The organism is Acidithiobacillus sp. IBUN Pt1247-S3 (assembly GCF_041146875.1).
In the GTDB taxonomy this organism is placed as follows: Bacteria; Pseudomonadota; Gammaproteobacteria; order Acidithiobacillales; family Acidithiobacillaceae; genus Igneacidithiobacillus.
Map to the genome: position 1 here is coordinate 57,672 of NZ_JBFRXP010000003.1, position 114,319 is coordinate 171,990.

At 57.4% G+C, this 114,319-nt stretch carries 112 protein-coding genes and 3 tRNA genes (1 of these 115 running past the window's edge); 51 read left to right on the forward strand and 64 right to left on the reverse strand.

Annotation, left to right across the window (positions count from 1 at the left end; genetic code table 11):
* Positions 1-12 precede the first annotated feature (12 nt).
* The 19 genes from fliP to AB4090_RS03280 form a co-directional block, all read right to left on the reverse strand.
* Complete coding sequence (gene fliP, locus AB4090_RS03190; protein ID WP_369572414.1) at positions 13-792, reverse strand: flagellar type III secretion system pore protein FliP; 780 nt, start codon at positions 790-792, stop codon at positions 13-15.
* On the reverse strand, positions 708-1,238 hold the full coding sequence (gene fliO / locus AB4090_RS03195) for a flagellar biosynthetic protein FliO (protein ID WP_369572415.1): 531 nt from the start codon (positions 1,236-1,238) through the stop codon (positions 708-710). Before fliO ends, fliP begins: the two co-directional genes overlap by 85 nt.
* The gene (gene fliN, locus AB4090_RS03200; protein ID WP_369572416.1) at positions 1,235-1,714 is read right to left on the reverse strand and encodes a flagellar motor switch protein FliN; all 480 of its coding nucleotides are present in this window, start codon (positions 1,712-1,714) and stop codon (positions 1,235-1,237) included. Before fliN ends, fliO begins: the two co-directional genes overlap by 4 nt.
* A 2-nt stretch (positions 1,715-1,716) precedes the next feature.
* The gene (fliM, locus tag AB4090_RS03205; protein ID WP_369572417.1) at positions 1,717-2,733 is read right to left on the reverse strand and encodes a flagellar motor switch protein FliM; all 1,017 of its coding nucleotides are present in this window, start codon (positions 2,731-2,733) and stop codon (positions 1,717-1,719) included.
* Positions 2,734-2,743: 10 nt separating this feature from the next.
* Positions 2,744-4,063 carry a flagellar hook-length control protein FliK gene (locus tag AB4090_RS03210; RefSeq protein WP_369572418.1) on the reverse strand — a complete coding sequence of 440 codons (1,320 nt, stop codon included), beginning with the start codon at positions 4,061-4,063 and terminating at the stop codon, positions 2,744-2,746.
* A 49-nt stretch (positions 4,064-4,112) separates the two neighbouring features.
* Positions 4,113-4,559 carry a flagellar export protein FliJ gene (fliJ, locus tag AB4090_RS03215; RefSeq protein WP_369572419.1) on the reverse strand — a complete coding sequence of 149 codons (447 nt, stop codon included), beginning with the start codon at positions 4,557-4,559 and terminating at the stop codon, positions 4,113-4,115.
* Positions 4,556-5,938 carry a flagellar protein export ATPase FliI gene (gene fliI, locus AB4090_RS03220; protein ID WP_369572420.1) on the reverse strand — a complete coding sequence of 461 codons (1,383 nt, stop codon included), beginning with the start codon at positions 5,936-5,938 and terminating at the stop codon, positions 4,556-4,558. The genes fliJ and fliI overlap by 4 nt, the downstream gene beginning before the upstream one ends.
* A complete protein-coding gene (locus AB4090_RS03225; RefSeq protein WP_369572421.1) occupies positions 5,935-6,678 on the reverse strand; it encodes a FliH/SctL family protein in 744 nt (247 codons plus the stop codon). The genes fliI and AB4090_RS03225 overlap by 4 nt, the downstream gene beginning before the upstream one ends.
* Entirely contained in the window at positions 6,679-7,656 is a 978-nt protein-coding gene (fliG, locus tag AB4090_RS03230) for a flagellar motor switch protein FliG (RefSeq protein WP_369572535.1), read from the reverse strand.
* A gap of 10 nt (positions 7,657-7,666) precedes the next feature.
* Positions 7,667-9,367 (reverse strand): flagellar basal-body MS-ring/collar protein FliF, encoded by a 1,701-nt coding sequence (gene fliF, locus AB4090_RS03235; protein ID WP_369572422.1) that lies wholly within the window; start codon positions 9,365-9,367, stop codon positions 7,667-7,669.
* Positions 9,368-9,387: 20 nt separating this feature from the next.
* Positions 9,388-9,711: a flagellar hook-basal body complex protein FliE gene (fliE, locus tag AB4090_RS03240; protein WP_369572423.1), complete on the reverse strand. Its 324-nt coding sequence runs from the start codon at positions 9,709-9,711 to the stop codon at positions 9,388-9,390.
* Positions 9,712-9,765: 54 nt separating this feature from the next.
* Positions 9,766-11,121 (reverse strand): sigma-54-dependent transcriptional regulator, encoded by a 1,356-nt coding sequence (locus AB4090_RS03245; protein WP_369572424.1) that lies wholly within the window; start codon positions 11,119-11,121, stop codon positions 9,766-9,768.
* A complete protein-coding gene (locus tag AB4090_RS03250) occupies positions 11,118-12,305 on the reverse strand; it encodes a PAS domain-containing sensor histidine kinase (RefSeq protein ID WP_369572425.1) in 1,188 nt (395 codons plus the stop codon). Before AB4090_RS03250 ends, AB4090_RS03245 begins: the two co-directional genes overlap by 4 nt.
* A 7-nt stretch (positions 12,306-12,312) precedes the next feature.
* Entirely contained in the window at positions 12,313-13,413 is a 1,101-nt protein-coding gene (locus AB4090_RS03255; protein ID WP_369572426.1) for a sigma-54 interaction domain-containing protein, read from the reverse strand.
* Positions 13,413-13,967, reverse strand: a complete 555-nt coding sequence (locus AB4090_RS03260; RefSeq protein ID WP_369572427.1) for a PilZ domain-containing protein — start codon at positions 13,965-13,967, stop codon at positions 13,413-13,415. The genes AB4090_RS03255 and AB4090_RS03260 overlap by 1 nt, the downstream gene beginning before the upstream one ends.
* Before the next feature lie 33 nt (positions 13,968-14,000).
* On the reverse strand, positions 14,001-14,378 hold the full coding sequence (gene fliS, locus AB4090_RS03265; protein WP_369572428.1) for a flagellar export chaperone FliS: 378 nt from the start codon (positions 14,376-14,378) through the stop codon (positions 14,001-14,003).
* Between the two features lie 6 nt (positions 14,379-14,384).
* Positions 14,385-16,319 carry a flagellar filament capping protein FliD gene (gene fliD, locus AB4090_RS03270; protein WP_369572429.1) on the reverse strand — a complete coding sequence of 645 codons (1,935 nt, stop codon included), beginning with the start codon at positions 16,317-16,319 and terminating at the stop codon, positions 14,385-14,387.
* A 10-nt stretch (positions 16,320-16,329) separates the two neighbouring features.
* Positions 16,330-16,719, reverse strand: a complete 390-nt coding sequence (locus AB4090_RS03275; protein WP_369572430.1) for a hypothetical protein — start codon at positions 16,717-16,719, stop codon at positions 16,330-16,332.
* A 61-nt stretch (positions 16,720-16,780) separates the two neighbouring features.
* A complete protein-coding gene (locus AB4090_RS03280; protein WP_369572431.1) occupies positions 16,781-18,379 on the reverse strand; it encodes a flagellin in 1,599 nt (532 codons plus the stop codon).
* Positions 18,380-18,490: 111 nt separating this feature from the next.
* On the opposite strand from AB4090_RS03280, the gene AB4090_RS03285 reads away from it, so the two are divergent.
* Positions 18,491-18,703, forward strand: coding sequence for a hypothetical protein (locus AB4090_RS03285; protein WP_369572432.1), 213 nt, complete (start codon positions 18,491-18,493; stop codon positions 18,701-18,703).
* On the opposite strand, the gene AB4090_RS03290 is transcribed toward AB4090_RS03285, so the two are convergent.
* From AB4090_RS03290 to flgB, 13 genes are all read right to left on the reverse strand, one after another.
* Positions 18,695-23,407 (reverse strand): glycosyltransferase, encoded by a 4,713-nt coding sequence (locus AB4090_RS03290; protein ID WP_369572433.1) that lies wholly within the window; start codon positions 23,405-23,407, stop codon positions 18,695-18,697. The two genes, AB4090_RS03285 and AB4090_RS03290, sit on opposite strands and share 9 nt — an antisense overlap.
* 74 nt (positions 23,408-23,481) lie before the next feature.
* Positions 23,482-24,774 carry a flagellar hook-associated protein FlgL gene (gene flgL / locus AB4090_RS03295; RefSeq protein WP_369572434.1) on the reverse strand — a complete coding sequence of 431 codons (1,293 nt, stop codon included), beginning with the start codon at positions 24,772-24,774 and terminating at the stop codon, positions 23,482-23,484.
* Positions 24,775-24,787: 13 nt separating this feature from the next.
* Positions 24,788-26,806 carry a flagellar hook-associated protein FlgK gene (flgK, locus tag AB4090_RS03300; protein ID WP_369572435.1) on the reverse strand — a complete coding sequence of 673 codons (2,019 nt, stop codon included), beginning with the start codon at positions 26,804-26,806 and terminating at the stop codon, positions 24,788-24,790.
* Position 26,807: 1 nt separating this feature from the next.
* Positions 26,808-27,158, reverse strand: coding sequence for a hypothetical protein (locus AB4090_RS03305; RefSeq protein WP_369572436.1), 351 nt, complete (start codon positions 27,156-27,158; stop codon positions 26,808-26,810).
* A 50-nt stretch (positions 27,159-27,208) separates the two neighbouring features.
* Positions 27,209-28,165, reverse strand: coding sequence for a flagellar assembly peptidoglycan hydrolase FlgJ (gene flgJ / locus AB4090_RS03310; protein ID WP_369572437.1), 957 nt, complete (start codon positions 28,163-28,165; stop codon positions 27,209-27,211).
* Positions 28,165-29,292 (reverse strand): flagellar basal body P-ring protein FlgI, encoded by a 1,128-nt coding sequence (locus AB4090_RS03315; protein ID WP_369572438.1) that lies wholly within the window; start codon positions 29,290-29,292, stop codon positions 28,165-28,167. Before AB4090_RS03315 ends, flgJ begins: the two co-directional genes overlap by 1 nt.
* A gap of 17 nt (positions 29,293-29,309) precedes the next feature.
* Positions 29,310-30,032, reverse strand: coding sequence for a flagellar basal body L-ring protein FlgH (locus tag AB4090_RS03320; protein ID WP_369572439.1), 723 nt, complete (start codon positions 30,030-30,032; stop codon positions 29,310-29,312).
* 13 nt (positions 30,033-30,045) lie between these two features.
* Positions 30,046-30,831 carry a flagellar basal-body rod protein FlgG gene (gene flgG / locus AB4090_RS03325; protein ID WP_369572440.1) on the reverse strand — a complete coding sequence of 262 codons (786 nt, stop codon included), beginning with the start codon at positions 30,829-30,831 and terminating at the stop codon, positions 30,046-30,048.
* Positions 30,832-30,849: 18 nt separating this feature from the next.
* Complete coding sequence (flgF, locus tag AB4090_RS03330; protein WP_369572441.1) at positions 30,850-31,596, reverse strand: flagellar basal-body rod protein FlgF; 747 nt, start codon at positions 31,594-31,596, stop codon at positions 30,850-30,852.
* Between the two features lie 13 nt (positions 31,597-31,609).
* The gene (gene flgE / locus AB4090_RS03335; RefSeq protein ID WP_369572442.1) at positions 31,610-32,851 is read right to left on the reverse strand and encodes a flagellar hook protein FlgE; all 1,242 of its coding nucleotides are present in this window, start codon (positions 32,849-32,851) and stop codon (positions 31,610-31,612) included.
* A 10-nt stretch (positions 32,852-32,861) separates the two neighbouring features.
* Positions 32,862-33,554 carry a flagellar hook assembly protein FlgD gene (locus AB4090_RS03340; protein WP_369572443.1) on the reverse strand — a complete coding sequence of 231 codons (693 nt, stop codon included), beginning with the start codon at positions 33,552-33,554 and terminating at the stop codon, positions 32,862-32,864.
* Positions 33,555-33,564: 10 nt separating this feature from the next.
* Positions 33,565-33,969 (reverse strand): flagellar basal body rod protein FlgC, encoded by a 405-nt coding sequence (gene flgC / locus AB4090_RS03345; RefSeq protein ID WP_369572444.1) that lies wholly within the window; start codon positions 33,967-33,969, stop codon positions 33,565-33,567.
* Positions 33,970-33,992: 23 nt separating this feature from the next.
* Complete coding sequence (gene flgB, locus AB4090_RS03350; RefSeq protein ID WP_369572445.1) at positions 33,993-34,406, reverse strand: flagellar basal body rod protein FlgB; 414 nt, start codon at positions 34,404-34,406, stop codon at positions 33,993-33,995.
* Between the two features lie 68 nt (positions 34,407-34,474).
* Between flgB and flgA the strand changes: the two genes are divergently transcribed.
* The 5 genes from flgA (at position 34,475) to fliW (ending at position 36,876) form a co-directional block, all read left to right on the forward strand.
* On the forward strand, positions 34,475-35,371 hold the full coding sequence (gene flgA / locus AB4090_RS03355; protein WP_369572446.1) for a flagellar basal body P-ring formation chaperone FlgA: 897 nt from the start codon (positions 34,475-34,477) through the stop codon (positions 35,369-35,371).
* A gap of 85 nt (positions 35,372-35,456) precedes the next feature.
* Entirely contained in the window at positions 35,457-35,762 is a 306-nt protein-coding gene (locus AB4090_RS03360; protein ID WP_369572447.1) for a flagellar biosynthesis anti-sigma factor FlgM, read from the forward strand.
* A 3-nt stretch (positions 35,763-35,765) separates the two neighbouring features.
* Complete coding sequence (locus AB4090_RS03365) at positions 35,766-36,155, forward strand: hypothetical protein (protein WP_369572448.1); 390 nt, start codon at positions 35,766-35,768, stop codon at positions 36,153-36,155.
* Positions 36,155-36,403, forward strand: a complete 249-nt coding sequence (csrA, locus tag AB4090_RS03370) for a carbon storage regulator CsrA (RefSeq protein WP_369572449.1) — start codon at positions 36,155-36,157, stop codon at positions 36,401-36,403. Before AB4090_RS03365 ends, csrA begins: the two co-directional genes overlap by 1 nt.
* A complete protein-coding gene (fliW, locus tag AB4090_RS03375; RefSeq protein WP_369572450.1) occupies positions 36,400-36,876 on the forward strand; it encodes a flagellar assembly protein FliW in 477 nt (158 codons plus the stop codon). The genes csrA and fliW overlap by 4 nt, the downstream gene beginning before the upstream one ends.
* Here fliW and AB4090_RS03380 read toward each other — a convergent pair.
* Positions 36,856-37,587, reverse strand: coding sequence for a flagellar brake protein (locus AB4090_RS03380; protein WP_369572451.1), 732 nt, complete (start codon positions 37,585-37,587; stop codon positions 36,856-36,858). The genes fliW and AB4090_RS03380 overlap by 21 nt on opposite strands.
* A gap of 104 nt (positions 37,588-37,691) precedes the next feature.
* Between AB4090_RS03380 and motD the strand changes: the two genes are divergently transcribed.
* The 11 genes from motD (at position 37,692) to AB4090_RS03435 (ending at position 47,366) form a co-directional block, all read left to right on the forward strand.
* The gene (motD, locus tag AB4090_RS03385) at positions 37,692-38,546 is read left to right on the forward strand and encodes a flagellar motor protein MotD (RefSeq protein ID WP_369572452.1); all 855 of its coding nucleotides are present in this window, start codon (positions 37,692-37,694) and stop codon (positions 38,544-38,546) included.
* A gap of 14 nt (positions 38,547-38,560) precedes the next feature.
* Positions 38,561-39,151, forward strand: coding sequence for an SPOR domain-containing protein (locus AB4090_RS03390; RefSeq protein ID WP_369572453.1), 591 nt, complete (start codon positions 38,561-38,563; stop codon positions 39,149-39,151).
* A 119-nt stretch (positions 39,152-39,270) separates the two neighbouring features.
* The gene (gene cheY / locus AB4090_RS03395) at positions 39,271-39,690 is read left to right on the forward strand and encodes a chemotaxis response regulator CheY (RefSeq protein ID WP_369572454.1); all 420 of its coding nucleotides are present in this window, start codon (positions 39,271-39,273) and stop codon (positions 39,688-39,690) included.
* On the forward strand, positions 39,687-40,160 hold the full coding sequence (locus AB4090_RS03400) for a hypothetical protein (RefSeq protein ID WP_369572455.1): 474 nt from the start codon (positions 39,687-39,689) through the stop codon (positions 40,158-40,160). The genes cheY and AB4090_RS03400 overlap by 4 nt, the downstream gene beginning before the upstream one ends.
* A 2-nt stretch (positions 40,161-40,162) precedes the next feature.
* The gene (locus tag AB4090_RS03405; RefSeq protein WP_369572456.1) at positions 40,163-42,112 is read left to right on the forward strand and encodes a chemotaxis protein CheA; all 1,950 of its coding nucleotides are present in this window, start codon (positions 40,163-40,165) and stop codon (positions 42,110-42,112) included.
* Positions 42,109-42,726, forward strand: coding sequence for a hypothetical protein (locus AB4090_RS03410; protein ID WP_369572457.1), 618 nt, complete (start codon positions 42,109-42,111; stop codon positions 42,724-42,726). Before AB4090_RS03405 ends, AB4090_RS03410 begins: the two co-directional genes overlap by 4 nt.
* On the forward strand, positions 42,713-43,474 hold the full coding sequence (locus AB4090_RS03415; RefSeq protein WP_369572458.1) for an MBL fold metallo-hydrolase: 762 nt from the start codon (positions 42,713-42,715) through the stop codon (positions 43,472-43,474). Before AB4090_RS03410 ends, AB4090_RS03415 begins: the two co-directional genes overlap by 14 nt.
* A 4-nt stretch (positions 43,475-43,478) precedes the next feature.
* On the forward strand, positions 43,479-44,735 hold the full coding sequence (locus AB4090_RS03420; protein WP_369572459.1) for a methyl-accepting chemotaxis protein: 1,257 nt from the start codon (positions 43,479-43,481) through the stop codon (positions 44,733-44,735).
* 3 nt (positions 44,736-44,738) lie between these two features.
* On the forward strand, positions 44,739-45,695 hold the full coding sequence (locus tag AB4090_RS03425; protein WP_369572460.1) for a chemotaxis protein: 957 nt from the start codon (positions 44,739-44,741) through the stop codon (positions 45,693-45,695).
* 15 nt (positions 45,696-45,710) lie between these two features.
* Positions 45,711-47,057 (forward strand): methyl-accepting chemotaxis protein, encoded by a 1,347-nt coding sequence (locus tag AB4090_RS03430; RefSeq protein WP_369572461.1) that lies wholly within the window; start codon positions 45,711-45,713, stop codon positions 47,055-47,057.
* A gap of 6 nt (positions 47,058-47,063) precedes the next feature.
* A complete protein-coding gene (locus tag AB4090_RS03435; protein ID WP_369572462.1) occupies positions 47,064-47,366 on the forward strand; it encodes a hypothetical protein in 303 nt (100 codons plus the stop codon).
* Positions 47,367-47,379: 13 nt separating this feature from the next.
* Here the strand turns inward: AB4090_RS03435 and AB4090_RS03440 are convergent, their stop codons facing one another.
* Both AB4090_RS03440 and AB4090_RS03445 read right to left on the reverse strand, forming a co-directional pair.
* Positions 47,380-47,658, reverse strand: a complete 279-nt coding sequence (locus AB4090_RS03440) for a hypothetical protein (protein WP_369572463.1) — start codon at positions 47,656-47,658, stop codon at positions 47,380-47,382.
* A 3-nt stretch (positions 47,659-47,661) separates the two neighbouring features.
* Entirely contained in the window at positions 47,662-49,236 is a 1,575-nt protein-coding gene (locus AB4090_RS03445; protein WP_369572464.1) for a phosphomannomutase, read from the reverse strand.
* Here AB4090_RS03445 and AB4090_RS03450 point away from each other — a divergent pair.
* The 11 genes from AB4090_RS03450 to AB4090_RS03500 all read left to right on the forward strand — a co-directional run bounded on the left by AB4090_RS03450 (position 49,227) and on the right by AB4090_RS03500 (position 62,876).
* On the forward strand, positions 49,227-50,054 hold the full coding sequence (locus AB4090_RS03450; protein ID WP_369572465.1) for a metal ABC transporter ATP-binding protein: 828 nt from the start codon (positions 49,227-49,229) through the stop codon (positions 50,052-50,054). The genes AB4090_RS03445 and AB4090_RS03450 overlap by 10 nt on opposite strands.
* Positions 50,047-50,907, forward strand: a complete 861-nt coding sequence (locus tag AB4090_RS03455) for a metal ABC transporter permease (protein WP_369572466.1) — start codon at positions 50,047-50,049, stop codon at positions 50,905-50,907. Before AB4090_RS03450 ends, AB4090_RS03455 begins: the two co-directional genes overlap by 8 nt.
* Positions 50,907-51,686, forward strand: coding sequence for a metal ABC transporter permease (locus AB4090_RS03460; RefSeq protein WP_369572467.1), 780 nt, complete (start codon positions 50,907-50,909; stop codon positions 51,684-51,686). Before AB4090_RS03455 ends, AB4090_RS03460 begins: the two co-directional genes overlap by 1 nt.
* Before the next feature lie 79 nt (positions 51,687-51,765).
* The gene (locus tag AB4090_RS03465) at positions 51,766-52,134 is read left to right on the forward strand and encodes a hypothetical protein (RefSeq protein ID WP_369572468.1); all 369 of its coding nucleotides are present in this window, start codon (positions 51,766-51,768) and stop codon (positions 52,132-52,134) included.
* A gap of 5 nt (positions 52,135-52,139) precedes the next feature.
* Positions 52,140-54,077, forward strand: coding sequence for a transglycosylase SLT domain-containing protein (locus AB4090_RS03470; RefSeq protein WP_369572469.1), 1,938 nt, complete (start codon positions 52,140-52,142; stop codon positions 54,075-54,077).
* A gap of 121 nt (positions 54,078-54,198) precedes the next feature.
* Positions 54,199-56,697, forward strand: a complete 2,499-nt coding sequence (locus AB4090_RS03475; protein WP_369572470.1) for a PilZ domain-containing protein — start codon at positions 54,199-54,201, stop codon at positions 56,695-56,697.
* 53 nt (positions 56,698-56,750) lie between these two features.
* On the forward strand, positions 56,751-58,277 hold the full coding sequence (gene murJ / locus AB4090_RS03480; RefSeq protein WP_369572471.1) for a murein biosynthesis integral membrane protein MurJ: 1,527 nt from the start codon (positions 56,751-56,753) through the stop codon (positions 58,275-58,277).
* A gap of 55 nt (positions 58,278-58,332) precedes the next feature.
* On the forward strand, positions 58,333-59,289 hold the full coding sequence (locus AB4090_RS03485) for a bifunctional riboflavin kinase/FAD synthetase (protein WP_369572472.1): 957 nt from the start codon (positions 58,333-58,335) through the stop codon (positions 59,287-59,289).
* A complete protein-coding gene (gene ileS, locus AB4090_RS03490) occupies positions 59,268-62,075 on the forward strand; it encodes an isoleucine--tRNA ligase (protein ID WP_369572473.1) in 2,808 nt (935 codons plus the stop codon). The genes AB4090_RS03485 and ileS overlap by 22 nt, the downstream gene beginning before the upstream one ends.
* Entirely contained in the window at positions 62,075-62,533 is a 459-nt protein-coding gene (gene lspA / locus AB4090_RS03495) for a signal peptidase II (RefSeq protein WP_369572474.1), read from the forward strand. The genes ileS and lspA overlap by 1 nt, the downstream gene beginning before the upstream one ends.
* Before the next feature lie 139 nt (positions 62,534-62,672).
* Positions 62,673-62,876 carry a hypothetical protein gene (locus tag AB4090_RS03500; RefSeq protein WP_369572475.1) on the forward strand — a complete coding sequence of 68 codons (204 nt, stop codon included), beginning with the start codon at positions 62,673-62,675 and terminating at the stop codon, positions 62,874-62,876.
* A gap of 4 nt (positions 62,877-62,880) precedes the next feature.
* Here the strand turns inward: AB4090_RS03500 and AB4090_RS03505 are convergent, their stop codons facing one another.
* Together AB4090_RS03505 and AB4090_RS03510 are read right to left on the reverse strand one after the other, a co-directional pair.
* Positions 62,881-63,447, reverse strand: coding sequence for a thioredoxin family protein (locus tag AB4090_RS03505; protein WP_369572476.1), 567 nt, complete (start codon positions 63,445-63,447; stop codon positions 62,881-62,883).
* A 28-nt stretch (positions 63,448-63,475) separates the two neighbouring features.
* Positions 63,476-65,248 carry an ABC transporter ATP-binding protein/permease gene (locus tag AB4090_RS03510; protein WP_369572477.1) on the reverse strand — a complete coding sequence of 591 codons (1,773 nt, stop codon included), beginning with the start codon at positions 65,246-65,248 and terminating at the stop codon, positions 63,476-63,478.
* Between the two features lie 92 nt (positions 65,249-65,340).
* Here AB4090_RS03510 and AB4090_RS03515 point away from each other — a divergent pair, with 92 nt between their 5' ends.
* Complete coding sequence (locus AB4090_RS03515; protein WP_369572478.1) at positions 65,341-65,829, forward strand: DsrE family protein; 489 nt, start codon at positions 65,341-65,343, stop codon at positions 65,827-65,829.
* Between the two features lie 7 nt (positions 65,830-65,836).
* Here AB4090_RS03515 and AB4090_RS03520 read toward each other — a convergent pair whose 3' ends face one another.
* The 9 genes from AB4090_RS03520 to AB4090_RS03560 all read right to left on the reverse strand — a co-directional run bounded on the left by AB4090_RS03520 (position 65,837) and on the right by AB4090_RS03560 (position 74,180).
* Positions 65,837-66,646 carry a carbon-nitrogen hydrolase family protein gene (locus AB4090_RS03520; RefSeq protein ID WP_369572479.1) on the reverse strand — a complete coding sequence of 270 codons (810 nt, stop codon included), beginning with the start codon at positions 66,644-66,646 and terminating at the stop codon, positions 65,837-65,839.
* Between the two features lie 21 nt (positions 66,647-66,667).
* Entirely contained in the window at positions 66,668-67,093 is a 426-nt protein-coding gene (gene trxC / locus AB4090_RS03525) for a thioredoxin TrxC (protein ID WP_369572480.1), read from the reverse strand.
* A gap of 15 nt (positions 67,094-67,108) precedes the next feature.
* On the reverse strand, positions 67,109-67,366 hold the full coding sequence (gene grxC, locus AB4090_RS03530) for a glutaredoxin 3 (protein ID WP_369572481.1): 258 nt from the start codon (positions 67,364-67,366) through the stop codon (positions 67,109-67,111).
* The gene (locus tag AB4090_RS03535; protein ID WP_369572482.1) at positions 67,366-67,785 is read right to left on the reverse strand and encodes a rhodanese-like domain-containing protein; all 420 of its coding nucleotides are present in this window, start codon (positions 67,783-67,785) and stop codon (positions 67,366-67,368) included. The genes grxC and AB4090_RS03535 overlap by 1 nt, the downstream gene beginning before the upstream one ends.
* Before the next feature lie 3 nt (positions 67,786-67,788).
* Positions 67,789-68,010 (reverse strand): DUF2892 domain-containing protein, encoded by a 222-nt coding sequence (locus AB4090_RS03540; protein WP_369572483.1) that lies wholly within the window; start codon positions 68,008-68,010, stop codon positions 67,789-67,791.
* Between the two features lies 1 nt (position 68,011).
* Positions 68,012-71,296 (reverse strand): efflux RND transporter permease subunit, encoded by a 3,285-nt coding sequence (locus tag AB4090_RS03545; protein WP_369572484.1) that lies wholly within the window; start codon positions 71,294-71,296, stop codon positions 68,012-68,014.
* Entirely contained in the window at positions 71,289-72,362 is a 1,074-nt protein-coding gene (locus AB4090_RS03550) for an efflux RND transporter periplasmic adaptor subunit (RefSeq protein WP_369572485.1), read from the reverse strand. Before AB4090_RS03550 ends, AB4090_RS03545 begins: the two co-directional genes overlap by 8 nt.
* Positions 72,359-73,768, reverse strand: coding sequence for a TolC family protein (locus tag AB4090_RS03555; RefSeq protein WP_369572486.1), 1,410 nt, complete (start codon positions 73,766-73,768; stop codon positions 72,359-72,361). Before AB4090_RS03555 ends, AB4090_RS03550 begins: the two co-directional genes overlap by 4 nt.
* 109 nt (positions 73,769-73,877) lie before the next feature.
* Positions 73,878-74,180: an ArsR/SmtB family transcription factor gene (locus AB4090_RS03560; protein ID WP_369572487.1), complete on the reverse strand. Its 303-nt coding sequence runs from the start codon at positions 74,178-74,180 to the stop codon at positions 73,878-73,880.
* A gap of 107 nt (positions 74,181-74,287) precedes the next feature.
* On the opposite strand from AB4090_RS03560, the gene AB4090_RS03565 reads away from it, so the two are divergent.
* A tRNA-Gly gene (locus tag AB4090_RS03565) sits at positions 74,288-74,361 on the forward strand.
* Between the two features lie 15 nt (positions 74,362-74,376).
* Here AB4090_RS03565 and ubiD read toward each other — a convergent pair.
* The 5 genes from ubiD to AB4090_RS03590 all read right to left on the reverse strand — a co-directional run bounded on the left by ubiD (position 74,377) and on the right by AB4090_RS03590 (position 78,722).
* Positions 74,377-75,849: a 4-hydroxy-3-polyprenylbenzoate decarboxylase gene (gene ubiD / locus AB4090_RS03570; RefSeq protein WP_369572488.1), complete on the reverse strand. Its 1,473-nt coding sequence runs from the start codon at positions 75,847-75,849 to the stop codon at positions 74,377-74,379.
* A gap of 24 nt (positions 75,850-75,873) precedes the next feature.
* Positions 75,874-76,749, reverse strand: coding sequence for a phosphate/phosphite/phosphonate ABC transporter substrate-binding protein (locus tag AB4090_RS03575; protein WP_369572489.1), 876 nt, complete (start codon positions 76,747-76,749; stop codon positions 75,874-75,876).
* Positions 76,749-77,141, reverse strand: coding sequence for an SCP2 sterol-binding domain-containing protein (locus AB4090_RS03580; protein ID WP_369572490.1), 393 nt, complete (start codon positions 77,139-77,141; stop codon positions 76,749-76,751). The genes AB4090_RS03575 and AB4090_RS03580 overlap by 1 nt, the downstream gene beginning before the upstream one ends.
* Before the next feature lie 62 nt (positions 77,142-77,203).
* Positions 77,204-77,953 (reverse strand): ThiF family adenylyltransferase, encoded by a 750-nt coding sequence (locus AB4090_RS03585; RefSeq protein WP_369572491.1) that lies wholly within the window; start codon positions 77,951-77,953, stop codon positions 77,204-77,206.
* A complete protein-coding gene (locus AB4090_RS03590; protein ID WP_369572492.1) occupies positions 77,943-78,722 on the reverse strand; it encodes a TatD family hydrolase in 780 nt (259 codons plus the stop codon). Before AB4090_RS03590 ends, AB4090_RS03585 begins: the two co-directional genes overlap by 11 nt.
* 53 nt (positions 78,723-78,775) lie before the next feature.
* Here AB4090_RS03590 and AB4090_RS03595 point away from each other — a divergent pair, with 53 nt between their 5' ends.
* The 4 genes from AB4090_RS03595 (at position 78,776) to AB4090_RS03610 (ending at position 82,244) form a co-directional block, all read left to right on the forward strand.
* Entirely contained in the window at positions 78,776-79,393 is a 618-nt protein-coding gene (locus AB4090_RS03595; protein ID WP_369572493.1) for a TetR/AcrR family transcriptional regulator, read from the forward strand.
* 72 nt (positions 79,394-79,465) lie between these two features.
* Positions 79,466-80,194 (forward strand): dienelactone hydrolase family protein, encoded by a 729-nt coding sequence (locus AB4090_RS03600; protein WP_369572494.1) that lies wholly within the window; start codon positions 79,466-79,468, stop codon positions 80,192-80,194.
* A 5-nt stretch (positions 80,195-80,199) separates the two neighbouring features.
* On the forward strand, positions 80,200-81,267 hold the full coding sequence (locus tag AB4090_RS03605) for an NADH:flavin oxidoreductase/NADH oxidase (protein WP_369572536.1): 1,068 nt from the start codon (positions 80,200-80,202) through the stop codon (positions 81,265-81,267).
* Between the two features lie 68 nt (positions 81,268-81,335).
* Positions 81,336-82,244, forward strand: a complete 909-nt coding sequence (locus tag AB4090_RS03610) for a DMT family transporter (RefSeq protein WP_369572495.1) — start codon at positions 81,336-81,338, stop codon at positions 82,242-82,244.
* A 37-nt stretch (positions 82,245-82,281) separates the two neighbouring features.
* On the opposite strand, the gene AB4090_RS03615 is transcribed toward AB4090_RS03610, so the two are convergent.
* The 4 genes from AB4090_RS03615 to guaB form a co-directional block, all read right to left on the reverse strand.
* Positions 82,282-82,701, reverse strand: a complete 420-nt coding sequence (locus AB4090_RS03615) for a type II toxin-antitoxin system VapC family toxin (RefSeq protein WP_369572496.1) — start codon at positions 82,699-82,701, stop codon at positions 82,282-82,284.
* Position 82,702: 1 nt separating this feature from the next.
* Positions 82,703-82,957 (reverse strand): plasmid stabilization protein, encoded by a 255-nt coding sequence (locus tag AB4090_RS03620; protein WP_369572497.1) that lies wholly within the window; start codon positions 82,955-82,957, stop codon positions 82,703-82,705.
* 152 nt (positions 82,958-83,109) lie between these two features.
* Entirely contained in the window at positions 83,110-84,717 is a 1,608-nt protein-coding gene (guaA, locus tag AB4090_RS03625) for a glutamine-hydrolyzing GMP synthase (protein ID WP_369572498.1), read from the reverse strand.
* A gap of 8 nt (positions 84,718-84,725) precedes the next feature.
* Positions 84,726-86,192 carry an IMP dehydrogenase gene (gene guaB, locus AB4090_RS03630; RefSeq protein ID WP_369572499.1) on the reverse strand — a complete coding sequence of 489 codons (1,467 nt, stop codon included), beginning with the start codon at positions 86,190-86,192 and terminating at the stop codon, positions 84,726-84,728.
* A 171-nt stretch (positions 86,193-86,363) separates the two neighbouring features.
* Between guaB and pcnB the strand changes: the two genes are divergently transcribed.
* The 10 genes from pcnB to AB4090_RS03680 are packed head-to-tail and all read left to right on the forward strand — an operon-like array spanning position 86,364 to position 97,313.
* Positions 86,364-87,833, forward strand: coding sequence for a polynucleotide adenylyltransferase PcnB (gene pcnB / locus AB4090_RS03635; RefSeq protein WP_369572500.1), 1,470 nt, complete (start codon positions 86,364-86,366; stop codon positions 87,831-87,833).
* A 9-nt stretch (positions 87,834-87,842) separates the two neighbouring features.
* Entirely contained in the window at positions 87,843-89,117 is a 1,275-nt protein-coding gene (locus tag AB4090_RS03640) for a CCA tRNA nucleotidyltransferase (protein ID WP_369572501.1), read from the forward strand.
* Positions 89,087-89,632, forward strand: coding sequence for a 2-amino-4-hydroxy-6-hydroxymethyldihydropteridine diphosphokinase (folK, locus tag AB4090_RS03645; RefSeq protein WP_369572502.1), 546 nt, complete (start codon positions 89,087-89,089; stop codon positions 89,630-89,632). The genes AB4090_RS03640 and folK overlap by 31 nt, the downstream gene beginning before the upstream one ends.
* Positions 89,626-90,219, forward strand: coding sequence for a deoxynucleoside kinase (locus tag AB4090_RS03650; RefSeq protein ID WP_369572503.1), 594 nt, complete (start codon positions 89,626-89,628; stop codon positions 90,217-90,219). The genes folK and AB4090_RS03650 overlap by 7 nt, the downstream gene beginning before the upstream one ends.
* The gene (panB, locus tag AB4090_RS03655) at positions 90,216-91,001 is read left to right on the forward strand and encodes a 3-methyl-2-oxobutanoate hydroxymethyltransferase (RefSeq protein WP_369572504.1); all 786 of its coding nucleotides are present in this window, start codon (positions 90,216-90,218) and stop codon (positions 90,999-91,001) included. Before AB4090_RS03650 ends, panB begins: the two co-directional genes overlap by 4 nt.
* The gene (panC, locus tag AB4090_RS03660; protein WP_369572505.1) at positions 91,001-91,834 is read left to right on the forward strand and encodes a pantoate--beta-alanine ligase; all 834 of its coding nucleotides are present in this window, start codon (positions 91,001-91,003) and stop codon (positions 91,832-91,834) included. The genes panB and panC overlap by 1 nt, the downstream gene beginning before the upstream one ends.
* A complete protein-coding gene (locus AB4090_RS03665; RefSeq protein ID WP_369572506.1) occupies positions 91,831-95,658 on the forward strand; it encodes a DUF3683 domain-containing protein in 3,828 nt (1,275 codons plus the stop codon). The genes panC and AB4090_RS03665 overlap by 4 nt, the downstream gene beginning before the upstream one ends.
* Positions 95,655-96,329, forward strand: coding sequence for a DUF1275 family protein (locus tag AB4090_RS03670; protein ID WP_369572507.1), 675 nt, complete (start codon positions 95,655-95,657; stop codon positions 96,327-96,329). The genes AB4090_RS03665 and AB4090_RS03670 overlap by 4 nt, the downstream gene beginning before the upstream one ends.
* Complete coding sequence (locus tag AB4090_RS03675) at positions 96,313-96,696, forward strand: Smr/MutS family protein (protein ID WP_369572508.1); 384 nt, start codon at positions 96,313-96,315, stop codon at positions 96,694-96,696. Before AB4090_RS03670 ends, AB4090_RS03675 begins: the two co-directional genes overlap by 17 nt.
* A gap of 5 nt (positions 96,697-96,701) precedes the next feature.
* On the forward strand, positions 96,702-97,313 hold the full coding sequence (locus AB4090_RS03680) for a class II aldolase/adducin family protein (RefSeq protein ID WP_369572537.1): 612 nt from the start codon (positions 96,702-96,704) through the stop codon (positions 97,311-97,313).
* Between the two features lie 3 nt (positions 97,314-97,316).
* Here AB4090_RS03680 and AB4090_RS03685 read toward each other — a convergent pair whose 3' ends face one another.
* The 3 genes from AB4090_RS03685 to AB4090_RS03695 form a co-directional block, all read right to left on the reverse strand.
* A complete protein-coding gene (locus tag AB4090_RS03685; protein ID WP_369572509.1) occupies positions 97,317-97,589 on the reverse strand; it encodes a hypothetical protein in 273 nt (90 codons plus the stop codon).
* A gap of 201 nt (positions 97,590-97,790) precedes the next feature.
* Positions 97,791-100,019: an acyltransferase family protein gene (locus tag AB4090_RS03690; protein ID WP_369572510.1), complete on the reverse strand. Its 2,229-nt coding sequence runs from the start codon at positions 100,017-100,019 to the stop codon at positions 97,791-97,793.
* A gap of 27 nt (positions 100,020-100,046) precedes the next feature.
* Positions 100,047-100,901, reverse strand: a complete 855-nt coding sequence (locus tag AB4090_RS03695; protein ID WP_369572511.1) for an acyltransferase — start codon at positions 100,899-100,901, stop codon at positions 100,047-100,049.
* 189 nt (positions 100,902-101,090) lie between these two features.
* On the opposite strand from AB4090_RS03695, the gene AB4090_RS03700 reads away from it, so the two are divergent.
* Positions 101,091-101,180 (forward strand) — tRNA-Ser (locus tag AB4090_RS03700).
* A gap of 4 nt (positions 101,181-101,184) precedes the next feature.
* Here the strand turns inward: AB4090_RS03700 and AB4090_RS03705 are convergent.
* The 4 genes from AB4090_RS03705 to AB4090_RS03720 are packed head-to-tail and all read right to left on the reverse strand — an operon-like array spanning position 101,185 to position 105,391.
* Positions 101,185-101,682, reverse strand: coding sequence for an N-acetyltransferase family protein (locus AB4090_RS03705; protein WP_369572512.1), 498 nt, complete (start codon positions 101,680-101,682; stop codon positions 101,185-101,187).
* Complete coding sequence (locus tag AB4090_RS03710; protein WP_369572513.1) at positions 101,682-103,169, reverse strand: NFACT RNA binding domain-containing protein; 1,488 nt, start codon at positions 103,167-103,169, stop codon at positions 101,682-101,684. Before AB4090_RS03710 ends, AB4090_RS03705 begins: the two co-directional genes overlap by 1 nt.
* 3 nt (positions 103,170-103,172) lie before the next feature.
* The gene (gene cysC, locus AB4090_RS03715; protein WP_369572514.1) at positions 103,173-104,819 is read right to left on the reverse strand and encodes an adenylyl-sulfate kinase; all 1,647 of its coding nucleotides are present in this window, start codon (positions 104,817-104,819) and stop codon (positions 103,173-103,175) included.
* A complete protein-coding gene (locus tag AB4090_RS03720) occupies positions 104,816-105,391 on the reverse strand; it encodes a phosphoribosyltransferase family protein (RefSeq protein WP_369572515.1) in 576 nt (191 codons plus the stop codon). Before AB4090_RS03720 ends, cysC begins: the two co-directional genes overlap by 4 nt.
* Before the next feature lie 251 nt (positions 105,392-105,642).
* Between AB4090_RS03720 and purH the strand changes: the two genes are divergently transcribed.
* The 5 genes from purH to AB4090_RS03745 are packed head-to-tail and all read left to right on the forward strand — an operon-like array spanning position 105,643 to position 111,031.
* Positions 105,643-107,214 (forward strand): bifunctional phosphoribosylaminoimidazolecarboxamide formyltransferase/IMP cyclohydrolase, encoded by a 1,572-nt coding sequence (gene purH, locus AB4090_RS03725; protein ID WP_369572516.1) that lies wholly within the window; start codon positions 105,643-105,645, stop codon positions 107,212-107,214.
* A 13-nt stretch (positions 107,215-107,227) separates the two neighbouring features.
* The gene (gene purD / locus AB4090_RS03730; RefSeq protein ID WP_369572517.1) at positions 107,228-108,487 is read left to right on the forward strand and encodes a phosphoribosylamine--glycine ligase; all 1,260 of its coding nucleotides are present in this window, start codon (positions 107,228-107,230) and stop codon (positions 108,485-108,487) included.
* Between the two features lie 8 nt (positions 108,488-108,495).
* Positions 108,496-109,059, forward strand: coding sequence for an L-threonylcarbamoyladenylate synthase (locus tag AB4090_RS03735; RefSeq protein WP_369572518.1), 564 nt, complete (start codon positions 108,496-108,498; stop codon positions 109,057-109,059).
* On the forward strand, positions 109,059-109,949 hold the full coding sequence (gene hemF, locus AB4090_RS03740; RefSeq protein WP_369572519.1) for an oxygen-dependent coproporphyrinogen oxidase: 891 nt from the start codon (positions 109,059-109,061) through the stop codon (positions 109,947-109,949). Before AB4090_RS03735 ends, hemF begins: the two co-directional genes overlap by 1 nt.
* A complete protein-coding gene (locus tag AB4090_RS03745) occupies positions 109,946-111,031 on the forward strand; it encodes a quinone-dependent dihydroorotate dehydrogenase (RefSeq protein ID WP_369572520.1) in 1,086 nt (361 codons plus the stop codon). Before hemF ends, AB4090_RS03745 begins: the two co-directional genes overlap by 4 nt.
* A gap of 7 nt (positions 111,032-111,038) precedes the next feature.
* Here AB4090_RS03745 and AB4090_RS03750 read toward each other — a convergent pair whose 3' ends face one another.
* On the reverse strand, positions 111,039-111,551 hold the full coding sequence (locus AB4090_RS03750; RefSeq protein WP_369572521.1) for a DUF3568 family protein: 513 nt from the start codon (positions 111,549-111,551) through the stop codon (positions 111,039-111,041).
* A gap of 66 nt (positions 111,552-111,617) precedes the next feature.
* Positions 111,618-111,704: transfer RNA gene (locus tag AB4090_RS03755), tRNA-Leu, on the reverse strand.
* 108 nt (positions 111,705-111,812) lie between these two features.
* Between AB4090_RS03755 and glnE the strand changes: the two genes are divergently transcribed.
* Positions 111,813-114,319, forward strand: partial view of a bifunctional [glutamate--ammonia ligase]-adenylyl-L-tyrosine phosphorylase/[glutamate--ammonia-ligase] adenylyltransferase gene (glnE, locus tag AB4090_RS03760; protein WP_369572522.1) — the 5' portion only. It continues 310 nt past the right edge of the window; the window shows 2,507 of its 2,817 coding nt (coding positions 1-2,507); the start codon lies at positions 111,813-111,815; the stop codon falls past the right edge of the window.

The following is a 114,319-nucleotide window of genomic DNA, read 5'->3' on the forward strand; positions in this document are numbered from 1 at the left end:
CTCGCATTCTCCTTAGTGCACGAAGCTCTGTACCAGGGAACCAATCACCAGATCCCAACCATTGACCAAAACAAAGAGCATTAACTTGAAAGGGAACGACACCGTCACTGGCGACAACATCATCATTCCCAAGGACATCAACACTGCCGCCACCACCAAATCGATGATCACGAAGGGAATGAAAATCAAAAACCCTATCTGAAACCCGGTTTTCAATTCCGAGGTTATAAAGGCGGGGATCAGCAGATTCATTGGCGTATCGTCAGGCGCGCGTAGCTGCTTGTGTCCCGATAATTTCACGAATAGTGCCAAGTCATCCGGGCGGGTTTGCGAAAGCATGAACGAACGCAATGGCCCTTCCGAACGATCCATGGCCTGGCTCAGAGTGATTTGATTGTTGCTGAGGGGTTGTAGGGCCTCAGTATTGAGCTTTTGAAAGACCGGTGCCATCACAAAAAAGGTCAGAAATAGCGCCAGCCCCACCATCACTTGTGATGGTGGCATTTGCGTAGAACCCAAGGCCTGTTTGAGTAGGGAGAGAACAATGATGATGCGGGTAAAGGCCGTCATCATCAGCAGCATGGCGGGCAAAAATACTAACACCGACATGAACAGCAGTGTTTGAATACTCAGGCTGTAATCGGTACCGCCGCCGGGGGCGGGACTCGCCGTGACCCCCGGCAGACCCGCCGCAAAACTGGGGCTGGCTAGGAGGAGGATTCCTCCGAGGAGGAAACCGGTGCGGAGGATGACGGCTCTTCCGTTTGCGCTACTTGTTGATGATTCTGCCATTGCCCTTGCTTACGCCTCTCCATTGCCTGCCGCAGCCAACCGGAAAAGGCTGGACTGCCGAAATCCATGGGCAGCGGTTCTGTCAGGGTATGCAAGAGGGTAATCCCCGCTGGCGTCGCCCCAAGCAATAACTGCTGCTTGCCGACCTCCACTAGCAAGAGGCGTTCCCGCGTGCCCAGGGGGAGAGATGCCAACACCCGCATGGGGCTACCCGAAACCCCTACAGCACCGGCTTGCATGCGTTTGAAGAGCCAAATCAAGGCAAAAAATACCAATAATACGAGGATCAGCGCCGCGATCAGGCGTAGTATCGCCCAAGGTGAGAATACCGCCGGGACAGTCTGCGCCGCGAATGCGGGAAGCGGTACGAACAACAGCAGAAGAGACAAATGACGGAGTCTTGACAGTTGCAGCGACGACTCCTTGACGGGCAATAGATTCTTCACCGCAGCTTCTTCGCGCGTTCCGCCGGACTAATGATATCCGTCAGGCGGATACCAAATTTATCGTTGACCAAGACCACCTCCCCTTGGGCGATCAGGTAGCCATTCACCAGAACATCCATGGGTTCACCTGCAAGACGCTCCAGCTCCACCACCGATCCTTGCGCCAACTGCAGGAGATTGCGGATCTGGATCTTGGTACGCCCCAACTCTACCGAGAGGGTGACGGGGATATCAAGGATCATATCGAGGTTGCCGACTTTTTCCGAATTACCACTATCCTGCAGTGGTGGCATCGTAATAGGCCGCGCGGCGAGGGGTTCTTCCGTCGTCGCATTCGCAGTCTTTGCCGTTTGCGCGGCAACTGCTTGCTCTAGCGGGGAAGCTGGTGCTGTCCCTTGCTCCGCCAGGGCCGCCGCCCAATCTGCCATTACGTCGTCAGCGGCGCCCTGGCCTGCAGTAACCTTATCGTCGGCCATCTTTATTTCTCCCACGCCGCCATGGCGTTCAATCCTTCTTCTGTTTCCGGTGCCAAGCCGTGATCAAACTGTATCGCGTATTTTTCGCCATGTGCACCGTAACCACCAGAAAAAACTGGAATCCCTTCCACGCGTGCGAGCAATTGCTCAGGCATATCGATGGGAATTACGTCTCCATCACGTAACTGTAGGACTTGCCCAAGCGTTAACTGCTTGCGCACAAATTCAATCTGTAGATCCAGCTCCGCCTCCTGCATCTCGCTGTTTAGCGACTGGATCCAGCGCTTATCTACCTCCGAACGATCTGCCATAGTACCTGCAGTGAGCTGATCACGAACGGGTTCTACCATACCGTACGGCAAACAAATCTGTAGGGACCCAGATCCTGATTCCAGTTCCACCAAGAACTCTGTGGTAATCACCACTTCTGTCGGTGTAGCAATATTCACGAATTGCGGGTTTACCTCTGCACGCTGCGACTCTGGAGCTAAATCAATCACCGGTTTCCATGCAGCCTTAAAGTCTTGCATCGCCATCCCCAGCAATTTGTTGATGATTCTTGACTCCAATGGGGTAAAGTCTCTTCCTTCGATGCGTGCATGAAAGCGCCCATCACCGCCAAAATAATTATCGATCACAGCAAATATCAAGCGCGGGTCAAACACAAAAAGGCAGCTGCCACGCAGCGGTTTTAATAAAACAATATTGATATTACTGGGCACCACCAGACCACGGATAAATTCGCTATATTTGACCAGCTTCACTGCACCAATGGAGATTTCCGCACTGCGACGCAGAAAGTTGAATAAACTTACTCGCCACAAACGGGCAAATCGCTCATTCATTACCTCAAGGGTCGGCATACGTCCGCGCACGATACGATCCTGATTTGCCAGGTCATATAGGCGTACCCCACCTTCCTCTACCTCCGTATCTTCGGGAGAAAGATCCACCTCCCCTTCGTTCATCCCCTGAAAGAGTGCGTCGACTTCATCCTGACTCAATATTTGCTGACTCATAAGCGCATCCCTACACAAAAGTACTCAGCAAACCTTGATGCATTGCCACTGCAGTCGGCCCGGAAAGTAACGGAGCAACCCCATCCACCAGCTTTTCATCAGGTTCCCCTGCCGCGCGTTCATCCCGCCGCTCACCGGCCGACCCAGACCAACCAGAACCCACACTCGCCTGACCGAGATTCAAACCCATGGCCGCAAAATTTTGCTGCAATTGCGGTACCGCCGCAGTGATTGCCGCGCGAACTTCCGCATGGGCAGACAAGAACATTGCCGAGGCTTGGCCGTTTTGCCCCAACTCCAACTGCACCACCAAAGGACCGAGATGCTCGGGGTGGATGTGGATGATCGCCTGCTGTACACCGCCTTGGCTCATCCATTGCACACTTTGCCCAAGCGCCTGCCCCCACGCGGGCTGCTCTTGCAGCGACGGTGCAAGTTGTAGTTGCGCCGGACTCGCGATATTGCCCGAAACTTGCGGCATCTGCAGGATTCCCACGAGATTAGTTGCATTAGGCAAAGTGCTGCTGTTGGGGGCAAGCGATTTCGGCTTATCAATGACGCCTAGCCCGTTTGGGGAGTTAGTCGTCATAGCTGCCGCTAGTAGTGGCCGAAATGAGCTGATAGTGGCGGGGCTGTTTGTTTGCATCGTCTCAATGGAACCCTGATCGACGCGGGAACCGCGATTTCTAAGCGCGTCGCGCAGCAATCCCCCTGTTAGTGACGATTTTTCGCCGTCTGCTGGAGATCCTTTCTGCGCTTCAGGAGCAGTTTCTGGAGTGCTCATACCCCAAGCGAAAACCGGTAAAACTGCACTGGCACCGGCCCCTGCATCCGTAGTGTCCTTGCCATCTTTTACACTGCGTTTAGTTGCTGCTGCCGAAACCGCCTGATCTGCGCTTTTTTGTACCGACCCAACTCCCCATGCAGGGACGCCAACTAGTAACCCTGCTTGCTGCCCCTGCGCGCCGGTCAAAGGAGAGTCTTTACCCACTTCGCGCGCATTTGCAGCGAGCGCGCTTGGATCTTTGCGGGCCTCTGATGGGCTTGCTGACTTGTTCTGTGGCGCAGCAGTGCTAGCCTCCGGAGTTTTCTCCTGCACCTGCTTTACATCGCCGCGCACGTGCGGCTGATTCGCTGTGCCAGTCTTCCCAGCACTCGCGGACACTTGTTCATTGCCTGAGCTCTCCCCCATGGCAGTGCTTTTCTCAGAGTGCTGCGACAAAACCTGGGCAAAGCCAGAATCGGCATTACTTGGACTCGCATCCGATTTGGCGCTTGCCGACACGGCATGCTCTGGGGCTGCCAGACCATTTACAGGAAGCATACTCATACGCCAGTCTCCGCTATCAATGCCTGATACTCAGCAAGAATCGATCCAACTAGAAACTCGTGCGCATCTGCACCGCGCGCGATGCCCAAGCATCCATCTCTTTTTGCATCTTTTTCAATTCTGCCAGCTGCTTTTCGCTGTCCAGACGTTGCAACAAACGCGTAAAACCCTGTTCCCTTGCCTTTGCGTTGCGCCATTGCTCTTGCAAGATCTGCAGGCGCTGCTCTTGTTCTCGTATCAATTGACCTTGTTGCTGCAGCACTGCCGCCAACTGCTGCAGGAAGCCACGCCAACGTAATACATCAGCACCGGCAATTCCCGAGCTTTCCCGTGCGGCAGACTCTTGCCGATATTGGCGCAGGTACTCCTGAAGCAAGGCATATTTTTCCTGCAGCTGAGCGAGAAGCTGCTGTTGTGCAAGTAGAGAACGGCGCAAATCCTGTTCGCGCATGCCCGCCATATCTTGCAGATAACGTACCGTTTGCTCGCGACTCATGCCTCAGACCCTATTGCAGACGTTGCCAGACCATCGTTGATCAGGGCAGTCAGTTCTTGCCGGGCTTGCGGCAGCGACACCGACTCGTGTTGACTCTGACAAAGAAATTTTTCTATCTGGGGATACAGTTGTACGGCTTGGTCCAACACTGGGTCCATCCCCGGAGCATAGGCACCTACCGCAATGAGATCCCGTTGCTCGCGATAGCGACCATAGAGGCGCTTCAAGCGCTGCATCGCCTGAACTTGCTGCGTCGGGCTGATGTTTGGCATCACGCGACTGATGGAAGATTCGAGATCGATGGCAGGGTAGTGTCCCTGCTCTGCCAGCGCGCGCGACAAAACGATGTGTCCATCGAGGACCGCACGGGCATTGTCGGCGATGGGGTCTTGTTGATCATCGCCCTCCATCAAAACCGTATAGAACGCAGTGATGCTACCCCCCCCTACATCGCCATTCCCCGCGCGCTCCACTAAGGCCGGCAAACGAGCGAATACTGACGGTGGATATCCACGGACCGCTGGTGGCTCACCCACCGCCAAAGCAATCTCGCGTTGCGCCATGGCATAGCGCGTCAGCGAATCCATCAATAACAGCACATGCTGCCCACGATCACGGTAATATTCGGCAATGGCCGTGCTCAGATGCGCGCCGCGGATGCGGGTTAGGGCGGGAGCATCTGCGGGAGCCGCGACGACTACGGAGCGGCGGCGACCTTCCTCACCCAGAATGTCTTCGATGAATTCTTTAACCTCGCGCCCACGTTCGCCAATCAGCCCAACGACAATGACGTCGGCCTCAGTATTACGCGCCATCATCCCCAAGAGCACGCTTTTGCCCACACCACTACCGGCAAAAAGACCCATGCGTGCGCCACGGCCAACCGTAAACAGGGCATTGATCGCGCGCACTCCCACATCCAGGGTCTGCCGGATAGGCGTTCGGTTCAGGGGATTGATCGCTTTCCCCGTCAGCGAGACCGGCTCAGCGTCGGTAATCGGTCCGAGTCCATCAAGAGGTAGCCCTTGTCCGTCGACTACCCGCCCGAGCATGGCAAGACTGGCGACGCCTTGCGCCTCTCCGGCCAAGGGCTGGACGCGCGCACCGGGTGCAACTCCGTGCAAATCGCCCGCTGCCATCAGTTGCAGGCGCTCATCCTGAAAACCAACAACCTCCGCATCTACCGAACGACCATTGGCCGCACGCACCTGGCAGCGCGTACCGATACCAGCCTCGAGTCCCTCGGCTTCCAAAACCAAGCCGACGATACGCAGTAGGCGACCACTGGGCAGCAGTGGCGCGAAGCTGTCTGGCAAACGTTTGCGCACCTGGCGAAGATGTGTCTCCCAGCGATCCTGCGCTAACGATTCCAAACTCAAGCCTCGATCCCGGCAAACAGGGTTTCCAATACTTGGCGCCAGCGCGTCGCCAGACGCAGGTCAAGCTCGGTCGCGGCGCCCGCGGAACGTTCCCGCCAGCGACGGTCAGGACGCAAGGAGTCGTGATCCAGACCGGCCTGCAATACCAGCGAGCCCTGCTCCAGCGTTTCATCTGGCGCGAAAACAACGCCCATGTTGCCAAGCTCGGGAAGCTGCTCTTCGATGAGCTCACAGTCCTTCGGATGCAAGCGTAAGATCGGCGCTTCGCTACCGATCGGCACCACCGCCAGCGCCTGGCGTACAAGCGGTAGAATGAGTTCTGGACGCGTCTGCACCTCCTGCCGAATCACCTGTTTTGCAAGTTCCAAAGCCAAAGCGAGCAAGGCCTGCTCCACCCCATCGCTCAACTGCTGTATCGGCGCGGCCAGTTGTGCAGCAAGACGCTGGAAGCCTTGGATATCAACCCTGGCCGCTTGCAAGCCCTCTTCGCGTCCTGCGACATAGCCTTCCTCCCGCCCACGCTGCCGGCCCTCTTCTTCAGCGTGGGCGACCATCTGTTGCAGTGCTTCGGCCGTCGGCAGACGCACGTCCTGTACTGCGATCTCCTCGCCGGGCTCTACTATCGACGGGCTTTCTTCTGCTACCAGATCGAATGGAGTATCGGTACAGCGTACTTGCGGCATGCGCCAAGCCCGCAAATTGGCAATGTCCTCGCGTTGGATGATTTCGGCGTCGGGCATTTACACGAGCTCCTCACCGCCGCCGCTCAAGTTGATTTGACCAGCCGCATCAAGACGCTGAGCGACCTGCAGTATCGATTTTTGCGCCGCCTCTACCTCGCTCAAGCGCACCGGGCCCTTGGCATCCAAGTCGTCCCGCAACATTTCGGCAGCGCGTTTGGACATGTTGGAAAAGAATTTTTCGCGCAACGGCGCCGGTGCACCCTTCAGGGCAACGACCAATCCATCCGATGGCACCTCACGCAAGAGGGTCTGTAGGCTCCGATCGTCGAGTTTCGCCAGATCATCAAAAACAAACATCTTTTCTTGCACCTTCTCCGCCAACTCGGGTTCGGATTCTCGAATCTGGTCAAGGATACTGCCGGAGCGGCTGGTTTCCAGGCGGTTGAGAATCTCCGCCGCCGCCTTGGGCCCGCCCAGAATGGCCACCTGGAGGGACTGGGAATCCCCAGTGATTTGTTCTTCTAAGATCTCATTGAGCTCGCGAATGGCGCCCGGCTGCACGGTTTCCAAACTGGCAAGGCGCATCATCGCTTCGCCAATCGTCCGCTCAGGTAAAAAATGGATTACTTCGCTAGCTTGCTCGGGTTCCATGTAGGCCAATATCATGGCGAGCACTTGGGGATGCTCTAGCTTGATCAAATCTGCCACAGATCGGGCATCCATCCATTTCAGATTTTCCAGTCCGTTGGCTTCACCGCCATGCAGGATGCGGTCTATGATCGAACCCGCTTTGTCACCCAAGGCCTTGGTGAGCATGCCGCGAATGTATTGGTCGCTCCCGACCCCCAGTGAGGTCTGATGCTCAAGGCGTGCACGAAAATCAGAGAGTACGGTGCGCGCCTGATTGGTGCTGACCTGCGCCATCTTTGCCATAGTTGCGCCAAGCTTTTGCACTTCCCGCGGACCCAAATGACGCATCACCTCGGCGGCTTCATCCTCACCCAGACTGAGGAGGAGAATCGCGCTGCGCTCCATACCATTCAGATCAGCTTCCGTGCTCACCGTTCAACCATTCCTTTACCACCTGGGCGGCCCGGGCTGGATCTTGCATCACTAGCTGCCGAGCCACATACAAATCTGCCTTGAGGGGATCTGCAGGGAGTTCTATATCCCCCTCCTCCGCTGCATTCGTCGCCACCCGCCCACGTCCGGCACTATATCCTTGCGTTTCCTGATCCTGGTTGGCAGAAGCCACTGACGCAATTTGCGCACGTTCCTGCCGTTCCCGCAGCAGACGCAAGATCGGTTTGATTAGCCCTAGGAAGAGCAGGAAGGCAAGCAAGAGGATCGCGAGATAGCGCAGGACACCATGGGCAAGACTGAGAAACCACGGCTGCTGCCACCACGGCAAGTTGACGCTGATCTGACTGCTGGCGAAGGGCATCTGCACCACTTTGACTGAGTCGCCGCGCTTGGCATCGTAGCCGATCGCCTCTTCTACCAATTGCTGTATCTGCTGAATTTGCGCCGCAGGAAGCGCAGAGAACTGTTTGTCGTCACCACCTGGAACCGGCTTTTCGTCGATCAGCACGGCTACCGAAACACGCTTCACACTACCGACGGGGCTGACGGTATGGGTAATGGTCTTATCGACGTCGTAATTGGTCGTCGTATCGTTACTGCTTTGCGTCGGCGCCAAGCTTTTCAGGGTCGGCGCCAGGGCAATCAGCCCCGCGGGCGAAAGGGTGGATACGGCGGGTGCGGTGAGGGGGGCAATAGCCACCCCAGGAGGCTGATTAGAAAGCGCCCCAGGCACACCATACGGCCCACCACCGCCGTTGCTACTGCTACTATGTATCTGCTGACTCAGCACCTGATTCTTGCCATAGGTCACTGAGCTGCTCTCGCTCTTGGAAAAATCGATGTCCGCAGATACCGCGACATGCACCCCACTACTCCCGATAATGGGGGAGATGATCGCCTCTATGCGCTTTTGATATTGCGCATCGATACCTTGTTGGTAGGCGAATTGCGCCGGCTGAAGACCTAGCGTCTGGTTGGCATTACTGCTAAGTAAATTGCCATGCTGATCGACTACAGTAACATTTTTGTCTTCCAGGCCTGGCACGCTGGCGGCAACCAGATGGACGATACCCGCCACCTGGGCGGCAGAAAGTTGCCGTCCTGGATACATGGTCAGCATCACCGAGGCGGTTGGTTTTTGCTCTTGGTCGAGGAACACTGACGGTTTGGGAATGGCTAGTTGTACCCGCGCATGCTCTACCTCTCCCAACGAGGAAATTGTGCGTTCGAGGGATCCTTCTAGAGCACGTTGGTAATTGACATGCTCGACGAAGTCACTGGTACCCATCGGCTCATGGTCCAGCAACTCGAAGCCGACGCCGTCACCATGCGGCAAGCCTACTGCCGCCAGCTTCATACGTGTGCTGTACACCACATCGCTAGGAACGGTAATAACCGTGCCACCATCAGTAATACGAAAGGGGACATTCAGCTTCTGCAGCTGGGCAATGACCTGTCCACCGTCGCGGTTGGAGAGTCCTGCGTAAAGCACCTGATAATTGGAAGAGCCATGCCACAATGCCGCCACAAAGAGTACGGCAACAACGGCAGCTACCGCGACGAGGACAGCGAAACGACGATTGGCTGGCAAGTCCTGCCAGCGTTGCTGCCACTGGCGCAGGTCGAGGCGCGCAGTAGGCGAGCTTAGGGCTTCATCGGCCATATGGCATTAACCCTTTGCACTCAGGCAGAGATATTCATGATGTCCTGGTAGGCAGAAACTAACTTGTTGCGTACCTGGAGCATCGTCTGAAAGGAAAGATCGGCCTTCTGTGAGGCGACCATCACCTGACTCAAGCTTACCCCAGGATCACCACTGGCAAATTGGTTTTGCAGATTGTTGGCGGACTCTTGCTGGGTGTTGACGCCATCCACCATCTGTTTGAGCGTGTTGGCAAAGTCACCCACCCCGCCGTTATTGGCGGTGTTGTTTTTCAGCCCCTGCGCCTGTTCATTCAGGGCGCGCAGTTGGCTGAGGAGGCTATCTAGCGACTCTACACTACTCATGACCATATCCTTCCTGGGAATGCTTTCCCAACATGAAGCAATATCCAGGCCAAACTATCCAAGATCGAACCCCATCTCGCGCAATCGCTGTAGCTTGTGGCGTAAGGTACGCGCACTAATTCCCAGCAAACGTGCCGCCTCAGCACGCGAACCACCCGATTTTGCGAGGGCGTCGACAATCAGCTCGCGTTCATATTGCCCCTTTTGCTCGCCCAATGCCAATTCCACGTCGGACGGCTGCGGCGGTACGTCTGCCGCCGTATTCCCCACAAGTGTACCTGGCAAGTCGAGATCCAGCGCCTGTATCTCGTCACCATCCGCCAAAATCAAGGCGCGCTGCATGGCGTTCTGTAGCTCGCGCACATTGCCCGGCCAGTCGTAGGCCAACAGGACCTGTTCTGCCCTAGGCGCCAAGGAACGTGGGTTCAGCCCCAAGCTACTGGCTGCTTCTCGTAATAGATGCTGGGCGAGGGGGAGGATGTCCTCGCGCCGCTCGCGCAGGGTGGGGATCTGTAAAGGGAAGACCTGCAGCCGGTAATAGAGATCAGAGCGGAACTGTCCACTCTTGACCGCAGCATCCAGATCGCGATTACTGGTAGCAACTACACGAATGTTTAGAGGGATCGTCCGCTGCCCCCCCACCCGTTCCAGTTCCCGCTCCTGCAGCACCCGCAGCAACTTCGCTTGCAACGGCAAGGGCATTTCGGTCACCTCATCGAGGAGCAAGGTGCCGCCCTGGGCCTGTTCAAACTTTCCGGCACTCGCCTGGGTAGCACCGGTAAAGGCGCCTTTTTCATGGCCAAAGAGGGTCGCTTCCAGCAACGTTTCGGGGATCGCGGCGCAATTGACGGCGACAAATGGACTCTTGGCGCGTGGGCTGTGCTGGTGCAGATAACGCGCCAACACCTCCTTACCCACGCCACTCTCACCGCTCAGCAAGACGGTGGCATCACTCTGGGCAACTTTGGCGGCACGCTCCAAACAGCGCCGCATGCTCGGCGCCTCAGCGATTAAATCACCGTCTTGGCCGGTACGAGGCAGGAGATGTTTCTTCAGTTTCTCTTGCAGGCTCACCATCTCGAAGGGTTTCACCAAATAGTCCACAGCCCCGCCCTGCAACGCCCGCACCGCTTCCTCAATCGTTCCCCAAGCGGTCATCATCAACACCGGTGGCGCATGGCGGCGCTCGCGCAGTGCCGCCAGCAGGCCGTAACCATCAAGTGGTTGCATCTGGACATCGCTGAGGATCAAATCGGCGGGGAAGCTGGACAATTGCGCCAAGGCCGCCTTGCCATCGCTCGCGTGGCACAGTTGATAACCAAGGTCGGACAGGGCCTCTTGCAGGACCTCGGCAAAGTCTGGGTCGTCTTCCACCAGCAAAATGCGCTGTAACACGCGGGCCTGGCTCATCTGCGCTCCGGTCGGCTAGCGAGAGGCTCGGGGAATGTAGCTAGCGGGACTTGGAGCACGAAGCTGGCACCAGGCTTGGCATCCTCCACACACAGTTCACCGCCCATGCCGGTGGCGAAATTGCGCGCAATGCTCAAGCCCAACCCTGTACCTTCGCGCCGTCCGCTCACAAAGGGCTGAAAAATGCGCTCCCGTTCAGCCTCCGGCACCCCCGGCCCACAATCCGAAACACGCAAGATCCATAGATTGCCGCTGCGCTCACCAACGGCATGCACAACAGTGGAAGCAGGGGAAAAATTCAGGGCATTTTGCAGCAGATTACCAATCACGCTGACCCATACATCTGCCGTTCCCGTCAAAATCCAGTCATCATCCCCAAGACGCAAATCCAGATCGACACTTTTTTGACGATACAGAGGAGTAAAGACCCTCTCCAACCCTGCGGAGAGATCTGCCAAGCGTACAGCGCTACCCTCTCCCGGCATGCTGCCACGCAAAAACTGTAGCATGGCGTCGATAATTCCCTGCAAATGGCGTAATCGATCCAGGGCGCGTTGTTGCTGTCGCTGAAAATGCGCGACATCTCGCTCCGGTTGCAATTGCCCAACCGCGAGCAACGCGGTTGCCAAGGGAGTGCGCAACTGATGTGCGAGCCCGGCCATGGTTTCGCCCAGGGCCGCCAAGCGCTCGCGCCGTTGGCTCGTGGCTTCACGCTCGCGCGCGGCGGTGACGTCCTGCAAGAGCAAAATTTTTCCGCCCTCCCCCGCGAGCGGCGTGACCGCAATGGCTAGGCGTCGGCGGCCGGCAGCATCTGGCAAAAGACACTCCGCCCCACCTTCCTGAATCGCTAAGCCCGGCAACTCAGGCCAAGTCCAGCCTAATTCCTGGGTATTCAGCAGACGCTCTGCGGCGGGATTCATCTGCAAGATTTGCCCCTGTGGATCCAGGAGCAGGACCGCACCGGGCAACATCTCCAGGAGCATCGCCAAGCGCTGCCCCAAGGTCTCCTTGGCCAGAAGCTCTTCGCGCAAACGCTGATTCGCTGCCGCCAGTTCGCCGTTGAGGCGGTGTACTTCTGCCTGCAGGGTGCCATAGGCATCACTCAGCTCGCGCGAGGCGGTATTGAAGAGCTCGAAGGCCTCGAGCAGGCGGGCGGCATCTTGCGGATCAGGATTGCCGGGCACCAAACCGTTACTCTCTACCCGGCTGAATGGCGTATTTGCGTAACTTTTCTACCAGGGTCGTGCGCCGTAAACCAAGGCGTTCGGCGGCCCGCGCCACCACCTGATCACAGAGCTCTAAGGCCTGTAGAATAAGCTTGCGTTCGATGTCTTCTAGATAATTCTTGAGGTCAAAAGGGCCATCTGGCAAATAATGGGAAACACCGACAGCTTCTTCATCAGGTTGCACCTCCTCATCATCCGTTGCCCACACGCCGCGCAGCGCATCACCTTCATGATCTACGCAATCTGGCCCGCGGCTCATGTGCAAGGGAAGATCATCCAACTGCACCTCTTCCCCCGTCCGCAAAATACTGAGCCGCTCCACCAAATTCTGTAGCTCGCGCACATTCCCTGGCCAGGAATGCTCACTCAGCACCTGTTTTACCTGAGTAGACAACACAAAAGGTGCAAAGCCATCTTTTTGCCGCTGCTCCAGGAAATGTTCCAGTAACAGGAAGAGATCGCTGCCACGCTGACGCAGAGGCGGCAGCTCTACGGGAAAGACATTCAGGCGATAATAGAGATCTTCCCGGAACAGTCCCTCGCGAATCCGTGCCTCCAGGTCGCGGTGCGTCGCTGCGACAATACGCACATTGGCATCGCGTGGCTTGCTCCCTCCCACCCTCTCGTATTGATGCTCTTGCAGCACGCGCAATAGTTTCACCTGCATCGGCGGGGTCATTTCTGCGACTTCATCCAAAAACAGGGTTCCGCCCTCCGCCAACTCGAAACGCCCCTTACGCGTCAGCAAGGCCCCAGTAAATGAGCCTTTTTCGTGACCAAAGAGTTCACTTTCCATCAGCTCTGGCGGGATCGCACCACAGTTGATCGCCACGAAGGGGCCAGCCGCGCGAGAGGAGTGCTGATGCAAGCACTGCGCGACCACTTCCTTGCCGCTTCCAGACTCCCCCAGGATCAATACGGTGGTGTCGGTTGCAGCAACTTTGCCAAGCAGCCGGGTAGCACTGCATAAGATCTCACTACGGCCAATTAGGCCACAGCTCTCGCGCGACAGGGCGCGACGATCTGCATAGTTGTTGGGCGCGGCATTTTCGACAACGCTTTCCATTATTCCCTTCTCGTCTGGGGGGCCGACAAGTTTTCCCGTAGCCTGGCGACTTCTCGCCGATGATGACGAAAGATTAGTCGATCAAGCATTTCTTGCACGTTGGGGCTCAGTTGAAAATGCAAACGCCAGACCGCTAATACAGGATCTGTGGTAATTTTCTCGAATCTCTCGCTAGGCAAGAGGAGCGGCAAGGCCAAACGCGGATGCAGAAAAATGGCTGCATAAACTGGAGAATCCGGCGCTTTCCAGTCTCCGCCCATGGTGATTTGTAAAGAATCGCTGTGCAATTCGCAGGGGTATTGCGTAGGCAACGGTTCTTGCGCACGGATTCCGGCGCTTAATAGGGTGAGCAGAAGATCGGTTTTGATTTGCAGATGTGCGAGCGCGGAGCGGTCATCTTCATCGGCATTACTTGCTTCTTCATCCCAAACTAACAAGGCGCGCAACAAGATACGGTTATCGCCCATGAAGTTAGCAAATTCTTCTTCTTGGCCCGACCACGGGCGAATTTCAACGGGCAGTTTGGCGGTTATGGCGACCCCTGGTCCATCCATGTTCTCTCTCCGGTTTGGAGAGAGAATAGAACCTTAGCTACGTTCGAGCAAACCCCGCCAGGCATCACGCAGGTCTTCGATTACTGGCCGGCAACTCGCCAAGGCATCGAGATCATCAAAAATATTGGCTAAGGCCAGCTTTTCGAGAACGAAGCGATACAGACCCTCGAGGTTTTTCGCGATTTCGCCGCCACGCTCGTAATTGATGCTCGCGAGTAAGTGCGCGGTCAATTGGTAGGCCTTGTCCATAGATTCTGCCTTGGCAGAAATTTGCCCTTCACGAATGGCAAGATCGGCGCGCCGAAGGTATTCCAGTATTCCTTCCAGCCCTAGCAACACCAATCGATCGGTGGAAACCCCCTGCTGACCGACCTGTCGGTAGGCCTGCACTGCACTCAGTACTGCTGCCATACTCTGCTACCCCCCTGTACTGGAAGAAGAACTGCTGGAAGTGCTGCTATAGAAGGCGTTGAGGTACTGGCTCGTCGACTGCAGCGAGGATAGTTGCGTCTGCATGGCAGCAAATTGCTGCTGCAACAATGCAGTTTGATTACTCGCCGACTGTTGCAAGGTGGCAATCTGGGCGTTCAAGCCACCAATGGTGGAGTTGATGCCATTCTGCGCTGCGCTGATAAAACCATTCTGCGAACTCAACGCCTGGGTCAGCAGGCTATTCATCTGTTGATAGAGCCCCTGACTGAGGGAAACCGTACCCAGGTTGCCGGTGCTGTCGCCCAAGACCTGGATTTGCAGCCCCAAGGCATTGCCGGGCCCCGTTACGGTCAGATTCTGCCCACTGCCGCTGGCAATCTGCCCATTGACCGTACCGGCGACATTGGTTCCAGAAGCCGCCAGCGTGCTGGTGCCAATACCTGTGCCTCCCGACGCGACATTGGAAACGACGCTAAAGCTCTGCGCCGAGCCATATCCGGCAGACTGCAATTCCAGCTTGCCGTTGTCATTACTGGCCGTAACACCCGTCATGCCACTCTGTTGCAGGGTCGCGTTGATGGTATTCACCACCGCGCTCAGGCTGCTACCCGAACTCAGGGACACGACCACCGACTGCGAGCCCGAGCCGAAGGTCAGACTCTCGCTCTGCGTCAGGCCACTACCGGGGAAAGCGGAACTGGAAATGATCTGCGCCTGGCTTGCCGCCTGAGAAATATTGATGGCATAGGTACCCGCTTGGGTAGAGCCACTGGCGCTGACATATTGCACACTGCTGTTGCTAGTTTGGCCGGTCTGGCCAAAAAGCCCCACCACGTCCTGGTAGTCGGCAGCCAGCGCCGTTTGCAAGGTACCGGTGTTGAGGTTGATGGTACCGCTGCTGCTCAAGCCCAGACCTACGGAACCAAGCGAATTATAAGAAGCGCTGGAACTGAGTCCCACTGCTGGGTCACTAACCAGGTTCAGGAGCTGGGTACGCAGGCCATTGACCGCTGCATTGCCGAGCAGCGGCCCGCCCGAGCCGGCCTGGGCATTGTAGGCGGTGAGTTGGTTGATGGTGCCCATGGTCTTATTGAAAGCGCTGACAAAACTCTGCACCGTGGTCACAAAGCCCGAGTTGCTGGCATTCACCTGCAAGGTGGTGCTGCCACTCGTCGCTTGCAATAGATTGAGAGAGACCCCGGGAATCGCCCCGGAGATGCTATTGGTGGCACTGGTGACCGGCAGACCGTTGATGCTCACCCCGGCGTTCTGCGCCGTCTGACTCAGGCTCATGCCCCCCGACGCGCCGCTGCTGTAGCTCAGGCTTGCGAGCGATCCCGTTGCACCGCTTGCTGACACTGTGAAGGACTGATTGGCTCCGGTATTAGTACCGGTAAGGGTGAGGCGATACCCGGTGCCATCGTAGATTACCCCGGCGTTGACCCCAGCATTGGCGCTATTGATCGCCTGTGCGATGCCGTCCAGGGTGTCGTTATTGTTGCTGATGGAAATATTCTGTACCGCGCCGCTACCGACCTGGATCTGCAGAGTGCCGGTACCCACCCCACTACTGGTGCTGGCAAAGTTATTGGAGTACACACTCTGCGCCTGGGCGAGAACGATATTGCTCAGGTTGTAGCTGCCCTGCTGGGCATTGGCGCTCGCCGTAGCCGAGGCCAAGGAACTGTTTGCAACCGAGGCACTACGGTTATTGGTGCTGCCAATGTTCTGCAACGATCCAAGAGCGGATTGCAGACTGGAAAGGCTGCTCTGCAAGGTGCCCCAGGCGCTCAGGGTAGTTTGCTGGGTCTGTTCCTGGTTTTGCAGCAGGGTGATCGGTGCCTGGTAGGCGGCGCTGAGATTCGTGATCAGACTTTGAACATCGATGCCACTCACCAAGCCAGAAAGAGACGTAGACATGCAATGCTCCTTACAGTTTTTGCTGCAATAGATTACCGAGTTGGGAAGACGATTCTGCTGCCTTCGTTACCTGTTCGGCGGGTACGTAGTATGAAAAAAATACCTGGTTGGTCACTTTATCCGACAATTTAATTAGTACCTGATTGGGATGATCGCCATTCGGATCCAACCCAACTTCTAAGGAATAGGATGGCTGCGACTTTGCCACTTTGCCCTGCAATTTTTGTATGGATTTTTGCATCTGCACTGTCGAGATTGTGCCAGAGGCTTGCGTCGCTTTGTCGCTGGCAGCAGCAGAGTTGCTCACCGGAGACTGGCTCGTGCCACCAACAGCGGCAGGCAAGACGCCTGTATCTTTCGCTGCACTACCAATTTGTGCACTGAGACCTGGACTATCCATAGCTATTTACCTCCTGCCAAAAACCTCCCGGGCGTCCCCGGGAGGCGAAAGCACCAATCCGTTACGGCACGAGCTTGAGGTAGCTCTGCTGCAAGGAGTTTTCCTGCGCCAGGGTGGAGATACCCGCCTGTTGCAAGATCTGGTACTTGGTCAACTGCGAGGTCGCCTGGGCGATGTTCGCGTCCTGCACCGTAGACTGCGCCGACTGCAGGTTGGTCGCCGTCGTTTGGTCGTTGCTGACCGAGGCCTGCACCCGGTTCTGAATAGCACCCAGGGCACCATTCTGCTGGTTCAGGTAGTTGATGGCCTGATCGATGATACCGATGGCCTGCTGTGCACCTGCTGCCGTGCTGACGTTGACGTTGGAGATGGCAGAGCCACTGAGGGTAGCCGCCTGCGCGCTAAAGCCAATACCACTGGCGTTACCGATGGCGTATGAAGATGCCGACTCAAACTGCACGGCGCCTTGGATCAGCATACTACCGGTTCCAGAACTCAACGCCGCACCTACGTTAACTGCTGAGCCAGTAGCATTACTCACAGTCTGCAGTTGTGCCGTCGAACCAGAGGAAAGGCCCGTGGCACCCGTACCGGTTCCCGCTTGAATCACAATATTGTGCCCCTGACTTTGGGTCAGCACCAATTCCTGCGTGCCATTTACAGTTTGCGTACTGGCAGAAACACCGGTAATCGCCGCCTGGTTATTGATCGCGGTCACCATGGAGCTCAGGTCCAAACTTCCACCAGCACCACTGCTGATGGTGGCAGCAATATTGACAGAGTTCGTTGGTGAACCACTGGAGCCGTTGCTTAACGAAAAGCTGATGCTCCCGGTAGTCTTTACCGTAAAGGCAACGCTAGTATATGCTTGAGCGGACACCCCGGTTTGTGCCGACACGCCATTCACGCTCTGGGCCAAACTATAAGCAGATTCCGTTTTGCTGGATACAGCAACAGCCGCTGAACCTACGGAACCCGAAACGCCCAAGGTGTTTGCAGCAAAATTACCCGCACCACCCGTTCCAGATGTGGCGCCGGCGCTCATGGTAAAGGCACCGCCTGCCGCAAAACCACCATCAATAAATGCACCACTGCTACTCGAGTAAGCACCACCAGCTTGGCTCGTCACCGTAGTAGAATAATTTCCCATCGCATTAGTCTGGGTGTTACCCACTGCCACATTGATGGTCTGGTTGGCATTCGCACCCACCTGGAAGGCCGCGCCGGCGAAGGTACCGTCCAGGATATTCTGACCGTTGAACTGGGTCTGGGTGGCGATGGTCTGCACCTGTGCCAGCAACTGACTCACGACGCCCTGCAAGGCTTGACGGTCGGAAGTAGTGTTGGAGGCGTTGGCCGACTGTACCGCCGTGGTACGAATCTGCTGCAACAAGCTGGTCTGGTTCTGGATGGCGCCGGTAGCGGTCTGGATCAAAGACACGCCCTGGTTACCGTTGGAAACCGCCTGATTCAGACCGTTGATCTGGGTCTGAAAGCGCTGGGCGATGGCGTAACCCGCCGGATTGTCTTGCGGGCCGTTGATGCTTTTGCCCGTAGACAACTGCTGCAAGTAGGTATTCAAGCTGCCCTGGGTACTATTCAGGGAGTTCAGGGTGTTCAACGCACCCACGTTGGTGTTGATGATTCCTGCAATAGCCATGAGAAAACTCCTTTCTTAGGGTCCAATTCGGCATCCATGCCGGTGTGGGATCCGTCCCACAGTTTCCTTAACGGCACCCTGCAGAAAAACTTGAATTTGTATATGGCCGACATGAGCCATCGATCAGCGAGAAAAGTGGCTTGCCTATCGCTGGTAGACTCCGAACAGGTCTACGCACGCCTGTTCAGTCGTGATGGCGACACTTGGCGCGAGCAAGTCCTGGACCCCGAAGACGTCGTTCAGATCGATTGTGGAGGCTTGGCCATTCATCTTTCCCTGGACGATTTCTATGAAGATACCGGCCTACTGGTCGCGTCACGGTAACCAGGCCGCCAGCCAGTCGTCCAAGCGATTTTCCAGCATCCAATGGGCACGGATCTGTTCGCGTAACTGATCACCTGCCGCGGCCAAAGCCTGCCGGTCGGCAATCGCCTCCCGAATCGCCTTGATCCAATCGCGGTAGCGGTTGTTCACCCGCGTCACCGGAAGGCCTCCCTGATAGGGGAAAACATCCGAGCAAATCACTGGATAGCCCAAAATTCCGTATTCCAGAATGCGTAAATGGCTTTTTGCGTCGTTGAAGGCATTATCCTCCAGGGGCGCGATGGCCAAATCCAGGTCGAGGCTGGCGAGCTTGACGGGATATTGCGGCAGCGGCACCCCGGTGTGAAATTCCCGCACGTAGGGCTTGAGGGCATCCGGGCATAGACCGAAGAAAACCCAGTCCACTTCTTCGGCCAAATCGCGTATGACGTCCGCCACCATCTCCAGATCGCCGGTATGCCCTACCCCACCGGCCCATCCCACGCGGGGTTTCGCCGTTCCGCGCCGCTGCGGTTGTAAAGCACCCCAAACGGCATCTTCAATACAGTTGGGCTGCACGCGAACCTCATCCGAAAAACCCTGGTACGCCTTGGCCAGTGGTTCCGTCGCCACCACCAGACGATTACAAAGGCCCGCAGCCTTTCGGAAACGCTTGGCGATATCTTTATGGATATGTGCCTTGTGCAGGCTCTTGACCGGCAGGTTGGTAATCAGGTCGTCGATCTCGAAGACGCGGAATGGCTTGCTCAAAGCCTTGTGCCGCTCCAGGGCCTCAATCTGGGGCCACTCCATCTGCCGCTGCACGACGATACTGTCGGGCGCCATGCGTTCCATCTCGGCGGCATCGAAGATGCGCATGGTCTCCCAGCCCTGCACCCGCCCGGCGCGATTCAGCGCGCGCATGGGGCTGATGATGCGATACTCACCACAGCCTTCGCGGTCGGCAGGATGCACCAGAATCCGTGGGCGAGGCCGCCAATCCGGATCCCAAGTCAGCGCTGCCTCACCCTCGATGAGGAAATCCGTGCTCGCCAAACTGAGTTGACGGTTGTACGCCGGATCAAAGGCCAGTTGCGGCAGCCATTTCCGGTAGAAAGCCATCTTTTCGCCGGCAAAGCGCTTTTCTTTTTCGGGACTGGGCTTGTTTTCGACTTCAGCGCGCTGGCTGGCAGAGCCCTCGTGCAAAAGCATCGCCCAGGGGGTATAGACAATTTTCCGTCCGCTTTCGCGCACCCTCAGGCAAAGATCAATGTCGTTGTAGGACACCTGAAACTGTTTTTCGTCGAGGGCGCCGACCTCTTCATACAACGATTTGCGAATCAACAGACAGGCTCCGGTCACCGCCGAGAGATCTTGCGTCAGCATCGCACGACCGAAATACCCACGATAGTCGGCTGGCTGGCCAATAAACGCATGCTCGGCCGGACCGCGCATACCGAGAATGACGCCTGCATGCTGAATTTTGCTATCCGGAAAGAGCAGTTTGGCCCCAACAATACCCACTTCTGGGCGCAGGGCATGGCTCATCATCTCGTCCAGCCAATCCTCATGCAGCGCCGCCGTATCGTTATTGAGCAGGAGCAAATATTCTCCGCGCGCCTCTTTGACGGCGGCATTGTTCATGGCAGAAAAGTTGAAAGGGCCAGGATAGGAAATTACCCGCAGGCGATCCCCCAGGGTATCTTCCTGTTGCCGCAAAAGGTCCAGATACCTCCTCGCCTCTGGTTCATCACTGGCGTTGTCGATAATGAGGATTTCATAGTGCGGATATTTGGTTTTTTCGATGACGGATTCCACGCAGCGCTGCAGAAAACCCAGCTGATTGCGGGTAGGAATGAGGATAGAGACCACGGGCGTGCGGGTCAGCGGGTACCGCACCCTGTTGGATGGCGGGAAAGGCCCCGGCTCCACCGTCGCGGCAATATCCAGCCGCGCAAAATGGCGTTCCAACGCTGCCTTACTGGCCGCCAGAATCTCCTCAATGGATTTATTACAGTGACCGCCGCCCTGGAGGCGGTGATAGAGCACTTCGGGGATGTGCCCAATGCCCGCATCCCCCAGTAGTTCCCAGGCGCGCAGCACAAAGTCATAGTCCTCGGCGCCATCGGCTGCGGGGTCAAAGCCGTCCAGGCGTGCAAACAGGCTTTTCTTGATCACCAGCAACCCGCCCACATAGGGCAAGCTCCGCAGGTAATCGATGTTCATGTCTGGCTTGCAGTGGGGGTTGATGTGCTGCCCGTCGGCGGACAGAGAGTCTTCATCGGTATAGATGAGTTCCCATTCCGGATGCTGTTGAATGGCCTGCTGAATACGGAAGCTGGCATCGGGGGAGAGCTGGTCACCGGCGTCGAGGAGGGCGAGCCAGTCGGTGTTCAGGGCTAACAATCGTTCATTTACGGCGGGTACAAACGGTATAGCAATGGCAATGTGCCCCAGCGATTGCAACCGAAGCCATTGCTGCGCTAGGCTGTCTCTACTCTGCTCCAGCACCTGCCCTTCCCCACCCAACAGCAAAACTCCCAGATCTACCTGAGCTGCTTGGGCGTGCAACCATTCCTTGGCCCATTGTTTTTCCTCTGGCGACAGCCGTTGGGGAGCTAGCCAAGGATATCCTGCTGGAGAAATTACAGGCTGTGCTGGAGTTGGCGTTCTCGAACCGCCCTCTGACGTCAACGAGTTTCCACGGATGTTCGACTTCTGCTTAGCCAGAGCTGCCAAAGTGCCCCAGCAATCATTTTGCAGAGCACTTTGGTTCCATTGCGCTATGTGCGCCTGGGCACGCCGACCAATTGCTACACCGTCCTCGGGATGGAAAAGCAACCATTTCATCCAGGCAGCCGCCTCTTCAAGATTTGGTTCAGCCCACTGCACGCCGGGAGAAACTGCGGGGGGCTGGTAGGCAGGCGTCGAACCACAAACATCGACGAGGTTGTAGTTCACCAAACAAGCCACACGCGCATCCATATACGCCATATTTCCGGACCACGCCGTCGCAATAACCGGCTTGCCTAAGGTCATCGCTTCAAAGGGCCCTAAGCCAAAACCCTCGGCACGGTGTAATGAGACATATACATCACAGAGATCCATCAACGCCAAAACTTGTGTATATGGCAGGGAAGCATTGAGAACATGAATCCGCGGATGGGAGCGGAATAAAGGCAGCAGGGGCTCAATGATCGCTTGTACTTCTTTGGAATCCGTGCCGTTAATTTTTATCACTAACCAGGCATCGGCGTCCTCCTCATCCATCGCAGAGCAGAATGCGTGAATTACACCTGCAATATTTTTTCGAACTGGATCGCTCCAGGGCTCAAAAGCAGTAAGGAATAGGGTACCAGTTTCCGGCAAGCCAAAATCGGCACGAGTGGAAGGCTCCCAGGATGGGAGGTAAATGGGAATAGGCGCATTCACCAACATCGGCCCTGGACAGGAAAATGAAAAAGCAGCATTAATAAACGGTGAAGCTGACAACACAGCGTCCAGCGATTTTAAAGCGTGTCTCCACGCCCCCGGAATGACTGGCAATTCCCAAAATACCATCGCCGCGTTGAAACGTTCCGCAAAATGCAAAGCCATCCCCTGTTGAGAAATCAAAACCTCAATTGTTGAAGGCGGCAAGACAAATAAGTTTATGTCATAAGGAAGATTTGCAAAACCTCCGACAGACTCAACGCCATCCGGCAACCCCTCTCTTCCGCCGCGTCCCCAACCGGGATCAAGATCAAAGATGGCCATAGGAACCCCAAGATCACGGAGGGAAGCAATCAGGTGGCGAGCAAACACACCCAGGCCCAAATTGCCGGTAATGTGGCCAACAATATTAACCCCGCGCATGATGATTTCAGGATTAAACTCCGCGGGGGTTTGTGCCCGGTTCCCGAACATAGTATCGTGAAGCGTTGGCCCACTTTTCACATTATCACGCAACCTTTTCAAACCCGCGTCGAACCGCGTTGCCAGCACGTCTAAGGAAAGACCAAAATCTTGCGAGAAGATTTTATCGAAGCCTGAAACAATAGATCCAGGAGCAGCCTTTTGGCCAATAACACCATAGTCTGGACTAACCCCCATCAACACATTCAGAAGGCCGGGTTCCTTGCACCGCAAAAGATCTTGGGACTCTTGCAACCGCAGAATCTTCTGCCGGGAAAACCCGGAGTATTCCAGCAGAAAACTGACCAGCAACGGTGGCAATGGTCGTTGATGGGTCGGATCCAGATAAAAATTACAACTGCCAACAATCAAGTTTTCCGGATTTGGTGTTTCCAAAATAAGGAGTCCACCGGGGAGCAAAATACGTAAGGATTCCGAAACCAGTTCTTGCAGTTGCATGAATGATATGTGCTCTGCCACGTGGAAAGCGGAAACGACAGCAATGCTACCGTCCGGCAAAGCACCTAGATAATCCAATAAATCACCAGCTACAGCGTTCAAATGAAGAGCATCACATGCTCGCAACATACCACTATCTTGATCGACTCCCCGCGCGCTAAAACCCCATTCTGTCATTAATTGCAACCATTCACCCCGCCCACACCCAAGGTCGACCGATTGTGCATGTGGGTAAGCCGCCAACAGCGGTGCAACAAAATCATGATATTGCGCCAGACGGTTTTTTATAAGCTCTCTAGAACCACGATAGCGATCCTCAAAAGCCCGATAGAAATCACGGGTATATTCTAAACCAGAACCGCTTTTAGTCATCACCACATTCCCGCTTCAAGAATATTCATAGTAAAATATACCAGCCAGAAAACTCGAATATCATAAGCTGTTAGCTAACTAATATAATTAAACAAACTCAACCCCTGCACCTGCACAAAGGCCTTTTGTGCGGCCTGCAAGGCCGTAGAGCTTTCCTGGAACTGCGTAATCACCTGCGGGTAGCTGATGTCTGACAGGCTACTCTGCGTGGTCTGGTACTGCGTAGTCAGGCTGCTGTTGAGCGAGCTGACGGACTGTGCTTCTTGCAGGTTGGAGCCGATCTGCGCCTGCACGCTGAGGATCTGCGTTTGTGCCTGACTCAGGTTCTGCAAGACATTGCTGATGCCTTGGGCGCGCTTGGCGTTGGCTCCCGGAGAACCACTGCCATTCTGAAAGGCCTGGATCAGGTCACTAAAGGTCTGAAAAAGACTTTGCGGCTTTGACGCCGCGAGGGCGAAGCTTTGGGTCTGGCCGTCGGCGGGCAACCCCTGGGCCTGTACCGAGGCCATGGGGCTGCCGTTCGGTCCGGGAATATTGATACTCTGCCCCGGGGTATAAACGCCGGAGCCGACGACCCCGGAGCTCGTCAGGCTACCACCAGCGCTGGCGGTTCCACTGCTCACGCTGTAGGTCAAAGCACCGCTGGCATTGGCGCTGATGCTTACCTGATACTCGGTGCCCTGTGCCACAAAGGCATTATTGGCGGCGTTCTGGTTGCTTACCGAGCCCGGCCCCAGGGTTACCGTGCCCGAACCGGCGCCATAGTTGCCGCTGGCTGGTGTTACCGAAAAGGTTCCATTGCCACCGGGGATGTTCATAAAGACCTGATTTCCCGCTTGCGACACCCCCATATTCAGGGATGGCCCGATCTGCAAGGTCTGCTGGCTGCTGTCCCCTTGATAAAGCACCTCGCCATTCCCCTGTAATGCAAAGGGCTGCTGAGTGGTGGTAGAGCCGCCATAGATATATTGGCCATTGCCGTCCTGGGTATTGGCGAGCTGCACCAACTGTTGCAAATTGCCCTGCATGGCAGTGACCGCATTCTGCAGATCGCTGGAATTAACCGTGGCATTATTCATCTGCACCGCAAGCTGCTGAACCTGATTCATCAGCGTGCTAACACTTTGCAAACTACTCGTGCTCAGTTGCAGCCCCTGTTGTGCATACTGGTTACTTTGTTGATAGCTCTGCAGGTTGGCGATGCGCGCGCCCAGATTCAGGGATTGCGAATATGCCGTGGGATTGTCTGCCGGATTGCTCAGCGCGTTTCCCGTAGAAAGCTGCTGACTAAGCTGGTTGAGCGCATTCTGCTGTTGCAGCATACCGCTGAGCCCTGTCTGAAAGATCTGTTGCGTACTGACGCGCATGACTGTTCTCCCTCTACAAGGCCTGGATCAGAGACTGAAACAAGGTATTCCCCACGGAAATTGCCTTGGCCGCTGCCTGATACGCCTGCTGATACAAAATGAGATTAGCGGCTTCCTGATCCAGATTCACTCCAGAATAGGACTGCTGCGCCGATTGCGCCTGACTCAGGACGCTCGCCTGGGCTTGGGCATTGTTCTGCGCTTGGTTGGCCTGGGTGGTCACTTGGCTGAGCAGCTGCGCTGCCTGCTGATTGGCATTGGCCGTGCCACTACTGAATATCCCTTGCGTGGCCAAAGCTGCCATGGCCTGGGCGTTACCATTGCTACCCGCCCCGCCGGGGCTAAGAGTGAAGGAATCGCCCTTGCCCACCAGGGTACCCGACAGCACCATCTGATAATAGCCACCCGGCGGATCGTTGGGGTAAGCAATGTCGATAGCCGTTCCCGAGCTGCCAAGAGCCACAGAACCACTGGCAAGCGTGCTGCCATTATTGTTGCTGATAGTAAAGCTGGCCGAGCCGCTACTGGCGCCACTGGCAAACTGCAATTGCAGATTGGGTAAGGGGTAGCCCACGCCACTCACCTGCACTGCGCCAGCACTGCTACCACTCACAAATTGACCAGCAGAGAGCGTCATGGTGCCCAAATTGTTATTCACGAGGCCACCACTGGTTATGGTGCCCGGACTGCCCACATAGAGACTCGCGGCGGCAATCTGGCTGGGGTCGGTCATGATGGTTTGCATGCCCGTCGCTCCCAAACGCGTCGGCTCCACCAAAAACCGGTCTCCTTCCGCAACACTTCCCCCAGACACCTGCAGCTGAAACCCCTTGCTGGCAAAATTGAGTGTGGTGACACCACTACTGGTACTACCTGATGTCGTTGCTACCAGCGCACCGGTACTCGCGTTGTCGAGTTGCCAGGAGCCACTGGCGCCCTTAGTCAGGATATAGTCGCTCCCCGTGAGATTGCCGATATTGGTAATCGTGCCCTGGATCGTGGCACCAGAAGAGCTGTTGCCGCTATTGGCAAATATCTGCACCCCGCCCGTCTGAAAAATGGCGGAGCCAGAAGTCCCTTGCAGATTTAGTCCTTGCGCTTGCTGACCGTTAATTTGTGCCGCAATGCCATCGGCCAGCAAACCCAAACCATTCTCTGCGGGCTGCAAGGATTGATTGCGCAGTTGCAGCAGCCCACCCAGGATGCCACCGGTAAGATTTTTCGTGATATCCGCGCTCCCCTGCGCGCCAACATAGGCCACATCCAGATTTTGCTGGTTATAGGGACTCGCCTGGGTTTTCAGGGAGAAGGCCGTGGACCCCGCTACCAAGGCCTGCCCATTGGAAAGAAAGACATTGATTTGCGTACTGTTCTGCCGAACAACCTGTACCCCTACCTGAGCGTTGAGCTGCGTCAGCAACTGATCTCGCTGATCCAGGAGATCATTGGGGGTACCATTGCCCAAACCTGCGGAATTGGCGATTTGTTGGTTTAGGCCAGCAATCTGGCTACTCAGTTGGTTGATGCTACTCACACTCTGCTGCATCTGCTGGTTGATGCCCTGGCCGATGTTATTCAGCTGCTGCCCCAAAGACTGAAAGGTACTGCTCAGCGTCTGCGCATCACCCAATAAGCTTTGCCGAGATGGCGTATCGCTGGGGTTGGCGGCCACCTGCGCCACCCCCGAGAAAAACTGCTGGACTTGCGTACTGACACTGCCACTACTGAGCACCCCGAGGATTTGTTGCAGCCCTTGCGACAAGGTCGACGCACCACTGGAACCCGCACTGGCCGACCACACCTGCCCCTGCAGGAAGCTGCTGTATACTCGCTGCACGTCGGTGATTTGCGTGCCATTGCCATAAAATTGACCACCCAGAAAGCTGGGCGTGGTGGTGGATTGGATGATGTTTTCTTGACTGTAGCCAGGGGTGTTGACATTGGCAATGTTGTTGCCAGTAACCTGCAGCGCCTGCTGCGCCACCTGCAAGCCCGTAAGCGAATTATTGATCAGACCCGAAACACCAGACATCTTACGCACTCCCTAAAGAATGGCCGCGCCCAATGCGATCGGCAAAGCTCTCTGTAGAGGATTGCGTCTGCGGCTTCAGGCGCGCGCGAATCTCTGCCATGCCAACGCGCAAGGCATGTTCGAAGGCGGCGACAATTTCTTGCAAATCCAGCACTGCGGCTTGGAGGGCCGGGCTGGCCTCTCCCTGTCCCGCAGTGGCGCGCAGGGCCAGAAGATGCGTCAATAATTCTTGCTGCTGCGCTAAACTACTAGGCTCACTTGGCGTTCCGGCTTGCAAGGCTGCACGTGCCTGCGCCAGCACGGCCGTCAGGCTTTGCAGGGTCTGCAGTTCGTCGCGTTCTTTGGCTTCCATGCCCGTCTCCATCGTTCCCAAAGCCTATAACGTCACGTTTCGCCAAAAACTCAAGGGGTAAGCCCGGTACCGGCCAGTGCTGCTTGCATCACCGGCCCTTGCGCCAGGGCCGTGATCTTGGCGGCATAGTCTGGGTCTGTAGCATAGCCGCCATTCTGCAGGGCCTGCGCAAAGCCGGCAATGTTGTTCCCCTGGCCCAGGGCAGTCTGATAGCGCGGATTATTGAGCAGTAGTTGCGTGTAATTTGCTACACTGGAAGCAACGCTCTGGTAAGCACGAAAACTCGCGTCTTCTACGGTTTTCACACCATCGACAAATTCATGGGTGAGGTTTTGCAGCGCATTCCCGCTCCAGCCGCCACCCGCCTTAATACCAAAAAGGTTGTCGCCGGGAGCGTGTGCACCCCAGCCAGTCTCCAGGGCGGCCTGGGCAAGGATAGCTACGGGTGAGACATCCAGTTGCACCGCCGCCTGCCGTACAGCGGGCAAAATACTCTGCACAAAAGACTTGGCTCGCTGTACCAAGTTCTGTCCAGCTTGATTCCAATTGGGTGAGCCGCCGGCCTGATTGATGTTGCTCGGTGCTGCGGGGATGCTCACCGGGGTATCTGCCGCCTCGGCCTTGGCCGCTGTTTTTGCATCCCAGTGCAGGTGGTAACGGGTGGCGATCTCTTGTGCCAAAGTACTCGCGAGGCCAATGCCATGGCCCTGTGCCACCGTTTGCGCGATCTGTTGGGTAAACAGGGACTGGAACATCGGGCCGCTACTTTTGCCGAGCAGATCCGGGCCAAAACTGGTTTTACTCATCGACGAGAGCATCTGATCGAGCAGCATTGCCTCAAATTGCTTGGCCGTAGCGAGGATAGACGCGGGATTTTTGTCGTTAGCCTCCTGATGCAACTGCTGCAACTGGGCGAAGCTCATGGCATTACTGCTGGCCGCCGCCGCACCCTGGCCATTCAAATTGAACGCTTGGGTGTGTGCCTGCAAGGCAATGCTCGCGTTCATCAGATCACCTCCAGCTGGGCATGGAGAGCGCCCGCGGCCTTCATTGCCTGCAAGATGGCGATGAGATCCGTCGGCGTCGCCCCCACCGCATTGAGGGCGCGCACCAACGCCTCCAAGCTAACGCCTGGCTCAAACATCAAGAGCTTGGCCTGCGGTTGCTTGATCTTGATGTTGGCCTGGGGCACCACCACCGTCTGCCCTGCGCCCAATGGATTGGGCTGGCTCACCAGATATTTCTGCGAAATGGTGACGGAGAGATTACCGTGGGCAACGGCGCAGCTGCCCAGCGTCACATTCTGCCCCAAGACCACCGTGCCACTGCGTGCATCGATCACTACCTTGGCCACCGGCGTCTCAGGCTCGACGTTTAAGTTCTCGATTAGAGCCAAAAAGTTGACTCGCTCGCTGGGGTTGACCGGCGCCTGCACCTGCACTACCCCGGCATTGAGGGCCTCCGCCGTCCCATAGCCCAAGCTACGGTTGATGGCGTCGACAATACGTGCCACGGTAGTAAAACTCGGCGTATGCAGATCGAGCTGCAGCGGACCACCAGTATCGAAACCGCTGGGCACTGAGCGCTCGACGTTCGCACCATTGGGAATCGTGCCAGCTGTAGTGATGTTCACCTGCGCCGAGGCGCCATTGCTGCTCGCGCCAAAACCACTAACGATGATATTACCCTGCGCCACCGCATAGGTTTGCCCATCAGCACCCTTCAGAGGAGTCATGAGGAGGGTACCACCGGCAAGGCTCGACGCGTTACCCACTGCCGAAACCGTGACGTTTATGGTCTGCCCCGGCTGGGCGAAGGGGGGCAGATGCGCCGTCACCATCACCGCCGCGACATCCTTGGGCTGCAGGTTCGTGGCAACGGAGGCCGGCAAATTAATGCCAAGACGCTGAAACATATTGAGCAGGGACTGCGTGGTATAGGGCACCTGGGTCGCTTGGTCGCCGGTGCCATTCAAGCCGACCACCAATCCATAGCCTACCAACTGGTTACTGCGTACCCCCGAAACCATCGCCAGATTGCGGATGGTTTCCGCGTTACCCGGCAGCGCGCTCGCCAAAAGCAAGACGGCACTGAGAAGGACTAACAGCAAGTGGATGGCAGGACGCGATTTCATCAAAAATCTCCCAATGCTCAGAATGGCCAGAGAGAAAGAAAGAATCGTGCCAGCCACGGCATCCGTGCGGCGGCGTAGATACTGCCATCACCGCTATATTCGACGCGCGCGTCGGCAATCTGCGTGGAAAGTATCGTATTTTGTGGCGTAACGTCGGCGGCACGCACCACACCGGCCACCCGGATGAACTCGTGCCCACCATTGAGAAGAACCTCTTTGGAGCCCTCGATCTCCAGGTTGCCATTACCCATCACCTTCACCACCGTGGTTTCCAGGGTAGCGGTAAAGGTATTGCTCTGGGTCGTGGCACCCGTACCGCCAAATTTTTGGCTGCTATTCGCTCCCATGGAAGGGCTGATCTGCGAACCACCAATATTGCCAAAAGCGGGGGTCAGGCCAAAGAAATTAGTCAGCGCGGCACTCAGGCTATCGGAGCGGTTGATGGCAGTATTGGTGTTGTTCGAGGCGCTGGCATTTTCCTGAATCAACACGGTAATCAGGTCGCCCACGCGGTTGGCGCGATTATCAGCAAAGAGAGAGACGTTGGTTTCCTGTTGCCAGATGGCGCCATTGGCTGGGTGCGCGTTCAAAGATGCCGGTTCGGCGGGGATAGGCAGGGGCTTGATCGGCGCCATGCTCGGATGCTGTAGCTCGGCACAGGCGCTCAATCCCAATGCCAAGAAAAGCGGCGGCAACAAACGCCAGAAGTTTTGCCAACGAATCCCCATCGTCCTAAACATCACCAACCTCCCTTTAGATGTTTTGAATCGCGTAGCTCAACATGGAATCGGACGTGGAAACCGCCTTGCTGTTGATCTCATAGGCCCGTTGGGTGGCGATCATATCCACTAATTCCGAAACCACATTGACATTCGAAGACTCCAGGTAGCCCTGCTGTACCGTACCCAAGCCATTCAGGCTGGGCTGGCCGGTCTGCGGCGCGCCGGAAGAGCCCGTTTGCAGATAGAGGTTGTCGCCAATACTCTGCAGGCCCGTGGGATTAATAAAATTGGCAAGTTGGATAGTACCCACCTGCTGCGGTGCGGCCTGGCCCGGCAGCACCACCGATACCGTGCCGTCTTCGCCAATGGTAACGCTCTGCGCATTCGGCGGAATGGTAACGGGGGGTTGCAGGAGATAACCATTGGAGGTAACCAACTGACCCTGATTGTTGAGTTGAAAGGTGCCATCCCGGCTGTAAGCGATGGTGCCATTGGGCTCCAGAATCTGAAAAAAGCCCTGCCCATTAATGCCCACATCCAATGAGTTACCGGTTTGCGTCAGATTACCCTGGGTCATCAGGCGCTCCGTCGCCACCACCCGTACACCGGTGCCCAACTGCAAGCCCGAGGGGTATTGCGTGGTCTGGGAAGACTGGGCGCCAGGTTGGCGCAGATTCTGGTAGAGCAGATCCTGGAATACCGCCCGGGATTGTTTAAAGCCAGTGGTATTGACGTTCGCCAAATTATTGGCGATGACATCCATCTTGGTCTGTTCGCCTTCCAGGCCGGTAGCCGCTACGTACAGGGAGCGCATCATAAGAAAATCTCCTCAGGGTCAACTGAGCACAAGTATCTGATTAGCCGAGTTCCGATCCTGATCGATGCTTTGGATCAGTTTGGTTTGCATCTCAAATTGGCGGCTGTCCTGCAGCATCTGAATCATGCTGTGGATGGGATTGACGTTACTACCCTCCAAGGCGCCGCCTTCCAAATCGACCGCTGGGTCTTCTGGCGCCGGCTTCCCATCACTGGTGCGGAAGAGCCCATCCGTCCCCTTCTGCAGATCCTTCTCCGGCGGATTGACCAATTTGATCTGATTGATGGCCAAGAGGCCGTTTGGTTGATTGCCCTCGGGGACCCCCGAAATCGTACCATTGCTGCCAATGGTCAGACCGGTCATCGGTGGCAAGGAAATGGGCGTGCCATTGATCCCCAGCACCGCATGGCCGGTGGCGGTTTCGAGAATACCCTGCCCGTTCACCTGCAAATTACCGTCGCGGGTGTAGGCCTCTTTACCATCAGGCCCTTGTACCGCAATCCAGCCCTTGCCGTTGATGGCCACATCCAAGGGCCGCCCCGTATGCACAATTGGGCCGCTCTGAAAGTCCCAGCTGTCATCGGTGGTCGCGGTGTACACGCGGGTCGGCAAACCCGCACCCGAACCGTAGACCGGCAAGGCCCGGGATTCGGCAATTTCCGCGCGAAAGCCATTGGTATTGACGTTTGCCAAATTGTTCGCGACCACATCTTGCCGCTGCAGCAAGGCCTTGGCGCCAGTCATCGCAATATAGAGCGTATCCACGGCTATCTACTCCTTACAGACTCAAGAGCGTCTGCACCACAGTATTCTGCGTTTTGATGGTCTGCGCATTAGCCTGGTACGCCTGCTGCGCCACAATCAAATTTACCAAGTCACCAGAAAGATTCACGTTGGATTGCTCGACCGCCCCTGATTGCAAGACACCCAGATTGGTGCTGCCGGGACTCCCTTGTAATGGCTGCCCGGAGGTATAGGTTTCGGCCCAGTAGTTATTACCGAGATTTTGCAAGCCATTGTTGTTCGCAAAGCGCGTCAAACTGATTTGCCCCATGACTTGCGATTGCCCATTGCTGTAGCGCGCAAAGATGTTTCCGCTGGGATCAATCGATAATCCCGATAACTGTCCGGGACCATAGCCATTACTACTAGCACTGATTACCGCATTAGGAGAATTGTAATTAGTGCTACCGCTGTAATTCACATTGATCGTCGTCGATGCAGCGCCATCCGCCCAAGAAATCCCAGAGATAGGGGAACTGAGGGAACCCACCTCGGCTCCTAGGGAATTGAATTGCAATTGTCCAAGGCTACCCGACGTAACACCACTAGCCACAGTAGTTCCGGCAACCGAGTAAGCGACGTTCCAGGTTTGTCCCGCACTGCCCGAAGTGCTTGGTGCCAACTGATAGTAGGTGCTGAGTAACTGCGGCGTACCCAGACTGTCATAGACCGTGGTAGTGGTGGAATAATTGTAAGAATTAGGATTATTGATATTGATTGCACCACTGATCGGAGTATTGGTGGAATTGAGATTGAGATTGATACCCAGCCCCGAAGTCGCCTGAGGTGCCAAGGTATTCTGACTGATGGTCAACGGCCCACTAGCGCCAGTCAATTTTCCATTCTGTGCTTGCGTACCAATCAGTTCGCCGCCATTGCCATCAACAATTACGCCCCCGGAATTGAGTTGAAATTGCCCATTGCGGCTGTATACGGTTGCTCCATTATAATTGAACTGAAAAAATCCATTGCCATTGATGGCCACATCCAGAGGATTGCTGGTGGTTTGAATGCTACCCTGGGTGAATTGCTGGGCGACGGACATCACCTGCGTACCGATACCTACCTGTCCATACGTAGGAGCACTGTTGGCCATCGCCGAGGCATAGGCATCGGAAAATTCCGCATTCGACGATTTGAACCCAACGGTGTTGGCATTAGAGATATTGTTCCCCAGCACCTGCAAATCGGTGTTTGCCGCATTCAACCCACTCAAAGCCGTATTGAAAGCACCCATGTTATTCTCCTTAAATAATGTTTTGCACCGAGCTGAAAGGTACTGAGCCCTGTTGGCCACTCAACTGTAAGGTAGGACCAGAACTTCCGAGAGTAACGCCACTAACTACCCCCATGCTGTAAGGCGTCGCACTCACTCCCTGCGAACCATTGGCGGCCTGCACGGTAAATTGATAATTACCGGCCGGCAGCGCCGCTCCCGAGTTGTCTTCACCGTTCCAAGTAAAGCTCTGCATCCCCGCACTCTGCGCACCTTGCGGCAATACTGCCAAGGTTTGCCCAGCAGAGTTCTGGACCAGAACATCAACATTGCTGGCATCCCCGCTCAGGTCGTAGCCACCTGCTGCAGCCCCACCACTTAACTGCAAGCCATTGCCCGACGTACTAACGGTTTTGCCAATCAGCGTCGCGGCCTGCAAGCCCTGATTCTGATTGATTTGACCCATCAAACTGCTGAGAGAGCCCTGAATGGCCTGTACGCCATTAGCGACACTGAATTGCGCGAGTTGCGCCGAGAGATTCTGATTACTGAGTGGATTCAATGGGTCTTGGTTGGTCAGCTCGGTAACCAAGAGGTTGTAAAAAGTGCTCTCACTAGCCAGACCACTAGCACCCGAACTGGCACTACCAGAGCTTGCGGCACTGCTCGACTGCAACGAGGCATAAAAAGGATTGACTGCAGATGTCAGAGAATTGACGCTCATTTTCAGGCTCCTATATAGTCAAGGTTTTTAGCAGCAGGCTTTTCGTGGTTTGCAGGACATTAACATTCGCCTGGTAGGCACGCGAAGCGGAGATCATATTGACCAGCTCATCAACCGGATTGACGTTGGGCATTTTTACGTAGCCTTGCGCATCTGCCAAGGGATTTCCCGGCTGATAAACCAATTTGAAAGGGCCGGGTTTTTCTATTACCCCAGCCACAGACACCCCATCCACGCCAGCAGGATTGCTGCTCAGCGGTTGTGCGGCAAAGACTACCTCGCGGGCACGATAGGGCTGCCCATCAGAACTGGTTGCCGAGTTGGCATTCGCCAAATTACTGGCAACCACGTTCAAACGATAACTCTGTGCTGTGAGCCCCGAACTAGCAACATTAAATACGGAAAATAAGGACATTGGTTCTTTCCTCTATTTCAGGATCACTGGGTGATACCGGTGATCGCAGACAACAAACTTTTGATCGTTCCCGTCACGAAAGTGACGTCGGCCTGATAACGCACACCATTTTGCGCAAAATCCGATTGCTCCTGATTCATGTCTACAGAATTTCCATCCAGGCCCACGGCGCTACCGCGCTGGTACTGGACAAAACTTGCCAAGGCCAGAGAGCCTGGCGCGGTAGTAAATTGCCGAGTCTGGTCCGTTTCCATAGTGAATCCCATGCCCTGGCCCGCCTGCACCGCCTGCAATGTTTTGGCAAACGGGATGTCCACCGCCTTATAATTGGGGGTATCGGCGTTGGCGATGTTGGCGGCTAGCAATTGTTGCCGATACCCGGACACGCGCAGGGCATCCGCCAAGGGGTCTAAGGTTTGGTTTAAGAGACTGGTCATACACTTCGGCCTCTACCGGAGATGATGCCAGACTTATGCAAACCTTATGCCTACGTAGATTCGTATCCATGCCAGTGGTTTTATCCACATTTTACCGAACCCATCGGCGGCAACTGTCCGCTGGCCCAAGAATTCGGCAAGCTCTTGCCGCCTGCTTGCCCACACAAGCACGAATTACCTACACGGCAACACCCAAATTCCTGGCCTATGATTTGCTTATTGCTGATCAATGTACCTGTGTTGATAGAAGTGAGGTCCTGGTGTTCCGATTCTTCCCCAAGCGGACCGTTGTCGCCGCGCTGAGCTGTTGCCTGGGGTTCACCAGCGCTGCCCATGCCGGCGAGGGTTTGGCGGCCATTCGCACAGCGGTAACAGCCTTCGTGCGCGAACACTTGCCTGCCCATATGGGCAGCAGCGAGATTGTTGCGGACGTGCCAGCAACAAGTGTCAGTTTCCCCGCCTGCGCGCGGCTGCAACTCGGTTACTTCGGCTACGCCAACCCCTTTGGTAACCAAACCGTAGCAGTGAGCTGCCAGGACCCGCAGGCCTGGACCTTATATGTGCCAGTACAGATCCGCCAAGGGCGCAAAATCCTGGTCGCAGCCCAAAGCCTGAGCGCCGGCAGTATCCTCAGCGCCAGCGATCTCGACGAAATCGCCGCCAATCCCGGTGAACTCTCTGGCGCGCCGCTGAACAATCCTGAACAGGCCGTCGGCCAGCGTTTACGCTATGGCGTAATGGCGGGGCAACCCATATTACGTTCAATGCTGCAAGCGCGGAATCTCGTGCACGCTGGCCAACTGGTAACGGTCATAGCGCAAGGTGATGGTGTACGCATAGCGACTACTGCCGAGGCGATCGAAGATGGAAAAGAAGGCCAGAGTATCCTGGTGCGCAATGTGCAGTCTGGACGGGTATTGCACGCGATCGTAATGAGCAATGGCAATGTCCAGGTATCTTTTTGAAGGCGGGAAGAATGGTTTCTTGCGCGATTCAAGATATTCTGCAATTGTGCCGTTATCCGTGAGATGAGCCGAGAGGAATACATCCATGAATCCAATTCAGCCCAAAAGTGGGATCACCCCATTAGCATCAGACGCGCCGCGCGGCAAAACACCCGCGAAGACCGGCACAAGCAGCGCGAGCGAGGTCCCGCAAGAGCAGGTAACGCTCTCAGCAACCGCGCAAGCCCTACTTCAGGCCAATAATGCCCAGAGCGAGCCAAGTCGTATCGAGGCGCTCCGCACTGCGGTACAAACCGGCAGCTACACCATCTTACCGGCCAAGATTGGGCAGGGTCTGGTGCAAGATCAACAGCAATTACTGGCCAATCGCAGTAGCAGCAGCCGGTCCTAAGCTGTGTCCTCCGTAGCCGAGATCGTCTCCCAACAACTTGCTCGCCTCGAGGCGCTACGGCAGGTATTGCAAATGGAGTCCGAGACCTTGATCAGCAGTGATTGGGTGCGCGTTCAGGGTGTCGCAGCGCAAAAATTGCAGCTCTTTCGGGAGATAAGTGCCCTTGAATCACAACGTCGTGGGCAAAGCGGCCCTCCCGAAGAAATGCGCCGTCGCCACCTGTTACTCCAGGAAATTGCCCAGATCAATCGTCGTAATGGCGCCAGCATCCAAGCCCTTGGCCGGTTTCAACAAGAGGCTTGGCAGATGCTGTTTGGCCCGGAAAACAAGCTCTACGACGATGGCGGTCAAATGGAAAAAGGTAAAAATGGTCATCGCTTGGGGAGCGCTTGATGCTTGTCCTCACACGCAGAAAAGGGCAGGCAATTCGCATTGGTGATGACATTCGCATTGTCGTTACGCGCATTGATGATGGACAAGTGCGCATTGGTATCGAAACCCCGACTGGGGTGTCGATCCTGCGCGAAGAATTGTTTGAGGCAGTGCGCAGCAGCAACCAAGACGCGGCACAAAACGAGCCGATCCAGTTCGACGTCTGGCTCAGCGGACATAGTTCAAGCAAGACGCGGGAGAATCCATGACCAGTTCCCAGTACCCTACTCGCTTCGGTCTTTTGCCTATTGCTGAGGAGCAAATTTGGCACTGTTCACCCACCCTGTCAGGCTTTGCTGAACTACAGCGTTTTGCGCTATTGCACATCGACAAGCAGGGGCCTTTTTTGTGGCTACAATCCCTTGATGATCCTCTGATTGCCTTTCTGCTCTGCGCGCCCCAGCATTTTGGGCTGCACTATGACATGCCACAGCCACTCTGCGCCGACGGCGTAAACATGTTGATGGTCATTCTTCCGCAAAAAACAGAAGAAGAACTGCGAGCTCATCAGCAAGCCCCGCTCCATTTTTGCCCATCGCAACGTTCCCTGCGCCAATGGATCGTGGAACAAGCGCAGCAGGCAAATCGTGGCGGCTCGGAGTTGCCACCGGATAGTCTACTCACGCACACGGTCCACATCCGTTCACACCCCAGCGAGTCGTCAAAGACGGGCACGGTGTAAGGCTTCTCGATCGTAGCGCAAGGCATATTGAATGAGTTGCTCTTGCAGCGCCAGCGGTGGGGAGCGAAACGCCAAGCCAAGCTCCTGGACTACCCCATTGGCTCCACGGCGGGGACCGCACAAGTGTCGCAGCGTCGCCGACAACGAGTATTGCTCTCCAGCAAAAGAAAACAGGACGGCAGGAAAGCGCTCTTCGACGCTGAGTGCATAATCCCGCGGCATAGCCACACGAACACGTAATCCGCCGGCCCCCAGATCCATCAGCTCCATCGCCAAGGCTTGTGCCCCTTGACGTTGAATTTGGCCGCGACTGTTCGCTGGAGCGGGGGCACGCAAATACCCGCGCCGCTGCCACTGATATACCTGCTCCGGCATAGTCAAATGAACGGCAGGGTAGTGCCGCCATTGGGTCATCCCCAGAAAGCGCACCACAAAGCCGGTTGGGATACCGGCAAGGGGTCCACACAGCAGCAGCTCCTCGCCAATGCCCTCTATCCGATCCGGAAGACCTGCCCAAGGATCAAAAAGCAGGCCACGACCCTCAGGCAAAATATCGAGAATCTCACTTTCTACCATTTTCCGTGATACGCCAGAAAGGATCGACCATGACGCCTGCTCCAGCATCACAGCACCCAACCGTCTGGCAGCGGTTTCCCCTTGCCGATGATTTTTCTGAAACAGTGTTTCGATAAAATTTTGTTCTAACTGCATGCCGGCCTCCGCACAAAAGCAACAGATTTGCCAAGCAGCATCCATGCCGGCATGATCTTTGCGATTGGGCGGTCAAAGTTGGACATCGCAAATCGGAGGTCGAAATGGCAAGACGTTCTCGCAAAGAGGAAGAATGGGAAAATCACGAGCGTTGGTTGGTATCCTACGCCGACTTCATTACTCTGCTATTTTCGTTCTTTGTCGTCATGTATGCGATTTCCTCCGTCAACGAGGGCAAGTACAGGGTCTTGTCGGAAACCTTGGTTTCCGCCTTTTCCGGGCATCCATGGTCGCCAACGCCCATTCGTCAGGAGCAAGCAAGTCGGGCCACGACAGCTAGTGCGCCGGTACAATTACCCCCGCTGCCCAAAATTGCCGATGCCGTATCGGTTCCAGGGCAAGCGCAAAGCAAACCTACAAGCCCCGTCGCCGGCAAGCCTGATCCCGACAATACCCGTTTGGACGCCCTACAAAAAGGAATGGAGACCTTGCTCCAGCCGCTCATCAAAAGCGGCAGCGTGATGATCCATCGCAGCGGCTTGGGGGTGGTAATCGACCTCAACGCCAAGATCCTCTTTCCCTCGGCGCAGGCCAATCTCACCCCAGCGGCGGAACAGACATTAGCACAGATCGCCCGGGTCTTGGCCCAAGTTCCCTATCAAATTCAGGTCAATGGCTTTACCAATGACTTGCCCATCAATACCCGGCTCTATCCCAACAATTGGGCCCTATCCGCGGCACGTGCCGTGGCCGTAGTGGAGATATTTAGCGCGCATGGCGTCGATCCGCGGCATCTGGTTGCCGCCGGCTATGGCAAGTATCATCCGGTTGCACCCAACGACACCGCCAAAGGATTGGCCATGAACCGTCGCGTGAGTATTGTTGTTGTGGCTCCACAGCACCCGAGTAAGGCTGGCGTGGATCCAATCATGGCAGGGGCCATCGATCAGCGCGGCTAATAGAGGAGAGGGATATGACTCAACAATCGTCAAAAAACCGACAGCCACTGGCAAGGGGACTGCAGTGGCTCATCATTTTGCTTCTGCTTATCGTCATCATTTTGGCGTTTTCTCTGTATTCACGAGAGCCACGGCATGCGAGCCCCCAGAGCGCTAGTTCCGTCTATCTCCAACTCCCCCAGACTACGACACCTACTGCCGGCGTCGAGAGCAGTGCATCGGTAACAAGCACTAGTACGACGGCCAGCACAGGGTCATCTGCTTCAATAGCGAAACCAAGCAGCAGCAAAACACCGACCCAAGCCAAGGTAGAAAAAGCAGCGTTGCTGCTTCCTGGAACGAACTGCGAAGTTGCCGGATGGTATGTGCAAATGGGGGCCTTCGCAAAACTGTCCGCGGCAGATGAGCTTTCACAAGCGGTTAGTAAGGCAGGGCTTCCAGTTTGTATCGGCAATCTTCCCAACAACCACCTGTATCGCGTCTTGGTCGGACACCCGCAGAGCAGTCGCTTAAACGCTAGTCTGCTGGCGCAAAAAATAAAATCCGCCAAGGTCCCCACGACTGGCGGCTACCCGCAGTACTGGAGCAAGGCAACACAACCGTAAGCCCTCAAGTTTTCCCCGCGCTGTGCCGTAACTGTACCTAGAGACGGTATGGCGTGGAGCGGGAATGTCTTTTGCTTACGCCTGATAGAACAGTTCATTTCTGGAGGCGGAGCCAGCCCATGGGTGTAGACGCGGTAGACAAGAACATCAGCATCCTTATCGTGGACGACTTCTCGACCATGCGTCGGATCGTTCGCAATCTCTTGCGAGAAATCGGATTCAACAACTTCGACGAGGCAGAGGATGGCGTGCAAGCCCTACAGAAGCTGCGCGGCCGCCCCTTCGATTTTGTCGTTTCGGACTGGAATATGCCGAATATGCAAGGCATCGACCTTCTGCGTGCCATTCGTGCTGATGCGCAATTGCGCCACATCCCAGTGCTCATGGTGACTGCCGAGGCAAAACGAGAAAACATCCTCGAAGCGGCCCAGGCTGGGGTGAATGGTTACATCGTCAAGCCCTTCACCGCCGAAACCCTACGCGAAAAACTTGATGCCATCTTCAAGCGCCTACAGGCGGCTCAGGGGGCAAATCAATGAACGGGCAACCTGCCGAGCGCTCCCTCAACGAAATCGAGCTCCTACTCCGCGAGGGCTTGCGCCGTATTGCCAACACCGCCGAAGAAGATCTAGTCAACGCCAAAGACCCACTGGAAGAGGCCTTGCGCCTCACAGAAGAACAAACCATGGCCACCCTCGCTGCGGTAGAACTGGCGCAGGGGGCACTGAATGCCATTCGCAGCGCCCACAATGCCTTTATCGATCCACAACTCGCGCAGATCGAGCAGGCATTGCAGCGTATCGTTGCCAGCCAGCAAGGGCAGGATCTTGCCGGTCAGCGGCTGAAAAAGGCCATCACCTTGCTGCGCGCTGTCGAGAATCGCATTGGCCAGACCCTTGCAGAAATCGGCGTGGAGCAGCAGTCCTCTATGGCAATCGATAGTGCTGCGAGCAATCCAGACATCGATCAGGAGGGCGTCGACGCCCTCCTTGCGGAACTGGGGATCTGAACATGGATATGGACATTCTCCAGGATTACCTCGCCGAAGCGCGTGAACTTCTGGAAAAAGCGCAGGAAGAAATTCTCTGCCTAGAGGACCGCCCAGAAGACGACGAACTACTCGCCAGTCTCTTCCGCGCCTTCCATACCTTGAAGGGAGGTGCTGGCTTTTTGGAGGCACAATACCTGGTCGATTGGACCCATCATTTGGAAGATCTGCTCGACAAATTGCGCTGCCATCAACTCTGCGTCAGTGGCGAAATGGTCGATGCAATCCTGCGCGGGCTAGACGTTATCGACGGCATGCTACAAGAGCTTGCGCAGGGCGATGAGCCCGCTCCGGGGCCAGAAGATCTGGGCACGCGCATCCGCGACCTGGCTAACGGCACTGCAGCAGCAACAGAAGCAAGCAGTATCCAAACTGCGCAAACACCTTCTGCGAAGCCAGCAACCCCGGAGCCCCCCGCAACCCTGTTCGCCGAGCAACGAGCCGATGAACAAGGGAACTCCGGTGTCTATATCGCGCAGTACCAAGGCGGAAACGACGACGCACCCAGTACGGATGAAATTTCGGAGAGTGAATTCGAGGCCGTACTCGACCAGCTATACGGTGCGCAGGCACCTGGCATGGACTCACCCGCGCCGGCAAAAGATGAGATTTCGGAAACGGAATTCGAGGCAGTGCTCGACCAGATCTACGGACAGGGTGCGCCGGGTGTACCAACAGCAACCAGCAATCCAACGAAACCCAAACCCTCGCCGCGTACTAGCGCGAGCTCTACTAGCGAGGTGGAGAATACCCTGCGGGTAGATGCCGCACGCCTCGATGCGGTGATGAATCAGGTCGGCGAGTTGGTATTGCTACGCAACCGCCTCAGCTCGGCGATTGGCAGCCTGCTCGACGAGAATGAAGATCTCAGCCGCATTGCTCGGGAAATGGACCTGAGTGTCAATGACCTACAGGTCAACGCCATGCGCCTACGCATGCAACCCTGTAAGCGAATCTTTCAGCAATTACCGCGGGTGGTACGCGACGCCTCGCGCCAACTTGGCAAAAACGTGCAGCTCGAAATCCAGGGTGAAGACGTGGAAATCGACAAAGCGGTTGTGGATGCCCTCTCTGGTCCCATGACCCATCTCATTCGTAACAGTCTTGATCATGGGATCGAGTTGCCAGAGCAACGACGCGCCGCACAAAAACCGGAAAACGCTACCATTCGCGTCGCAGCCATCCATCTCGGTGACAAGGTACGCATTGAGGTGAGTGACGATGGTAGAGGCATCGATCGCCAGATGGTGGTGCAAAAAGCCATCGAAAAGGGCGTGATTAGCGCCGAACATGCGGCACGGTTGTCAGAACAGGAAGCCCTGGAGCTAATCTTTCGCCCAGGATTTTCCACCAAAGAACAGGCCACCGAACTCTCCGGGCGCGGAGTGGGCATGGATGTGGTGAAAGAAACCGTGCACAAACTGCGCGGGCGCCTCGACATCCGTACTAGCCTCGGTGCAGGCACCACAATTTCCATGGAGTTCCCGCTCACCTTGGCCATCCTGCCGGTCTTGTATCTTCGCTTGCGGCGGGAGATCTATGCGCTTCCGGTGGGCGCCATCGAAAGCCTGCTCGACGTACGCGAGTCACGCATTCACCGCATGCAAGGGCGCAGTCTGTACCGCCTGGACGACGGTGAGGTGCGACCAATGATTGATTTGGGCGAGCTCTTGCATGGTCGCAAGCTGCGCCTGGGCTCCGAACCGATCGAAGGCATTCTTACCGAGCGCGCCCTGCTCCTCGTTTCTGAGGTCCTTGGCAACGAGGACTCCGTAGTCAAGCCCTTGGATTTTCTCGCCAATGAAAACTGGTATCAGGGGGCGACGATATCCGGGCGCGGTAACGTCGTGTTGATTCTCGATGCCCTGGCCTTAAGCCGTCATGGAATTGAGCAGGAGGGATCGAGCCGATGAGCAACGTGCAGCAAATCATGGATGTCGTCGATGCCTCGTTTCGGGCGCGGCAAGACATCGACCGCGCCTTACGGGAAATTGACCGGCGGGCACTCAACGCCATGGTTCTGGTGAAAAAACACGGGAATGCCCTGGCAGGGTACGGGGTAGTGGCACAAGCATTTCGCGAACGTGCCGCCATGTTGCGCGAATCTGCCTCCCACCTCCAAGAGAACATCGCACCACTGATCGGGTCACAGATGCGCATCCTGCAGCAACAGCGCCTGATCCAGAACTTCGACCACATGATGCAGAGCAGCAGGGAAGATCTGCACAAACAGTGTCCGGCATTCGCAACTACCCGGCAGGCCTGGGGCAAGGTGATTGCGACAGAGCAAGAAACCGCCCGCAGAATTCTGCGCCAGTTGCTGGAGAAGGTTCGCACCCTGCAAGAAGGGGTGGAAGAACAAGAGTACGTAGTTACGAGTGGTCGTATTGAGGCGGCTCTCGTGGAGGCGAGTGGCGTACCGCTGATGCGGGTGTCACGCGACATGGGTGAGGCAGTACAGATCGTTGCGCGTGCCATACGCGACTATCGTCAGCAACTGGAGCGGTTACAAGATGAAAGCAACTAAAGTCTTCGAGGCCAAGGATCATCGCTGGTGGATCTTGTATGACCAGGAGGAGAGCCGCGTCATTGATTCCAATGTCTATGTCATGGAATCGAAGGGCCAGTCATTACTCCTGGACCCAGGTGGTTTTGAGATTTTCCCGCAGGTCTTTGCCGCCCTGGTAGAAGCCGTACGTCCGGGCAGCATCCAGGCGGCTTTCGTCTCGCACCAGGACCCGGACATTGCCTCCAGCCTGCCCCTGTGGCACGCCTGCAATGCGCAAATGCAATGGCACATTCCCGCCTTGTGGGAAGGGTTCATTCGCCACTACGGTGCCCTGGAGGCACCATTGCAAAAAATCCCGGACGCCGGCGGCAACATCCTCATTGGCGGTCGACGCCTAGAGTTCATCCCCGCCCACTATCTCCATTCCTCCGCCAACTTTCATGTCTACGACCCGGAGGCGAAGGTGCTCTTTACCGGCGACGTCGGCGCGGCCTTGCTACCCCCAGGGCACGGAGCCTGGGTGGATCGCCACGACCCCGATGGCAAATCCTTTGCTGCCCATATCGAAAAGGCGCGTTATTTTCATCAGCGCTGGATGCCGTCCAACCGCGCAAAAAACGATTGGATCGAACGCGTGAGCAAACTCGAAATCGACTACCTCTGCCCGCAACATGGTGCTATCTACAGTGGGCCCCAGGTAAAACGATTTTTGGATTGGTTTGCCGCCCTCCCCGTTGGCAGTGCCCTAACGAGTGAAGAGGCCTGACAGGATGCAACTATCAGAATTGGAAAACTATGCGCACGCCTTGCTCGACCCGTTGTCGAGCCTGGAGATGCTCTGTGCAGCCGACGACGCGATGGAAAACCGAATCATCTACATGAACGAAACGGCCCAGCGCGTAATGGACCAATATGCCAGCAAACTGCAGCCAGAGTTGCGGGGGGCGGACGTCAGCAAAGCCTTCGGACATTCGATCCACCAATTTCACCGCGATCCCGAACGGGTTCGCGAGATATTTCGCAAACTTGCCGACGGCAGCCTGCGAGAACATCACAGCGTGCTGGACGTAGGCGAAATCAGCTTCATTTTGCGCTTTAGTGCGGTACGTGATGAAAACGGTCGTGCCCTGGCGTTTCACGCCTCCTGGTCAGACAACAGTTCTGCGCGCAACAGCCGACAGGTCCGTGCCGGTATTATCGCCGATGCTATCAATAGTGCCGTCACCATGAGCGAACTCAGTGAGGACGCAAAGGCAGCGATGGGCAGCACCGGCCGAAATCTGGATCTACTCCGGGCAAGCATCCGCGACAACCAAGCAAGTGTCTCTGCCCTCGTGCAGCAAATCAGCGGCATTGGCAGAATTGCCCAGACCATTCGCGAAATTGCCTACCAGACCAACTTGCTCGCCCTCAACGCCGCCATCGAAGCAGCGCGTGCGGGGGAGCACGGACGTGGTTTTGCTGTGGTAGCCGATGAGGTACGCAATCTCTCGCGGCGCGTGCAAGAGGCCACGGAAGAGGTCCAGGGCAACGTCAGCAGCATCGGACAATCGGCGGAATCTTTGGGGAAGATGGCCGCACAAAATCAGGCGCAAGCCGCCGATGCCGCTGCGGTCACCGCACATCTGCAAAAGCAGATCGGCAAACTCACCTGGCTGGCCGCGGTCGCCAGTATCGATGCCGCCCGGCAAAGCCATCAGGATCGTTTTCAGGAAGTGGCAGACGAGATCTTTTTGGCGTCGAATCGTCTGACTAGCGCCGATCTTGCCGACCACCAGAGCTGTTCCCTGGGTCGTTGGATGAACCACATGGGAGATAGCCTGCTGAAAAATCATCCCGAATATGTGGCCATCAAGATGCCGCATAAGCTATTCCACGATAGCCTGCGTGCGGCATTGGAAGCGCGGGCACAGAAACAGAATAACGAGGCACACCAGCAAATCGAACAGGCGCGCCAGGCGCGAGATGAACTTTTGCAGCATCTCGATCTGCTGAGCCGCGAACTACACTCTCGGATCAAGGAGTAAGAAATGGATAGCGTCTTGCGCGAGGTCGATGAACGCGCCCAACTCGCGGGCACCAATAAATTCGAGCTACTGGTTTTTCGCCTCGGGGCCGACACCGCCCTCGGTAGCCAGGAGCTTTTTGGAATCAATGTCTTCAAGGTGCGTGAGGCATTGGTCATGCCGAAGATCACACCTATGCCGGGAGCGCCCGAAAATGTGCTCGGGGTCGCCAATATCCGCGGACAAATCATTCCGGTCATCGACCTGCCCCAGGTAGTCGGCTGTCAAGCCAAGGGACTGAACATCCTGCTGGTGACGGAATACGAACGCTCCGTGCAAGGTTTCGCGGTAGAGGATGTAGAAGAAATTGTGCGCCTCAACTGGAGCCATGTGCTCTCCGCCGAAGGCGCTGCCGTCGGCGGATTGGTGACCAGCCTCGCGCGCCTGGATGAAGATGAGGAAAAGGCACGCCTCGCGCTGGTCCTCGACGTCGAACACATCTTGCGTAAGGTTTTACCCTCGCGCTTCAAGAGTGGCGACGAGCTCAGCCAGAACCACAACGTGGAAATTCCCTCCGGCTCCGTCATCCTCTACGCCGACGATTCCGCCGTGGCTCGCAATCAAATTGAAAAAACCTTGCGTAGCCTTGGTCTACCCTTCATCAGCACCAAAACCGGGCAAGAAGCCTGGGAGCGCCTGCAACAGCTAGCCAAAGATGCGCGCGCCGAAGGGCGTGCCATCACCGACAAGGTGGCCATGGTCCTCACCGATCTGGAAATGCCAGAAATGGATGGTTTTACGCTAACTCGTCGCATCAAAGAAAACGAAAATTTGCGTGCGGTGCCGGTGGTAATTCACTCCTCCCTTTCCGGTAGCGCCAACGAGGCACACGCGAAGAGCGTTGGCGCCGATGGCTATGTTGCCAAATTTCTACCCGACGACCTCGCGCGCTCAGTCGCGAACGTCATCCACCGTCATTAAAACGAGGCAAGGACCATGCTCAATGCACCGGACTCTCTCAGCTCCCTACTCAGCTCCTGCCTCGATGGCGATCTCGAAACGGCAAAATTACTGCGTGAAGACGAGGAATTTCAGAGCTCGATAGCGCCCCTCTGCAAGCAACAGCGCGAGCAGCTTCGCCAATACTGTCGCGTTCTCGATCAACAAACTCTGGCCTTACAAGGATCGAACGACAACCACCTGCTTGGACTCGCGTTTCGTGACAGCCTGCAACGCGCCGAGCTCGACAGTCAGTCTTTACTCGACCAAGCCCAAGCGGTCATTCGCGCCGTCAAAGATTCGGCAATTGCGGTGGCAGCCAACCAAGATCTGGCCGCGCATACCCTGCACGATGTGCAGTTGGGCAATCAGCGCCTATCCGAACTCATTGGCGAGATGGATCTCGTAGAGCAAGCGGTAAATGGCATGGGCAAGACCGTACAGGCCTTTCTCGAGCAAACCCGCACCATCACCACCCTGGCGGTAAAAGTGCAGGAGATCGCCAAGCAAACCAATCTGCTGGCGCTCAACGCGGCCATTGAAGCAGCCCGTGCTGGTGAACATGGGCGTGGTTTTGCCGTCGTGGCAGACGAAGTCAAAAAGCTGGCCCAGAGCTCCTCTCACGCGGCCAGCGACATTCGCAACGCCGCCAACAATATCAACGAGGGCGCCGCTGAGGTAGAGAGCCGAGTATCGGCCAGCATTCAGCATCTGCGACGTGGCGGGGACTCCCTGGAAACCGTGGCCGAGGTTCTCGGCATGGCCAATCATTCGGCACAAGAAACGCAAGAAAATATACAGAACATCATTAATGGCGGTGCCCAAGAGATCGCTGCTGCGGAGGCCATGGGATCACACATGCAAACGCTGCGCAGCTCGATGCAAGGTTTTGACGGCAGTTTCACAGAAATTCGCAATTGCCTCGGAAAGATACAGAAAAACCTCGAGCAAGGCGCCGAAGAAGCCATGACAGGCACTACTCCCCTTGCGGTACGTCTCAGTATCGCAAAAAGTGACCATGTGCGCTGGGTAGGAAAAGTGCTCGAGGCGATTAGCACCGGCAACACCAGCCTAGGCGCGGATGAGCTGAAAGACGAACACGCTTGTCGCCTGGGTTTGTGGATGGACAATTTGATGGAGACATCCCTAACGCAAAGCACAGAATTTGCTGCCCTACAACAGGTGCATCCGCAAGTACACAAGTTGGGGCTACGCCTGCTGCAGTCCGTGCGTGAACAAGACCTTGCCGCAGTTCGCAAAGGTTCGGAGCAACTCAAAAGCCTCAGCCTGCTGGTGCAAACCCAGCTCGACAAACTGCGCGAAAAAATTCTCGCAGCGGAATAATCGAGGGTGGCAAAGCAAGAGCCCGTGGCAGAGACAGAGGCGATCCCCATGCCAGCAGCGCGCTGGCCGAGATTTCGTCTGTGGGCCATTGCCTTGGCAGCGGCCATTGCTGCAGCCAGCGGCACGCTTTTACTGCCCCCACCGATCTCTCCCGCCGCACCGTTTTGGGCTCCCTACCTCCTCTACGTCTTACGTTTTTTGGTTCTCTGGTATCTTGCTCGCGTCGCGGTACGCAGCCTGTTTTTCCTGGCTGAGTGGATGCTCGAAGCACTGCTGCCAATTCGCCACAGCGCCTCCCCCAGCGACTGACTTGCTCCGTCTGTTAGTGCCGCGCCATCCACCAGTCGCGACCTAATCCAAAGATCGTAGCCGACGCAGAAACGAGAAGAAGATCGGCTATCCAGCGCCAGCGCACCCAATTACAAAAAGCGGCCAAATGTAATAGCGTATCAACGCCCATACTCGGTCCATGCAACGCTAGTTGCGCCTTGGCGTTGGTTTCAAACACCACACCAAAATACCGCATCACCATCAAAAACAGCGCGATGGCAAAGAGGGCCAGGCCAGTGTAGATCCACGTGGAGCGGCGGCGCCAGCGCATCGATTAGGCTTGCTTCCAGGCATGGAGCTGCTGCATCGTCGCCACGAGCAGGGCATCGGCGCGCCCAGCCGTCGCCGCCTCGACATAACAGCGCAATTCCGGGGCATTTCCCGAGGGACGCAAATGCAAGATCTCGCCTGCCGCACTGCACATACGTACCCCATCGGTTAGATCCCGTTGCATGGCAACGAAACCCAGGCAGGCAAAATCCTCATTAAATGCGGCGAGTCCGCCTGAAGCGTCCTGATATCGCGCCAACATGCTGCGGCTTTTTTCTGTCGGGAAATTTTGCTCCCGATCACTGCTGGTAAAGCGCTGCGGCAATTCTTCCAAAAGGGTCGAGAGGGGTTTTTCTACACTCGCTGCGGCAATGAGTGCCGCCAGCATGGGCAAGATGGCATCGCGGGTAGGGAGGGGACGCAGTACGCGCCCCTGCGCTTGCAGCGCCGAGGCGAGCAAAAAACCGCCATTGGCCTCATAGCCCACCACCCGCGCGCAACCTTCTGCCAGCAGTTGGTCCATACCGGCAATCACATAAGGAGAGCCAATGCGAGTGCGCAAGGTACGCGCAAAGCCCTGCCCACGCTCCAAACCGGTATTACTGGAAACTGGGGTTACCACGCCCTCCGCTGCCAACAGCGCAGCGCAGACCTGCCCCAGTTGATCGCCCCGCCACCAAGCCCCCGTTTCGTCGGCCAGCATCGGGCGATCGGCATCGCCATCGGTACTCAATAACGCCTGCAATTGGTGTTCGGCTACCCATTTTTCGGCCAATGCACGATCCTCTGGACGCAGGGCCTCGGTATCCATGGGGACAAATTCTTCTGAGCGCCCCAACAAGACCGTCTCTGCACCAAGCACCTGCAAAATTTCGGGCAACAAGTCGCGGGCGACACCCGAATGTTGGTAGACGCCGACCCGCCAATTGCGCAATGGCTGGCCAACAAAAAAATCGAGATAGCGGCAGCGATATTGCTCCAGCCCTACCTCTTCGGCTTCGGCTAGCTGGGGGCGCCGGCGCAAGGCACCCGCAGTCGTAAATTTTTCGCCATCGAAGGGTGGCAAGGCGGCGAGTATCCCCGCCTCATCACTTTTACTAAGTTCGGCCTGCGGTCGGTTGAACTTGATGCCATTGCGGTCGAAGGGGATATGGCTACCCGTCACCATCAGCGACGGCACCCCAGCCTGAAAACCGGCAAAGGCCAGGGCTGGCGAGGGAATCCGTCCCAAATAACGTGGCCTACCGCCAGCATTCAGCACGCCTTGCCAGGCCGCCTCCAGGATTGCTGTAGTGCTTGGGCGCAAGTCTCCCGCGAGAAAGACCTGCTGACCAACAGGAAACTCACCCAATGTACGTAAGTAATCCAGGAACGCGACAACATGGCCGAGCACCACGGCGTCAGTCAGCTCGCTTACCAAGCCCCGCAAACCACTCGTACCAAATGCCGCCATCATTTCCTCCCCGAGAGTCAAGCCATCATAGCATGGCTTGGCGACCATTAGAGTGTACTTGACAGCGGAAGGACGACGCTCTACGGTACGCAACTCTGTTGCATCGGTACGCGCCCATGCCTGCATCCTCTGTCATCACCGACCCCATACTAGCAGTATCCCATTTGGGGGTACGCCTTGGTGGACGGCAAGTACTGCGTGACATCTCCTTTACTCTCGGAGCGGGCAGTGTTTCTGCCTTGATCGGGGAAAATGGGGCGGGCAAGACCACTCTCCTGCGCAGCATTCTCGGCATCCAGACCTGGCAAGAAGGCAGCATCGAGGTGCTCGGCAAGCCCGCCCACACCCAGCTCTCCCGCGTTGGCTACGTCCCGCAAAAAATTGCTTTCGACCCTTACGTACCCCTACGCACACGTGACCTGGTGGCCCTGGGCCGGATGCCGCGCCACTGGTGGCAGCGTCCTGATGGAGATGCGGTGAATCAGGCCCTCGCTGCCGTGCAGGCGGAGAGTTTTGCCGAGCAGCGGGTAGGGATGCTCTCCGGCGGTCAACAACAGCGTGCCGTAATTGCCCACGCCCTGGCCCGTCGGCCACGCTTATTACTCCTTGACGAACCCTTGGCCAATCTCGATTTTGCCAGCGCCAGCCGCCTGGTGCGCCTGCTCGCCAGCCTTGCACAAGAGCAAGGTATCAGCGTTTTGGTCACTGCACATGACATGAATCCGCTACTACCCGTACTCGACCACTTGGTTTATCTGGTCGATGGACGCGCCGCTGCGGGCAGCGTGCAGGAGGTGGTACGGAGCGAAGTACTGAACCCGCTCTATGGCTATCCAGTAGAGATATTACAGCATCGCGGGCGCCTTCTCGTATTACCGGAAGATCCGCAACAGGGGCTGGAGATTCCTTGCCATGCCCACGAACATCTCAATCACGATGACTGACCCCCTGCATCTCGCCAGTTTCTTGCAGAATTCCGCGGTACAGACCGCACTGTGGATGGGCGCCCTCGCGGCTGTGCTGAATGGCAGCATGGGCATCTTCACGGTGCTTCGCCAGCACAGCTTCGCTGGCCATGCCTTGGGAGACAGCAGTAGTGCTGGCGGCGCAATCGGGATATTTCTCGGCATTTCAGCCCTATGGGGATTTTTGGCGATGGCCTGGATCGCTGCCCTGGCCATGGGCGCCTTAGGTCTGCGGCAGGCGCGGGAACGCGACCTGGCCACCGGCATCGTGCTTGGCTGTGCGCTGGGCATTTCTGCCCTCTTTTTATACCTGGACGTGACCAGCACCCAAGCCAGCAGCGCGACCGTCGATGTCATGTTTGGGTCGATTTTTACGCTGGCGCCACAATTGCTCTGGCCAACTGTCATTCTCGTTGTCATCGCCATCACTTTAATCTCCATCTTCTATCGCCCTTTTTTACTGATTTCTGCCGATCCTGACCTGGGACGCGCAGCGGGTTTGCCCGTGCGTCGCCTGGAACTCTTGTATCTGCTCCTGTTGGGCAGCGCCGCTGCCTTATCGGCCCTTTCCATTGGCGTCATTCTCGCCACGGCGCTACTGCTGGGACCGGCGGCAAGTGCCCTGCGCCTTGCCCGCAAACCCTGGCAGAGTTTCCTCTACGCCCAAGGGATCGCGCTCATTGCCGTGTTTGGTGGAATTTATCTCGCTTTCATCAGCTATTACTGGTCGGATGGCGCCAGCTGGCCAGTGAGCTTTTTTGTAGTAACCCTAATTCTACTTTTCTATCTGGCCAGTGCTGCCATCGGACCCATGCGCAAGGCCAAGTTCTGATGTTTTCCAGCTACCTCCTGCACACCTGGATTGCCGCCACCTTGCTCGCCATTGCCGCCGGAAGCCTGGGCTATTTCGTCGTTCTGCGACGCAGCGCCTTTGCCGCTCACGCCCTGCCTCTGGCCGCCTTTCCCGGCGGGGCGTTGGCAACCTTGTTTGGCTTTACCCCACTCTGGGGCCTAGGCGGCTTTGCCATCCTCGGGGTAATTTTTCTTCGTGTCTTTGCTCGCCTTGGGCGTCGCGACGTGGCCATGGGTTTGCTGCTCAGCACCTTTCTCGCCCTCGGCGGACTCTTTCTGAGCCTGGGCCGGGAATATGCAGCGCGGGTCTACGGCCTGCTCTTTGGCGAGGTATTGGGGATCTCTGCCGCCAGTATCCTGCCCCTGGCCCTGCTTGCCATCGCAGTTGTACTGCTGCTTCTCTGGCGTTTCCCGGCACTGCTTTTACAATCCAGTCAAGCCGAGCTCGCCAGCGCCCGCGCGATCTCCAACACCGGCATGGAGTGGTTTTTTCTCGTTTTGCTGGCCCTGGTGAGCGCCGCCGCTGTCCCCATAGTCGGCACCCTCCTTGTGTTCACCCTCTTGGTAAGTCCCGCTGCTGCCGCACAACGGCTATCGAGCCGCCCGTACCAAGCGTGGCTCCTCGCTATCGCCCTGGCGGAGCTCCTGAGCTGGTCGTCCATCGCCCTCTCCTATTGGTCCAACTGGCCGCTGAGCTTCTTTGTTGGTGGGCAAGGCGCCTTACTCTTTTTGTTCAGCCGCATCTTTACCCGCGCTTGAGTGCCTTCCCTCTCAGCGTGCTTAGTGGCATCATCTAACGCATTGAGGGAAGAACACCAAGACGCCGTCGAGGGAAGTCATGAGCACACCGAGCAGCAAACGACCTGACCGCTTCATTATCAGTGGAGCCATGCATGGCGTCACCCCAGAGGCTCGCAGAAGATTGGAAGAATTCGAGAAGCTCGGCGGCCATATCGACTATATTCCCGAAAAGGCCCTCGCCCTGATCCAATATGATGGCCGTTGTGGGGCAGAGCTCGAAGAACACATGGTCGCGGTCCTGCAGCAGGCGGGGGCCTCTTGCGAGTCCCACGGGGTTATCTGCCATGGCAAAGACCACTGTGAGCCTCTGAACTTACATGTCGGACCGTTGGCCGAAGACCATCCCCGCCGCGGTGAATCGCTCAGCAAGCACCTCGGGCGCTGGTTACACCTCAAACAAAAGTAAAACCCATGCGACTGCGTCATTGGCTTGGGGCAGGTCTGCTACTCCTCTCCAGCTTCGCCCACGGCGCCCTCAGCACACAACAAGACCAGTTGCTACAGAATGCCGCCGACGCCTTCGCGCAGGGCAACTACCAACCCGCGGCGGCCGCACTCCCGCAGCTTGCCAATACCTACATGGGTCCGTGGGTCGCCTATTGGTCCCTACAGCCGCGTCTGCAGACGTTGCAAGCAGCGCAATTCCAGGCCTTCGCCAACGAATTCCCACATGGCGCCGCGTATCTCCTGTTACGCCGTCAGTGGTTGTTGGAATTAGGAAAACGGCAGGACTGGCAAAATTTCGCACAGGTGTATCAAGCCGGGCCAGCTCCCAAAAACATCAGCGTACGTTGCTACGCAGCACGCAACCCCCTAATGCAACTAGGTAATCCGTCGGCTCTGTGGGAGGCAGCTGCAGCGAGCAATGGCGCTTGCAATCGAATGGCACAGAATGCCCTCGCCCAGGGCCAAATTTCGCAGACGCTTCTCTGGCACAAACTGGCGGACATGATCCGTGGACAGCATTTGCACAGCGCCACCTCCCTAGCCAATTTTCTTCCGGGTAACGCCGCAGTGGCTTTGACAAGCATTGTGCAGAGCCCCGCTGCTTGGCTGGCAGGTCAGGGTGTAAACGCAGTACCGCAATATGGCACGCGCACGGGCGCGGAACTGCTGCACCTCGCTCTGCTCGGCTTATTGTCCAGTGATCCCGCGCTGGCTGTAGCAAAAAGCGAATCCTTGCCCGGGCTTTCACCCGCGCAGCGCGCATCTGTTTGCTATAGTGCGGCGCAACAAGCGGCACGCCGTTTCCAAACCAGTAACGCAGTCGCTTGGTATCAGGCTGCGGTGAACGCCGACCCAAGCTACCGGCCCAACGCCGACGCACTCCATTGGATGGTGCGCTCGGCTTTGCTGCAACAGAATTGGCCCCTGGTTCTCGCAGCCGTGCACCGCCTACCCGCAGATGAGGCGCAAAAAAGCCAATGGCAATTCTGGAAAGCCCTAGCCCTACAGCAAAGTGGGGATAGCCGGTCGGCACAACAGATTTGGACCCAGATTGCCTCCCCCTTTGATGCCTATGGGCAATTAGCGACGGCCGCCCTTGGCAAAGCTATGCGTCTTCCAGCACGCACCCAGAGCCCTACCCAGCTTGTAGCGCAGGCATTCGCGCAACCAGTCGATGTAACCGCCCAAAATAGCGGTCTGCGGCGTGCACTGAAACTCTATCAATTAGGGCTGTATTTCGATGCCTTGTGGGAATGGGGGCAGTATCTCGAGACTTTACCTGACGCCAGCGCTATTCGCGCTGCTGCCCGCCAAGCCGCGCAGAATCAGGCGTGGTTATTAGTCATCAATGCCAGTACAGATGTCGCTGATGATGGCGACTGGCAGCAAGGTTATGCTCTCCCATATCGCCAAGAGATTGTCGCGAGTGCAGCGGCCAATGCCCTTGCGCCCTCCTTCGTCGCCGGTGTGATTCGGCAAGAGTCTGGATTCGCGCCGGGCATCAGCTCGTCTGCAGGGGCACAGGGCATTATGCAGGTCATGCCTGGCACGGCGGCCTGGGTGCAGAGCCACTATCCGCAAACTGCAAACGCCGATCTCCACAGTAGCAACGGCAATATTCAAATTGGCACCACCTATTTAGCCTATCTGCGCTCCCAGTTTGGCGACTCCCCCCTGCTCCTTGCCGCCTCCTACAATGCCGGACCCGGTGCGGTAAATCGCTGGTTGGCGCAGATTCCCATTAGTGATAGCAAATGGGCCGGATTGATCTTTGCGGCCAATATTCCCTACCAGCAGACCCGCGACTACGTTTTGGCGGTACTGAGCAACGCAATCGTCTACCGCGTGCTGCTCGCTGAGCCCTCAGTCTCCTCGCTGTCGTACTGGCAGCTCACACGCTAGACATGGCTACTGACTTGATAAAAATCGCTAGCCAAGAAAACTTGAACATGCTAAGTTCGGCCCTCAGGGAGTGTGGGAAATCTCCGACTGACGACCAATCACATCACCAAAATTCATAGACATGCCGAATTTCAGCCCGCTTGATCTGCGCAACATGCTACCTGCACGCTCAGGGCTGGAACTCCAACTTTACCATCAGCTCCTCATCAATGATTTTTCCTCGGTCGGTTTTCGCGATCCGTCTGACATTTGCAAAGACCCGAACAAGACCAGCATTATTTTTTCTGAAGATGAGAGCGATAACGGAAGTATTTTTATTTTCCAAAAATGTGCGGATGAAAAAATCCTCTTCACCCCAAAAGACGATGTTCTTAGCAAAAATTATGAAAGAAGCTTAATCTGCATAGACAGTAAAAATTTTATATCTAGCTTTTTTTCTCAATTTTCAAACATAAAAAATGGGGCATTCCTGTTTCAGGCGCCAAGCCTAGTACACTGGAGAAAAAAAAGATTTAACGATCGCGTCCATCTGCAGACAGAAATTCTCATCCGACGCAGAAATCTCCAAGTAATCCATGGATGGCTGCGCGACTTTAGTTACACCGGCTTGGGTTTTTTGGTCAACGAAGTCGATCTTGCTGTCGGTGAAATCGTACTGGTCGAGCTTTCTATCCCTAATTGTGGTGAAATAGAAAGCACTGCCCTCATTGTTAGACGAGAAAACCATTTAAATCGACAATTCGGCCTTCTCGTTGCGGCGCGGCTACTCCTAACACGGCAACAAGAAGAATACGTGAGAGCCCTTTATTTCTGCGCGCAAGGTAAAGCGGTTACAACCCCACTGAAACTGATCTCGCCTATACTTGGCGCCCATGATGAAAGGCGCGTGGATCCAGAGCAAGACCACCACCTTCACCTCACCATCACGGAAGATTCAGAAATGAGCGAACGGGATTCAGAACCTATGGAAGTTGTTGGATCCAACCCTAAAGCACTACCAATTGGGGTGTCTACTCTCTTAAGCATGACGACTCCCTATCAGGCAAATTTCTCCTCCGCTCCAGAGGCGAATTGTGCGATGATCGACACAACTACCCAGCTTAGCGAGGAACCCATGACCGATTCGCCGCACACCAGTGCAGATGAAGAAAGCGCGGAGCAGGGAACGATCAAACCAGGGCTTGCGGGAGACGCGGCAGAGCAGTTGCTCACTCCTTCGCTGCTAGAGATGGAAGGCAACACCCAGCAACGCCCACCCGATCTGCCACCTCCAGCCGTTATCGCAACACTCGAGCAAGATTTGCCCGAAAAAACGGAGCAACAAGCCCCCGCTACCCCACTTCTCCCACAAAGCGTTGGACTCTCCCAGGAGATCAAGATGTCAGAAGAGCAGCCTCAGCAAAGTTCGTCTTCACTCGCCGGATTGGTGCCAAGTACTGCGCGGTTTAGCAGTCCACGTCGAATCAGTGCGCGCATCGATCTAGCGGCGGTACTCTGCAGCAAAGCAGAGGTTCTCACCGAAACAGAAGAATACCGCGATGCCATTGATTACTATAGCCAATCCCTGGCGACGGTGAATGAGTTGCCGGAGGCTGATGCTGCCACGCCAAAGGCGCTAGATATTCGTGCTCGCGCCCTCCTTGGCAAGACTCGGTCAATGTTCGCGCTGGGAGATAGCAATGCCAGCAATGTCGCGGCCGAGGCGATCACTGCTCTCACAAACATACAGCAGGCAGGGAAAATCAGTCGGCCGCGCTTGGGTATGGACCTTGCCCAGGCCTACATGATTCGTGGTTTAGCCGCAGCTGGACAAGACAGTAACCAGGCTGTTGAGGACTACCAGTCTGCAGACAATATACTCAACGGGCTACATGAAAAATTGGCTGAACATGCCCCACTCGAACTCCTGCAACTTAGTGCCCGCCTAGCCCTCTGCATCGGCAATCTGTATGCGAGCGAGGGAAGTCTAACCGAGTCATTGCCGCACCTAGAGCGAGCTCACGAGTTGAGCGACCATGCCATGCGCAGTATGCCGGAAGAAGCATCGTGGACACTGCAGGTAATCAGTGCCAGCGCCCTGCTCCAGAAAGGCAATATGTTCTTTCAACTGGGGAAAGAAGAAGACGGACAGCGAATTACCGAAGAGGGCATTGAAAGCTGGCAAAAGATTCGCACGCATTTGGCCGATCAGTTCACCAGTGCCCATTATGCCCAACTTGGGTTTGCACAATTGCAATACGCCAAACTACTCAGCGCGTTAGGCTTGTATACGCAGGCAGAAACGGTCCTGGCATCGGCACACCCTATATTACAGGAGCTGGAGCACAAGTTCGGCGACGCGCTGCCTCCCCATGTACAACAACTAGCCGCCTCTATGCAGCTGCAAGAATCTGAACTAGCTCTGGAGCAGGGGAAACTGGCGCAGGCATCTACGAATGCACAAGGCGTCGTTGCCACCATGCGCAGCTTGCAGGAACGGCTCGGCAAGCAGTTCAGCTTTGAAATGCGTGAATTGCTCGCCACAGCGCTTCTCGCCCTTGGCAAGATCCATAGCGCATTGGGCAACAACAAGGCTGCTCTCGAGGCCATGGGCGAGGCCCAACAAATCCTGGCCAACTGACGATCCAATGACCGTCGGCAAATTAGCGGCGGTCACATGCGCATTTCCCAAAAATGAGCTTATCGCTGCGCAACGTCGCCAGGGTAGCTAGCAACACTTTTTTATCGCGACTACTCGGCTTCGCCAGAGATGTGATTCTTGCGCATCTTTTTGGTGCCGGCATGGCCGCCGATGCCTTCTTTGTTGCCCAACGGCTTCCCAATCTCTTTCGCCGACTATTCGGTGAAGGGGCATTCTCGCAAGCGTTCGTGCCGGTGCTCGGAGAGTATGTCCGGGAACGAAGCGAGAAAGAGACGAAAGATTTCGTCGCCGATATTGCCGGCTGGCTTCTTCTCGCACTACTAATAATCACCGGGTTAGGGGTTTTTGGTGCGGGCATTCTCGTCTATCTACTCGCTCCTGGTTTCGCGCAAGACCCGGCCAAGTACCAACTGACTGTTCTCCTCACCCGCATCACCTTCCCTTATCTCCTTCTTGTTTCCCTCGTTGCACTCTCTGGCGGTGTGCTGAACACTTATGGACGCTTTCAGGTACCGGCTTTCACCCCGGTATTCCTCAATCTCGGTATCATTGCCGCCGCAATTTTTTGGGCACCCCACATTGCACAGCCAGTAATTGCGGTCGCCTGGGGAATGATCTTTGGTGGCATCGCGCAACTTCTTTTTCAAATACCTGCCCTCTATCGTGTCGGCCATTTGCACTGGCCGCGTTTGCGCCGCAGCGATCCCGGAGTCGCCCGCACTTTACGTCTTCTCGGGCCAGCGGCGTTGGGCGCCTCCGCTGCGCAAATCAATCTTTTCATCAACACCGTATTGGCGTCACTGGTCGGAGCCAACGTCGTTTCCTATCTCTACTACTCTGATCGTTTGGTGGAATTTCCCTTGGGCGTATTTGGCGTAGCGCTCGGGACCGTTGTCCTTCCCACGCTCACCCGGCAGAGCAAAACGGCGGAGTTTCCTCGCACGCTGGATTGGGCCTTGCGCTGGACTTGGCTCATCGCTCTGCCCGCTACAGTCGGCTTGATCCTGCTGGGAAAACCACTCCTGATCACGCTGTTTCGCTATGGCGCCTATAGTGTCCAGGACATGGAGCAAAGCTATCTGAGCCTGTTCGGCTATGGCCTGGGCATTCTCCCCATCATCGCCGCGCGCGTCTTTGCGCCAGCATTTTACGCACGCCAAGATACCAAAACCCCCATGCGTTTCGGAATCATTAGCGTGGGGATCAATATCATCATCAGTCTCATCCTCGCCTGGCCCTTACACCAGCTCGGCCTATCTCTCGCGACAACGATTGCGGCACTAGGAAATGCCACATTGTTGGGCCGTCGTTTGTGGCGGGACGAGATCTATCGTCCCGGCCCTGGTTGGCGAAATTTTCTGTTGAAAACCAGCATCAGCGCTTTCGCTCTGGGCCTCGGCTTGTTCCTCTTTCGCGGTTCCACGAGCGAATGGCTGCGCTGGTCCGCAGGCGAACGGATTGCGCACTTGTTACCACTCATCGGCAGCAGTGCCCTACTCTACCTTTTTCTTCTCTGGGCAATGCGCTTACCAGAACTGCGTCAGTTACGTCGACGCTGAACCAGGTATTCGGGTACACTACAGCGGTTTTTGGCCCGGAATTCCGAAATCATCCATGACCCAGCCCTTCCGTCTTTACCCGCTGCCTCGGCAAGAGATGGCAATGGCGCAGGCTGTGACCATTGGTAATTTCGATGGCGTCCATTTGGGGCACCAACAGCTCCTTGCCAGCATGGCAGGATGCGGCTTGCCGCGAGCCGTTCTCACCTTCGAACCGCTGCCACGCGAACTCTTTCTCGGAACCAAGGCGCCTAATCGCCTCAGCAGCCTGCGCGAGAAGACCGAGGCGCTGTTGCAGTACGGGGCAGACCAAGCCATCTGCGCTCGTTTTGATTCTGCTCTCGCGGCCTTGTCGCCGGGGGACTTTGTCGAACAAATCCTGGTACAACGCCTGCACGTTCGCGAGCTCTTTGTTGGTCATGATTTCCGTTTTGGCGCACGGCGCCGTGGCGATTTTACCTTACTACAACGGATGGGCAGCAAGCATGGTTTTGTCGTGCATGAGCAGGCGCCATATCTCGTTGATGGACAACGGGTTAGCAGTACTGGCATCCGGCAGTTTTTGGAAATGGGCGATCTTGCGCAAGCAGCGCGCTGGCTCGGTCGCCCCTATGCAGTCTGTGGGCGAGTACGTCGCGGCGATCAACTCGGGCGCGAGTTAGGCTTCCCTACCGCAAATTTACCGTTAGAGTATCGCCCCCTGCCTCTGCGCGGTATCTTCGCTGGCCGACTCTACAGTTCCCTTGGTAACTGGAATGCCGCTATCAGTATTGGCCTGCGCCCGACTGTCAATGGCAAAAGCCTGGTCCTGGAGGCTCACTGTCTTGATGCCGGTTCCCCCAATCTCTATGGCCAACAGGTGCGCGTTGAGCTGCTGCACAAGTTGCGGGATGAAGAAAAATACCCCAATCTCGATGTTTTGATTGCCGCCATACAGAACGACGTGCAAAACGTACGTCAATTTTTTTCAACGCATATCATCGAAAGCCCATGGACTACAAAAGCACTCTAAATCTTCCCAAAACCGATTTCCCCATGCAGGGCAAGCTGCCCCAGCGCGAGCCGGAGCATCTGGCGCGCTGGCAGGAGCTGGACCTTTACCAACGTCTTCTGCAGGCTCGTGCTGATGCACCGAGCTTTATTCTTCATGATGGCCCGCCTTACGCCAACGGGAAGATCCACATTGGCCATGCCGTCAACAAGGTGCTCAAAGACATCATCAATAAGTCACGCCTGGTGGAAGGTATGCGCGTTCCTTACGTACCCGGCTGGGACTGCCACGGTCTGCCCATCGAGATTCAGGTCGAAAAAACCCAGGGACGTCCGGGCGAGAAATTGAGTGCCGCAGCCTTCCGCCAGGCCTGTCGTGACTATGCGGCAGAACAGATCGAGGGGCAAAAGGCCGACTTCATTCGCCTCGGTATCCTTGGCGACTGGGAGCATCCGTACCGTACCATGGACTTCACTGCCGAGGCCGACATCCTCCGCGAACTGGGCACACTCACCCTCAAGGGGCAGGTGTATCGCGGTGCCAAGCCTGTGCATTGGTGTGTGGATTGCGGCAGCGCCTTGGCCGAGGCCGAGGTGGAGTATCGCGATCGTAGTGATCCCTCCATCGACGTGGGTTTCCTCGTTGAAGACGCCAACGATTTGGCGCAGCGTTTGCACCTTACCAGGCTCGACGCCGAAGCGGAGATCGTAATCTGGACGACCACGCCCTGGACCCTGCCGGCAAACCAGGCGGTGGCCGTACACCCTGATTATGAATATGTGCTGCTGCAGGCCGGGTCTCGCTTGCTCGTACTGGCGGCAGATCTGGCGGAATCTGCCCTGGCCCGCTACGGCCATCCCGCTACGGATCCGCTCGCCACAGTGCGCGGCCGGGCGTTGGAGGGGCTGCGCCTACGCCACCCCTTCCAGACTCGTAGCGTTCCCGTCATTCTTGGTACGCATGTAACCCTGGATGCCGGCACTGGCTGCGTGCACACCGCTCCAGCCCACGGCGTAGAGGATTACCTGGTCGCACAAGCCTATCATTTGCCCATCGACAGCCCGCTGTTAGGCAATGGCCGCTACCGCGACGATCTGGACGACGGGCTTGCCGGGCTATCGACCGCCGAGGCGAATCGTGCCGTACCTGCATTGCTGCATGAGCGTGGCCGCCTAGTCCATCAGGAAAAACTTGAGCACAGCTATCCCCATTGTTGGCGCCACAAAACTCCCCTGCTCTTTCGCGCCACGCCGCAGTGGTTTATCAGCATGGAGCGCAACGAACTACGCGCGCAGGCCCTGCAAGCGATCACCCAAACGCGCTGGATTCCTGCCTGGGGCGAAGAGCGCATTGCCGACATGGTACGCAAGCGCCCCGACTGGTGTATCTCCCGCCAACGCGCCTGGGGCGTGCCAGTGGCCCTCTATGCCTGCGAACAGTGCGGCGAGCCGCTACGCGATGCTGCCGTCTTCGAGCGCATTGCCGCTGCGGTAGAGAAAGGCGGCGTCGATGCCTGGTTTGCGGGTGCAGACAGCGATTTCCTCGGTGCCACACAGCATCACTGTGCCGCCTGCGATCACAGCGAATTTAACAAAGTGCCTGATATTCTCGATGTCTGGTTTGACTCGGGTTCCACCCATGCCTTTGTCCTCGAGCGGCGAACGGAACTGCACAGCCCTGCCGACCTGTACCTGGAAGGCGCGGACCAGCATCGCGGCTGGTTCCAGTCATCCTTGCTCGAATCGGTTGCCAGCCGTGGGCGCGCGCCCTACCAAGCGGTCTTAACGCACGGCTTCACGGTGGATGGCGAAGGCCGCAAGATGAGCAAGTCCGTTGGCAATGTCATCGCGCCGCAGGAAATCATCGATCGCTATGGCGCAGACATCCTGCGCCTCTGGGTCGCTTCGGAAGACTACCGCGGCGAGATCCCCATCTCTGATGGTATTCTGCAGCGCTTGGGCGAGAGCTACCGCCGGATTCGCAATACCGCCCGCTACATCCTCGGCAATACCGCCGACTTCGATCCGCGCAGCGATGCCTTGGATACCAACGCGTTGTTAGAGATGGATCGCTGGATGCTGAGGCGTTGTGCGGCAGTGCAACAAGAGATCCGTACGGCCTACGAGCAATTCCAGTTTCATCGTGTGGTGCAGGCCATGCACAATTTCTGCTCCATCGATCTCGGCGGACTCTATCTGGATGTCCTCAAGGATCGGCTCTACACCACGCAGGCACAATCGCGGGCGCGGCGCTCAGCGCAGACGGTGCTCGCCAAAATGCTCGACGCACTTATCGTGTGGATGGCACCTATCCTCAGCTTCACGGCTGAGGAGATTTGGCAACAGCTACCCTGGCGTAGTGCCGATAGCGTCTTTTTTGCCTGCTATCCGGATTTTGCCGAAACCAGCGATCCCGCCCTGGACGGACGCTGGCAGCGCCTGCTGACCCTGCGCGAGGCGGTAAATGCTGCGCTCGAGCCCTTGCGGCAAGAGAAGAAAATCGGCTCCGCCCTGGACGCGCAAGTGATATTGCATGCCAATGCCGACTGGCAGGCGCTTCTGCAACCTATGGCCGCCGAATTACGCTTCCTGCTGCTCTGTTCCGACCTGCAACTGCGAGAGTTGGCTCCAGGGACAGAAGAGATCATTCCTGGCTTGCAGATCGCCGTGGCCGCGTATGATGCCACAAAATGTCCCCGCTGCTGGCACCGCCGCGAAGACATCGGCAGCCACGCCGAACATCCAGAGATCTGCGCCCGCTGTGCAGAGAATGTCGCGGGCACTGGTGAAATGAGGGAGTATTGCTGATGCTGCGTTATCTCTGGTTAAGCGTCGTAGTCATCCTTCTCGATCAAGGGGTGAAACTCTGGCTCAGCCATATCTGGCGGGTTGGACAAGGGATTATCGTCATCCCCGGCATCCTCAACTTTCGTCTCGTACACAATACCGGTGCCGCCTTCAGTTTTCTTGCCGGTGCTGGGGGTTGGCAGCGTTGGCTGCTGATTGGCATTGCCGTACTCGTTGCGGTAGTGCTCGTCGCTATAATGCGACGCCTGAAACCCGGAGCGCACTGGACCGCTATTGCCCTCGCCCTGATCCTCGGCGGCGCGCTAGGCAACCTCATTGACCGCATCCGTTTGGGCTACGTAGTGGACTTCATTGGCGTGCATTGGGGCAATCTCTACTGGCCCTATTTTAACATTGCCGACAGCGCCATCAGTATTGGGGCAGTGATGCTCATCGTGGACGCATTCCGGCGCCGCTAACGCTACATTGTCGTGCAAATACGACAAATCTTGGATTTTAGCGCGAGGGATTGTTTTTAACATATTGAATATAATAATGTAATTATTTTGGCCCGAAAATTGCTAACCATCTACATAGAGATACGAATGAGGTGCAAGCATGGACAATCGGGCGAATTTATTGGCAGCTCTACGACGGGTACGGAACTACCCGAGCTATCATTCCTTTATGGCCACCCAAGAGCGCGAGCGCATCAAACGCGATCTTCAGAAGCGTTTGCTGAGGCTGCGCAATGCCGGGCGGCGCGGAGGCGGCGGCTTTGCCTTGTTCCGCAAAGCCGTTTTCCATCAGCTTCTGTACTGAAGGCTCACTGCGGCTCGTTACCGGGCCGCCACTTGATACTGCAGCCCATACAGGGCTGTACATCACTCGGTGATGTTTGACCCGCAAGTACCGCATGTACCGCGGCATCCAGATCCCTGCCAGTTACCGGCGCATCATTTTTGGGCCGAGCAGCATCAAATTGGCCATGGTAAAAGAGCTTCCCCGCAGCATCGAACAAGAAAATGTCCGGCGTACAAGCAGCGCGAAAGGTCTTGGCCACGCTCTGATCAGCATCAAACAAATAGGGAAAGTCATAGCCTGCCCGTGTCGCTTCTGCCGGCATCTTTTCGGGTGCGTCATCGGGATAGGTCTCGGGGTCGTTACTGTTGATCGCTACCACCGCCAGTCCTTCGTGTTGCCAGCCCTTCGCCAACTCCCCTAACTTGTCAGCAATGTGAATCACGTACGGGCAGTGGTTACAGATAAACAGCACCAATAGCGGCCTGCCACTCGCTTGCGTCGTCGACCAGTTGCCCTCCTTGCCACCTACGGGCAGCGTAAAGTCTGGCAACGAGGTACCCAGGGGCAAATCCAATCCGGTCATAGCCATCGTTTGCGTCTCCTCTTGCTGTAAAAATCTATGCGGGCGAGAAAGGACCAAAGGCCAGTTGCGCCTCGTCACCGCTCGCAGCATCTTCCATACGCCACTCGCCCTTGCCCAGTAGCCGCAAGCAACGCGAATGATAGCGCCAGAGGCTCGAGCGGTGTCCCACACTGATGATAGCAGAGTCTGGTAGCCGCTCTGCGAGCAGACGATACAGTTCCCCCTCTGCCCGCTCATCGAGGGCAGAGCTCGCCTCATCCAAAAAGATCCAGCGCGGTTTTTGCAGCAAAATACGGGCAAAGGCAAGCCGCTGCTGTTCCCCCAAGGAAAGGGTGTGGGACCAGAGTCGCGTTTCCTCTAGCTGCCCCGCCAAGGCGCCCATACCCACCAGTTGCAGTGCCTCGGTGAGCACCTGGTCACCACTATCAGCGAGCCCATAGGGGTAGACCAACACATCGCGCAGCGTACCCATGGGCAGATAGGGGCGCTGTGGCAGGAATAGTGGCCGTTGGGATGCAGGCAAACCCACCGAGCCATCGCCGTACGGCCAAATGCCCGCCAAGGCACGAATCAAGGTGCTCTTGCCACTACCGGAGGCACCCATGATGAGGACATGCTCACTAGGCGCCACCTGCAAATGGAGTCCATGTACCAGATCTCGTCCATCGGGCAGACGTACATTCAGATCCGCAACATCCAGGCGCGCGGCATCTCTTCGTTCAATATGGTAGTGCTTGTCTTGAATCTCATGCACCTCCCCCATGGACTGGCGAAAGAAGCGTAGACGATCGACCACCGCATGCCAGTTGGCCAGGGTCGTGTAACTGCTGACGATAAAGGATAACGCCCCCTGTACTTGGGCAAAGGCTGCCATGATCTGCTGCAGGCCACCAACACCAATCTCTTTATTGACGAAGTAGGCAGGCAGGCAAACGATCAACGGAAAGATAATGGCAATTTGGCCATAGGCAGAGGTCCACCAGTTCAGGCGCATGCTCCGCCAGATAATGCGCCAGAAGTTGGCATAGACCTCGGCAAAACGCTGGCGGAAATGTGCGCCCTCCCGCTCCTCTCCGCCATAGAGGGCGACACTCTCGCTGTTTTCGCGCAGGCGCATCATGCTGAAACGAAAGTCCGCTTGATAGCGCTCCTGCATAAAATTCAGCCGAATGAGTGGACGCCCAATCAGCGCCGTGATCACCGTACCAAATACCGAGTAGATGAGTGCCGCCCAGACCAGATAGCCGGGCACTGTGAAGGTCTGCCCATGCAAGGGGATCCAGATCATCGCCGACAGCTCCCAGAGCATGAAGATAAAGGTGCCCAAAGTCACAACCGAACTAAACAGGCCGATGACGATGTTTAAGGTCTGATTGGTGAAGCTGGCCAGATCCTCGCTGATACGCTGGTCGGGGTTATCGGTACCATCGCCGAGCACCTGCATGTGGTAGTAGGTACGACGGGCCAGCCAGGCATCAAGATAGGAGTGCGTCAGCCAGCGCCGCCAACGAATGACGAGCATCTCGGTAAAGAAGCTCTGCGATACAGCAGCAACGATGTAAGCAGTAGCCAAGCCACAAAAGACAATGATCTGCTGCCAGGCAGAACTCGCCTGATAGTGTTGCACGGCATTCCAAAAAACCGCATACCACTGGGTGATACGGTACGAGATAAAGACCATGAAGAGATTGAGGCCAATGATCAGGGCGAAGACTCCGCGCGCCAACCACCGATCATCCGAACTTATCCAATAAGGCTTACTGATTTGCCAAAGATCGCGAAAAAATTCGCGATTGAACTGCCGCATATGCGCTCCCCGCCACAATCCCCAAAAACCCAGCCCCAGGCGCAGAATTTGCTAATCTATGGGAGCCAATCGATATCGAAGAGGAGAATAGCATGGCCGAGGACAAAAACCATTCACGTCGCCGCTTTCTCAGCGGCTTAGTTGCCGCTGGCGCGGCATCGGCAGTGGCCGTAGCGGCACAAGGCCAAGGCATGGGTATGGGCATGATGGGCCCATCGAAGAACAAGGTAGTCTTTCAACTCAACCAATCCGACCCTGCGTATATTTTGGATATTTTACACAGTGCGGCGGTAGTGCTTGGGCATTACAACAACGACGTCGACATCGTCATCGATTGCTTTGGTCCCGGCATCTGGCTGCTAATCAAAGCGGAAAAAAACCACCAGCATTACGAGAAGTTCGTCGGTGAGCAGGTTTCCAGCTTGCACATGTATGGCGTCACTTTTGCCGCCTGTGAACAAACCATGAAGACCATCAAGGTGACTAACGCCGACCTCATCTCAGAAGCAACGCCGGTGTTCAGCGGTGCCGTCGAGCTGATCACTCTACAGCAGAAGGGCTACGCCTATATCGCGTGGTGAGGAAGGATCAGAGGCGGCGGTGCTTGAGGGCTGGCAGGCGCGCACATAGGGCTGCTATTTGACTCATGTCCAGCTCAGCCAGCGCGACGCTGGCGCCCTCTTCTTGTATTGCCAGGACCTGGCCCCACGGGTCGATGATCATGCTGTGTCCCCAGGTGTCCCGACCATTGGCGTGTTTGCCCCCCTGGTCGGCGGCCAGCACGAAAGCTTGGTTCTCGATGGCACGGGCGCGCAACAGGGTTTCCCAATGCGCACGGCCGGTCTGTACGGTAAAGGCGCTCGGCACTACCAAGAATGTTGCACCAGCATACTGGCGATAAAGCTCGGGAAAACGCAGGTCATAGCAAATCGACAGACCAATCGAACCCCATGGGCTGGCGACTTGTATCGGCTTTGATCCTGGCGCGATGGTAGCCGATTCGCGATAGCTCTCGCCGTCCGCCAGGTCGACATCGAAAAGATGGATTTTATCGTAGCGCGCCTGCACTGTGCCTTGCGGGTCATAGACCAAGAGGCTGGCGTAGCAGCGCCCGTCAGGCGCGCGCAGAGGGATGCTACCGCCCAAGAGCCATATCCCATACTTGGCCGCCTGCGCTGCCAGAAAATCCTGGATCGGCCCACTGCCCTGATCTTCCATGAGCGCAAGTTTATCGGTGTCGCGTAACCCCATGTAGGCGAAATTCTCGGGTAACAGCAGCAACTGCGCGCCAGCAGCGCTGGCTTGGGCGATAAGGCCTGCCGCGGCTTGCAGATTTTCTTGCAGATCAGCGCTTGATACGGTCTGAATAACTGCACAAATCAATCTTTCACTTGCCACCGCGCAGCTCCTGGCTGATGTTCAAACGCCTTGTCCAGCCAACCAGCGCTGGATATCGGCAGCACCCATAGCGCCGCTCTGGCGCGCAGCCTCGCGCCCCCCGCGGAACAATACCATGGTCGGGATGGAACGAATCTGATAACGCGCCCCGGTCTGCCCATCCGCTTCGGTATTGACCTTGGCAAAGAGGCAACGCCCTTGCATCTGCTGTGCAGCTTGGGCAAAGGCTGGTGCCATCATACGACAGGGACCGCACCAGGGGGCCCAAAAATCGATGAGCACTGGCAATTCATTGCGCTCGATATAGCGTTGAAAACCAGACCCTTGCAATTCCGGGGGATGGTCTGCAAAGAGCACTTGGTGACACTTACCACACTTGGGATGTTCCCCCAAGCGCTCCTTGGCGACCTGATTTACTGCGCCACAATGGGGACAAACAATGTGCATTGGCTCGCTTCCCTTTCAACTCTGCAGTAGGAGATCCAGCTCTCCGCGCCGCTCCAGGGCCAACAGATCATCGCAGCCACCGACATGGCGTTGGGCGATGAAGATTTGCGGCACCGTGCGCCGCCCGCCGGCTCGTTGCACCATCTCTGCACGTCGCTGCGGCTGTTGGTCGACCCAGATGACCTGTGCGGCCACATTTTTCTGTTGCAGCAACGCCAAGGCGCGTCGGCAGTAGCCGCAAGCATGGGTCGCGTAGACAATGACCTCGGCCATCATTTTTCTACCGGCAGGCCCGCGCTACGCCAAGCCTGGATTCCGCCTTTGAGGCTGTAGACCTTCTGAAAGCCCGCCTTGTGCAGAATGGACGCCGCCCGTGCCGAACGCATCCCGCTGGCGCACTGGCAAATCACGTGATGCTCTTGGTGCTTTTCCAGATCTTTTAGGTACTTGCTCAGCTCGCCAACGGGGATGTGCTTGGCTTGCGGCAAATGGCCGCGCGACCATTCGTTCTGTTCACGCACATCGATCACCAAGGCATCGTGCTGATTGATCAGCTGCACTGCGCGCTCCGGAGTAATCTCTTCTACTCCCGCCAGTTTACGGCTGAGAGGCCCCTTGAAGATCAGCACAAAAAAACCCAAGGCCAGCAAAAGCAGTGGCCAATGCGTAGACAACTCCGCACCGATATTCACCCATTATCTCCCGCAACTGGGGGCATCAGTCACCCCAAACTTATGCAGAATGTTGACCAACGGGCAGAAACCCGAAATGCCGCTCTGCAACAGGTTGAAGCCCACAAAGAGAGTGAAGACCAGAAACCACTCGCTCACAAAGATCGGACTACTGGGCGCGCCGAGCACGACGCTGATCAATACGAAGGTACCGGCTACTACGCGAACCCAATTTTCTGTCGTCATTTTAGGAAACTCCCTGCGTCTTGCGCTCCAAATGTCGTTCCCACAAGAAATAGAGCAGCGGGATCACGATCAGTGTCAACATGGTGGAGGCGAAAGTGCCAAAAATCAAGGACACCGCCAAACCGCCAAAGACTGGATCGCTCACCATGATCGCCGAGCCAAACATGATCGCCAGAGCAGTCAACAAAATCGGACGAAAACGCACGGCACCTGCCTCGATCACTGCCTCATCCAAGGGGTATCCCTCGCGCCGATATTCAATAATGAAATCGATGAGCAGTAAGGAGTTGCGCACCACCACGCCGGCCAAGGCAATGACGCCAATCATCGAGGTAGCGTTAAACGGCGTGTTCAAGAGCCAATGACCGGGGAAAACACCAATCAAGGTCATCGGAATCGCGCCCATAACAATGATAGGCATGATAAACGACTGATAGTAGGCTACCAACATCAAATAGATGAAAACCAGCGCAACAATGAAGGCGGCGCCGAGGTCACGAAACACGTCCAGGGTCAGTCGCATATCGCCACCCCAGAGGATTTGGTAGTGAGTGATATCATGCGGTTGCGCGGGCATAAAGCCCAGATTACCGGTGTGCAGCTGCACCCCATCAAGGATCTTGCCGTTAAGTTCGTGGTTCAGGGTGTAGGTAGCATAAACCGGACTGGAGCCGAGCAGATCACCGGTCACATAGACTACATCGTGCTGATCGCGATCAAGGATCGGCTTGGCCGCCGTCGTTTTCTGGACCTCGACGATGCTCGACAACGGCACCTGCTGGCCCGACTGGTTACGGATGCGCAGACTGAGAATCTGCGATTCCCACGCACGCTCGCCGGGAGGAACACGGAGAATAATGTCCACCGGCTCCCGCGCACTGGAAACGGCAATGCTGCCAATCTTGGTTCCGGCGATATAGTCGTGCACCAGCTCCGCCACTTGCGCCGGGGCAACACCCGCCAGCATCGCCTTTTCCGTCAGTACGTGGAGGCGATATTCGGGAACCGTGCCGGTGACCGTATCGTCGACATTGACCATGTCGTAAACCTTGCGGAAGCGTTGTTCGACTTGGCCGGCCAATTGGCGCAGCTTGTCATAATCCGGCCCGTAGAGCTCCGCCACCACCTGCGCCCGCACCGGTGGCCCTGGTGGTACCTCGAAGAGCTTGATTACCGTGCCGGGGAAGCGTTGCTGGAGGTTGGCAATTTTTTTGTAGATATCGACACCGATGGCGTGCGACATGGGTCGCTCACTGCGCGGCACCAGATTGACCTGGATCTGCGCGTAATTGCTCCCCTTGCGCATCATGTCCCCGCGCACCAAACCGGCAAAATCGACCGGTGCCGAGCGCCCAACATAATTCTGGAAATTCTCGACATAGGGATTCTGCGCTAGGACTCGCCCCACATCCTGCACCACGCGACCCGTCTGCGCGAGTGCCGTGCCGGCCGGGGTATCGACCTGGATCATGAAATCACTGACATTGCCCGCTGGCAACATCTTCACATTGACGCCCAGGGCACTCAGCGGCCCATTCATGCCGGAAGGACGTACAAACTGCCACGCTGGCATCAACATGGCCAAAAGCAGCAAGATGATAACGATCAGGAAAAAGAGATTCCGCCGTCCACCAGAACGCAGTAAGGGCGTGAAGATGCGCAAGTAAAAGCGTTGCAATGCATCCCGTTGCTCATGCCCATTTTCGGCTTGATACTCTTGGGTGTGACGTTCGGCCTTGCGCTGCAAAAAGCGATAAGCGCCCCAGGGTACGACCGTATAGGCAAGCAGTACCGAGGCGATCATAGCGATAGGCACAAAGATCGGGATGGGCAGCATGAATGGACCCATCATGCCGGTGACGAAGGCCATCGGCACAAAGGCCAGAATCACCGCGAGCGTGGCAATATTGGTGGGATTACCGATCTCGTTGGTTGCCAATACCACTTTGTCGGCAAAGCTGCGTTTGCTACCTCCATGGCTGATGTGGCGATGGATGTTTTCGATTACTACGATGCCACCATCCACCAACAGACCAAGGGACAGGATCAAGGCAAAAAGGGTAATCCGGTTGATGGTTTGCCCAAGTAACCAACCAATGCCGAGAACCACGCCCAGGGTGAGAGGCACCGTAAGGATCACGATGCCAGCCTCGCGCCAGCCCAAAAAGATCAGCAGGATAATGGCCACTACACCGACCGCAATACTCAAGTGCTCGAAAAGCGTGCTCACGGAATCATCAGCGCGCGCGCCATAGTCGCGGGTAATGGAGACGTGCACGCCCTGTGGAATCGCTTCGGCCTGCAGACGCTGCATTTTGGCTTTCAGAGCATCGGCAACCACCACCGCGTTGGTTCCGGGCCGTTTCGCCAAGGTAATGGTAACGGCTGGCATACTGCTACCCACCGGCAGACCCAAGCCATTGGCAGGGCCGGTGTTGTTGGTGACGAGCGTATCCGTTTCCGCCGCCCCTTCTTCCACCCGCGCGACATCGTGCAGAAAAATCGGTCGGCCATTGTGAGAGCCGATGATGACGTCACCGACCGCCGTCGCCGAACCAAGCGCTGCATCCACGCGCAAGGGGATGCGTAGGTTGTCGGCGACAAGGTGGCCAGCGGGCATTACCAGATTGCTGCCTTGTAATGCCTTCTGCAACTGCGCCAAGCTCACGCCGCTGCTGGCGAGTTTTTGTGGAGAAATCCAGATATTGACTGCCTGTCGGGCGCCACCAATCAACTCGGCGTTGGCCACGTCTGGCACATTCTGTAACTGATCCATGACGCGCATGGCCACCGCACGCAATTGCACCTGACTCAAATGCGACGAACTCAGGGTAACATCAAGGATCGGCACATCGTTGATACCAATCGACTTAACCAGTGGCTGCATGGTGCCTGGTGGCATACGATCAATGTTACGGCTGAGTTGATTGTAGACCTCAAGCAGGCTCTTTTCCTCATTAGCCCCCACCTGAAACTGCACGGTAACGATCCCCATGTCGTTCACCGCGTAGCCGTAGGTATGGTGCACCCCAGGCAGAGAGGCCATCAGCGCCTCCAAGGGGCGCACCACGAGGTTGTGTACCTCTTCACTGTTAGAGCCGGGGCGCATAACGAAGATTTCCGCCGCCGGCACCACGATCTCCGGGTTGTACAGTCGGGGGGTCACCAACACCGCCATCGTCCCAAACAAGGCAATGGCAAGCATGATCAAAACGGTAATTTTGGAACGATAAAAGCCGCTAGCGAGCCGGCCAGCTAAGTTAAACTTCGGTTCCGCGTCAGCCATGCGCAGCCTCGGCACTCTCGATCTTGTCGCCGTTGTCGACCGCTTCGGTGTTGCTCACGACGATCCGCTCGCCAGCGCTCAAACCCGCGAGAATTTCCATTTGCTCACCAACAATCTGGCCCGGCCGGACCATGCGGTACTCGGCCACACCTTTCTGGTTGACCACAAAAACCCCAGGGATTCCCGCCCGGTTCAGCAGTGCCTCGCGGGGAATACGCAGGGTTGTCGTCACGCCCACCAGAGGAATCTCTACCTGCACGAAGGCCCCCGCCTGCACGTTGCTTTCCGCAGGCAAAACCAGCTTCACCAGATGACTATGCGTTATCGGATCGGCTACCGGTACCAAGTCTCGCACTGTCGCCGCCAGCGTCTTGCCGTCGTTGATCACGCTTAGCTGCTGGCCAACCCGGAGCGTCGCGAATGCCGCGCTACCCACACTGCAATCAATCTCCAGCTGCTGCGGATTCGCCAGGCTCAGGACGGGGTGACCAGGGGCTACCAAGTCACCATTTTGCATATATTTTTCTGTGATCACGCCAGAAAACGGGGCCGTTACCCGCGCATAGCGCAACTGGGCGGCGGCGCTGCCGGTGCCAGCTCGTGCGGCTGCTACCTGCGCTTTGGCCATCTGATACTGGCTCCGAACCTGATCCCACTGCTTCTGGGGAATGGCCTGGGCATCATAGAGCTTGTGGAAGCGATCGTAATTGGACTGCGCGTCGGCAAAATTGGCCTCGGCCTGCGCTAGGCCCGCCTGCGCCTGTGCCACCTGATTGTCGACATCGGCCGGATCTACCTGAAAGAGTAACTGTCCCGCGCGCACCTGCTGCCCGACATGTACCTGCAAACCAAGCAGGTAGCCGCTCAAACGCGATCCCAGTTGAATCTGCTGGCTCGCCATAACCGTGCCAGGTACCGTCTCATAACCTTGTCCCTTGCCCGCTGCCAAGGTAAGGGTCTGTGCTTGCACAGATTTCTCTGCGGCAGCAGTATGCGGGGGCTTCTGGCCACAACCAGCCAAGCCCAGGCTCAAGACCATTCCGGCAATCAAAAGCTGCTTTCTCACTGCGATTCTCCCGTTGCTGGCGCACCCGTCAGCGTCTGCAAATCCATTTTGCCAATGGCAAGCAGGAGCGACCCGCGCTCTACTGCCTCTTCATACCGAGCCTTGACTAGCTCGGCGCGCGACTGGTCGAGTAATGCCTGGCCGTGCAAAAGTCCGGTGAGAGTCTCGACGCCATTCTCGTAGCGCAGACGTACCAGGCGCTGCGCCTCTTCACTCTGGCGCACCGCCAACTCCCGCGTCTTCACGCGCTGCGCGGCAAGCTGAGTGGCGAGGAGTGCTTTCTGCACTTGTAGCCGGGTATCATCTTGCGCCCTCTGCAGGTTTGCCAGTGCCGCCTGCACCTTGGCCTGTGCGGTATCCATCTGCCCAGAGCGCGAAAAATCCAGTAGATTCCACTGAATCTGGCCACCAACGGTATAAGAAGGCACCGCATTGCCCAAGGTCGTGCCATTCCATTCCTGCTTGGCCATGGCGTTGATATGGGGCAAATAAGCAGCATGGGCGACGCCAATGCCGGCTTGCGCGGCATGAACCTTTTCTTGCAGAGCACGAATACCCGGATTATTGGCGATCGCCTGCTGTTCCAGGGCATAGGCATCGCCGGCGGGCAAGGGAGGTTGCACTGCGGCACCCACATCCAAGGGGGTCGATATCGGCTTGGCAACCAGTAAGGCAAGGTTGGCACGCGCATTTGCGACCGTATTCTTGGCTTGCTGCAGCTCGAGTGCCACTTCTTCTTCATGAACCTGCGCCGAGAGCAAATCGCTCTTGACTACGACGCCCTGATCCAACAATTGATGCGTGGTTTTTACATAGGCATCGGCGGCGTGCAACGCCTTTTCTGCCACCTCTTGACCCGACTTGGCAGCGATCAGCCCATCGTAAGCCTGCAGCACGGTAAAGATCAGTTTTTGTTGGGCGTACTGATCGCCTGCCTGTGCCGCCCGCAGCATAGCTTGCGCTTCGCTAATCCCACTGCGTACCGCACCACCGTTCCAGATGGGTATGGCGAGAGAAATTTCCGTACCAAGATTGTGATAACCGCCAGGATGATCAAGGTTGTTGGGGCGGATATTCAGTGCTGCTGGGTTGCTCGGATTAAACTGGCCTGCTCCAAAGTCATTGAAAGTGGCAACACGCTGGGAGAGTTTCATGCCGAACACCGTGAGGGCATTGTTTGATTGCGCGCCAGAAAAACTCGCCGAAAGCTTCGGTAGCAGATTGCCCTGTGCCGAACTCACTGCTCCCTTGGCCTCCGCTGCTTGCGCTTCTGCGAGGAGTGCCTCGGGATTCCGTTGTTGTGCATCATGCACGCATTGTGCGAAATCAATGGCGTAGGCCGCCGGTACCGAAGCAAAGGCGAGTAATGCGGCAATGGTAGACACCCAAGGACGTCGGCGGTTCATGCAGTAGCAACTCCTCTCGATCTTTTGATCTTCGCCAAAAGAGCACAAGGCGCCGAAGCGCCAAAGAGAATTAGTTTATTATAATATTCTTCGACTGCAAAGCGCTGACTCAGTGAATGCTGCAGAACACGTCGCTCATCATGGAAATCAAACGCAGCGTGCGCGGATCACCAACCCGGTAATACACCTTGTTGGCGTCCTTACGCGCCTTCAAAATGTCTTTCTCACGCAAGATCGCTAGATGCTGAGAGATGTTGCTCTGCGTGGTACCCACGGCAGCAACGATGTCTTGCACACTCATCTCTTCCGAGCCCAGAACACAGAGCACCTTGAGACGCAGTGGATGGGCCATGGCCTTGAGCGAGCGCGATGCCTGCTCGATATCTTCTTCGCGGGTGGGTAGTTCTTCCATTCTTCGTCCTCTAATCGTCAGCGTTCATCTGGCCACGGTCTATCCATCCTAAAAGCAAACCGCTCACCTTGCCTTTTCTCGGTTATCTTCTATAGAATGGAACATTCGCGGGTGTAGTTCAATGGTAGAACCTGAGCTTCCCAAGCTCATGACGTGGGTTCGATTCCCATCACCCGCTCCAATTTCAGCAACAACTTCAATACAGCGGCTTCTCCAGACTCCCCAAAATTTCGTCCACGCGCTGCTTGACGACGTCGGTCATACAGATCGGCGTGCCCCATTCCCGCGTCGTTTCACCGGGAAGTTTGTTGGTGGCGTCAAACCCAATCTTGCCGCCCAACCCGGCCACTGGCGAGGCGAAATCCAGGTAATCGATTGGCGTATTTTCCACCATCAAGGTGTCACGCACCGGGTCCATGCGCGTGGTCATCGCCCAGATCACATCCTGCCAGCTACGTGCGTCCACGTCTTCGTCCACCACAATGATAAATTTGGTATACATGAATTGCCGGAGAAATCCCCAAATACCAAACATCACCCGCTTGGCATGTCCAGGATAGCCCTTGCGAATCCGCACCACAGCCAAGCGATAGGAGCAACCCTCGGGCGGTAGGTAAAAATCGAGGATTTCGGGATATTGCTTTTGCAGCAGTGGCACGAAGACTTCGTTGAGGGCGACGCCCAGGATTGCCGGCTCATCTGGCGGGCGGCCGGTGTAGGTGCTGTGGTAGATGGGATCGCGCCGATGGGTAAGGCGCTCGACAGTGAAAACGGGGAAACGTTCGGTCTCGTTATAGTAGCCGGTGTGATCACCAAAGGGGCCTTCCACGGCGAAGTCGTCGGGATAGATATGCCCCTCCAAGATCAACTCCGCCCGCGCCGGAACTTGCAGGGGGACGCTCAACGCGTTGGCCAGTTCGGTGCGCCCACCACGCAACAGGCCGGCAAACTGGTGTTCGGAGATGGTATCGGGGATGGGAATAACCGCTGCGAGAATGGTAGCAGGATCGGCGCCAAAGGCCACGGCAACGGGAAAAGGCTGCCCAGGATTTTGCCGCTGGAATTCCTTTAGATCCTGTGCCCCACCACGATGCGCCAGCCAGCGCATGATGACCCGATTACGGCCAATGCGTTGCTGGCGATAGATGCCCATATTGGCGCGCTTTTTCAGCGGTCCCTTGGTGATCGTCAGGCCCCAGGTGAGTAGTGGTCCCACGTCGCCAGGCCAGCAGGTTTGCACCGGCCATTTTTCGAGATCAATCTCGTCACCCTGCAAGACCACTTCTTGGCAAGGCGGGCGCGAAACCGTAGTCGGCGCCATGTGCAGCACCTTGCGCAGGGTGGGGAGCTTATGCCACAGGTCACGTATCCCCTTGGGCGGGTCTGGCTCTTTGAGGTAGGCGAGAAGGCGGCCAATTTCCCGTAGCTCATCGAGGGATTCGCCGCCCATGCCGAGGGCCACCCGCCGCGTTGTGCCAAAGAGATTGCCAAGCACGGGAATATCGTAACCCGTCGGGCTCTCGAAGAGCACGGCGGGACCGCCAGCGCGCAGGCTGCGGTCACAGATTTCTGTCATTTCTAATGCGGGGGAGACCCGCTCGCGGATGCGGCGTAATTCACCACGAGATTCCAGATCGTTTATAAAAGCGCGCAGGTCAACATAGCTCATCGGCCAATGCTAGCCGATGAATGGTTACTTTGTCTCCTCCCCGGGCTCTTCGCGGGCAACCAAGAAGGCGCTATCGTCAATCGCCAGGCTACTGGTGGCACGCAAATCGATAGCTTCGTGGCCGCTGATGTATTCTTCCGCGAGCGCAGTCAGACAGGCTACTTCATCCTCGTTGACTGCTTCAAAACCAGAAAATCCAATATCCTTCAACAATCTTTGCCCTGCCTCGCTTTGCTCCATACTACACAATATTTCGCACAACTGTCCTTGCAAATGCGCCATGCGCGGTGAAATACAAAAGGCATGAAACGCAAAGGCATCGTCAGACTGCGAAACAATTCGCAAACTACTCTGCGTAATGCGACTGGCACTAGCAAAAACTTCGTTAAAAACGAACGCAAAATCCACCTGTCCTTGTAACAGGCTTTTCAGTGCCGACTGATAGCTTCCGGTAAAGGTAAAATCGAGTCTGACACGGTCAACTTCCGCCTTATCCAAGAGGAACAATCCAACCATATGCACCAAAGTGGCATCACTCGCAGATGCGATACGAATTCGTTCCGGCAAGGTCGAAAAATCAACCCAAGGAGAATCACTACGCGAACACAGATACACTTCATCAAAGTGCTCTTTTGGTTTTGCTACGGGAATAAAACCTCTCTGTGCCATATACTGAACCCAATCAAAGGGATTGGCATAGACCAAATCAAAGCCACCATCTAATACAGCTTTCCGTCCGCGCTCAAAATCGTCGTGGGGTTCAAAGCGCAGGCTGCAGCTCAAGCGCCGCTGCAGATAGGTGTTCATCAAAAACCATCCCGGAAGATTCTTTCCGGAATAATTTGGGTCCACGGTAAATCCGTAAACCAACTTTTCAGTATTTCCCTCGCTGACGCCCATCAGATATCAAAATCCACCGGAATTTCTCCCAGTATATTCAAATGAATGTTAAATGGCGTCATATATTTCATTGCGGTCATCATTGATCCCTTGAATTTCAGCTTGCGGCTCATCAATGCGGATTTGCCTGTGACCTCCCCAGAAAGTATCTTCTTCCAATTTTCCATGCTGGCCCACATGATGAAATCCCGTCGACGCCCATCGGATGGACCGGCGTAGATTACCTTACCGCCTTTACAGAATAGCATCACATGGGGAATATCCGGGCGATCCTCAATATAATATTCCCAGGTAGCATTAAAGTTTTTCAAGTCTTTTTGAATTTCTGGATGGGTATCCCATTGTTTTCCAACCAGACGAATCCACTCCACACTCATGAATTTCGATGGCATCAGCCCCTCCGAAATATAAGAATATAATAATTCTCTATAAATTCCTGCTCTGACTAATGCATTTAGTTAGCCGATTTTTCCGTTCCTGCCAATATCTGCTGCAGGATGGCCCCAGCCAAGTACACGCCGAAAAATGCGGGCATATAGGAAATCGTGCCATTGACGGTCTTGGGACGACCGCAGGGTCCGTGACCCGGTGCCTCGCGCGGCGCGGCGGGTCGTGGACGCTCACGCGAGTATACTGCCCAAACGTCGAGCGACGCGCCGGCATGACGCAATAGCCCACGCAGCTCCCGCGCCAAAGGACAACCCTCGGTCTGGTTGAGGCGGGCAATACGCACTTGACTCGGATCGAGACGATTCCCAGCACCCATGCTTGCGTAAATCTGCATCCCCAACCCCTGCGCAGCCTGGATCAAGGCCGCTTTGCAGGCAATGGCGTCTATACAGTCGGCCAGCACCGTCGCACCACTCTCGGCCAGCAGCGCCTGGACATTATCCGCCTGCAGAAAGGTCTGGTGTGCGCTGACCTGGCAGTTTGGCGCCATGTCGGCAATACGCGCCGCCATGACTTCCACCTTGGGCATGCCCTGGGTGCTGTGCAGGGCTACGAGCTGGCGATTGAGATTGCTTACACCCACGCGGTCGTGATCCACCAGCGTCAGGCGCCCGACGCCGCCACGCGCCAAGTTTTCCGCTACGTAGGCACCGACGCCGCCCAAGCCAGCGACCAAAACATGGCTGGCAGCAAGGCGCGCCATGCCGTCGTCACCAACGAGGATGCGTGTTCTTATGGAAGCTTCATCTTGCATCTATCAATACCTGTTCCAATCTGGGGAATACGCGCAGGGTATTCGCTGTACAAATTTCTGCAAGCTGTTCGGGGGATTCCTTTCGCAATTCGGCTGCGACGGCGAGAATCCCCACAAGGTAGGCTGGCTCGTTGCGCTCTCCGCGATGCGCGTGTGGCGGCTGAAAAGGGGCGTCGGTTTCGAGCAAGATGGCGTCTGTCGGCAAAGATTGTAGCACTCGTCGAACTCGCTCTGCGCGCGGGTGGGTTATCGCGCCACCAATCCCTAACTGTAAACCAAGATCGAGCGCCTTACAGGCCTGCTCGTAGCTGCCGGAAAAACTATGAAATACGCCCGACAGCGGCGCACGGTGGCGCAGGAACTGCAGCAACTCTTCTGTCGCTCGACGCGCGTGCAAAATTACTGGCAGATTCAGAGAGTTTGCGATAGATAGTTGCCGCTCCAGAACAGGGAACTGTGCTTTCAGTGCCGGCGCATCCTCTTCCCGATCCAGTCCCACCTCACCAAGGGCCACGGCCTTGGTGAGCAGGACTTCCAAACGATCCCAATCGCTATCGCGCAGATCGGCCAAATAAACTGGGTGTACACCAAATGCTGCAGCTACGCCGGACTCCTCTTGCCGCAAGGCCTCCAAACACGACCACTGTAGCGGGCTGTAGGCTGGCACCACCCAGGACTCTATCCCGGCGGCGCGCGAGCGCGCTACAACCACAGCGCGATCGCTGGAGAAACTCTCCTGATCAAGATGACAGTGGCTATCGATAAGCAAATTACACACCCCAGCGATTGACAAGATACCGATTGGTAGGTATTTATACCTCTATGAGTGCACACGTAGCCCGAAAAATTCGCAATCCAGAGCAAACCCGTATTGATTTGCTCGCAGCAGCGTATGCAGAAATCCTGGAGAGTGGTTTTCAAGCCGCCAGCCTAGACCGCATTCTTGCCAAGACCTCGGTCAGCAAAGGCGCACTGTACCACCATTTTGGTACGAAGCAGGAGCTTGGATTGGCGGTGGTGGAAGATGTCATTGCGCCGCAATTGGCCGAACGCTGGTTCGTCCCTCTGCAACAGAGTATAGATCCCATCCCTTGTCTACAGCAGCTGCTGGCAGAAAAAATCGACGCTGCGGATGAGCGCCTGTTGCGCTATGGCTGCCCTCTCAACAATCTCATCCAAGAGATGAGCCCTTTGGACGAAAATTTCCGGCAAGGTTTGCAGCGCATTCTCGATCAATGGATACAGGTCATTGCCGAAGCTCTCACGCGTGGACAAGAGCATGGCAATGTGCGCAAAGAGGTCGTTCCTGACGAGGTGGCCTTGTTCCTGATCGCTGCCATTGAGGGCTGTGTCGGACTCGGAAAGAATGCGCAGTCGTTACGTAGCTACCAGACTTGCCTCGGGCAACTACAGCAGTACCTCCGTACCCTCACAAGTTAACCGGGGATTTGCCTAGATACCGATTGGTCGGTATCCTTTTGCGGTCTTTCCCACGCATAGGAGCAAAGCCCGATGTCGCAGATCCAGTCCGAGTGGTTGCAAGTTTCTCCCGAACTTCGTGCTTATTATTCCCGTCCCACGGGTAATGGATCCTTCCCCCTAGTCTTGGTGTTCATCGAGGCCTTTGGGGTTAACGAACATTTCCAAGAGGTCGCCCAGCGTTTGGCAAGGGAGGGGTACGCCGCTATCGTGCCCGACATTTACCATGGCAAAGTCTATGACTACAAAGATTTCCAGAACGCCATCGGTCACCTACGCACGCTGAAAGATGAGCCGGTCATAGCGGAGGCCCATGCAAGCATTGCCGTTGCACAGCAGCGTCCGGAGGTAGCAGAAGGCAAGATTGGCATAATAGGTTTTTGTATGGGTGGACGTTATACCTTCCTTGCCAACGCCGCATTGGCGAATCAGGTCGCTGTGGCCGTAGCCTTCTACGGTGGTGGGATTGCCCCAGAATCGGACCCCGCAGGTCGGCCGCCTTTGCTGGAGCATGTACCAGCCATGCGTGCCCCCCTCACCTTACTCTACGGAGCGGAAGATCAATCGATTCAGCCCGACGAGCATGCCCGCATTGTTGCCGCCCTCAGCCGCGCTGGTAAACGCTATAATCTCAGTGTCTTTCCGGGCGCGCCGCACGGCTTCTTCAGCGATCGTCGCGACAGTTACCGGCCGGAGGTTGCCGCCGAAGCGTGGCAGATTGCCCTGGGAGAATTTGCCAAATATCTGGGGGTAGACAAGTGAGCAAGATGTTATTTGCACCGTGGCAATTGCGTAGTGTCACCCTGCGCAATCGCATCATCGTGGCGCCCATGTGCCAATACTCAACGCCCGACGGCGTTGCCGGAGATTGGCACATGGTACATCTGGGCAGCCGCGCGGTAGGGGGTGCGGGTATGGTGATGGTTGAGGCCTCTGCAGTTAGCCCGGAGGGTCGCATCTCCCCGGATGACCTAGGCATTTGGAACGATGCGCAAGCCGCCGCCCTGCGCCCCATCGTTCGCTTTATTGAAGAGCAAGGTGCCGTAGCCGCCATTCAGATTGCCCACGCTGGGCGCAAGGCGTCGACCGCCTCGCCTTTCCACGGTGCTGCTCCGATTGCACCCTCTGCCGAGCGTGGCTGGCAGCCCATTGGCGCCAGCCCCCTGCCCTTCAGCCCACAGCACAGCACCCCCACGCAGATGAGTATCGCTGAGATCGAGCGCGTACGAGACGATTTCGTTGCCGCCGCGCGACGAGCACTAAACGCCGGCTTCTCCGTGCTCGAACTGCACATGGCCCACGGCTACCTATTGCATAGTTTTCTTTCGCCAATCAGCAATCAGCGTCAGGACACTTACGGAGGTAGCCGCGAAAACCGTCTGCGCTTCCCGCTGGAAGTGGCGCGTGCCTTGCGTGCCCTCTGGCCCGAAAACCTACCACTTTGGGTACGCATCTCGGCGAGTGACTGGGTGCCCGGCGGCTGGGATATCGAGCAGTCATTAGTGTTGGCGAGCGAGCTGCAAAAAATTGGTGTGGACGTCATTGACTGCAGCAGCGGCGGCATGACGCCTGATGCACAAATTCCTGCGGGCCCAGGGTTTCAAGTGCCTTTTGCAGAGAGGATTCGGCACGAGGTGAAGATTCCGACGGTGGCGGTAGGCTTGATTACCGAACCCATGCAGGCGGAGCAGATACTGGTTACCGGCCAAGCTGATGCCGTCGCCTTGGCGCGAGAACTCTTGCGCAGTCCTTACTGGCCGCTGCACGCCGCACACGCCCTGGGCGTAGACTGGAGCTGGCCGCAGCAGTACGATCGCGCCAAACCAAGCCACTAGGGCGACGGTATTCTAACCGGGGAGGATCGCCTCCCCGGTTTTGCTTTGTAGAAAAAGGCTCTCCGCAGATGCGTTCTCGTGAAACCTACCTGGCTTTCGCCGCCATTCTCCTGCTCGCTCTGATCTGGGGCTACAACTGGGTGGTCATGAAAGTCGCCTTGCAGAACAGTGCGCCACTGCTATTCGCCGCTCTGCGCGTGGTGCTCAGTGCCCCGGTTCTGCTCCTGTATCTGCTGCTGCAGAAACGCTCGTTAGCCCTGCCATCCTTGGGCTACATCGTGCCCTATGGGCTCCTGCAGAGTACTGGTTTCGTGGGCGCCACCTTGCTGGCGCTGGAATATGCCGGGGCCGGCAAGACGGCGATTCTCGTCTACATGATGCCGATTTGGCTAATGCTCTTGGCCTGGCCGGTGTTGGGGGAACGGCTGCACGGGCTGCAAATTCCAGCCTTGGTTCTGGCCCTGCTGGGTCTGGTGATCATCTTGGAGCCCTGGAGGGCTGGTTCCTCTCCCTGGCAGGGTCCATTCTTTGCCCTTATTTCCGGCATGTCCTGGGCAGCGTCGGCCATTTGGCATAAACGCTTCGTGCCCAAAGGACAAGACCTGATCAACGCAACTTTTTGGCAGGCCTCCATCGGCGGCACTGTACTGCTCATCACCGCGCTGGTTTTCGAGGGCTGGCAGGTGCGGTGGACCGGGCCGTTTATCGCTGCCCTTGCCTATAATGCCATCCCCGGTACCGCCCTCGCCTACGTGCTCTGGCTCTTTGCCCTGCGCCATTTACCCTCTGGCGTAGCCGGCATTGCCACCCTCTTCGCCCCACTCATTGGGGTATTCGCCGCCTGGCTACAGCTAGGCGAGCGCCCAAACATCTGGGAGGCCATCGGCATGGCGGGAATCTTCTCGGCGCTTTTCCTGGTAAGCTGGCAGCACCTGCGACCCAAAGACGACAATATCACCATGTCAGCGCAAGAATGATAGTGGTTTTAGCCGCCCAAAAAAGGTGTCCCCGGCCCTATACGCCTTTCCAAGGGTTAATGACCGTCACACCTGCCGCTTCATAGGGCGATGTGTCGCGCGATGCCACAATGAAGCCCCGCGATGCTGCAACGGCCGCGATGTAACCGTCTGGCGTCGGAAAGCCACGCCCGCCGTCCTTGGCCGTCACGGCCAGGTCGGCGTAGTGGCGCGCTGCATCCGTGTCGAACGGCAACACCCGATCTTTGAACAGCTCCAGCAGCTCGCTCAGGGCGCCGTCGAGCATATTCTTGCGCTTGCCTGCCGGCAGCGTGCGGATACCAAACAGCAACTCGGCGAGCGTGACGCTCGACAGATACAAGGTTTCCGCCACCTGGTCGTTCAACCAGGCCCTTACAGCCGCATCTGGCTCTGGCTTCATCGCCTCAGAAACGACGTTGGTATCCAAGACGATCATTTCAGTCAAAGCTCAACGGTTTGGCCGGCGTCTTGTCGCGCACACTCTCGAACACGGCGAAATCTTCATTGGTCAAACCGATCTTGCGGCCGATGGCCGCCAGGGCTTCCCCTACACGCACACGCTTTTCCGGCTTGACCGCGGCCGTCAGAATCTCGCGCACCTCCGCTTCCGTGCTGCGGCCGTGCTGCGCTGCCCGTACCCGCAAGGCGCGATGCACATCATCGGGCACATTCCTTACAGTTAAAATCGCCATGATTCACAACCTGCGGTTTGCTTTCCATGACTGCAATCATAGATAAATGCAGTCACGCACGCAAACGTCATACTCCACGGCAGGGAGGTAGCCTGGCTGGAGTTGACACTTGATCGTGTCTCCCTAAGGGTGACAGCGTGTCAGCCGCGGGATCACTCCCACTCGATGGTTGCTGGCGGCTTGCTGCTGATGTCGTAAGTGACGCGGTTGATGCCGCGGACTTCGTTGATGATGCGGCTACTGACCTTCTTGAGCAGTGCATAGGGCAGTTCGGCCCAGTCGGCGGTCATGAAGTCACTGGTTTGTACGGCACGCAGGGCGACCACGTAATCGTAGGTGCGGCCATCGCCCATCACCCCTACGCTCTTCACCGGCAGGAATACGGCAAAGGCTTGGCTAGTGAGGTCGTACCAGCTATCGCCGCTCTCGGGATCGATAGCGGCACGCAGTTCTTCTATGAAGATGGCGTCGGCGCGACGCAGCAGGTCGGCGTACTCCTTTTTGACTTCGCCAAGGATGCGCACGCCCAAGCCGGGGCCGGGGAAGGGATGGCGATAGACCATCTCCCGCGCCAGGCCAAGGGCCACGCCGAGTTCGCGCACTTCGTCCTTGAACAGTTCGCGTAGGGGCTCGAGCAGTTTGAGGCCCAGTTGCTCGGGAAGGCCGCCGACATTATGGTGGCTCTTGATGGTGACAGCCTTCTTGCTCTTTGCCCCACCCGACTCGATGACGTCAGGATAAATCGTCCCCTGCGCCAAAAAGCTGACCCCGCGATGGCCAGGAAGCGCAGCCTTGAGTTTTTCCGCTTCCGCCTGAAAGACCTCGACGAAGAGGCGACCAATAATCTTGCGCTTTTGCTCCGGCTCACTCACGCCGCCCAGCTCGCGCAAAAAGAGCTCACTGGCATCTACCCGCACGACCTTGGCGTGCAGTTTGCCGGCAAACATCTCCATGACCATGTCGCCTTCGTTCAAGCGTAACAGCCCATGATCGACAAAAACGCAGGTGAGCTGATCACCAATAGCGCGATGGATCAGGGCCGCGGCAACACTGGAATCAACGCCTCCGGAAAGACCGAGAATGACTTCTTCCTCGCCCACCTGCTCGCGGATGCGCGCCACCGCCTCGGCCACATAATCGCCCATCACCCAGTCGCCACTACAGCCGCAGATCTGGTGCACAAAACGGCCGAGTAGCGCCTTGCCCTGCACGGTATGAGTCACTTCGGGATGAAACTGCACGCCGTAATAGCCGCGCGCCTCGTCGGCCATGCCGGCAATGGGACAACTGCCAGTGCTGGCCATCACCTTGAAACCAGGAGGCAGGGCGGTGACCTGATCGCCGTGGCTCATCCACACCTTGAGCATGCCGTAACCTTCGTGCGTGCTAAAGTCTTGGATGTCCTGTAAGAGGCGGGTGTGACCACGCGCACGAACTTCGGCATAGCCAAATTCCTGGTGATCCGTCCAGCTTACCGTACCACCCAATTGCGCCGCCATGGTCTGCATGCCATAGCAAATACCAAGAACTGGCACGCCCAGATCCCATACCACCTGCGGGGCGCGCAGCTCGTGGTCTTCGTAGGTGCTGCCGTGGCTGCCGGAAAGGATGATGCCCTTGGGCGCAAAATCGCGCACAAAATCATTGCTAACATCGCAAGGATGGATTTCGCAGTAGACATGCGACTCGCGCACACGGCGGGCAATAAGTTGGGTGACCTGAGAGCCAAAGTCCAGGATCAGGATGCGTTCTTCACTCATGGCGGGGATCACTCCACCCGATAATTGGGGGCTTCTTTGGTAATGTGCACGTCGTGGACGTGGCTCTCGCGCACGCCCGCCTGGGTGATTTTGATAAACTTTGCGTCCCGCGCCAGCTGCGCGAGATCTGCGGCACCCAGATAACCCATGCTCGAACGCAGTCCGCCCAGGAGCTGATGGATGACCTGCGCCGCTGGACCCTTGTAAGGTACCCGCCCCTCCACCCCTTCGGGCACCAGCTTCGGCCCCTCGGGATCACTGGCATCCTGGAAGTAACGGTCTGCCGATCCCTGTTGCATGGCTCCCAGCGAGCCCATACCACGATAGGCCTTGAAACTGCGCCCTTGATAGAGTTCGATTTCGCCAGGGGCCTCGTCGGTACCCGCCAGGAGCCCACCGACCATCACCGTATGGGCGCCAGCCGCCAGGGCCTTGGCAAAGTCGCCGGAGAAGCGCACGCCGCCATCGGCAACTAGGGGCACGTCAGTATCCGCCAGGGCCTCGGCGACATCGATGATAGCCGTAACCTGCGGCACCCCCACCCCGGCCACCATACGCGTGGTACAAATCGAACCTGGACCAATACCCACCTTGACCCCATCCGCGCCAGCATCCACGAGTGCCTTGGCCGCCGCCGCCGTGGCGATGTTGCCACCGATCACATCCACCGCCGGAAAGTGTTTTTTCACCCAGGCAACGCGGTCGAGCACCCCCTGGCTATGCCCATGGGCGGTATCGACGATGATGAGATCGACTCCGGCCTCTACCAGGCGCTCAACGCGCTCTTCCGTGCCGGCGCCAACACCAACCGCAGCCCCTACCAGCAGGCGGCCCAGGCTGTCGCGGCAGGCATTGGGATGCGCAGTGGCCTTGCTGATGTCCTTGACTGTGATCAGGCCGCGCAGCTCAGAGCGATCATTCACAACCAGAATTTTCTCGATGCGATGTTTGTGCAGCAGGTCCTTGGTGGTGTCGAGGCTACTCCCCTCGGCCACCGTCACCAGACGCTCGCGCGGGGTCATCACACTGCTCACCGGGGCATCCATGCGCGTTTCGAAGCGCAGATCGCGATTAGTGACGATACCTTCCAGACGCCCGTCCTCTCCCACTACCGGCACGCCGGAGATACCGTGACTGGCCATCAGCAGCAGGACCTCGCGGATGCTGGCATTGGCACGAGTAACAATAGGGTCTTTGATAACGCCCGCCTCGAATTTTTTCACGCGGCGCACCTGTGCGGCCTGGTGCTCGGCGGTCATGTTCTTGTGGATGATGCCAATGCCGCCTTCCTGCGCCATACAGATGGACATCGCCGCCTCGGTAACGGTATCCATGGCGGCAGACAGGAGGGGGATGTTGATGTGCAGATTGCGACTCAGGCGGGTGCGAACCTGTACGTCGCGCGGCAGCACGTTCGAGTGGGCAGGAACCAGCAAAACGTCATCAAAAGTCAGGGCTTCGCCAATCAGTTGCATCGGAGCTCCTCAAAATGAAAAAGGGCCGGGCATTGCTGCACACCCAGCCCAGTCAGGCATGGCCAATGATAGACGCACAGCGAAAAAATTGCCAATTTTTACGGGCGAATGGACAGGGCTTGCCAATCATTTCGAACATTACCGATTTTTCGTATACACTGTGCGCGCCACTTGCCGGAGGGCTGGAATCACACTTTGGTTTCCCTGAAAAATTTCATCGCAGCACAGCTAGCTAACGACACCGCCGCACCCAGCGCGCCATCTGTGCATGCACCCTCTCTGCCAGCCGGCGCGCGCACGATTCCGCGGGAGCAGCACAATATTTCCCGGCGTCAGATCAGTGATGCCGCCCTGCAAGTATTGAACGGCCTGCATCGGGCCGGTTACCAAGCGTATCTGGTCGGCGGCAGCGTGCGCGACCTGCTGCTGGGTCGAGAACCAAAGGATTTTGACGTTTGCACCGATGCGCGGCCTGAGGAGGTACGCAAACTTTTTCGGCGAAACGCCCGCCTCATTGGTCGGCGCTTTATCCTCGCCCATGTCCAGTTTGGCCGCGAGATCATCGAGGTCGCCACCTTTCGCGGTGGCGCCAATGAGCGGCAAGCGGTGAGCTCCAGCGGGCGCATCCTCGCTGACAACGTCTATGGCTCCCTAGAGGAGGACGCACAGCGCCGCGACTTCACCGTCAATGCCCTCTATTACAACATTGCTGACCGCAGTATTGTCGATTTCTGGGGTGCCTGGGCCGATATCGAAACCCAGCGGTTGCGCATGATCGGCGAGGCCGAGCAACGTTTCCACGAAGACCCCGTGCGCATGCTCCGTGCCACACGTTTTGCTGCCAAACTGGGATTCCAACTCGATTCTGCCATCGAGGCTGCCACCCCCTCCTGCCGCGAACTGTTGCGCGAGGTTCCCCCCGCGCGCTTGTATGAGGAGGTTGGCAAACTTTTTCTCGCTGGCTTTGCCCAGCAGAGTCTCGCTACTTTGCAGCGATATGGACTTTTTGCCGCCCTCTTCCCGCAACTTGCAGAGGTACTCGAACGGGAAGACCAAGGCGCTGCCCGCGAATTGGTGCAACTCTCTCTGGGTAACACCGATAGCCGTGTGTCGGCAGGCAAGTCCGTACACCCCGCCTTCCTTTTTGCGGCAATGCTCTGGCCCGTATTGCTTGCAGAGCAAGAGCGATTGGTGAGCGAAGACAAACCCGAGGCCGTAGCCATGCAACAGGCCGCCAGCGCGGTGCTCGAGGAAAATCGCGGGCAGATTGCCATTCCCCGCCGCTTCACCCTTACCATTCGCGAGATTTGGGACTTGCAGGCCCGTTTCCACCGCCGTGGTGGGCGTCGGCCGTTCGCCCTGCTCGCCCACGAGCGCTTTCGCGCCGCCTTCGATTTTCTGCTGCTGCGCCGTGATGCCGGTGCCGATCTGGCCGCTCTCGGGCAATGGTGGCAACAGTTTCAGGATGCCGATGGTGAAGGGCGCAAGCAACTGATTGAGACTGCTCGTCTGGAGGATCGTGATGCCGAATCTCCCCTCGGCCCACTGCCAGCCAGCGAAAATAAACGTGGCAAGCGGCGAAGACGGCGACGGAATCCTAAGCAAACGTCGGAATCCGTAACTGTAGTAGAGTCCGACTAGGCTCGTATTTTGGCCCTCGACAGCGGCCCGAAAGAAATTCTGCAACTCCTCCAGAAAACCTGGTCTAGCACGCGTGTTCAACAACTCCAATTTCTTGGCGCCCAGGCCAAGGCGCTCGGCTCTCAGCTCTATCTCGTCGGTGGAGTGGTACGCGATCTATTCCTGGCGCAACCGAGTCAGGATTGGGATCTGGCCATTGACGGTGATGTAGAGCCTTTCCTCAATGCCCTGCAGAGCGTTGGCTTCCAGTTGGACAAGCGTTCTGTATTCGGCACTGCCAGCCTACAGAGTGCAGAGGGGCTACGCTGGGACCTGGCCCGTTGTCGTGGCGAACACTATTCGCAGCCCGGTGCCTTGCCCGAAGTATTCCCTGCCGATATCCATGCGGATTTACTGCGCCGGGATTTTCGTTGTAACGCCATGGCGCTCCAGCTTACGCCCGAGTCTTTTGCTCAGCTTCTTGACCCCTTCGCTGGTCGAGAAGATCTGCGCATGGGCATCCTGGAAGTGCTGCACCCGCGCTCTTTTCAAGATGATCCCACGCGTATCCTTCGCGGTCTGCGCTTTGCCCGCCGCTTCGCTTTTTCTCTCGGGCCGCAGGCCCAGCAGCAATTGCAACGTCTTCTCAACAGTAATGGTTTTGCCAGCTTGAGCGGCACCCGCCTGTTCCGGGAGTTGCGTCTTTTGTTGGAGCTAGCGGATCTACCCAGCAACCTGCGAAGTTTTTGCGACTGGGGCTTAGGCGCTCTTCTGCCACCGCTACACTCTCCCCCGCCAGAGCTCTGGCCAGCATTGCAGCGCCTGGAGAACGCATTCGCGCAATATCAGAAAACTTCGGGCGATACCGTGGATCGACCCGCCGCAGCGCTCCTCTTGCTCGCGGCTTTCAGCCCCCCAGCGTTGCGCGAGCAGCACTGGCAGCACTGGCAGTGGCAACCGGACAAGCACTGGCTGCACGACCTTGCCGCACTGCCCGCGCATCTGCCAGGACTGGAACTTGCGGTGCAAGCACGCTATTGGCAGAGCTGGACGCCGGCAGGTATTCTGTGTGCTTTGGTCCTGCACGATGAGCCAGACCTGACAACATCGGCGTGGCATTATCTGCAGGTACAGCGCTGGCAAAAAGCGCCAGTAGACGGGCGCGACCTGCAAGACTGGGGGATCAGCCCAGGACCGCAACTGGGTGCATTGCTGCTGCGCCTGCAAGATGCGACCTGGAACGGAGCCTTTGATGACAAAGACGGAGCCTTGCGTTGGCTGAAACAAGAAAACCTGCTGCCGTGATTGCCTGGGTAGGTATCGGCAGCAATCTGCAAGAACCCCGTCTACAAGTTATGCGGGCGCGGAATGCTTTAGCAGCACTGCCAGCGTCACGCCTCGACTGGGTTTCTGGTGATTACCTTTCGGCACCCATTGGCGGCGTGGCGCAACCTCCTTTTGTCAATGCTGTGGCCCGCCTGGAAACCTGGCTTGCGCCTAACGAATTGCTGCGCGCTTTGCATGACATCGAAGAGCAGGCCGGGCGGCGGCGCGCGATAGAGTTGGTCTGGGGTCCGCGGGTACTGGATCTGGATCTATTACTTTATGGAGAACTGCAGTGTCAGGAGCCAAGCCTGTATCTGCCCCATCCAGAAATTGCCAATCGTGCCTTCGTGCTGCGGCCCATGGCCGATTATGACCCTAACATGCGCATCCCTGGCGCGGGCAGTATCGCCGACCTTCTACCTGCAGTCGCCGGACAAAGCCTGTCGCCGCTGCCCGTGCAGCAGGATAGCGAGGACTTGCGGCGCTCATGTTGATCGTCTGCGAAGGTCCCATGGGGGCAGGGAAAACCAGCCTCACGCACCTACTCGCGGGGCATTTTCAGGCCACAGAATGCCTGGAGACACCCGCAGACAATCCTTTTCTGGCAGAGCTGTATGCCGATGGTCGTCATGCCCTGGCTACAGAACTGCATTTTTTGCTGCAACGATGCCGCCAGTGGCAGGCGCTACCCGCGGGCTTGTGTTTCAGTGACCACAGCCCGAGCAAAGATCTACTCTTCACCGCTCAGACCCTTGACGAGGCAGAGCGAGACCTCTATTTACGCATCCGTAGCAAGCTCCTGCCCCAGCCACCGCAGGTGGCGCTGATGATCTTTCTCGACGCACCGTTGGATCTACTCTATGCCCGCATTGCTGCGCGCGGCGATCGCTGGGACGCGGCCATGCAACGGGCGTACCTTGCCCAAGTACAAACGCGCTATGCAGATTTTTTCGCAGCCTACCCAGGGGAACACATTGACTTGCGCGGGCAGGGTCTGGACTTCGTCGCCCGCGAGAATGATGCTAAAATCCTGACTGAATTAGTCGGGAATAAATTACACGAGTTGGGGTGGCAGAGTTGAGCAAACGGATTGATACCTGGAACACCGCGAAGCAGCGCGGCGAAAAGCGCGTATTGGTAACGGCCTACGATTACCCTTTCGCTAGACTGGCGGAAGAGGCCGGCGTTGATGGCGTTCTCGTAGGCGATTCTCTGGGGATGGTGGTGCAGGGACATCGCGATACCCTGCAGGTAAGCCTGGAACAGATGGCCTACCATACCGAGATGGTGGCGCGCGCCTGTACCCAGAGCCTCGTGTTTGCCGATCTACCGCTTGGAACTTATGAGGAGAGCCCGGCGCAGTGTTGGCGTTCCGCAACTACCCTGCTGCGCGCCGGCGCCGAAGTCATCAAATGGGAAGGCGGTCTGGAATTCAAGGAGCACTTGGAATTCTGTGCCGCGCGCGGTCTGAACGTCTGTGTACATCTGGGACTGACGCCACAACGTTTACGCCAATGGGGCAGCTTTCAGCGGCAAGGGGCAACTCCCGAAACAGCGGAACGGCTGGTGCAGGAAGCCCTTGCCCTGGCCCAATCTGGTGCCCGTTTTTTGTTGCTGGAAGCCGTTCCCGCCGATCTCGCCGCGCGTATCACACAGCAAAGTGCCATTCCCGTCATTGGTATTGGTGCCGGTCCAGATACCGATGCGCAAGTGTTGGTAATGCATGACGTGCTCGGATTGGGGAAGGCGCCGCCCTTTGCCCGTGCCTTTGTCGACGGTGCGGCACTGCTACGTTCTGGCCTTGCCGACTACACGCAAGCCGTGCGTGACCAGTCCTTCCCAGCAACATCGAGAAAGCGCTGATGCCTGTCTTGCGTGATCCCAGCAGCCTGCGCAAGTGGCGACAGCAACTGCGCGGTAGCTTGGCCTTTGTGCCCACCATGGGCCATCTCCATGCCGGACACCTCGCCTTGCTGCGTCTCGCTCAGGCACGTGCCGAGCAAGTGCTGGTCAGCATCTACGTCAACCCCCTGCAATTTGGACCAGGAGAGGACTTCAGCAGCTATCCGCGCAGTGTAGAGGAAGACTTGCGCAAGCTGGCTGAGGCCGGCTGCACATCCGTCTTCGTGCCTAGTGATCAGGATCTCTACCCGCTAGGTGCGACGGAGCAGACCCGCGTCGTACCCCCACTAGCGCTGAGCGATATCCTCTGCGGTGTACAGCGGCCCGGACACTTCAGCGGCGTCGCGACCATCGTCCTCAAGCTGCTGCACTTGGCGGAACCCGATATCCTCGTGCTGGGGGAAAAGGACTATCAACAATTCCGCATCGTGCAACAGATGCTGAGCGACTTTGATCTTGCCACCCAACTACTCTGTGGGCCTACTGAGCGAGATACTGATGGGCTAGCCTTGAGTTCGCGCAATAGCCGTCTGTCGCCAGAACAGCGCGTCATCGCGCCGCAACTCGCTACTGAACTGCGTAAGCTTTGCCAACTCCCGGCAAACAGCTTGGCATTACCGGCTGCCCAGGAGACGGGCGAGCGCCTGCAAGCCGCGGGCTTTGTGCTGGATTATTTGGAACTGCGCGACAGTACAACATTACAGACTATCAACAACACCCGCTCCGGGGCGCGCTGGTTTGCCGCCGCCCGCCTGGGTGCGGTAAGACTCATCGATAATATGGTGATTCCGTGAGCGAAAGACGCGAAATTCCCTACAACTACACCTCCTTTTCTGACCGGGAAATCGTTGGCCGTTTTCTTGGGCAGGAGGCGTGGGCGACCCTGGAAAAGCTGCGCGAGCATCGGGTTACCGGACGTTCAGCACGGATGCTCTTTGAAGTGCTGGGTGACCTGTGGGTAGTGGCACGCAACCCGTATCTCCAGGAAGACTTGTCTTCGGATGACAAGCGGCGGCGGGCACTGTGGCAGGCCCTGGATCATCGCCTGGAGGAAATCGTCCAGCGCGCCGAAGACAATGCCCTGGTTTTACAGCTTTTGGCGCGCTGTCGCGAGGCCAAGCAACGCTTCATAGCCGATTTCGATGCCGAGCGGGCCCTGCGCAAACGCGCTGCTCACGCGCTAGCCAAAGTCAGCCCCAAAGACCACATCGATTTCAGCCCCTATGCCCGCGTGGCGCACGTGACCGATGCCTCGGATTGGCGCGTCGAACTACCGCTGCTGGTCTTGTATCCAGCGACCGAGGCGGAACTCGCAGAGCAGGTGCGTATCTGTCGCGAATTACAACTCGCCATCATCCCGCGTGGCGGTGGCACCGGATACACCGGGGGGGCGATTCCGCTTACCCCGCGCAGCGCGGTCATCAACACGGAAAAGCTCGACCAGATCTCCACCATCCAGGAGGTCGCCCTGCCCGGCTGCGAATCTCTGGTACCCGTGGTCGAGGCCGGTGCTGGCGTGGTCACCAAGGTCGTTGCCGATCTCGCCGAGGACGCGGGTTTAGTCTTTGCCGTCGATCCGACCTCGCTGGATGCCTCCACCATTGGCGGCAACATCGCCATGAATGCCGGCGGCAAGAAAGCGGTGCTCTGGGGTACTTGTCTCGATAACCTTGCTTCCTGGCGCATGGTCATGCCCGATGCCAGTTGGCTGGAAGTAGAGCGTCTGGATCACAATCTCGGCAAGATCCACGACCAGAAACTCGTACGTTTTCGCATTACTCGCTACGAGACGGATGGCAAGGCAGCCCGGAGCGCACCGGAAATTCTCGAGCTGCCGGGCAGCAGTTTCCGCAAACTGGGTCTGGGCAAGGACGTTACCGACAAGGCCTTGGGCGGTCTGCCAGGCATCCAGAAAGAGGGTTGCGATGGCATCATTACCTCCGGCCGCTTTATTCTGCACCGGATGCCCAAACACCTGCGCACCATCTGCCTGGAGTTTTACGGCAAGGACCTGGAACCCGCCGTGGCAGCTATCGTCGAGGTCAAGAATTATGTCGAGTCTCTGCCGAATGTACTGCTGACCGGCCTGGAGCATCTCGACGAACGCTACATCAAGGCCGTCAAATACAGCAACAAGGCGCCGCGACGCGAACGCCCGCGCATGCTGTTGCTCGCCGACCTCGCCAGCGACGATGCCGATGCGGTAGGCGCGGCAAGCTCGGCGGTAGTGCGCCTCGCCAATGCCCGCGGGGCCGAGGGTTTCATTGCCACCACCCCAGAGTCGCGGCGTCGTTTCTGGGCCGATCGCAGTCGCACTGCTGCTATCGCTGCCCACACGAATGCTTTCAAAATCAACGAAGACGTGGTCATTCCTCTTGATCGCTTGGGAGAATACACCCGCGCCGTTGAGCGTTTGAATATCGAGCAATCCATCGCCAATAAATTACGCATTATTGATGCCTTACAGGCCTACCTTCAGGGCTCGTTGCCTGAGCTGAGGCAAGTGAAGTACTTTGAAGACAGCGCCGAAGAGCGCTCTATCGTCGCCAGTAAGCAAAAAGCGGCGCTGCAGCTCTTGCAGGAAATTCGCAGTCGTTGGGAAAACTATCTGGCCCACCTCGACCAGTCCGCCAAAGATCTGCTGCCCACTCTGCCTGCGGAAGAACAAGACAAGATCGACCGCGAACAGAGCCTGCTGCGCCTGCTTTTGCAGCGCGACTTGCGCATTAGCTACCGCCAGGACATCGGCAAGCCGCTCGAAGAACTCTTTTCCGGCGAACGCTTTACCGGCGTCCTCGCGGAAGTTCGCCGCATCCACGAGCGGGTGCGGCGCACGCGCATCTTTGTTGCCCTGCACATGCACGCTGGCGACGGCAACATCCACACCAACATTCCCGTGCTTTCTTCCGATCGCGACATGTTGCAAGAGGCAGATCGGGTGGTCGACCGTATCATGGATGTCGCCAAAGAACTCGGTGGCGTAATTTCCGGCGAGCATGGTATCGGCATCACCAAAATGCGCTGGTTGGAACCCGAGAAGATCGCCGCGTTTCAACAATACAAGGCGCAGGTAGATCCCGAGGGCGTGTTCAACCCCGGCAAGCTACTACCGGGTTCTGGCCTTGATACCGCCTATACTCCGTCCCTGCAGTTGGTAGAGCAGGAGGCCCTGATTCTGGAGGCGAGCGAGCTCGACGCCCTGAATCGCGAAATCAAGGACTGCCTGCGCTGTGGCAAGTGCAAGCCGGTGTGTATGACCCACGTGCCGCGTGCCAATCTGCTCTATTCGCCGCGCAACAAGATTTTGGCGACTGGGCTCTTGATCGAGGCCTTTCTCTATGAAGAACAGACACGACGCGGGGTGTCACAACAGCATTTTCAGGCCCTGGAGGATGTGGCCGACCACTGCACGACCTGTCATAAGTGTATGACCCCCTGTCCAGTGGACATTGACTTTGGTGAGGTCTCGGTACACATTCGCAACCTGCTGCGCGCGCGCGGGGAAAAGACCTTCAGCGCTGGCACCCGCCTGGCCATGAGCTACCTTAATGCCAGCGATCCGCAGACCGTGCATTTTCTCCGCCGCGGCGTGCTGCAACCGGCCTATCAGGCGCAGGCCCTGGCGCACCGCATCGTCCGGCCGCTTTTGCCCAAAGGCGAAGCACCGGCTACCACTGGCAAAGCGGACATCCGTGCGGAAGTCATTCACTTTTTGCGCAAGCCTTTGCCTACTGATATGGGCGCGCAAACCATGCGCCAGATCCTCGGTATCGTCGACCACGAAACCGTGCCCATTCTGCGCGATCCGCAGACGTCGGCGGACAGCGAAGCAGTATTCTATTTTCCCGGCTGCGGCAGTGAGCGCCTCTTCAGCCAGATTGGCCTGGCTACCCTCGCCATGCTCTATCGCGTGGGCGTGCAGACGGTGCTTCCGCCCGGTTATCTCTGCTGCGGCTACCCGCAGACCGCTGCTGGCCAGGAAGACAAGGGTCAAGAGATCTCAGTGCGCAATCAGGTACTCTTTCACCGGGTTGCCAACACTTTGAATTATTTGGACATCAAGACGGTGATTCTGTCTTGCGGCACCTGCATGGATCAGTTGCTCAAGTATCAGTTTGAGCAGATTTTTCCAGGCTGTCGTCTGCTCGATATCCACGAATTTCTTATGGAAAAAGGCGTGCACATGGAGGGAGTTTCTGGGGTGCAGTATCTCTACCATGACCCCTGCCACAGCCCGATGAAAACGCACAAACCCTTAACGGTGGCGGAAACCTTGCTAGGCCAGCCAGTGCGCGCCTCGGAGCGCTGCTGCGGCGAAGCAGGCACACTGGCTAGCAGCCGCCCGGATATCGCCACGCAACTGCGCGCGCGCAAGGAAGAAGTCTTGCATAACGACATCGAGGCGCTGACCGGGGCACCCCTGGCCCATGCAGGTAACGTCAAGTTGCTAACCTCCTGCCCAGCGTGCCAGCAGGGCCTAGAACGGTACCGTCTGGATACCGGCCTGGATACCGACTATATCGTGGTTGAACTGGCCAAGGCGCAGATAGGTGCAGATTGGGCGCGACAGTTTGCCGAGCTCGCTCGCCACGGCGGCATTGAGCGTGTTTTGTTGTGAGTGGGGTAACGCGCATGGGTTTTGCCCGCGCCGATCTGCGCATTCAGCTCCTGTCGGCTATCGCCGCCTCGGCTGATGTCACTGCGTTTCTCTGTTTTCATGCGGTTTTCACCTCGGCCATGACTGGCAATCTCGCCCTGCTCGGCCTGGCCCTGGGGCAGGGGCATCTCGCCCTCGCCACGCATTCCCTGTTGGCCTTGGGCGGCTTTGTGATTGGCGCGATGATCGCCACGGCGCTCGGCGAACGACAGTTTTGGCGCGGCGAGCGCATCATTCTGCTAGAACTGATCGGTCTGCTGATTTTTGCTGGTGGCTGGTGGCTTTGGAGGTTTCCCGCGGGCGGCGCGGCATTGGCAGTCATGATTCTTGGCTCCGCCTCCGCCATGGGGGTACAAAGCGTACTGGCGCGCAAGGTCAATGTCGCCGGCGTGCCCTCAGTAGTGTTCACTAACACCCTCACCAGCATCCTGATCAGTTTGACCAATGCACTACGAAAATGGGAGAAACCCGGCTGGGTGACCGTGCAACAGCTCACCGCCCTCCTCGCCTACGCTGCAGGGGCTGCTCTCTTCGCCGCACTGCTCTGGCTGAGCCCGGTGCTAGCAGTCAATCTGCCTTGGTTAGCATTGATTTTGGTATGGATTTTAGGAAGGCATGAGACAGCTGCATGAAGAGCACGCCGTTCCCTTAGCGCTCGATGGCGTTCTCGATCTGCATCAATTTCGCCCGGCTGAAGTCGCCGATTTGCTCCGGGAATATCTACGCAGCTGCCGCGCTGCTGGCGTTCTGCAGCTACGCATCATCCATGGCAAGGGCAAGGGAGTTTTGCGCCAGCGCGTCCATAGCATCCTGAACAACGAACCCGCGGTGCGCGCCTTTGGTCTTGCCCAAGACCGCAGCAGTTGGGGAGCAACCTGGGTCGATCTCTACCCCGCCGACGTTACTCCGCCCGCCAAGGCGCCACCCAAAACCAGCGTTTCAGCCGGCCGCCCGCCATTCTGGTATCGTCTGCTGCAATCGATCTTTCTCAAAAAGTGAAGCGCATGGAAGAAGAAGGTGTCATCAAGTTTCAGCTCCATTGGCAGGCTAGTGGCGCCCCTGCCTCGGATTTTCTGGGTGATCTGGAATCCTGGCGACGGCGGCTGCGTGCCATTGGTGGTATCGGCGCCGACCCGCGACGTTATGGCGGTATCGGTTTTGGCAACCTCAGCCGCAGGTGTGCGGAAGGCTTCTGGATTACCGGCACGCAGACCGGGGACTTGGCCATTCTCGGCCCCGAGCAGTACAGCTTGGTCGAACGCTGGGACATCGACGCCAATACAGTCTGGGCGCGCGGGCCAGTAGCTCCCTCTTCCGAGTCCATGAGTCACGCTGCACTTTACGATATTCGGGCGGATATCGACTGGGTATTCCATGTCCACATTCCGGAGTTGTGGCGGCGTGCGGCGGAGCTGAATCTGCCGCGCACCCCAGCCGGCGTCGAATATGGCACACCAGACATGGCGCTAGCGGTACAAGAGATTGCGCGGGAGGCCACCCTACCGCTGGTACTCAGCATGACCGGCCACGAAGACGGTATCCTCGCAGCGGGCCGCCAGGCCGATGACTGTGGCAAGGCATTGCTGCGGGCCATTGCCCGCGCCCCTGCCGACTAGGGACTATTCCTGGATCACTTCCAGGGCACCGGCCTCAAGCAGGGCTGCTTCGGCAATAGCGGCCGCCTGGGGATCAAACCCTCCGTAGATCGCGGCAATAGCGGGCTTCTCGGCAAACTCCGCCGCCTCCATGCGCGGCTTCTCACTCAATAGCAATTGCAATGCCGACTGCAGATCTGCCGGCGCCGTATCGAGCTCTGCGAGCTGCGCGCGTATTTTTTGCAGGGCTGCCTGCATGTCGTTTGCACTGGAAAACAACACTTTTACAATAAACACTTCTCCTCCCCGGGGCAGTAATTGATAGCTCGCCCATCATACGCACGATGCTGCTGCAGAATCCAGAAATAGCCTCGTCCATAAGCCGATCAATCCCATATCTCGTGTGGAGATGGTTTTCCACGCGGGCTATCTCGCCCTGCCTGCCGAATTTCGCAAAAAATAACAAACACCTGCCAATCGCAACATGACCCAAGATGCCTAATCATCCTCTGGTCCGCCGGATCTGCTGCCCGGATGGGAAACGGTCGGGGCCGCCAGGGGCACAATGCGCATAGGTTTTACGGATTCGGTGGTGAGGGGGATGCTTGCTACGCCATTGGCGGCGAATCCTCGGGTGGCGGCATTCCCTGCCGGGCCACTGGTGGCCGAAGCCGTAATCTGGGGCTTTGCCGGCCGCGCCCCACTGCTCACCGCCGCAGACGCGGCGCTGGCGCTTGGGGCCGTGCCGACGGCGGCCGCAGCATGACCCGAACGGGCGGGCGCAACCACCAAGACACTACTTGCCTCGGCCACTGCAGGGCTTGCCGGAGGAGTCGCCGGACTGATGCCGCTTTCTCCGGGGCCAGGCTGGCGATAGCCCATGACATACAGTTCCCGCAGGATAGCCTGCATGAGGGCTTGAGCACCGTCCCAGTTCAGATGGACCTGATCAGCAACGAAATACCCTGCATGCCCCTTGCTGATGTCATCCCAGTGCAGCAGGCGTACATTAGAATACTTGGCGGCAGCGCGCAGGTACATCTCCCGCACCTCGTTTTCCCAGGGACGGGGAACGGCGGGAATCACCAGGAGGATCTTGCGCGGACCCACGTCCTGGATGAACTGTTCCAGGTCATTCCAGGGGACATAGCCGTTGCTGCCCAACTCCACCACGATGTATTGGATCTGACCGTCGCCGGGATCGGCCAGCATCTGCTGCAGTACCGGTTGGGCGCGGAAAAAAGAGCGCCCCACCTGGCCATTGAGGATGGCATTGGGAACCATGTGAATCACGTAGCCAGACCAGCCCAGAAGGATGGAATCGGTGATAAACAAGACCTTTTTGTGGGGGTAGGCCAGGTTTTGACGGATTTCCTTGTCGTTATACAAAAAGCCAAAGCCCGGGTGCGGTTGCCACTGCAAAAGCCCGCTGGAGCTGCTTTCCGCCGTTTCCGCTGCAGTCATATCGCCCGCACGCCTTTCTGCTACTCCCAGGGAAGAGGTGTGCGCGAGGGTCTTCAAGTCCTTGGACAGGCGCTTTATCTGAGCTTCCAGAAACTGCTGATACAGGGCATCGTGTTGGTTGCGGCTGTGGGCCGTTGACCAGGCCAACCCGACACGGTTGGCCTCCCACCAGCCCCAACTACCCAGCGCCAACAAGAGTAGGACCAGGGCATAGGCAGCCGGGGGAAAATCGTGGCGCAGGGCGCGGCCAAAGGCTCGCTGTATGGGGATTTCCATGGCCACATAGCTGATTACGGCAAGCAACAAAACCAGCATCACCCCCAACAGCAATTGGCTCGGGATGGGGGCGTCGTGGTAATAAAAATGCACAAAGGCAATGGCCGGAACATTCCACAGGTACAGGGAATAGGACATTTCCCCCAGCTTGCCCAATACCGGCACCCGCCATTGGGGAAGCCAGCGCCCCTTGGCGGCACTGCCGACCGCCACTGCCGTCAATATCGTCACTGCCCCGGAGTACCAGGCGAATCCCTCCCAGGGTGCAAAGACACATAGCAGTACCATGGCCGCCGTTGCCGCCAGCGCCAAGGCGTCGGCCCAGGGCTGCCCTAGAGCCTCCCGCCGCCGACCCCAGCCCAAAGCTGCCAGCAAAGCCCCGGTCCAATAGGGAAAGCCATGGCTGGGCAGGACGTAAGCCGCATTCAATTGTCCGCTTTGCAACCAATACACGGCCACGGCAAAGGATGCCCCAATCAAGATCAATAACAGGGCACGCCACAACCAGCCCCCACCCAGCAAGCTACGGAGCAGAAAATGGGCGATATAGAGTTGCCCCAATAGGGCAATGAACCACATCCCCAGAAACGGGTGCGGTGTGCTATATATCTGAAAATAAGGAATATGGTGAAAAACCAGGTAAAAATTGTAGCCTAGAATCGCGGACCAAAAAGCGGGCTGCCAAGGATCTGGCTGTACCCCGGTAAATTGGCAGAACAAGGCCACCAGTAAGGTAACCACCAGCATTGGGATCAGGATGCGGGAAAAACGCCGCGTCAGAAAGGTTTTGGCCTGGCTGGCCCAGTCGGATTCAACGGCTTTTTCCAACGATCTTTCGATGAGAAAACCCGATAAGAACAAAAAGACATCCACTCCCAAATACCCGCCGGAAAACCAGGGGCTATCAAAGCTGATGGTGTCATGAATATGGAAAGCAATAACCGCAAATATTGCCAGAAACTTCAGATAGTCCAAATAAAGGAACATGATTGGTCACGGAAGAGAAGGAATTTTTTAGGAGCGCTGCGCTTGGATGACTTTTTCCAGAGTCGTGGCAATGGCACGCACCATCACCTGAATTCCCATCCAGTCCGGGTGCACCCGGTCGGTCCAGAAGTACTGGGGATGATCGCGGCTCAAAAGGTTCCAATACACCAGGTGCACATTGGCATGCTGCCGCGCGGTTTGGATATAGAGGTTCTGCACTTCGTGCTCCCAGAAACGAGGCATTTCCGGCATCACCAGTAAGACCTGACGATCACCAACCAAGCGGAGGAATGTCTCCATGTCCTGGGGGGAGACCTCGCCATTGGTGCCTAACTCCACTACCACATAACCCACCCGGTGGGTGACGTGGGTCTGCTCCAGCACCTTCCAGATGGGAATAGCTTCCGAAAACTGGCGCCCTACTCGCCCGTCAATTAAGGCGTTGGGGAAGATATGGGCAAAATAGCCCGACCAGCCCGTCAGAATGCTGTCACCAATAATGATCACCCCCACCGGTCCGCTTTTGGGAAAGCGTATGATGGAATTGGCATCCAGCACATACCCTGGATCAGGGGTCTGGGTGAAGTCTTTTTTGGCGTCGACGATGGCCATCCGGTCTAGATAGCGGTCCGGGGCATGGGTTGCGGCGGCGGCCTGCGGCGTCAGCCTGGGCAGTGCCGACTGCAGGGGGAGCACAGGGGCTGGCACCGGATGGTTGAAGGGGGGCGTCTGTTGGGCACAAGAGGTCAGTGCTAATAATGACGCTGCTACCAGAACCCGCAACGGCCGCCACGGCGCGATCCGCTCCCACCCTTTGCGCAATTGGTTCAAGGCGCAATCTCCCTTCCAACCCTGAAAATTGGCGCCGATACTAGCACGCATCTCCCAGCCAAAATAGGGCCTTTTACCAGTGAATCAGGAATCTACAAGCGCCGAGGGGGAGTAACACCGGCTCAATTCTTCATCGCCACAGTTTCCTAGATCGCCACAGCCATCGTGGAATCTGGGTTTCATGAGGAGATTTACAGCAAGATTCCCCAGCACTGCGATTTTTCGTACACTGTACGCCTCGGAGGTGTGGCAGAGCGGTTGAATGCACCGGTCTTGAAAACCGGCAGGGGTTCACGCCCCTCGTGAGTTCGAATCTCACCGCCTCCGCCACTCACTACCCCAACTTTCGGCCGAGAATCAGCAAATCTCTGGTTTCGCCACCCAGTTGGGCGATCGCCGGCAAATTCCCCCACTCAATAAACTGAAATTTTTCAAATAGGCGCACACTTGCACGGTTCTCAGCGAAGATAAATCCGAGCAATGTGCTCACCCCGAGAGCGGGTGCGGTATCAATGGCGTGCTGCAATAGAATGCTCCCGTGTCCTTTCCCGCGTTGCCCATCTTTAACATAAATGGCGAGTTCCACCGTGGCCGCATAAGCAGGACGGCCGTAAAAATCCGAAACACTTAACCAAGCACTAATTTCTGTCCCTTTCTCTAGCACCCAGACAGGTCGACGCGAAGGGTCATGGGCGTGAAACCAGGGCACTCGACTCTCCACCGACACCGGCTCGGTATCTGCAGTGACGATGCGCGAGGGAATGGTCGAGTTATAGATGGCGACGATCTCGGGCAAATCTTCCGCTGTGGCTAAACGCAGTCGGGTATCCATCAATTCCTCGCACTGCCGGGTCGACGCACACGCAGGGTCTGAAACTGGCGATACACTACCCGCCCTGCGCCGCCCTGAGGATGCCGGCTTACATGACGCAGTTCGGTCCAGTCTACTTCCGCACTCAGGGCCTGAGAATTACTGTGTTGTAGAGCAATTTCCGCGGCACTACGCAGTACTTGCGGTGGCACGGGTTGCTGCGCATTCTGGCGCCGAATCAGTACATGGCTGCCCTGCAAGTCCTGTACATGGAGCCAGATGTCCTGCGGCTGCCCCAAACGAAAACTCAGATAGTCGTTGGCACGCGCATTCTTGCCCCAAAGAATGGTAAAGCCATCGACCACACGCTGATCGATTCCCGGCTGCGCCCCCTGTTTGGACGCTTTCTTTACCGGCATCATCGCTTCGGTCGGTACAAGCTCTCGTTGCGGCAGCTGCAGCAACGCCAGTTCGACCCTGGCAATCTCCTCCGCAATGCGCTGCCGCGCCCGTTGCGCCCGTTGCGAGCGTTTTATGAGTTCCTCGGCATAGGCGTGGAGGGTTTTACCGGCAGGAATCTCGATCTCGATTTCCGCTATGCCCTCGGCACGATATTCTAGTACCCGCACCGGGCCGCCGTGATGCAGTCTATCGGGCGCAGCGAAGAGCGCAGCCGCATGACGCCGGTCGGAAGCCGGAGTTGTCTGCCAGCGTGCCAGGTCCTCTTGCAGACGCTGCAAACGTCGCCGCAAGCGTTGTCCTTCTTGCCTTCGCGCCAGGTCTTCAGGATTTTTCTCGGGCGCCGCTTTGTCATTTCTTACTTCCCGCCAACGTGTTGCTTCTAAAGCGGTGATCGCTATGGCAGCGGGGTTATCGGTGATGGGGTAAGGCTCAGCTTCCGGCAGCTGCCACCACTGCGCACCGGGCGGACCCTGCAAGACCGAGTGGACCTTTGCCTCTGCATCCACACCCAGCATGGTGCGGCGCTTCACCTGCACCAGCGACAACGGGTTCTCCAGCGTCGCCCATGATGCGGACGAGCTGGGCGGCCGATACAACGCTTGCGGCAGGATTCGCGGTTCGTCCTGGTCAAGGCTGTCCCAACGGGAGGACCAATGAATATGCCTGTTCTCATCCACCAAGAGCAGCGCACCACGCCCGCCAAAACACTCGGCAATCAGGCTCCAGCGTTGTTCCTGCCGGTCGAGGCCGGCGTGGGCAAAGCGTAGGCGTAAAATCCGGTCGGCCCAAGGTACCTCAATGGCAAGCAGGCGAAATCCCGCAAGCTTCTGCCCCAAAATAGCCGCCGGGCCGGCAGGCTTGGGCACCGTACGTACAGCCTCATCCCAAAACAGACCCAGAGGCGCGGATTGTGCTACCAGGAAAAGGCGTCCGCAGGCAAAATGCAGCGTCGCTTTGCCTTGCTCTACGCCAATTCCACGCAGGGTCTGATGGGCAAAGTCTTCCTGCAGGCAACGCGCTGCGGCAAAGAGCTGCAGGGTATCCACGCCCTAGGGCTCCGCGCGCAGCACACCCGCCGCAAGTAGATGTTGCCACAAAGCAGCCAAGGCCTCGCCATCGGGCGACTGGCTGGTATCGAGGCGCAACTCCGGGGCTTCCGGTTCTTCATAGGGGTCACTCACCCCGGTAAAGTGGGAAATTTCGCCGCGCTGCGCACGCGCATACAGACCTTTCGGATCACGCTCAGCGCAGACCGCCAAAGGCGTTGCCACGTGGACTTCAATAAAAAGCCCACCCGCCTCTTCTACCAAGCGCCGTGCCTCGGCGCGGGCGCCACGATAGGGAGAAATGGCTGCGACCAGCGCAATGCCACCATGTCTCGCTACGAGGCTCGCCACGAAACCGATGCGGCGGATGTTTTCGTCCCGGTCTTCGCGACTAAAACCCAAGCCCTTAGAGAGAAAACGCCGCACCACATCGCCATCAAGCAGAGTCACCGCGCGAGAATCGTGGCTCTCCAGGCGGCGCGCCAGCATCCCTGCCAAGGTACTTTTGCCACTCGCGGAAAGCCCGGTGAACCACACCACCAAACCGCGGCGATCGGCACCCCGATAGGCCTGGCGTAGGATGCGAATCACCTCCGGTGGGGAGAACCAATCGGGAATCTCTTCGTTGGCCGCCAAACGACGCCGCAACTCGGTTCCCGATAACTCTGCCAAGCGCTCGCCATTGGCCTCGGCGCGCGGCACATAGGCACGGCGTTTGGAAGAATAGGCATACTCCGGCAAGAGCACCGGGATGATGCCGAGCTCGTCAAGATGTTCTTCCAGCAGTTCCTGGGCGGCAAAGGGCGGATACCAACTGCCTCGCTCGGGATGGCCAGGATCGGCATGGGCACGACCCACAACAAAATGGGTAGCGCCGTGATTACGGCGGATCAGCGCATGCCAGAGGGCCTCACGCGGACCCGCCATGCGCATCGCCAAAGGCAAAGGCGAGAGCAAGACCCGCTGCACGGGATAGTGGGGTAGCACCGCACGGTAGGCACGCATGCGCGCGGCGGCGTCCACATCTCCAGGCTTGGTCGGGCCGATTGCCGGGTGAAGCAGCAAGCGGGCATCCTCACCCAGCTCAGCCATCGCTGCCTGCGTAATGGCGATATGTGCATGGTGCAGTGGATTACGGGTCTGAAAGGCCAGCAAGGGACGCCCCGCGGCAAACGTGCGCAGCTCTTGCGGATAGCGGTACTCCGGGGGGAATTCCACCGCAGCAGCGCGACGCAGTGCATCTTCCTCCCAGGGTTCTACGCTTCCGGCGACGTTCCATGCGGGTAGGTCGAGAATCTGCGCCACCCCCGGATGCGCACGATCATCACTACCATAAACCAACAGCGCCTCGCGCCGGCGATCTGGACGATAACACTCTGTCACCCGCAGCCGCGCCAGGGGAGTACCATCTTCGCGATCCAGACGTAGCGCGCTGCCCGAGCGAAGCTCTTCGGCCAAGCGATCCGCCACTTCCAGGGTAATCGGCAGCGGCCACAGGCTGCCATCCGGTAGGCGCATTTGCGTACTCACCGATTCCCACGTCGCCTGGTCCATAAAACCCGTCAACGGCGCAAAGGCACCAGTAAGCAAAAGTTCCAGATCGCAGCGCTGACGTGCGGTCAAAACATGAACAGCCGTCATGTCGTTCATGACGCTTGCAGCGGAAACAGGGGCAGATGCGCCAGTGCCAGCAATGGCTCTGGCAGTTGCGGTGGCATATCTCCCTCGGTACAAATCGTCGCCACTGCGGCAATCTGCGCCTGCGCCTCGCCCATCAGGCTGCGCATGGCCTCCAGAGTTGAACCGGTACTGATCACATCATCGACCAAAACCACGGGTTGACCCTGCAGAAGCGAGCGATCCTTAGCATCCAGATAGAGGGTCTGCGGCCTGCCGGTGGTGATGGAAAGGGTTGAAGTCTGCAGTGCCTCGCCCATATAGGATTTATAGTTTTTGCGCAGCACAACGTAGGGCTTTTTCACCCGCAGGGAAAGAGCGTACGCCAGCGGTATGCTCTTCGCCTCGGCGGTTACGAGGGCAACATACTCATGCGTCGCAAGATCTTTTGCTAGGGCATCTGCGGCGGCTTCACAAAGTTCGGTATCGCCAAGAATATTAAGTACCGCGATTGCCAAGTCGGGGCTAACGGCAAAGAGCGGCAAATCGCGCCGCACCGCGCCAATTTGCAAGGCGTGACTCTCTTGCGGAAGGGAATTTTGCATTGTGGGCCTGTCCAGTTCATTTTTGGAAGGGTGACAGTTTGCCATGACTGGCCGCGCTTCCCAAGATTCTCTAAATTCCAGATTGGCTATTGCACGCTTTTCACGCCGGGTATATGATATTTTCATTCCATCGCCGCTGGCGATGTGTACGCAACGCTCCCTCCATCAGGAGGTTTGGGTACGACAGGTTTCCTGATCGTACCTTTTTTATTTCGACGCCCGGCCAGGGCGACAGCTAGGAAAGAGATTACATGGGCGGCATAACACGAGCTCTCATCAGCGTTTCCGATAAACAGGGCGTGGTGGAATTTGCGCGCGGGCTCTCTGCCCATGGCGTAGAGCTTCTCTCCACGGGCGGTACGGCGCGGCTGTTGCGGGAAGCCGGATTGGCCGTGATCGAAGTCGCTGACTACACCGGTTTCCCGGAAATGCTCGAGGGGCGTCTGAAGACCCTGCACCCCAAAATTCATGGTGGCCTGCTGGCCCGCCGCGACGATCCACAGCAAGAAGAAGACATGCGCCGCGCGGGAATCCCGCCGATCGACCTGCTTTGCGTGAATCTCTATCCCTTCGCGGCGACCATCGCGCAACCCGATGTAACCCTGGACGAGGCCATTGAGCAGATCGATATTGGCGGGCCCACCATGCTGCGTGCTGGCGCCAAGAACTGGCAGGGCGTGACGGTCGTAGTCGATCCGGCAGACTATGAACTGGTGCTACAGGAAATGGAGCAGAGCCATGGTGGTGTCGGTGCAAAACTGCGTTATCGGTTGGCGGCCAAGGTCTTCGCTCATACGGCGCGCTACGATGGCTTGATTGCCGACCACCTCTCCCGCCATCTCGACGATCTCGAAAAACCCGATGACTTCCCGCAGATCATCACCTTGCAACTGGAGCAAAGACAGAACCTGCGTTATGGAGAAAACCCGCATCAACGCGCGGCGTTTTATGCGGATGCCAGCGGCACCGGCTTGGCCCATGCCAAGCAGTTACAAGGCAAGGAGCTATCATACAACAACCTCGGCGACAGTGACGCGGCGATCAATCTGGTGCTGGAATTTGCCGAACCGGCTTGCGCCATCATCAAGCATGGTAACCCCTGCGGCACCGCCATTGGCAGAGACGCCGCCGATGCCTTTGCCCGCGCCTGGTCGGCAGACCCAGTTTCGGCCTTTGGCAGCGTCATCGCCTGCAATCGCGTTATCGATGCTGGTCTAGCGCAGGCCATTACAGAGTCTTTCATCGAGGTCATCCTTGCGCCGGAAATCGCACCCGAAGCTGCGGCCATTCTGGCGCGCAAAAAAAACCTACGGGTGCTGGCTTATGGTGCCCCGGAGAGCTGGCGGCAGGCCGGGGCCTGGGACTTCAAACGTGTGCGTGGAGGCTTGCTGCTGCAAGATTTTGATGACTTGGTAGAGGACGAAGGGCAATGGCGCGTGGTCAGTGAGCGTAGCCCGAGCGCAGAGGAGCAGCGCGATCTGCGCTTTGCCTGGAAGGTGGCGAAACACGTGCGCTCCAATGCCATTGTCTATGCGGCCGATGGGCGCACCTTGGGGGTCGGCGCGGGACAAATGAGTCGCGTCGATGCCGCCCGTTGTGGTGCCACCAAGGCAGAAGAACTGGGCTTCTCCCTACAGGGTGCGGCGCTGGCCTCGGATGCCTTTTTCCCCTTCCGCGACGGGGTCGATGCCGCTGGCACCGCTGGTGTCAAGGCCATCATTCAGCCCGGTGGCTCGATTCGCGACGAGGAAGTCATTGCCAGCGCCAACGAACATGGCATTGCCATGATCTTTACCAGTGTACGCCACTTCCGTCATGGCTAAGGAGAAGACCGCTATGCAAAAGGTCATGGTACTGGGTAGCGGCGGTCGCGAGCATGCTATCGCCTGGAAGCTGGCGCAGTCTAACGAGGTCGGCGAAGTCCTCTGCGTACCTGGCAATCCGGGCACAGAACACGAACCCAAATGCCGCAATCTCCGCGTGTCTCCTTTGGACAGCGCTGCCGTCGTCGCTGTGGCGCATGGCGAAGGTGTTTCCCTGGTCGTGATAGGCCCCGAGGCCCCCTTGGTAGCTGGCGTGCCCGATGCCTTGCGGCGAAGCGGCATTCCCGTCTTCGGACCGAACGCCGCGGCGGCCCGGCTGGAAGGCAGTAAGGCCTTTGCCAAGGAGTTCATGGAGCGCCACGGCATTCCCACTGCCGCCTATGGCCGTTTCACCTCATTGGCGGCGGGGCGGGAATTCCTGCAGGGTTGTGCCTTGCCCATCGTCGTCAAGGCCGATGGCCTCGCCAGCGGCAAGGGAGTCGTTATTGCCAGTACCCGCGCCGAGGCAGAGGAAGCACTGGCGCGTTTTCTCGCGTGGGGGCCGGTGCTGCTGGAGGAGTTTCTGGAAGGCGAAGAGGCCAGCTTCATTGCCATCATCAGTGACGGGCAGGTGCTACCGCTCGCCGGTTCCCAGGACCACAAACGCCTGCTGGATGCAGACCAAGGGCCGAATACCGGCGGTATGGGTGCCTACTCCCCTGCGCCCATCCTTGATGCCGCGATGAGTGAGCGCGTTCGCCGCGAGGTCATGCAGCCGATGGCGCGCGCCCTGCAAAAAGAAAGCCTGAGCTACCGCGGCTTCCTCTACGCAGGCGTAATGGTTACCAGCGCCGGACCGAAGGTACTGGAATTCAATTGCCGTCTGGGCGATCCAGAAACCCAGCCCCTGCTCTTCCGCCTACGCTCTGATTTGTACCCTGTCTTATATGCTGCGGCGCTCGCCGAGCCCTTGCCTGCCAGCCTCGACTGGGACCCGCGCACCGCGCTCTGCGTGGTGCTTGCGGCCCCAGGGTATCCTGAGGCGGCACAAATCGGCGCCCCTATTCTTGGTCTACCTAAGCAAGAGCCTGCCGATGCGAAGATTTTTCACGCCGGTACACGCGCCCAGGATGGTGGTATTGTGACTGCTGGAGGCCGAGTACTGGGGGTTACGGCCCTGGGCGATAGCGTCGCCAGTGCCCAGCAGGTCGCCTACGCCCTGGCAGACAAAATCCGCTGGCCAGGCAAACAATTACGCAGCGACATCGGCTGGCGTGCGCGGGGCCGCGGCTAGGCCAAAGTATGTTGCCGCGCAACCCACGCCGCGCTGATCTGCGTCGGGCCGTAGCCTGTTTGCGGCGTGGCGAAGTCCTTGCCTATCCCACCGAAGGCGTTTGGGGCCTGGGCTGCGACCCAAAACAATTACCGGCTTTTCGCAAAATCTTGCGCCTCAAGGGACGCGCACAGAAAAAAGGCGTTCTGCTGATTACCGGCCAAGATCAACATACCCACAGATATTGTGAACGGGACGCGCCACTGGCCCTGAATCCCGCCGACTATTGGCCTGGCACGACCTTGGTACTCCCTGCATGCGCCCAGTGTCCGCGTTGGATTCGCGGTCGGCATAGCGGTATTGCACTACGCGTTAGTGCCCACCCAGCCGTGCAGCAGCTCAGCGCAGCATTTGGCGGCGCCATTGTTTCTACCAGTGCTAATCCCGCTGGGAAACGTCCCGCACGTTCTTTACGCGAGGTATATCGCTATTTTGGCCGTCGGGTAACCGTGCTGTCTGCCCGTTTGGGCGGTGCACGTCGCCCAAGTACAATTATCGATGCCCGCAGTGGCAAAGTACTCAGGAGTGGCTGATGATCATCCCCCAGCTCGATGCATTAGAAACCTTTTTACTGGATCTGCAGGATGAAATCTGCGCCCAGCTCGCCGCTGCCGATGGGGTCGCCCAGTTCCGCGAGGATCACTGGGACCGTCCGGAAGGCGGCGGTGGGCGCACGCGGGTGATCGCCGAGGGCGATCTCTTCGAGAAAGGTGGGGTAAACTTTTCTCGCGTGTACGGTACGCAGTTGCCGCCATCCGCGACAGCGAAACGCCCGCAGATTGCCGGAAAGCCATTTCATGCCTTGGGAGTCTCTCTGGTTCTGCATCCGCGCAACCCATACGTGCCCATCGTGCACATGAACTACCGCTTCTTTCAGGCGGGGGATACCTGGTGGTTTGGCGGCGGCGCCGATCTCACACCTATCTATGGTTTTGTCGAAGATGCCGAGCATTTCCATCGCACTCTGAAGAATGCCTGTGATCGCCATCATCCTGATTATTATCCACGTTTCAAGACCTGGTGTGATGAATACTTCACCATCCGTCATCGTGATGAAATGCGTGGCGTAGGCGGGATTTTTTTTGATGACCTGCAGGGCGACGGCAAACAGCTTCAAGCATTTTGGGAAGATGTCGCGCAAAGCTTCCTGCCCAGTTATCTGCCCATTGCCGAGCGCCGCCGGGAATTGCCATACGGGGGGCGAGAACGCCAGTTTCAGTTACTGCGCCGCGGCCGTTATGTGGAGTTTAACTTGGTCTACGATCGCGGCACGCTCTTTGGACTGCAATCCGGAGGGCGCACGGAAAGTATCCTGATGTCCCTGCCACCCATCGCCGCCTGGGAATATGACTGGCGCGGCGAGCCAAACAGCCCGGAAGCACGATTGAAAGAGGAGTTTCTGACCCCGCGGGACTGGGTATGATCGAGCAATTGCTGCGCGGCATTCTCTTTCAACAAGACCCCGAACGTGCGCATGAGTGGAGCTTGCAGGCGCTGGAGCTATTGAGCCGGATGCCGCGCACGCGCGCTCATCTCTGGCCGGCGGCGCCCCTGGACCCCCTGCTTCGGCAGACACTCTGGGGTCTGGATTTTGCCCATCCCCTTGGCCTGGCCGCTGGCTTCGACAAGGACGCCCGCGCCCTGCCTGCCCTCTCTGCGATGGGTTTTGGCTTCCTGGAGATCGGCACGGTGACTCCGCGTCCCCAGATGGGGAATCCGCAACCGCGTCTCTTTCGTTACCCTTCAGAACGAGCCGTAATCAACCGCCTGGGCTTCCCGAGCGTTGGCATGGAGCTAGTCGAGAAAAACCTGCGCGGCGCCGGGACGCTGCCGGTACCGCTCGGGATCAATCTAGGCAAAAACAAAGACACGCCACTCGAGGAGGCGATAGAAGATTACGCCCAGGTTCTGCGTTGTTTGGCCCCCTACGCCGATTATCTGGTCGTCAACGTCAGCTCACCAAACACCCCAGGGTTGCGCCAACTCCAACAACTCGAGCATTTGCGCCCCCTGCTACAGCATCTGCGAGAGCTACGTCAGGAGTTACCAACCAAACGCACGCAAGTACCGTTGCTACTCAAGATCGCCCCCGATCTGGATGATGCGGACATCGCCGCTCTGGGCGAGCTCGCGCGCGAGGAATCGCCCCTATTGGACGGCTTCATTGCCGGCAATACCACACTGTCTCGCCCAAGCGATTGGCAGCCTGCCGAGCAAACGGGTGGCCTGAGTGGCGTGCCCCTGCGGGATCTGGCAACGCAAGTGCTAGCAAAGCTCTATCGCGAGAGTCATGGTGCGCTACCTATCATCGGCGTTGGCGGGATATTCTCGGCGGAAGACGCCTATGCCAAGATCCTCGCGGGGGCCAGTCTGGTGCAGGTGTATAGTGGTTGGATCTGGGGGGGGAGCGCAATGCTGCACGCATTCCCAGGGGAACTCACGGCGCTGTTACGCCGTGATGGTTTCTCTAGCATCTCCGCAGCGGTGGGACAGGAATCTCGCTGAGTACAGACTATTGCAGCGGAATCGTCTGCTGCTCTTCGGGTGCAGGTTGTTCCGTTGCGGCTGGCACTGCTGGCGCCGATACTGATGCGGGAGCTTGTGCCGTCGGCTGAATACCTAGTTGGTTGGCTAGGGCTTGCTGGAGGGCGAGGGAAACTTTCTTATCGCCGAGAGTACCAACGCGGATGTTTACCTTACTCACATCGGTAGCCATAGAAGTGATAGTCACCTTTACTCGTTGTGCCTGGGCATCGCTGCCTTCCATCAAGATCTCGTTGGGACTTTTCTGGATCATGCCCTCATAGCGGATGCCCACTTGCGAGAAGGCCGCCTGGGTGGCCGCGCTGGCGCGAGCGACACTCACAGGATAGAAAGCGTAGTAATTGGCGACACCACCATTTTCCACATAAGTGACTGCACCAGCTCCAGCACCCGCTGCGACTAGGGCTACACAACCGCTCAGAGGTGCGGCAGCGAACAAGGTGGCCAAGGCAAGCCAGCGATAAGGCATGAGTTTTTGCACGATTTACTCTCCGCAATCAACGCTACTGCCATAAAAAAACCCGGATTACCCGGGTTTTTTCTCAAATGGTACCGAGAGTCGGAGTCGAACCGACACGGTGTCACCACCACCGGATTTTGAGTCCGGCGCGTCTACCAATTCCGCCATCCCGGCTTACTTATCCGGCAATTCTAGCAAGAGCTGGGCGCGAGTTTCAAGCGCGCGTATGGGCGCCATTTCAGGCATGATGCTTAGAGCGTCGTGAACGATATGGAGAAAGGCATGGCAGAGGAGGATTCCTGCGCACCGGGTCTCGTGGATTTCCCCGATGAGAAGGCCCAACTAGAAAGTGCTTTTCAGGCATTTGTGGCAGCTATGCACAATCCTCTTTACAGCAGCGAAGAACAACGCAGGCTGCGGCGTATGCTCATCGCTAGCCCCTATGCACGTCGGCTTCTGGAACAACATCCTGTACTGCTGAATCAACTAGCCGCAGCGCCCACTCCCTTCGTCTGGCAGCCGGAAATATCCGAAGACAAGTTCCTGGCGGCCCTGCGTCGCCACCGACAAGCCCGCATGCTACAAATCATCTGGCAGGATTTGCGTGGGCCTGGCGCCGTCGACGAGACGGTGCAATCTCTTAGCGAACTTGCCGAAGAATCCCTGTCAGCCGCCTTGGACTATGGCCAGCAGCTATTGCACAAACGCCATGGTAGTCCGCGTGACGAGTCCGGCGCAGTCGTACCCTTTGTCGTTTTTGGCATGGGCAAACTGGGCGGACAAGAGCTGAATCTTTCCTCCGACATCGACTTGCTCTTTGTATATGGCGCATCCGGCGAGAGCGATGGCCCAATGCCCCTTGATAATCCCAGCTATTTTCAGCGACTGGGTCAATGGTTGATTCGCGCCCTGAGCGAGCTGCGCGCCGAGGGTTTCGTCTTTCGCGTGGACATGCGTCTGCGCCCCTTTGGCGATGCCGGCCCCCTGTGCGTCACCGCTGATGCCCTGGAGCAGTATTACCATCGCCATGGCCGCAGTTGGGAACGCTATGCGCTGCTCAAGGCGCGTCCCGTCGCCGGCGATCTAGCCTTTGCTGAGGAGGTATGGCAGCGCCTGCAACCCTTTCTCTACCGTCGCTATCTGGACTTTACCGCCCTCGCCGGGCTGCGCCGCGTCAAGGCGCTGATGGATGCGGAACAAGGCCAAGCCAGCCAAGACATCAAGAAGGGCCTGGGTGGTATCCGCGAAATTGAGTTCATTGTTCAGTCCTTGCAACTGATCCACGGTGGCCGCTTGCCTGCGCTGCGCGAGCGCAACACTCTGCGCAGTCTGGATCAGATCGCCACCGCCGGCCTGCTCAGCAACGGTGTGATCGCGACTTTGCAACACTATTACCGTCTGTGGCGTCGTGTGGAGCATGCTTTACAAATGGTGGAGGATCGGCAAACCCAGACTTTACCAAGCGACAATCTGGCTTGGCTACGCCTCGCCTGCGCATTGGATGCGGCCGATCCAGAGATGCTGCAAAAAGAAATCGAAGACGGACGAGCGCAGGTACACGAGATTTTTCTGCAGACCCTACCAGTACCAGCAACCAGTGCGGAAAATGATGCCGCGCAGATCGCCTGGCTCGCGGCCCGCAATGCCATCGAGGACAGCATTCCAGATGCCTGGGGACAACTCGTCCCCAATGCGCACGAGGACTGTTGGCTGGCACTGCGACATTTTGCGCGCAACCGGCGCGTACTGCAGCTTTCGCAACGCGGACAGGCACGGCTCGACACCCTCGTGCCCGGCATCCTGCGGCGGCTGGCTAACGCATCAGCACCTGCAACACTGCTCAACAATTACTTGCGGCTTCTCGATGCCCTACTCGGGCAAGCGCAATATCTTGCGCTCTTAGCGGAAAACCCCCACTGGCTGGGACGACTGGAGGACTATCTCGAAAGCCCTTGGCTCACGCAGGAACTGATCCGCTTTCCATCTTTGCTCGAAGATGTACTCTGTGGGCGCTCCGCGGCAGCACGGGATTGGCCCCAGCTCTTCAGCGAGAAGGAAGATCGCGAACGCGACCTGGAAGAACGCATGGACCTGCTGCGGCGCTTCAAGAATACCGAGATGCTGCTCATGGCCAGTGCGTTCTGGACGGCCAAGCAGGACGTCGCCAAATTACTGCCGGAGCTAAGCGACCTGGCGGGGTTCTGCCTGCAGCGTGCCCTACCCTGGGCAATCGAGGCGATGCTGCAACAGCATGGCGCCCTACCCGGTTACGCCAACCCACCTTTTGCCGTTATCGCCTACGGCAAGCTCGGTGGTCGGGAAATGGGCCTCGCCTCCGATCTTGATCTCGTCTTTCTCTATGATGCGCCGCCGGAGCTAGAGAGCAGCGGGCGTATCCCCCTAAGTGCCGCGGCCTGGTTTGCCCGCCTGGGACAGAAGCTGATTCACATCCTCAGCGTTCTCACCCGCGCCGGAACCCTGTACGAGATCGACATGCGCCTGCGTCCCAGCGGCCAGTCTGGCCCTCTGGTGAGTTCGCTGACTGCCTTTCGCAAATACCAGCGCGAATCGGCCTGGACTTGGGAGCACCAGGCCCTGACCCGCGCGCGCTTTCTTGCCGGTGATACCAAGCTCGGACAACAATTTGCCGAATTACGGCAGGAAATTCTCTGCCGTCCGCGTGATCGGGCCGATCTGGCCCAGGAAATCCGGAGCATGCGCCAGCGAATTGCGCGCGAAAAACCGGTACCCAAGGAGCAGTTCCATCTGAAACTGAGTCCGGGGGCCTT

Excerpts from the sequence above, each read along its gene's own strand:
- fliP (WP_369572414.1), bottom strand. The coding sequence starts at position 792 with ATGGCAGAATCATCAACAAGTAGCGCAAACGGAAGAGCCGTCATCCTC.
- fliN (WP_369572416.1), bottom strand. The coding sequence starts at position 1,714 with ATGGCCGACGATAAGGTTACTGCAGGCCAGGGCGCCGCTGACGACGTA.
- fliM (WP_369572417.1), bottom strand. The coding sequence starts at position 2,733 with ATGAGTCAGCAAATATTGAGTCAGGATGAAGTCGACGCACTCTTTCAG.
- AB4090_RS03210 (WP_369572418.1), bottom strand. The coding sequence starts at position 4,063 with ATGAGTATGCTTCCTGTAAATGGTCTGGCAGCCCCAGAGCATGCCGTG.
- fliJ (WP_369572419.1), bottom strand. The coding sequence starts at position 4,559 with ATGAGTCGCGAGCAAACGGTACGTTATCTGCAAGATATGGCGGGCATG.
- AB4090_RS03225 (WP_369572421.1), bottom strand. The coding sequence starts at position 6,678 with ATGCCCGACGCCGAAATCATCCAACGCGAGGACATTGCCAATTTGCGG.
- fliG (WP_369572535.1), bottom strand. The coding sequence starts at position 7,656 with ATGGAGCGCAGCGCGATTCTCCTCCTCAGTCTGGGTGAGGATGAAGCC.
- fliF (WP_369572422.1), bottom strand. The coding sequence starts at position 9,367 with ATGGCCGATGAAGCCCTAAGCTCGCCTACTGCGCGCCTCGACCTGCGC.
- fliE (WP_369572423.1), bottom strand. The coding sequence starts at position 9,711 with ATGAGTAGTGTAGAGTCGCTAGATAGCCTCCTCAGCCAACTGCGCGCC.
- AB4090_RS03245 (WP_369572424.1), bottom strand. The coding sequence starts at position 11,121 with ATGAGCCAGGCCCGCGTGTTACAGCGCATTTTGCTGGTGGAAGACGAC.
- AB4090_RS03255 (WP_369572426.1), bottom strand. The coding sequence starts at position 13,413 with ATGGAAAGCGTTGTCGAAAATGCCGCGCCCAACAACTATGCAGATCGT.
- AB4090_RS03260 (WP_369572427.1), bottom strand. The coding sequence starts at position 13,967 with ATGGATGGACCAGGGGTCGCCATAACCGCCAAACTGCCCGTTGAAATT.
- fliS (WP_369572428.1), bottom strand. The coding sequence starts at position 14,378 with ATGGCAGCAGTACTGAGTGCAGTGCAGGCCTACCGACAGGTCGGTCAG.
- fliD (WP_369572429.1), bottom strand. The coding sequence starts at position 16,319 with ATGTCTACGTCTCTTTCTGGCTTGGTGAGTGGCATCGATGTTCAAAGT.
- AB4090_RS03275 (WP_369572430.1), bottom strand. The coding sequence starts at position 16,719 with ATGGATAGTCCAGGTCTCAGTGCACAAATTGGTAGTGCAGCGAAAGAT.
- AB4090_RS03280 (WP_369572431.1), bottom strand. The coding sequence starts at position 18,379 with ATGGCTATTGCAGGAATCATCAACACCAACGTGGGTGCGTTGAACACC.
- AB4090_RS03285 (WP_369572432.1), top strand. The coding sequence starts at position 18,491 with ATGAGCCATCGATCAGCGAGAAAAGTGGCTTGCCTATCGCTGGTAGAC.
- AB4090_RS03290 (WP_369572433.1), bottom strand. The coding sequence starts at position 23,407 with ATGACTAAAAGCGGTTCTGGTTTAGAATATACCCGTGATTTCTATCGG.
- flgL (WP_369572434.1), bottom strand. The coding sequence starts at position 24,774 with ATGCGCGTCAGTACGCAACAGATCTTTCAGACAGGGCTCAGCGGTATG.
- flgK (WP_369572435.1), bottom strand. The coding sequence starts at position 26,806 with ATGTCTGGTGTTTCGGGTCTGATCAATAATTCGCTTACGGGCTTGCAG.
- AB4090_RS03305 (WP_369572436.1), bottom strand. The coding sequence starts at position 27,158 with ATGGAAGCCAAAGAACGCGACGAACTGCAGACCCTGCAAAGCCTGACG.
- flgJ (WP_369572437.1), bottom strand. The coding sequence starts at position 28,165 with ATGAACGCGAGCATTGCCTTGCAGGCACACACCCAAGCGTTCAATTTG.
- AB4090_RS03315 (WP_369572438.1), bottom strand. The coding sequence starts at position 29,292 with ATGAAATCGCGTCCTGCCATCCACTTGCTGTTAGTCCTTCTCAGTGCC.
- AB4090_RS03320 (WP_369572439.1), bottom strand. The coding sequence starts at position 30,032 with ATGTTTAGGACGATGGGGATTCGTTGGCAAAACTTCTGGCGTTTGTTG.
- flgG (WP_369572440.1), bottom strand. The coding sequence starts at position 30,831 with ATGATGCGCTCCCTGTACGTAGCGGCTACCGGCCTGGAAGGCGAACAG.
- flgE (WP_369572442.1), bottom strand. The coding sequence starts at position 32,851 with ATGGGTGCTTTCAATACGGCTTTGAGTGGGTTGAATGCGGCAAACACC.
- AB4090_RS03340 (WP_369572443.1), bottom strand. The coding sequence starts at position 33,554 with ATGAGCGTCAATTCTCTGACATCTGCAGTCAATCCTTTTTATGCCTCG.
- flgC (WP_369572444.1), bottom strand. The coding sequence starts at position 33,969 with ATGTCCTTATTTTCCGTATTTAATGTTGCTAGTTCGGGGCTCACAGCA.
- flgB (WP_369572445.1), bottom strand. The coding sequence starts at position 34,406 with ATGACCAGTCTCTTAAACCAAACCTTAGACCCCTTGGCGGATGCCCTG.
- flgA (WP_369572446.1), top strand. The coding sequence starts at position 34,475 with ATGCCAGTGGTTTTATCCACATTTTACCGAACCCATCGGCGGCAACTG.
- AB4090_RS03360 (WP_369572447.1), top strand. The coding sequence starts at position 35,457 with ATGAATCCAATTCAGCCCAAAAGTGGGATCACCCCATTAGCATCAGAC.
- csrA (WP_369572449.1), top strand. The coding sequence starts at position 36,155 with ATGCTTGTCCTCACACGCAGAAAAGGGCAGGCAATTCGCATTGGTGAT.
- fliW (WP_369572450.1), top strand. The coding sequence starts at position 36,400 with ATGACCAGTTCCCAGTACCCTACTCGCTTCGGTCTTTTGCCTATTGCT.
- AB4090_RS03380 (WP_369572451.1), bottom strand. The coding sequence starts at position 37,587 with ATGCAGTTAGAACAAAATTTTATCGAAACACTGTTTCAGAAAAATCAT.
- motD (WP_369572452.1), top strand. The coding sequence starts at position 37,692 with ATGGCAAGACGTTCTCGCAAAGAGGAAGAATGGGAAAATCACGAGCGT.
- AB4090_RS03390 (WP_369572453.1), top strand. The coding sequence starts at position 38,561 with ATGACTCAACAATCGTCAAAAAACCGACAGCCACTGGCAAGGGGACTG.
- cheY (WP_369572454.1), top strand. The coding sequence starts at position 39,271 with ATGGGTGTAGACGCGGTAGACAAGAACATCAGCATCCTTATCGTGGAC.
- AB4090_RS03400 (WP_369572455.1), top strand. The coding sequence starts at position 39,687 with ATGAACGGGCAACCTGCCGAGCGCTCCCTCAACGAAATCGAGCTCCTA.
- AB4090_RS03405 (WP_369572456.1), top strand. The coding sequence starts at position 40,163 with ATGGATATGGACATTCTCCAGGATTACCTCGCCGAAGCGCGTGAACTT.
- AB4090_RS03410 (WP_369572457.1), top strand. The coding sequence starts at position 42,109 with ATGAGCAACGTGCAGCAAATCATGGATGTCGTCGATGCCTCGTTTCGG.
- AB4090_RS03415 (WP_369572458.1), top strand. The coding sequence starts at position 42,713 with ATGAAAGCAACTAAAGTCTTCGAGGCCAAGGATCATCGCTGGTGGATC.
- AB4090_RS03420 (WP_369572459.1), top strand. The coding sequence starts at position 43,479 with ATGCAACTATCAGAATTGGAAAACTATGCGCACGCCTTGCTCGACCCG.
- AB4090_RS03425 (WP_369572460.1), top strand. The coding sequence starts at position 44,739 with ATGGATAGCGTCTTGCGCGAGGTCGATGAACGCGCCCAACTCGCGGGC.
- AB4090_RS03430 (WP_369572461.1), top strand. The coding sequence starts at position 45,711 with ATGCTCAATGCACCGGACTCTCTCAGCTCCCTACTCAGCTCCTGCCTC.
- AB4090_RS03440 (WP_369572463.1), bottom strand. The coding sequence starts at position 47,658 with ATGCGCTGGCGCCGCCGCTCCACGTGGATCTACACTGGCCTGGCCCTC.
- AB4090_RS03450 (WP_369572465.1), top strand. The coding sequence starts at position 49,227 with ATGCCTGCATCCTCTGTCATCACCGACCCCATACTAGCAGTATCCCAT.
- AB4090_RS03445 (WP_369572464.1), bottom strand. The coding sequence starts at position 49,236 with ATGCAGGCATGGGCGCGTACCGATGCAACAGAGTTGCGTACCGTAGAG.
- AB4090_RS03455 (WP_369572466.1), top strand. The coding sequence starts at position 50,047 with ATGACTGACCCCCTGCATCTCGCCAGTTTCTTGCAGAATTCCGCGGTA.
- AB4090_RS03460 (WP_369572467.1), top strand. The coding sequence starts at position 50,907 with ATGTTTTCCAGCTACCTCCTGCACACCTGGATTGCCGCCACCTTGCTC.
- AB4090_RS03465 (WP_369572468.1), top strand. The coding sequence starts at position 51,766 with ATGAGCACACCGAGCAGCAAACGACCTGACCGCTTCATTATCAGTGGA.
- AB4090_RS03470 (WP_369572469.1), top strand. The coding sequence starts at position 52,140 with ATGCGACTGCGTCATTGGCTTGGGGCAGGTCTGCTACTCCTCTCCAGC.
- AB4090_RS03475 (WP_369572470.1), top strand. The coding sequence starts at position 54,199 with ATGCCGAATTTCAGCCCGCTTGATCTGCGCAACATGCTACCTGCACGC.
- murJ (WP_369572471.1), top strand. The coding sequence starts at position 56,751 with ATGAGCTTATCGCTGCGCAACGTCGCCAGGGTAGCTAGCAACACTTTT.
- AB4090_RS03485 (WP_369572472.1), top strand. The coding sequence starts at position 58,333 with ATGACCCAGCCCTTCCGTCTTTACCCGCTGCCTCGGCAAGAGATGGCA.
- ileS (WP_369572473.1), top strand. The coding sequence starts at position 59,268 with ATGGACTACAAAAGCACTCTAAATCTTCCCAAAACCGATTTCCCCATG.
- lspA (WP_369572474.1), top strand. The coding sequence starts at position 62,075 with ATGCTGCGTTATCTCTGGTTAAGCGTCGTAGTCATCCTTCTCGATCAA.
- AB4090_RS03500 (WP_369572475.1), top strand. The coding sequence starts at position 62,673 with ATGGACAATCGGGCGAATTTATTGGCAGCTCTACGACGGGTACGGAAC.
- AB4090_RS03505 (WP_369572476.1), bottom strand. The coding sequence starts at position 63,447 with ATGGCTATGACCGGATTGGATTTGCCCCTGGGTACCTCGTTGCCAGAC.
- AB4090_RS03510 (WP_369572477.1), bottom strand. The coding sequence starts at position 65,248 with ATGCGGCAGTTCAATCGCGAATTTTTTCGCGATCTTTGGCAAATCAGT.
- AB4090_RS03515 (WP_369572478.1), top strand. The coding sequence starts at position 65,341 with ATGGCCGAGGACAAAAACCATTCACGTCGCCGCTTTCTCAGCGGCTTA.
- trxC (WP_369572480.1), bottom strand. The coding sequence starts at position 67,093 with ATGCACATTGTTTGTCCCCATTGTGGCGCAGTAAATCAGGTCGCCAAG.
- grxC (WP_369572481.1), bottom strand. The coding sequence starts at position 67,366 with ATGGCCGAGGTCATTGTCTACGCGACCCATGCTTGCGGCTACTGCCGA.
- AB4090_RS03540 (WP_369572483.1), bottom strand. The coding sequence starts at position 68,010 with ATGACGACAGAAAATTGGGTTCGCGTAGTAGCCGGTACCTTCGTATTG.
- AB4090_RS03545 (WP_369572484.1), bottom strand. The coding sequence starts at position 71,296 with ATGGCTGACGCGGAACCGAAGTTTAACTTAGCTGGCCGGCTCGCTAGC.
- AB4090_RS03555 (WP_369572486.1), bottom strand. The coding sequence starts at position 73,768 with ATGAACCGCCGACGTCCTTGGGTGTCTACCATTGCCGCATTACTCGCC.
- AB4090_RS03560 (WP_369572487.1), bottom strand. The coding sequence starts at position 74,180 with ATGGAAGAACTACCCACCCGCGAAGAAGATATCGAGCAGGCATCGCGC.
- ubiD (WP_369572488.1), bottom strand. The coding sequence starts at position 75,849 with ATGAGCTATGTTGACCTGCGCGCTTTTATAAACGATCTGGAATCTCGT.
- AB4090_RS03575 (WP_369572489.1), bottom strand. The coding sequence starts at position 76,749 with ATGGGCGTCAGCGAGGGAAATACTGAAAAGTTGGTTTACGGATTTACC.
- AB4090_RS03580 (WP_369572490.1), bottom strand. The coding sequence starts at position 77,141 with ATGCCATCGAAATTCATGAGTGTGGAGTGGATTCGTCTGGTTGGAAAA.
- AB4090_RS03585 (WP_369572491.1), bottom strand. The coding sequence starts at position 77,953 with ATGCAAGATGAAGCTTCCATAAGAACACGCATCCTCGTTGGTGACGAC.
- AB4090_RS03595 (WP_369572493.1), top strand. The coding sequence starts at position 78,776 with ATGAGTGCACACGTAGCCCGAAAAATTCGCAATCCAGAGCAAACCCGT.
- AB4090_RS03600 (WP_369572494.1), top strand. The coding sequence starts at position 79,466 with ATGTCGCAGATCCAGTCCGAGTGGTTGCAAGTTTCTCCCGAACTTCGT.
- AB4090_RS03605 (WP_369572536.1), top strand. The coding sequence starts at position 80,200 with ATGTTATTTGCACCGTGGCAATTGCGTAGTGTCACCCTGCGCAATCGC.
- AB4090_RS03610 (WP_369572495.1), top strand. The coding sequence starts at position 81,336 with ATGCGTTCTCGTGAAACCTACCTGGCTTTCGCCGCCATTCTCCTGCTC.
- AB4090_RS03615 (WP_369572496.1), bottom strand. The coding sequence starts at position 82,701 with ATGATCGTCTTGGATACCAACGTCGTTTCTGAGGCGATGAAGCCAGAG.
- AB4090_RS03620 (WP_369572497.1), bottom strand. The coding sequence starts at position 82,957 with ATGGCGATTTTAACTGTAAGGAATGTGCCCGATGATGTGCATCGCGCC.
- guaA (WP_369572498.1), bottom strand. The coding sequence starts at position 84,717 with ATGAGTGAAGAACGCATCCTGATCCTGGACTTTGGCTCTCAGGTCACC.
- guaB (WP_369572499.1), bottom strand. The coding sequence starts at position 86,192 with ATGCAACTGATTGGCGAAGCCCTGACTTTTGATGACGTTTTGCTGGTT.
- AB4090_RS03650 (WP_369572503.1), top strand. The coding sequence starts at position 89,626 with ATGTTGATCGTCTGCGAAGGTCCCATGGGGGCAGGGAAAACCAGCCTC.
- panC (WP_369572505.1), top strand. The coding sequence starts at position 91,001 with ATGCCTGTCTTGCGTGATCCCAGCAGCCTGCGCAAGTGGCGACAGCAA.
- AB4090_RS03675 (WP_369572508.1), top strand. The coding sequence starts at position 96,313 with ATGAGACAGCTGCATGAAGAGCACGCCGTTCCCTTAGCGCTCGATGGC.
- AB4090_RS03680 (WP_369572537.1), top strand. The coding sequence starts at position 96,702 with ATGGAAGAAGAAGGTGTCATCAAGTTTCAGCTCCATTGGCAGGCTAGT.
- AB4090_RS03690 (WP_369572510.1), bottom strand. The coding sequence starts at position 100,019 with ATGTTCCTTTATTTGGACTATCTGAAGTTTCTGGCAATATTTGCGGTT.
- AB4090_RS03695 (WP_369572511.1), bottom strand. The coding sequence starts at position 100,901 with ATGCGTGCTAGTATCGGCGCCAATTTTCAGGGTTGGAAGGGAGATTGC.
- AB4090_RS03705 (WP_369572512.1), bottom strand. The coding sequence starts at position 101,682 with ATGGATACCCGACTGCGTTTAGCCACAGCGGAAGATTTGCCCGAGATC.
- cysC (WP_369572514.1), bottom strand. The coding sequence starts at position 104,819 with ATGAACGACATGACGGCTGTTCATGTTTTGACCGCACGTCAGCGCTGC.
- AB4090_RS03720 (WP_369572515.1), bottom strand. The coding sequence starts at position 105,391 with ATGCAAAATTCCCTTCCGCAAGAGAGTCACGCCTTGCAAATTGGCGCG.
- purH (WP_369572516.1), top strand. The coding sequence starts at position 105,643 with ATGGGCGGCATAACACGAGCTCTCATCAGCGTTTCCGATAAACAGGGC.
- purD (WP_369572517.1), top strand. The coding sequence starts at position 107,228 with ATGCAAAAGGTCATGGTACTGGGTAGCGGCGGTCGCGAGCATGCTATC.
- AB4090_RS03735 (WP_369572518.1), top strand. The coding sequence starts at position 108,496 with ATGTTGCCGCGCAACCCACGCCGCGCTGATCTGCGTCGGGCCGTAGCC.
- hemF (WP_369572519.1), top strand. The coding sequence starts at position 109,059 with ATGATCATCCCCCAGCTCGATGCATTAGAAACCTTTTTACTGGATCTG.
- AB4090_RS03745 (WP_369572520.1), top strand. The coding sequence starts at position 109,946 with ATGATCGAGCAATTGCTGCGCGGCATTCTCTTTCAACAAGACCCCGAA.